Raw genomic sequence first — 91810 nt, forward strand, 5'->3', positions numbered from 1 at the left:
CCTGGCCGTGAATTACCGGCGCGATCGTGAGGTGGCCGGGACCGCCGACGCCATCGAGGTGGTTCTGAATGATGCCGAGGACAAAATTGACCTTGTCGAGATCGTTGAGGTGATAGACCACTTTCAATTTTGCGAGAGGTGCGGCCTCACTGGCCGCGCTGGCGCCAGAGGCGGCAAAGGCTGCGCAGGGCACCGAAACCGCGCCCACAGAACATTGCGTCGACGCATGGCTCCTCCTCGCCTGGGTAATGTGGCTGCTATTTGTGCCTCAGCGCCGCAAGCTCTCTGCGGTCGGTCACCAGGTCGGCACATTAACGCAAATCCGCGCGATCGACATGGAAGATCTTGTCATCCGCGCCGGCAACCAGATCGTTGCTGGCATCGTCGTCCGCCTTGTTGCGCTCCCAGATTTTGATCCGCTCCAGCCGGATCAGCGCCGATTTGTCGTCCTTCATCGCCACCTCAGTGCCGCCGCCTTCGCAATCGACGCCGCAGCCAAGCCGGATTTCGCCGCCGGCATTTTCGGCGACAATGTGATTCCAGGAGCCGCTGGAATCGAAATCGCCCGCGCGGTGGCGATGTTTCGAGCCGAGCCGAAACGAATAGTTGATTGTCATGTCTTCCAGCGCATCTTCTGCCGTCACGAGCAGCTTCATCGCGCTGACTTTCTGGTTCGGATGCTGTGCCGGACGGCTGGCGTCATAACGACGCACGAAGCAGGCATAGGACTTTTGGCTGAATGGGCCACCGAACATCCCGTTGTCGAAGGCTGCGGCTTTCGCCCTGTCGACCGCCCCCTGGGAGTGGCGGCATTGGCTCCGGCGACGGAGGCAATGGCGGCGATCCAGACGTATTTCGTGGCAGACTCGGACTAAACGCGTGGCACCGTACTTTAGTTGCAGTTGGCGCCGGGTGCGTTCACGCCGAGCCGCGAATGAACGGTCGTTAATTTTGGCCCTCTCTCGGCCGGCCGGCCCTCCGGAGGTGACAAAAGACCACGATTCTCGCACCTTTGGGTCGCTCAGAATCCGGAATTTCTCCGCTTTGCGGCGTCAGGCTGCCAAGTCGGCCGCCGATTCGCGCAGCGCAATGCTCGGAATCCCCAAATATCCCTTACCGCCGGCTCGGTATTAGCCCGGTGCAAAATGTTGCAGCACGGATACAACGGGAGCGAAATGGCACCGTATCTTTACGAGGCTAAGCCGCTTAGCACGACTATTGCATTGCATTGTGAAGTCGCTCGCGTGTCCAATCAGTGCATGTGCTGATGGTGATTCGCGAACGGGAAGCCGAGGCGCTCCGACACTGGAACCCTAGTGGTGCGTCCGGCATTTACAGGTGACCATGGAGAGACGGATCATGTACAACGATTCTCTGTTCAATGCTTTCGCCCGGTCCTTCGAAGCTAGAAGCCAGACCGACATGTCGATGGCGGAATATCTCGAGTCGTGTCGAAACGATCCGATGCGATATGCCAACGCTGCCGAACGACTACTAGCTGCGATCGGTGAGCCTCAGATGATTGACACGGCCAAGGACCCTCGCCTTGGCCGTATCTTTTTGAATCGCACGATGCGGCTGTATCCGGCCTTCGCCGGCTTCTACGGCATGGAAGATACGATCGAACGCATCGTCGGGTTCTTCCGCCATGCGGCGCAAGGCCTCGAAGAGCGCAAGCAGATCCTCTATCTGCTGGGTCCGGTCGGCGGGGGAAAGTCGTCGCTCGCCGAACGTCTCAAGTCGTTGATGGAGGTGCATCCGATCTACGTGTTGAAGGCCGGCGACGAACTCAGCCCGGTGTTCGAAAGCCCGCTCAGCCTGTTCGACCCGGAATCGCTCGGGCCGATGCTCGAGGAGAAGTACGGCATTCCGCGCCGCCGCCTCAGCGGACTGATGAGCCCGTGGTGCTACAAGCGCCTCGAATCCTTCGGTGGCGACATCTCGCAATTCCGTGTCGCCAGGATCCAGCCGTCGCGGCTGCGCCAGATTGCGATCGCAAAGACCGAGCCTGGCGATGAAAACAACCAGGATATTTCGTCACTGGTCGGCAAGGTCGACATCCGCAAACTGGAGATCTTCGCCCAGAACGATCCCGACGCTTACAGCTACTCGGGCGGTCTCAACCGTGCCAACCAGGGCATCCTCGAATTTGTCGAGATGTTCAAGGCGCCGATCAAGATGCTGCATCCGTTGCTGACGGCGACCCAGGAGGGCAATTATATCGGGACCGAGAATATCGGTGCGATTCCCTTCACCGGCATCGTCCTGGCGCACTCGAACGAAGCTGAATGGCAGAGCTTCAAAGCCAACAAGAACAATGAAGCCTTCATCGACCGTATCTGCGTCATCAAGGTGCCGTATGTGCTGCGGGTTACCGAAGAACAGAAGATCTACGAGAAGCTGATCCAGAGCTCCGAACTGGCCACTGCACCGTGCGCACCGGCCACGCTGGAAACGATGGCGCGCTTCTCGGTGATGTCGCGGCTGCGCAAGCACGAGAATTCCACCGTGTTCGCGAAAATGCGGATCTACGACGGCGAGAGCCTGAAGGAATCCGATCCGAAGGCGCGCAGCGTGCAGGAATACCGCGATGCCGCCGGCGTCGATGAAGGCATGGACGGCGTTTCGACCCGCTTCGCATTCAAGGTTCTTGCCGCAACCTTCAACCACGACACCAATGAAGTCGGTGCCGACGCGGTTCACCTGATGTACACGCTGGAGCAGGCGATCCGGCGCGAGCAGCTTCCTGACGAAGTCGAGAAGCGCTACCTCGAGTTCATCAAGGCCGAGCTCGCGCCGCGCTACGCCGAATTCATCGGGCATGAGATCCAGAAGGCCTATCTCGAATCCTATGCGGATTACGGCCAGAACCTGTTTGATCGCTATGTCGATTATGCCGATGCCTGGATCGAGGATCAGGACTTCAAGGATCCCGACACCGGACAACTGCTTGACCGCGAGCTGCTCAATCAGGAGCTGACCAAGATCGAAAAGCCGGCGGGCATCGCCAATCCGAAGGACTTCCGCAACGAGGTCGTCAAGTTCTCGCTGCGGTCGCGGGCCCAGAACGGCGGCAAGAACCCGTCGTGGACCAGCTACGAGAAAATCCGGGAAGTGATCGAGAAGCGGATATTCTCCCAGGTCGAAGATCTGCTTCCCGTCATTTCGTTCGGCTCGAAGAAGGATGGCGAGACCGAAAAGAAGCACGGCGAGTTTGTCGCGCGCATGGTAGAACGCGGCTACACCGAGCGGCAGGTCCGCCGGCTGGTCGAGTGGTACATGCGCGTGAAACAGGCAGGCTGAGGCGGATGAGACCGTGGCTATTCACATCGTCGATCGGCGCCTGAATCCAGGCAGCAAGAGTCTTGAGAACCGCCAGCGCTTTTTGCGTCGCGCCAAGGCGCTGGTGCAAGGGGCGGTGAAGAAATCGTCGCAGGACCGGGACATCAAGGATGTCCTGGAAGGCGGCGAGGTCAGCGTCCCGATCGACGGCATGGACGAGCCGCGCTTTCGCCGTGAAGGCGGCACGCGCGACATGGTGCTGCCTGGCAACAAGAAGTTCGTCGAAGGCGATATCCTGCCGCGCCCGAACCAGGGCGGCGGCAGGGGAAGAGGTGCCGGCGAAGGCGACAGCGAAGATACGTTCCGCTTCGTTCTCAGCCGCGACGAATTTGTCGACCTGTTCCTCGACGACCTGGAATTGCCCGATCTCGCCAAGCGCAAGCTGGCCGAGGTCGAGACCGAGGGGATTCGTCGGGCCGGTTACTCGACGTCCGGCTCGCCTGCCAACATTTCGGTGAGCCGAACGGTAAGCCGCGCCTTGGCGAGGCGCGTCGCGCTGCGGCGGCCGAGACCGGAGGAACTGGCGGCCCTCGAAGCGGAGCTTTCGGATTGCAGCGAGGCGCGCCGTGTCGAACTCCTGGCCGAGATCGAGGCCTTGAAATCGAAGATCAAACGGATCCCGTTCATCGATCCGATCGACATCCGCTACCGGCGCTTCGAGACGGTGCCGAAACCCGTGGCGCAGGCCGTGATGTTCTGCCTGATGGACGTCTCCGGCTCGATGACCGAGCATATGAAGGATCTCGCCAAGCGCTTCTACATGCTGCTCTATGTGTTCCTGAAGCGCCGCTATCGCCATGTCGAGATCGTTTTTATCCGACACACCGACCGCGCCGAAGAGGTCGACGAGCAGACGTTCTTTTACGGACCGGCTTCCGGCGGCACGCTTGTGTCGAGTGCATTGCAGGCAATGCACGACATCGTGCGGACGCGGTTCCGGCCTGCTGACTGGAACATCTATGCCGCGCAGGCCTCTGACGGGGATAATTCCTATGCGGACGGCGAGGTCGCGGGCCGGCTCCTGACCGACAAGATCCTGCCGGTGAGCCAGTTTTTTGCCTATCTGGAAGTCGGCCAGGAAAACGGCCTATCCTACGAAATGCCCAATTCGGCGCTCTGGACCCTATATGAGGGTCTGCGCGCGAGCGGCGCGCCGCTGTCGATGCGCAAGGTCAACGAGCGCAGCGAGATCTTTCCGGTGTTTCACGATCTCTTCCAGCGCCGCGGCCCGCAGGAAAGGACCGCAACATGACCGCGACCGACGAGTTGCTGTTTCAGGGGGCTGACTGGGACTTCCGGACGCTGCAACGGATCTGCGACGCCTGCGAGCAGGTTGCGCGGGACGAATTGAAACTCGACGTCTATCCCAACCAGATCGAGGTCATCACCGCCGAGCAGATGCTGGACGCCTATTCGTCGGTCGGCATGCCACTGTTCTATAAGCACTGGTCGTTCGGCAAACATTTTGCCTTTCAGGAGGCGTCCTATCGCAAGGGGCTGATGGGTCTGGCCTACGAGATCGTCATCAACTCGTCGCCCTGCATTTCCTATCTAATGGAAGAAAATACGGCGACGATGCAGACGCTCGTCATCGCGCATGCCGCGTTCGGTCACAACCATTTCTTCAAGAACAACTATCTGTTCAAGCAATGGACCGACGCCGACGGCATTCTCGATTATCTCGAGTTCGCCAAGCGCTACGTGGCGCACTGCGAGGAGCGCCACGGCCGGCTGGCGGTGGAGCACACGCTCGATGCCGCGCACGCCTTGATGTCGCACGGTATCGATCGCTATCCCGGAAAGAAAAGTCTCGATCTTCGCGCGGAGGAAAAGCGGGCGGGCAGGCGCCGGGCCCACGAGGAGAGTGCCTTCAACGATCTGTGGCGCACCGTTCCGACCGGTCCGGCGAAGAGCAACGCGATACTGGACGTCGAGCGCCGGCGCCAGATGCTCGGTCTGCCGCAGGAAAACCTGCTGTATTTTCTCGAGAAGACGGCGCCCCGGTTGAAACCATGGCAACGCGAGATATTGCGGATCGTGCGCAACATCGCGCAGTATTTCTATCCGCAGAGCCAGACCAAGGTGATGAACGAGGGTACGGCGACCTACGTTCACTATCGCATCATGAGCCGGCTGCACGAGCAGGGACGGCTGACGGACGGCAACTTCCTCGAATTCCTGCAGTCACACACCAACGTGGTGTTCCAGCCCGAATTCGATGATCCGCGTTTTTCGGGATTTAATCCGTATGCGCTGGGATTTGCGATGATGCAGGACATCGAGCGCATCGTCACCAATCCGGAAGCCGAGGATCGCGAGTGGTTCCCGGATATTGCCGGGACTGGCGATCCGATGGCCGTGCTGCGCGACATCTGGGCCAATTACCGCGATGAAAGCTTCATCAGCCAGTACATGAGCCCGCGGCTGATGCGGCACTTCCGCTTGTTCCACCTGCATGACGATCCGGAGGAGCGGGCCGGTATCCTGGTCGACGCGATCCACAACGAGCGAGGCTATCGGCGGCTGAGGCGTGAACTGGCACGGCAATATGACGTCGGCTTCATCGACCCGAACATCGAAGTCGTCGATGTCGATCTGGCTGGCGATCGCCGCCTGATGCTACGCCATACCGTGGTAAAGGGCGCCCAGCTCAGCGAAGCCGACACCAAGCGGGTGCTGCAGCACCTTGCCGATCTCTGGAGCTACGACGTGTCGCTCGTCGAGGCCGATGCGTCCGGCACGACCTTGAAGGAGTACGTCGCCCATCCCCGGAACATCGCCGTGGCGGCGTAGCTAGCGCAGGCTGGCGTTGATCTTTTCCAGCGCCGCCGAGCCGGGGCACAGATCCTTGCCTTCCAGCGTATTGAGCGGCGTCTCGACGGTGTCGAGATGGGCGTGCAGATCTTCCGCGTCCGGATCGACATAGAGCAATCCGGTGACCACCTGGCCCTTGGCGGCGTGCTTTTGCAGGAAGGTCATGGCCGCCAGCCGATCATTGGCGTCATAGTCGGCGTCGATCTTGCGCAGCGCGAGCCGCGTGCCGTCATGCTGCTCTACCACCTGCACCGTGCCCGGCGCGTAATCGACCGTAATCGGGTCGCGGCCGGTCAGCACGTCGAGCCGGTTCACGGCGTCGTTATGCTCGCGGACATAATCGAAGCTCTTGGTTGAGCCGGCGTGATTGTTGAAGGCGATGCAGGGGCTGATGACGTCGATGAAGGACGCGCCCTTGTGGCGAATCGCGGCCGCGATCAGCGGCACCAACTGGCTCTTGTCGCCGGAGAAGCTGCGCGCCACGAAGCTCGCGCCGAGCTGCAGCGCGATGGCGACCAGGTCGATGGCATTGTCGGTGTTCGTCACGCCCTTCTTGGATTTCGAGCCGCGGTCGGCGGTCGCCGAGAACTGGCCCTTGGTGAGGCCGTACACGCCGTTGTTCTCGACGATATAGGTCATGTTGACGCCGCGCCGGATCGAGTGCGCGAACTGGCCGAAGCCGATCGATGCACTGTCTCCGTCGCCGGACACGCCGAGATAGATCAGGTCGCGGTTGGCGAGGTTGGCGCCGGTCAGAACCGACGGCATGCGGCCGTGCACGGAATTGAAGCCGTGCGAGTTGCCGAGGAAATAGTCAGGGGTCTTCGACGAGCAGCCGATGCCGGAAATCTTGGCCACCCGGTGCGGCTCGATCGACAGCTCGTAGCAGGCCTCGATGATCGAAGCGGTGATCGAGTCGTGGCCGCAGCCGGCGCACAGCGTCGAGATCTTGCCCTCGTAGTCGCGATGGGTATAGCCGAGCTCGTTCTTCTTCAGGCCGGGATGGTGAAACTTGGGTTTTGCAATGTAGGTCATGACACGGCCTTGCGGAGAGGGGTCACCTTCAGATGGTCCTGATGGTCGCCGATGGCATTGGCGATGAAGCGCGCGGTGATCGGGGTGCCGTCATAGTGCAGGATCGGCACCAGGCGGACCGGATCGATGCCGTTCTCGTTGACGATCAACTGCCGCAACTGGGCGTCGCGGTTCTGCTCGACCACGTAAACGAAGTCATGGTCGGCGATGAAGCTCGCCACGCTGGAGTGGAACGGGAAGGCGCGGATGCGCATGCGGTCGAGCTGATGTCCGCGCGCTTCCAACAGGCCGATCGCCTCGTCCATCGCCGGCGAGGTCGAGCCGAAATAGATCACGCCGTATTTGGTCGGCTTGGCGGCGTTGGCCTGTAACGGCCGCGGCACCATGTCCTGGGCGGTCTCGAACTTGCGTACCAGCCGCTGCATGTTGTCGGCGTAGATGGCGCCTTCTTCCGAATAGCGCGCGTAGCGGTCACGCGAGGTGCCGCGGGTGAAGAATGAGCCCTTGGTCGGGTGCGTGCCCGGATAGGTGCGGTAGGGAATGCCGTCGCCGTCGACGTCGAGATAGCGGCCGAAATCGCGTCCCGGTTCGTCGAGCATTGCCGCCGTCATTACCTTGCCGCGGTCATATTGCCTGGCGTCGTCCCACTTCAGCGGGCGGCAGAGGCGGTGATTCATGCCGATGTCGAGATCGAGCATCAGAAAGATCATGGTCTGCAGCCGGTCGGCGAGATCGAACGATTGTGCTGCGAACTCGAACGCCTCGGCGGGGTCTTCCGGGAACAGCAGGATGTGCTTGGTGTCGCCATGCGACGCGTAGGCGCAGGCGATGATGTCGCATTGCTGGGTACGCGTCGGCATGCCGGTCGAGGGGCCGGCGCGCTGAATGTTCATGATCACGGCCGGAATTTCCGCGAAATAGGACAGGCCGATGAACTCCGTCATCAAGGAGATGCCGGGGCCGGAAGTGGCGGTGAAGGCCCGCGCACCATTCCAGGAGGCGCCGATCACGATGCCGATGGAGGCGAGCTCATCCTCGCCTTGCACGATCGCGTATTTCGCCTTGCCGGTCTCGGGGTCGTGCCGCAGCTTCTTGCAGTGACTCGTGAAGGCCTCCGCCACCGACGACGACGGCGTGATCGGGTACCAGGCGCAGACGGTGGCGCCGCCATAGACCGCGCCCAACGCCGCGGCGCTGTTGCCTTCCATGAAGATGCGGTCGCCGACCTTGTCGGACTTCTTCACCTGCAGCCCGATCGGGCATTTCAGGTTCTGCAGCGCCCAGTCACGGCCAAGATGCAGCGCGTGGATGTTCGATGACAGAAGCTTTTCCTTGCTCTTATACTGCTCGCCGATGAGCTGCTCGATCAGCTTCGGATCCATGTCGAGCAGCGCACAGAGCGCGCCGAGATAGATGATGTTCTTGAACAACTGCCGCTGGCGCGGGTCGGTGTAAGTCGAGTTGGTGATCGCAGTCAGCGGCACGCCGATCACGGTGATGTCGCTGCGAAACTTCGACGTCGGCATCGGCTTGGTCGAATCGTAGAACAGATAGCCGCCGGGCTCGATCGAGGCGACGTCCTTGTCCCAGGTCTGCGGGTTCATCGCCACCATCAGGTCGACGCCGCCGCGGGCGCCAAGATGGCCGGCTTCGGTGACACGCACCTCGTACCAGGTCGGCAGCCCCTGGATGTTGGAGGGGAAGATGTTGCGCGGCGAGACCGGCACGCCGTGGCGCAGGATCGAGCGCGCAAACAGCTCGTTGGCGCTCGCCGAACCCGAGCCGTTGACGTTGGCGAAACGGACGACGAAGTCGTTTACGCTGCTGATCGGGCTTTGGACTGACATGTTGATCCCGCGTGAGTCATATCGATGAGGTACTTCTGCATGTCCCAGGCGCCAGTCGGACAACGCTCGGCGCACAGCCCGCAATGCAGGCAGACGTCCTCGTCCTTTACCATGACGCGGCCGGTCTTGAGGCCCTCGGCGACATAGAGCGCCTGGTCGTGGTGCGGCGAAGGCGCTTTCAGCCGCTGCCGCAGGTCCTCTTCCTCACCATTCTGTGTGAACGTGATGCAGTCCATCGGGCAGATGTCGACGCAGGCATCGCATTCGATGCAGGCGGGCGCCGAGAATATCGTCTGTACGTCGCAGTTCAGGCAGCGCTGCGCCTCGCCGAGCGCGAGCTTAACGTCATAGCCGAGCTCGACCTCGGCCTTGATGTCCTTCAGCGCGATCACCTTGTCGCGATGCGGCACCTTGTAGCGCTTGTCGCCGGAGATGTCGTTGTCGTAGCTCCACTCGTGGATGCCCATCTTCTGCGAGGTGATGCGCACTTCGGGAAGCGGACGTTCGCTGATGTCTTCGCCCGACAGCATCTTGTGGATCGACAATGCGGCGTCATGGCCATGCGCCACCGCCCAGATGATGTTCTTCGGGCCGAACGCCGCATCGCCGCCGAAGAAAACTTTCGGATTGGTCGAGGCGAACGTCTTGGGATCGACCCGCGGCATATTCCACTTGTCGAAGTCAATGCCGCAATCGCGCTCGATCCAGGGGAAGGCGTTCTCCTGGCCGACCGCCACCAGCACGTCGTCGCAGGGGATTGTCTGGTCCGGCTCGCCTGAAGCCACCAGGTTGCGGCGGCCCTTGGCGTCGTATTCGGCCTTCACCTTCTGGAAGGTGACGCCGATCAGCTTGCCGCCCACATGCTTGAATGCGATCGGCACCATGTAATTGAGGATCGGGATATCCTCATGAATGGCGTCTTCCTTTTCCCAGGGGCTCGCCTTCATCTCCTCGAAGCCGGAGCGCACGATCACCTTGACGTCCTCGCCGCCGAGCCGGCGTGCGGTGCGACAGCAATCCATCGCGGTGTTGCCGCCGCCGAGCACGATGACGCGGCGGCCGATCTTGTCGACATGGCCGAACGAAACCGATGCCAGCCATTCGATGCCAATATGGATGTTGGCGGCAGCTTCCTTGCGGCCGGGGATGTCGAGCTCGCGGCCGCGCGGCGCGCCGGAGCCGACAAAAATGGCGTCGTAATTTTCGGCGAGCAGCTTCTTCAGGCTGTCGATGCGATGGCCGCCCTTGAACTCGACGCCGAGGCCCAGGATGTAGCCGGTTTCCTCGTCGATCACGCTGTCGGGCAGGCGGAATTTTGGTATTTGACTCCGCATCATGCCGCCCGCCTTGGGGTCGGAATCGAACACGGTGCAATGATAGCCGAGCGGGGCGAGATCGCGCGCCACGGTGAGCGACGCGGGACCGCCGCCGACCAGCGCGATGCGCTTGCCGTTCTTCGCAACCGGCTTCGGCAGGCGGTGTCTGACGTCATCCTTGAAGTCGGCGGCAACGCGCTTCAGGCGGCAGATCGCGACCGGGTTTTCCTCGACGCGGCCGCGGCGGCACGCTGGTTCGCATGGACGATCGCAGGTGCGTCCCAGAATTCCGGGAAACACATTCGATTTCCAGTTGATCATATAGGCGTCGCTATAACGCCCCTCGGCAATCAATCGGATGTACTCGGGAACCGGCGTGTGTGCGGGGCAGGCCCATTGGCAATCGACCACCTTGTGAAAGTAGTCTGGCGCCGAGATGTCAGTCGGTTTCATTCCTACCTTGTCCCGCGCCAGCCCTGAGAACAGCGCGGCCTTATTTTGCCTGCGAACGCTTAGCGAGCGTTCTTGTGGTTTTTGAATTGGATCATAGGCTTATCTTATTAGAGCCATTCCAGATGCTGCACAAAGGCAATTTTGCGCGATCTCCAGCTTTCAATTGCATGGAGAGGAGGACTTAGCGTCGCAGCATCCATGTGGCAGTGCAACATGTGCAGTGCAGTGTGCATTTTCAAACACCATGCGCGAAAGCGCATCATGCGGATCAATGTATGCAGGTGAAGCGAGGATGTTCAGATCAGTCGCAGGATTGCACCGGTCATCGCCAGCAGGACGACGACAATCCACGGCGGCAGCTTCCAGATCGTCAGCAGCAGGAAGCCGGCAAGCGCCACCGCAAAATCGCGCGGGCTAAGCACGGCACTGGTCCAGACCGGATTGTAGAGCGCGGCACCAAGGATGCCGACAACCGCCGCATTGGTGCCACGCATGGCGGCCTGCGCCGTGGGGCGCAGGCGCAGCGCGTCCCAGAACGGCAGCATGCCGTAGACCAGCAGCAGTCCCGGCAGCGACAAGGCGACAAGGGCAATCACCGCACCGGCGAGGCCGTTGGGGGCGGGGCCCGTGACGGCGCCAAGATAGGCCGCAAAGGTGAAGAGCGGTCCGGGCACGGCTTGCGCCATGCCGTAGCCGGCGAGGAAATCCGCATTGCTGACCCAGCCGGGCGTCACCACTTCGGCCTGCAATAGCGGCAGCACGACATGGCCGCCGCCGAACACCAGCGCGCCGGAACGATAGAACGCATCGAACAGCGCAAGCGCTTGGGACCCTGTCCTTGCCGTTACCAGCGGCGTGACCAGAAACAGCAGTGCGAAGAGCACAAGTGCGGCGACGCCAAGCCGATGTGATACCGAGAAGTTGAGATGGCCGGTCGGCGCGGGCCCGTCTCCGCGGCACAGCCACAGCCCGGCCATCGCGCCCAGCACAATGGCGCCGATCTGGCCAAACGATCCACCGACGAACACCGTGATAACAACAGCGGCCAGCGCGATCGCCGCCCGTTCGCGGTCCGGCGTCAGGCTCTGGGCCATGCCCCAGATCGCCTGCGCCACGACAGCAACCGCGACCAGCTTCAGGCCGTGAAGAATGCCTTCCGAAACCGGGCCGGTGAGGGTGGTGGCGCCGAGTGCGAAGGCGAACAGAATGATCGCCGACGGCATGGTGAAGGCGAGCCATGCTGCCAGGCCGCCAAGCAGGCCGTTGCCGCGCAAGATGCCGAGCGTGAAACCGACCTGGCTGGATGCAGGCCCCGGCAAGAACTGGCAAAGCGCAACAATATCGGCATAGCTGCTTTCGCTGAGCCACTTTCGGCGCTCCACGAATTCGGTCCTGAAGTAGCCGAGATGCGCGATCGGTCCGCCGAACGATGTGAGGCCGAGCTTGAGAAAGGCGGTGAAAACCTCGGCGATAGTGCCCGCGGACTTTTCCGCCATGCATCAACTCCATTGACGGCTGAAGATAGCGGGAACCGGCAGGGTCACCAAGGGGTTGTTCGAAAGGCCTTTAGCAAAGGAGCAAATGCGCATGACATCCTCAGCCGATCGGTCGCCGCAGCACCATACCCAGAAGATGAAGAAGCGCTTCCAGGAGAACATCGCACATTTGAGAGAGGACATCAGCAAAGTCGACGAACCGCAATTGAAAGCAATGTTCGAGACTTCGGCGGAAGTTCTGACCGGACTTGTTAAAGCCTTCGACGACTACGAGCAGAAGATCGAAGCCGCCTGGCGCAAGCACTAGCCCTGCGGAGCCGCTCCCGAGCAGTTCATGCCGGAACGCAAATCCCGGCCACTTGTTTATGCGATATCGCGTTAACAGCACCCTTCACCGGGTTTCTACGGAGCGACATCATCAGTTCCTGTTCCATATCCCGATCAGGCCGCCAACCGCTCGCGTACTTCGCGTGCCGTCGGCGGCGGCGAGAAGGCCTAGCCGATATCGCTCTTTGCCAGGTCCCACATCAGCCGATAGATTCCGCTCGAGATGATCAGCGGCTTCAATGCGATATTGCCGCTGAAGCGTAGCATTGCCGCAGGTACTGCACCGACGTCCGTGGCGTCGATCAGCACGAACCAGTCGCCGGCGCCGGGATTGGGCGCGGAAGGATCGTCGGTGATCGGTTTCGACAGCGCCGGATCACTCTCGATCAAATGCAGTGAAATGATTCCGTCGAGTTGCGCGGGATCGAGCTGCTCGGCAAGCGCGGCGCGCAATTTATCCTCTCCGCCGACCGACGGACGCAGTCTGACGATGCCGAGCGCCGCGCCGCGGCCGGTGCCGCGGCTGATCGTGATGCGCGCCACCGCTCGGATCATGTTCTGGAAGCGGGCGATATTGGTCTTCGACCACGCCGTCTGGTTCGCCAGCGCGGTGCGATAGGTCGGGCTGTCCAGCACCTCGAAAGTCTCGGTGGAATAGAGGCTGAGATATTTTGGATTGCCGTCATGCGCGACATAGCGGCGGGCTTCGAGGAAACCGTCGATCGCGACGCGCTCCTCAAGATGTTCGCGATCGTACCAGCGGTTGAACTCGGGTTCGTGCGCAGCGTCGATGTTCATCGACGTCAGCAGCATGCCTTTTCCGGCGATCGGCATTTTCTTGTTTCCTAACTCGGTGGTGCTCAGATCTAGCGAGGCGAGACCCTAACGTGCTTTGAAATGTTGAAACAAGGCATTCGTGGATTTGGGTTCAAACCTCCAGTCCGATGCGATGCATTCAAACGTATCGTCCCGAAAGTAGAACAGGAAATGCCGAGAGGACTCGCGCCATGCCGGCGCGATTTTGCTGTAGCGGCATTGGCCAAGATACAGCCCTCATCGTTGGTCGCTCCGAAACGACACCGCGAGCGGTCAAGAAAACGAATGATGCCTTGGTCGTCAGGACCAAACTGCCGAAATTGAAAGGGGGTGAGAAAAAACTCGACGAGGATATCGGTGCCCGACACCGCGACCCGCGGATAGGATGCATTGGGTTCTGCGTTCCAGCCCTCGTTGAGCCGATTGAAAGAGGGGTGGCTCATAATCGCTATTTGCCAGTTCTGGAAGCCATGTCCGCAATCGCCTTCATCACGGTGTCGCGAACGCCGGGATCGTACAGCGTATGGCCGGCGCCCTCGACGAAGCGGATTTCGGCCTCGCGCCACACGGCGGCAAGCGCGTGCGAGGTTGCCGGCGGGCACAGCAAATCGTAGCGGCCCTGCACGATGATGCCGGGAAGCCCCATGAGCCTGCCCGCGTCACGCAGCAGCTGGTTCGGCTGCATGAAACAGTCATTGGCAAAATAATGCGCTTCCATGAACGGCGTCGCCGGCAGACCCCGCGATGAACTGAGGGCTGCCATATCAAGCCGCGTGCGGTTCGGCGTGTGTTCGGAAAGAATGCGCTCGGTCTCGCCCCATGCCCGTGCTGCAGGAATATTCACGTCGGGATTGGGATCGAGGATCCTGCGGAAATAAGCCTGCAGCGGCTCTGCGCGTTCGTCCTCCGGCAGCACGCTCATGAAGTCATCATAGAGCCCGGGATAAAACCGCGGCAGTGTGTCGAGAAAGCCGTTCTCGATTTCCTCGATCGTGCCCAGAAAAGTGGCGCGCAGCAAGATGCCGCTGACACGGTCGGGGTGGGCCTGCGCGTAGGCCAGCGCCAGCGTCGCGCCCCAGGAGCCGCCGACCACCATCCAACGCTCGAAGCCGAATTTCTCGCGGATCGCTTCCATATCCGCGATCAAATGCGGCAGCGTATTGGCTTCGCGGCCGCCCTTGGGGCGGCTGCGGCCGGAGCCGCGCTGGTCGAACAGCACCGCGTGGAAGCGTTCGGGGTCGAATAGCCGGCGATGGTCCGGCTGGCAGCCGCTGCCGGGCCCGCCGTGCAGATAGACCGCGGGAATGCCACCTGGCCGGCCGATGCTTTCGACATAGATGTCGTGACCGTCGCCGACCGCGACCTGCTCCGACGTCAGCGGCGCAAACGGATCGGCGCGTTTGATGGATTTGCCGGCGTCGGCGTCAGGCGCCATGCTCGCCTTCCGTCTCCAGCGTCCCGCCGGCGAAGTTGCGGTAAAGGAAGCGATCCTGGTGCGCGGCGGCCTCGCGCTCGGCGTCCTTGAAGATCTTTTCGTGCATCGGTGACAGCGTGCAGGCCGGGTCGGTATTTCCGGCGTCGCCGGTCAGCGCAAAAGCCTGGCAGCGGCAGCCGCCGAAATCGATCTCGCGGAACTCGCAGCTCTTGCATGGCTCGGGCATCCAGCCGGTGCCGCGATAGCGATTGAAAGCTTCGGAGTTCTGCCAGATCCAGGCAATCGAATGATTGGAGCGGACGGATTCGAAGTCGAGCCCGGTGATGCTCTCCGCCGCATGGCAGGGGAGCACCTTGCCGGCGGGTGAAATGTTGAAGAACTGCCGGCCCCAGCCGCCCATGCATTTCTTCGGCCGCAGCGCGTAATAGTCCGGCACCACGTAGTCGATGGCGAGGATGCCTTTCAGGCGTGTCGCGGCCTCATCGACGATGCGGCTCGTCTCCTCGATCTGCTCGAGCGTCGGCATCAGGGCGGCGCGGTTCTTCAACGCCCAGCCGTAATACTGGACGTTGGCGACCTCAAGCCGGTCGGCGTCGAGATCGACTGCCATCTGAATGATATCAGGGAGCTGGTGCAGGTTCTGGCGGTGCATCACTGCGTTCACCGTCAGCGGCAGGTCGAGCTCACGCGTCCATTTAGCGACTTCAAGCTTTTTCTCATGCGCGTTTTTCAGCCCGGCAACGCGATCGGCGACGATCGGCTCGTTGCCTTGAAAACTGATCTGCACATGGCAGAGCCCGGCATCGGCAAGCGCCGAAAGCTTTTCCCTGTTCAGCAGCACCGCCGACGTAATGAGATTGCTGTACAGCCCCACATCGGTCGCGTGCTGCACCAGTTCAACCAGATCCTTGCGAGCGGTCGGCTCGCCGCCCGAGAAATGGATTTGCAGCACGCCGATTTCGGCGAGCTCGCTCAAAACCTTCTTCCATTCTTCTGTAGTCAATTCGCTGCTGGCCCGATCGAGCTCGATCGGGTTCGAGCAATAGGGACATTGCAGCGGGCAGCGGTGCGTCAGCTCGGCGAGCACGGCAAGCGGGATGCCGAAGGTCTCCGCGGTCGAACGCTTGTGCTCGAGCACCGCAAGCCCGTCACTTGGCGCGGCGCTGGCTGTCTTGCCGTCTGCGAGGATGTCGCTCATGACGCTTTCTCACGCGCTTCGGTCAAAAAACCCTTGTCGGCGAGGTCCTGCAGCATCGCGATGACGTCGGTCGCGATCGCCTCGCGGGGCGCAGCATATTTGGCGGCGAGCTGGTCGACCATCTCGGCGACGCTGCGCACGCCGTCGCAAAGCTGCAGCACCTCGACCGCGATCTCGTCCGGCGCCAGCACGCGCTCCGGCGCCAGGATCACCCAGACCTGCCGCGTCTCATCGAACTTCAGCCGAGTGTGGCGCGGCAATTTCGGCCGGCTCGCCTCGCTGACACTGATGTTGCGGCTCGAGGCCATCGATCGCCGGTCTCCTTTGTCAGTTTGCTCGTCAGTTTCCTTGTCAGCTTCCTTGGGGCACGAATGCCCCGGGCGGAATGTGGCCCTCGACATAGGCATGATACAGCGCGTCGAGCTGAACCCATAGCACATTGGTCTTGAAGATCAGCGCGTTGCAGACCGCCTCGCGCTCCGCGGGCGTCTTCGCGTTGGCCTTGACGTATTCCAGCGCGAAGCCGGCGTCGCGCGGCGCCTGCGTCAGGCGGCGGCTGAAATAGGTCATGATGTCAGGGTTGACGAAATCATAGTGCTGCAGCATCCCCGAGATGCGCTCCTCGTGCAGGTTCGGCGCGAACAGTTCCGTCAGCGAGGAGGCGATCGCCTCCAGCGGCGTCCTGTCACGGCAGAAATGCACATAGGCTTCCACCGCGAACCGCGTCGCCGGCAGGATGCCCTCGGTCGATTCCACATAGGCGCTGTCGAGCCCGAGCCCTTCGGTTAGTTTCAGCCAGCGCTCGATACCACCTTCGGAGCCGATATCGCCGTCGTGATCTTCGATCCGGTGCCGCCACTCGATCCTGGTGGCGCGCTCGCGGAACCGCGAGATCACCACCGCGTCCTTCAGTGGGATCGTGCTCTGGTAATAATAACGATTCAGCGCCCAGGCCTGCACCTGTCCCTTGTTGAGCTTGCCGCCATGCAGCAGCCGGTGGAATGGGTGCAAATTGTGATAACGCGTCGCGCCGATATGGCGGAGCATCGCTTCGAGTTCGTCGGCATTGTTGAGCGTGATGCCCTTGCCGATCGAGTGCGCGGTCATTCCGCTGGTGGGCACGACATTCACAGTGTGATCTCCGTTCCGTCGGCAGGAATCTGCCAGCCCGCCTGTTCCACCGCCTGGCGCTCGTCCGAACCGGGGAGCAAGGCGGGATTGGAGTTATTGATATGCAGGAACACCCTGCGGCCGATGTCGAGGCCGGCAAGGCTCTCGATCGCCCCATGTTCACCCGACATCGAAATATGGCCCATGCTCCGTCCCGTCTTGGTGCCGAGGCCTTGAACGATCAATTCGTCGTCGCGCCACACCGTGCCGTCGAAGAAGACCAGCGCAGCACCTGTCAGCCGCGACTTGAGATTGTCGGTCATTCGCGCGCAGGCGGCCAGGAAACAAAAATACTTGCCGCTTTTCTTATCCAGAATGCGAAGCCCGAGCGTATCGCCCACTGCGTCACCGCCCGCCGGATGCGCCTTGCCTTCGAGGTACCACGCCCCCTTGCCAGGAACCGCGAAGGGAAGGATTTCCATGCCGGATGGTGAGCCATCGGGCAGGGCAGGCTCGAACGCCCTGTCGACCTCGATCGGCTGGCGCTTCACATTGTGTTCGCCCAGCACATTAAAGATGCTGTTGGATCGCAAAATCGCAAGGACCCGCTCATGCGCGTAGAGCGTGAAGGGCGAGCCCTCGCGCATGGACAATAGCCCCGCGACGGCATCGATTTCGCCATTGGTCAGAATGACGCCGGCGATCGGGCTGTGACGTAATTCGCCAGCCTTGGGGCGAAGCTGCGGCGTCGCCATGAGCTGTTGACGAAGGTCGGGAGAGGCATTGACGAGGTACCAGTGCTCGCCGTCGCCGCTGACCGCGATGGAGGCCTGGGTACGCTGCAATTCCCGATTTTCGCGTGCCTCCCGGCAGACCGTGCATCCGCAGTTCCACTGCGGAACGCCGCCACCTGCCGCGGCGCCCAGGACGACGACACGAAGCATGATCCGTCTCCTGGAAACTCTGAAACCTAGCGACGCAAAGCCGAGCGCCAAGCCCGGAAAGGAAGTAAACGGCACGAGGTGGACGCTAACCGGATGACGCATCTCCCCGATCGGGAGGCATCAGCCCGGCGGTCCACCTGCGTGATCGAGTGAGCTTGCGCTACCGCTTACTTGCGGGCGGCGCACATATACATGTTGATTTCCATGCCCACCGGCACTTCGACGATCTTCGGTGCTTTCCAAGCCATTTGGCTCTCCTTTTGCTACCGGACGAACTCCGCCCTGAAGAGTTAAGGTAGCGCGTATCAAAAAGTTCGTCAGTTAAATTTTCGCAAGGAAGCTGAGCGCGTTATGCTGCGTTGCGAAACAGGTCGCGGAGCTAGGCTGGAAACTTCTGGTCAAAACAACGTGGGATCAGTCATTTCCCGGTTGTTCGGGCCATCACGAATGACGATGTTGGGTTTTGGTTTGCGGGCCGTGTGCCCGCCCGATAAGGAACCTGTGAGAAGCGCGGTCCCCGATTGCGGGACCCTAACAAGAGTGAAGTTTCCGCCGATGCCGCGATATTATTTCAACACCCGTATCGGCGATGAGCTGATTTCTGATCCCGATGGCGAGGTGCTCAGGGATCCCGATCGCGCCTGGGAAATGGCGCGCGCCATGATCCGTGAACTGCTCAAGACGGATGGTGCTGACGGTGCGCTGCTCAGCGCCACTATCGAAGTCACCGATGACGACGGTGAGATCGTGCTGGAGTTTCCGTTCGCTGAAGCGATTCTCGACGCGCCGGGCGGCTCCATCACCAGGCACTGATGCGGGGACCCTCACCGACGATGTCTGCAACCTCCGATCGGCATGTTTCCGATTGCGCACGGGCAGACAAATATGGAGAGTGCCCGCCAGGAAAGCCTCCGGCGTTGGCGTCATATCGGCCCGCGCGAAGAGAAAGGCTTCCGCCAGGGAGAACGCCCATGATGGACTACATGTCGGTGCCGCGCAGCCTGTTGCTGTCCGGCGCATTCTTGACTGCCCTTACGCTGAGCGCCGTTGCCCAGCAGTCCGCGGACCCGCCGGCGGCCGCACAGCCCGCCACGCCGCCGCCCGCCATCCAGCAGCCCGCCACGCCGCCGGCCGCCGGTGCGCCGCCGCCCGCAGGGACTGCGGCCTCGCCCTCGCTTCCACCGGGCTCGCCGTTGATCGGACGTCCCGCGGGCAACGACGCCGCCGCCAAGCTTGCGCCGATCGCGCCGCCGCCGATCCCGGCCGCGCCGGACAAGCTGCCGACGGCGAAACTCAAGGTACCGGCCGGCTTCAACATTGAGGTCTATGCCGCCGGCATGGCGAACGCGCGCTCGCTCGCCCTCGGCGACAAGGGGACGGTGTTCGTCGGCAGCCGCCTCGTCGACAAGGTCTATGCCATCGTCAACAAGGATGGCAAACGCGAGGTCAAGGTGCTGGCTTCCGGCCTCTACCGGCCGAACGGTGTCGCCTTCAAGGACGGCACGCTCTACATCGCCGAACTGTCCAAGATCTCCAAGATCGAGAAGGTCGAAGACAATCTGGATAGCCCGCCGAAGCCGACCGTGATCTTCGACAAGCTGCCCAAGGACGAGGCCCATGGCTGGAAGTTCATCGCCATCGGTCCCGACAACAAGCTCTACGCTCCCGTCGGCCAGCCCGGCAACAACGTGCTGAACGATGACGAGCATGGCCTGATCCGCCGGATGAACTTCGACGGTTCGGGCGCGGAAGTGATCGCCCGCGGCGTTCGCCACACCGTCGGTTTCGACTGGCATCCGGAGACCAAACATCTCTACTTCACCGACAACGGCCGCGACTGGATGTCGGAAGATGTGCCGGAGGACGAGCTCAACCGCATCACCAAGGTCGGCGAACATTTCGGCGCGCCGTTCTGCCTGCAGGGCAACATCGTCGATCCCGAATTCGGCTGGGGCAAATCCTGCAGCGACTACACCGCGCCGGTGGGACTGCTCGGACCGCATTCAGCGGCGCTCGGCATGCGCTTCTACACCGGCACCATGTTCCCGAAGGCCTACAAGAACGCGGCCATCATTGCCCGGCACGGCTCCTGGAACCGCTCCAGGAAAGTCGGCGGTGACGTTGTCGTCGCCAAGCTGAACAAGGACGGCACCATGAAGTCGCTGGAGCCGCTGCTCACCGGTTTTATCGAGGACAATAAATATATCGGCCGCCCGGTCGATGTACTGCAGATGAAGGACGGTTCGTTGCTGGTCTCCGACGATTACAACGGCGCCGTCTATCGGATCACCTACGGCAAGCAGAAGGTGGCGGGGAAGTCGTAGTCTAGATTCCCGTCATTGCGAGCGCAGCGAAGCAATCCATTCCTCAACGCGGGGATAGATGGATTGCTTCGTCGCTTGCGCTCCTCGCAATGACGGCGGTCCGAGGTAAGCCGATGCGTAAAACGATGACGATGCTGGCGTTCGCTTTGATCGCGGCCTCAGCCAACGCCCAAACCATCGAACAACGCATCGCGCCGTGCCTCGCCTGCCACGGCGAGAACGGCCAATCGCAAACCGAGAACACGCCGTCGCTCGGCGCGCAGCAGGCGTCGTATGCGCTGATCCAGCTCTTCATGTTTCGCGAGAAGCTGCGCGTCTTCGAGCCGATGAACGAGATCGCAAAGCCGCTGACCGACGACGATCTTCGCCAGTTTTCCGATTTTTTCGCCAAGATGCCGAAACCGGCGCCGCCAGCGGAAAATGGCGATCCAGCGCGCATGCAACGTGGACAGGCGCTGGTGCAGCAGCACCGCTGCGATAGCTGCCATAACTTGGACTTGTCGGGCAAGGAAAACGTCCCGCGTATCGCCAACCAGCGCGAGGACTATCTCGCCAAGACCCTTGCCGAGTACAAGGACAACACCCGGCACGGCTATGACGCCAGCATGGCGGACGTGATGGCGCCAATCCCGCCAGCGCAGATCGCCGATCTCGCCTATTACATCGCCCGCATGCGCTAGTTGGAATAAACCTCGCCCCGCCTTGCGGGGAGAGGTCGGCGCGTAGCGCCGGGTGAGGGGCCTCTCCACAGCGGGGACTCGCGGACAGTGCCCTCACCCCGACCCTCTCCCCCCGCAAGAGCGGGGCGAGGGAGCACTGCCAGCCCGCAGCGCACTCCTCCCGCTGGCATTGCCCGGCGCCCGGCGGTACAAGGGCCGCAATCGGATGGAGTTTGGCATGCAAGATCTTTGGCGCCTGTCGGCCGCGGAAATGGCCTCGCTGATCAGGTCGAAGAAGGTTTCGGCAAAGGACGCGGCAACCGCGGCGCTGGCGCGGCTGGATGCGGTCAACCCCATGATCAATGCCGTCGTCGACCACAGGCCTGAGGACGTGCTTGCGCAGGCCTCCGCCATCGATGCCGCGATCGGACGCGGCGAAGATCCTGGTCCCCTGGGCGGCGTGCCGGTTACGGTGAAGGTCAATATCGACCAGCAGGGCTTTGCCACCACCAACGGTTTGAAGCTGCAGCGCAACGCCATCGCCAAGAGCAACAGCCCGGTGATCGATAATCTGCGTAAATCCGGCGCTGTCATTCTGGGGCGCACCAATTGCCCGGCGTTCTCCTATCGCTGGTTCACCACCAACCTCGTCCATGGCGATACCAAGAATCCACGCGATCCCTCGATCACTCCGGGAGGCTCCTCCGGCGGCGCTGGAGCGGCGGTTGCGGCCGGCATCGGGCATATCGCGCACGGCACCGATATTGCGGGATCGATCCGCTATCCCGCCTACGCCTGCGGCGTGCACGGCCTGCGGCCGACCATGGGACGCATCGCGGCGTTCAACGCCGCGCTCCCTGAGCGGCCGATCGGGCCGCAGATCAGCGCCGTCTCGGGTCCGCTGGCGCGCACCATCAGTGACATCAGGATCGCCCTGGCTGCGATGTCGGCCAAGGATTATCGCGATCCCTGGTGGGTGCCGGCGCCGCTCCAAGGTCCGGCGATGCCCAAGCGCGTCGCGATGTGTCTCAACCCGGACGGTCTCGATCCCGTCCCCGAAGTGAAGGCCGCGGTGGCCGATGCCGGCAAGCGGCTCGAGCGTGCGGGCTGGACCGTCGAGGAAATCGCCGACACGCCGCCGCTGCGCGAACCGGCCGATCTTCAGACAAAGCTCTGGCTCGGCGACGGCTATGAGGCGCAGCTGGAAGCCGCCGAGCGGGAAGGCGACCCCGGCGCGCTGGCTTGCCTGCGTGGCAACCGCGCCAAGGTCCATCCGTTCGATCTCTCGAAGGCGCTGACGCGGCGCGCGACGCTGACGCGTGAGTGGTTGGCCTTCTTCGAAAATTATGCCGTGCTGCTGATGCCCGTATCGGGCGAACTGCCGTTTCCCGATCAGCTCGACCGCAAGGATGAGGCGTCGTTTGCGCGTGTCTGGCATGCGCAATTGCCGCAGATCGCCATTCCGTTCATGGGGCTGCCCGGGCTAACGGTGTCGACCGGATTGGTCGGACGCGTCCCGGTCGGCGTGCAACTGGTTTCCGGCCGTTACCGCGAGGACCTGTGTCTCGCCGCGGGCGAGGCCGTCGAAGCCGGCGGCACGCCGTCGGCGGCGATCGATCCGGCGGGCTAGAGCATGATCCCGAAAAGTGGGTATCGGTTTTCGGATAAGATCATGCTCCGTAACAATCGAGAGGATCATGCCAGGCGTTTATGATTTCACGGCGCAGTCGCTGGCCGGCGAACAGGTTCCGCTGATGCGGTTCGAGGGTCAGGTGCTCCTGATCGTCAACACCGCGAGCGCCTGCGGGTTTACGCCGCAATACAAGGGCCTCGAGCAGCTCCATCGTGACTTTGCGCCGCGCGGTTTTGCGGTGCTCGGCTTTCCCTGCAACCAGTTCGGCGGGCAGGAGCCGGGCGACGCCAGGCAAATCGAGGAATTCTGCGCCAGCAAGTATGACGTGACGTTCCCGATGTTCGCCAAGATCGACGTCAACGGTAGCCAGGCGCATCCGTTGTTCAATCATCTGAAGAACGCGAAATCGGGATTGTTGGGTTCGTCGATCAAATGGAACTTCACCAAATTCCTGGTCGATCGGTCGGGCAGGGCGGTTGGACGTTACGCGCCGACCGCGACGCCCGAGGGAATGAGAAAAGATATCGAGGCACTGCTGTGAGCGACAACGACAAAGCGATCAACGACCAGTTTCCCGACCGTCTCTCGGTCGATCCGAACAGCCCTTATTACAACGCAGATATCCTGGCGCGCGACGTCGGCATCCGCTTCAAGGGCGTCGAGAAGACCAATGTCGAGGAATATTGCATCAGCGAGGGCTGGGTGCGCGTCACCGCCGGCAACGCCAAGGACCGCCATGGCAATCCGCTGACCATCAAGGTGCACGGCAGCGTCGAGCCGTATTTCCGCGACAAGAAGTAGGCCGTCTCTCGTTCGTCATTGCGAGCGGAGCGAAGCAATCCATACCTCAGCACGGGGAAAGACGGATTGCTTCGTCGCTTCGCTCCTCGCAATGACGGCATCATCTGAAAGCTGTCCATCATGTCCGTCCGCATCGTCGACGTCTGCGAAATCACAAAGCCGATCTCCTCGCCGATCCGCAACGCCTATATCGATTTCACCAAGATGACGACGAGCCTCGTCGCCGTCGTCACCGACGCGGTGCGCGACGGCAAGCGCGTCGTCGGCTACGGCTTCAATTCCAATGGCCGCTACGGGCAGGGTGGGTTGATCCGCGAACGATTTGCGCCGCGGCTGAAAGAGGCCGATCCCAAGAGCCTGCTCGATGCCTCCGGCAACAATCTCGACCCGGACAAGGTCTGGGCGGCGATGATGTCGAACGAAAAGCCGGGCGGCCATGGCGAGCGCTCGGTCGCGGTAGGCACTATCGACATGGCAGTGTGGGATGCGGTCGCCAAGATCGCGGGCAAGCCGCTGTTCCGCCTGCTCGCGGAGCGCCATGGCCGCGAGTCCAATCCGCGTGTGTTCGTCTATGCCGCCGGCGGCTATTATTATCCTGGCAAGGATCTGGCCGCGCTGCGCGGCGAGATGCGCGCCTATCTCGACCGCGGCTATGACGTCGTCAAGATGAAGATCGGCGGTGCGCCGATCGCCGAAGACCGCGAGCGCATCGAAGCCGTGCTGAAGGAGATCGGCAAGAACGCGCAGCTCGCCGTCGATGCCAACGGCCGCTTCGATCTGGAGACCGCGATCGCCTATGCCAAAATGTTGCGCGAATATCCGCTGTTCTGGTACGAGGAAGCCGGCGATCCGCTTGACTTTGCGCTGCAGGCGGCGTTGGCCGAGTTCTATCCCGCAGCCATGGCTACGGGTGAAAATCTCTTCAGCCACCAGGACGCAAGAAACCTGATCCGCTATGGCGGCATGCGCCCCGATCGCGACTGGCTGCAGTTCGACTGCGCGCTGTCCTATGGCTTGTGCGAATACCAGCGAACGCTGGAAGTGCTGAAGACGCACGGCTGGTCACCGAGCCGCTGCATCCCGCATGGCGGCCACCAGATGTCGCTCAACATCGCGGCCGGCCTCGGCCTTGGCGGCAATGAAAGCTATCCCGACCTGTTCCAGCCCTATGGCGGCTTCCCCGATGGCGTTCGTGTCGAGAACGGCCACATCACCATGCCGGATATCCCCGGCATCGGGTTCGAGGGGAAATCCGATCTCTATGCAGAGATGAAGGCGCTGGCGGCGTAGGGCCGGATGCCATAGGAAAGATTGGAATCGGTGGCCTGGACAGGGCATTCGCTCTGGCGCCTATCAAGGATTTCCGGGCCGCCAGTTTACCGCTCATCCATCGTTGAAGGACACCGCGATCTTGGCCACCACGCTTCCCCAACTCTCGCTTGCGAAGGACAAGATCCGCGTCTTGCTCCTTGAAGGTGTCAACGACAGCGCCGCGCAGATGATCGAGGCTGCAGGTTATTCCAACATGACACGCCTGTCCAAGGCGCTCGAGGCCGATGCGCTGAAAGAGGCCGTCAAGGGCGTGCATCTGCTCGGCATCCGCTCGCGCACGCAAATCACCAAGGAGGTTCTTGATGCTGCGGACCGCCTGATCGCGGTCGGATGTTTCAGCGTTGGCACCAACCAGGTGGACCTCGAGGCCGCGCGCCGGAGCGGAATTCCCGTTTTCAACGCGCCGTTCTCCAACACGCGGAGCGTGGCAGAACTGGTCATCGGCGAGATCGTCATCCTGCTGCGCCGGATCGTCGCACGCTCCAACGCCGCCCACGAAGGGCGTTGGGACAAGTCGGCCAACGACAGCTATGAGGTAAGGGGCAAGACGCTCGGCATCGTCGGTTATGGCAATATCGGCTCGCAGCTCTCCAATCTCGCGGAAGCGATGGGCATGCGGGTGATCTTCTATGATCACACCGACAGGCTTCGTCACGGCAACACCGAGCCGACCGCGAGCCTGCATGAACTGCTGGCGCAAAGCGATGTCGTGAGCCTGCATGTACCGGAAACTCCCGCCACCCACGGCATGATCGGGCGGGAGGAGATTCGCGCGATCAAGCATGGTGCGTATTTCATCAACAACAGCCGCGGCACGGTCGTGGACCTTGAGGCACTCGCCGAGGCGCTGCGCGAAAACCGGCTTCGCGGCGCCGCCGTCGACGTCTTTCCGGTCGAGCCGCGCTCGAACGCCGAGCGCTTCGTCTCGCCGCTGCAAGGGCTGGAGAACGTCATCCTGACGCCGCATATCGGCGGTTCGACCGAGGAGGCGCAGGAGCGGATCGGCGCCGAAGTAGCGCGCAAGCTGGTCGAGTACAGCGATTCCGGCTCGACCATGGGCGCCGTCAACTTCCCGCAGGTTCAATTGCCCACGCGCCCGACAGGCACGCGTTTTATTCAGGTGCAGCGTAACCTGCCGGGCATGCTCGGGCGTTTGAATGAAGTGCTGGCGCGTCATGCCGTCAACATCGCCGCGCAATATTACGAGACCGCTCACGATGTCGGCTACGTGGTGCTGGACGTCGATGCTTCGGCCGCCGACGGCCAGCGCGTGCTCGCGGATATCCGGGCGCTGGAAGGCACCATCCGGGCCCGGTTGCTCTATGAGTACAGGTCCTGAAGCGGGGCAGGCGGCTTGATGCCGTCATCGTCCGCGAAAGCGGACGATCCAGTACGCCGCGGCTGCTCGGCGGATTAGTGACGTCGGCGAATACTGGATGCCCGCCTGCGCGGGCATGACAAGAGAGGCGATGAACGGGCGCGATCGCCAAGCATCAGCCCTCCGCCAAGAGTCCCTTGTCGATCGCGGACTGCCGGTTCCTGAAAATCGCCATCGCGGTCTTCATCCGCAGGAAGCCGAATTTTGCATAGAACGGCTCGCGGCCGGCGACCGAATAGAGGATGATCTTGTTGTGTCCTTGCGACATCGTGAGCAGCCGTTCGACGATCTGCTTTCCGAGACCTGTCCCCTGATGGCTTGGCAAAACCGCGACATCGCAGAGATAGGCGCAATCACGTCCGTCAGCTAGAACGCGGCCGGCGCCGACCAGGCGGCCGTTATCACGGGCAAAGCAGCAGAACATGCTGTTGCCGAACACCAGTTCGAGATCATCCGCATTCTTGTTGCCGAGCGGGGCGGCCCGATAGAGCGCTTCGAGTTCCTGCCAATCCACGCCCGTCCGGTCGTCGCTCCAGATGATCGTCATCGCGAAAGGACTCCGCGCGGTCTACGACAGCCGCATGTCCAGCAGCCGCCGGCCTTCAGTCCTGAGCAGCTTCTTCACCGCGCTGGAGGCGGCGATCTCGCCCTGGTTGGCGTAGGCCTCGTGGTTCTTTTCGATGTCTTCGAGACGATAGAGATAGTTGACCATGACACCGGCAGATTCGCGCAGGCCCTTGGGCGAGAGATCGCCCAGCCAGTTGATCTTCTCCAGCCGCGCGCCGTTGCCGATATGGAAGCGCGCCACCGAATCGACCAGCCGGCCCTTTGGCGTGCGAGCTTTCAGGAAATAATACGCGGCCAGCGGCTCCACCACGGCGCGCAGTTGCGCGGTCAGTTCGGCATTTTCGAACCAGTCCGGTCTGTCGAGCGCCTCCAGCAGCGTCCGCTCGTCGTCGCTGACCGGCACGTCCCCGGCCTTCTTCAGCCATTGCATGAAGCCCGGCACCGGCGACAGCGTGATGAAGGTGTCGAGCTTCGGCAGTTCGCGCCGCAATTCCTCGACCACCTGCTTGATCAGGAAGCTGCCGAAGGAGATGCCGCCAAGCCCCTTTTGCGTATTGGAGATCGAATAGAACACGGCGGTACGCGCGCGCTCGACCGGCACCGGCTGACGCTCGGCGGCGAGCAGCGGCGCGATCGCGGTTGGGATCGCCTCGGTCAGCGCGACCTCGACGAAGATCAGCGGCTCGTCATTGAGCTGCGGATGGAAGAAGGCGTAGCAGCGGCGATCGACCGGGTCGATGCGGCGGCGCAGATCGTTCCAGTCGCGGATTTCGTGCACGGCCTCATAGCGAATGATCTGTTCCAGAATATTGGCCGGTGTCGACCAGTCGATCCTCCGCAGCACGAGAAATCCCCTGTTGAACCAAGAAGACAGCAGATGCACCATGTCGCGATCGAGCGCGGCCAGATCCTTGTTGCCCTTCATCAGCGAAAGCAGGTCGGCCCGCATCGCCACCAGATCGCTGGTGCCGCCCGGTGCGCGGTTGAGCCGGCGGATCAGCTCCTGCCGCCGCGGCTCGGAGGCAAAATGAAGGTCGCTGGCGTCAGAATCGTTTGGCTGGTTGCGCCAGCTCTCGATCGCCTGCGACAGTTTCTCGCGTTCAGGGCCGAAATCGCGGGCCAGCGTTTCGAAGAAGGAGAGGCGGCCAGCGGTGTCGAGGTCGTGGTAGCGATCGAGCACGTCACGCGCCATCGCGGTGCCGGAGGCTTCACCGCGGCCTGACAACAGTGCCTCGCATAATTCGATCAGTTCCGACGCGTCCTGGCCGTCGTCGGATGGCCCGGCGCGCCGCAGCAGCGTACGGCCGCGCTCTGATATCGTGGCAAGAAGATCGGAGAAGAAAGCGTTGGCCATGTGGCGGGTCGAATCCAGCGAGGGTTGCGGAATCTTACATGGAATTTAGGGCGGTGCCGATCACAATCAAGCGCACGATGGTGCGGGAATATCATGCCTCGCCCCGTGTATTTGTCGCCATGGCCGGGCTTGACCCGGCCATCCATCTTCTTTTGAAGAAGATTGATGGATACGCGGGTCAAGCCCGCGTATGACGAGTCTGCCTCATTCCTTTGCGGCGAACTCCGTAGGCGTCTTGCCGGTGACCTGCCGGAAAGCGTGGGAAAACGCCGGCACGCTGGCATAGCCCAAATCCGAGGCAAGCTGCTTGACCGAAATGCCGACATCCGTCGATAGCTTCTCGATCGCTGCGGCAATCCGGGCGCGCTGGCACCAGCTCTTGAAGCTCAACTGCGTCTCCGACGAGAATAGCCGTGACAGCGTCCGCGCCGAGGTGCCGACCTCGCGCGCCAGCATCTCGATCTCATGGTCGCCGGTTGGATCGGCCAGCACGATGTGCGCCGCGCGCCGGCAGCGCGGCTCGCGCGGCAACGGGATGAAGGTCGCGGAATCCTCGGCGCGATCTAGCTCCATCATTACAAGCCGCAGCAGAAGCTCGGTTCGCTGGCAATCGCTGCGATCGTCGAACAGGGCGAGAATCGTCTGGTGCAGAAGCGGCGAGACCCGCACCACGAATTCCGCCTCCAGGCTGTGGCTGCGCGCCTCGCGCCGCAGCCAGTCGAGTTCGAAATAAAGCGTCCGCATCTCGATATCGGCGAGCACGTCGATCGCGTGTTCGGATAGGGAGGGGACCCATACCGCGCGGTCCGGCGGCACCAGCCAGCGGCCTTTCGGCGTCGTGACCTGCATCGTGCCCTTCGCCGCATAGACCAGTTGCGCCTCGCGATGCATGTGGGTGTCCAGCCGGATGCCTTTCTCGTAGCTGTTGGCGATCATGTGGATGCCGTCGCCGGTCGAGATGCGGCGCCCGATAATGGCGGCAATTGGCTTTTCGGCGATATTCATTGGCGGCATCCCGTCAGGACATCCCCGTATAACCTATTTCGGAAAATTGCGGGATTCGGGAATCGACCATGAACAGCCCAAGGAACGGTGCAAGGAACAGCCCAAGCCGGGTGATCACTTTCGTCAACGCCGCCCATTTCATCGACCATTATTCGATGCTGATCTTTGCCGCCGCCGTCATCATCATGGGGCCGGCGCTCGGCATGGCCTATTCGGAGCTACTGCCTTACGCCACCCCGGGCTTCGTCGCCTTCGGCGCGGGCTCGCTTCTTACCGGCTGGCTCGGCGACCGCTGGAGCCGCCGCCACATGATGGTGATCTTCTTTCTCGGTATCGGCGCCTCGATGATTGCGGTCGGCTTCGTCTCGAGCCCGCTGCAGCTCGGCGCGGCGCTGCTCGCGATCGGCCTGTTTGCCTCGATCTATCATCCCGTCGGTACCGCGATGATCGTATCCTATGCCGACAGGCTCGGCCGCGAGATGGGCCTGAACGGCGTGTGGGGCAATCTTGGCGTGGCGTCGTCGGCGCTCGTCACCGGCGTGATCGGGCAATATCTCGGCTGGCGCTGGGCCTTCATCATCCCGGGTATCGTCACGGTGCTGATCGGCGTGGCCTTTGCCATCACGGTGGTCCATGAGGACCGGACCGGCACCAGGCAGGCGGCGGCGCAGGCGCGGGTGGCGAAGCAGGATATGTGGCGGGTATTGCTGGCGCTATTGATCGTGGTGATCGCGATATCCACCACGTTCAACGCCATCACCGTGGCGATGCCAAAGCTGTTCGCCGAGCGGCTGGCGGGCCTGACCGAGAGCCCGGCATTGCTCGGGGTTATCGCGGCCGGTGTCTATGTCTTCGGTGCCATGACGCAATATACGATCGGCAAGCTGATCGACCATTTTTCGTTGAAAACCGTGATGCTGCCGCTGTCGTTCCTGCTGGCGCCATTCATGTATTTCGCGGCGACGCTTTCGAACCTGCCGCTGATCATCGCCTCCATCGGCATCGTGATGGGCGCGTTCGGCCAGGTCACCGTCAACGATGCCATGGTCGGCAAGTACACCACCGAGGAATGGCGCTCGCGCGCCTATTCGGTGCGCTACTTCGTCGGCTTCACCGCGGCGGGCGCTTCCGTCGGTCTGGTGGCCTGGCTGTATGAAAAGGGCGGCTTTGTCACCATGCTGCAGGCGTTCGGCGCGCTATGCCTGGTGGTGATCGTGGCAGCGCTCATCCTGCCGCGGGAAATCACGGTGCCGGCGGCGCAATCCACGCGGTGAATTCGACGTCGTGGCGTCATCACCTTGTCATATGCCGCAAAGTCCGTCCCCTGGTTGTTGCATGTCGGGGCGTCCGGGGCTGGGCTGCCCGCGACGATTTGCTGCGGCGCAATAGCACGGAAGTTGCGTAGCCAGATCGAACAGAGCACTTGACCATTGCCACCCTCCTTGTGTGAGGTGAGCGCATGACCCGAATCCGGCTTTTCCTTTGCATCATTGCGCTATCGGTGCCTTCGCTGGCGGCAGCGCAGAGCATGAAATTCGAGGAAGCCGCGGCCATGCTGGCCGCGAGCTGCGGCAAGGACATCGATGACAACTGCCGCGGCGTCAATCTCGACGCGACGCGCCTGAGGGAGTGCCTCGGCCGCAACCAGGACGTGGTGTCGGCGAAGTGCAAGGCGGATTATCCGCAGGCGCTCGGCGCCATCCAGCAGCGCATCACTGCGCGCACCTCGCTTGTAAAATTGTGCAATTGGGAATTGAACCGCTTCTGCGGCGAGGTTCGGCACGATCCCGTCAAGGGGCTGCAATGTCTGTTGGAATCCACCAAGAAGGCGACCCCGAACTGCAACAAGGCGATCAACGCCGCGGGGTATCAATGATGCTTGGGGGAGAAAGGCTGCGCGGCATCGCTCTCGTGCTTTCCGCCCTGGCGCTGTTTGCCTTGCCGATGGCGGCGAGCCGGGCGCAAACGGCAACGTCGACGGCAGACATCATCGAGAAGCTTGCTGTCGACGGCGAGGCGGATATCGACCTTGCTGCCTTGCGCCAGCAGGCGGCCGACCGCATCAAGGCGAGGGCGGATGCCCAGCCGCAGAAACGGCCGCCGATCGCGCCGCAACTGACAAAACTGCCGCAAATCCGTTTCGACGTCGTGTTCGACCAAGATTCTTCGCTGATCCGGCCAGCCTCCTATCAGACAATCGGCAGCATCGCCGACGCACTGACGGATCCGAAGACGCGGCCCTATCGTTATCTGATCGTCGATCACGTCGAATCAGCCGGAAGGCGCGACCACAATCTGATCCTGAGCCAGCGGCGTGCCGAATCGATTCGCGACGTGCTGGTGAACACCTTCAAGGTGGCGCCGAAACGGCTTCAGGCGCTTGGCCTCGGCGAGGAACAGTTGCAGGATATCAACCGGCCGGCGTCGCCGGCCAACGCGCGCGTGCAGCTCATCGCGATCGGCAAGTTCGAAACGGCCGAGCCGGCCAAGCCGGCAACGCCGGCCGCGGCATCAAAAGGCGCGGCCGCAAAGAAGAAGCGCTGATCATCCGTGACAGGATGAATGCGACGCCAGCCACCGCTGGGGAAGGAGCTTCCGATGTTCAATCAACCCGCGCCGCGAATAGCCGGCCTCTTTCTGGGATGGACAGTGATGATGACGATGCCCTCCGCAGCGGATGCCCTGAAGGACGAGATCGCGCCGACCGGCAAGCTGCGCGTGGCGATTGCGATCAGTCCAGCCGGCGGCGCGTTCTGGTCGACCAAGACCGAAACCGGCTATGCCGGCGTGCCGGTCGATCTCGGCAAGGCGATGGCGGAGCAGCTTGGCGTTCCCGTCGAATTTGTCGCGCACAACAATTCCGGGCAGATCGTCGACGCGGTATCGAAGGGCACCTGGGACATCACCTTCCTGCCGAAGGATCCGGAACGCGAGGGCAGGATGTCGTTCGGGCCGATCTACGAGGTTGCGGACGCGACCTACATCGTCAAGCCGGGCTCACCGATCACGAATTTCGCAGCGCTCGATCAACCCGGCATCAAGGTCGCTGCCGTCAACAACACGACCACGATGCGCGGCGCGATCGCGCATCTGACGAACGCCAAAGTCACCGGCTACCAGACTTATGACGAGATCTTCAGCCTACTCAAAGCTGGCGAGATCGACGCGTTCGCGCTGTCGCGCGATCAGCTCAACGCCATGGCAAAGCAGATCCCGGGCACCCGCGTGCTCGATGAAACCTTCAAGCAGACCGTGACGGCTGTGGCCGTGCCGCCCAATCGTCCGCACTCGCTGGCGTTTGCGGTCAAGTTTCTCAACGAAGCGATCGCCAACGGCACGCTACGCAAGGCCTATGACAATAACGGCTTGAAGGACCGGCCGGTGCGGACGCAGACGAATTAGAAGCTTGCTCCGCTGTCGTCCCTGAGAACGCAGAGATCCATAACCACAGGATTGCGTTGCTGGAAGACGCTGGGGCGCCAACGTTCGCAAAACTTTGTCCTGTGGCTATGGGTCCCGGATCGGCGCTCGCTGTGCTCGCTTGTCCCGGACGGCAGTGAGTTTGCGGCTTCAGCTTTCATTGCGAGGAGCGAAACGACGAAGCAATCCATTGCGCACAGCGGGATCATTGCGCGGCATCTGTGCAACTGCACAAATTCAGGGCACTGCGCAAACTCCCGATGTTTTACGGTCCCACAGCTAAGTCACGGGAATAATGGGGGATTTCTGCTCCCTCGGGTTGGCACATCGATTGCTTAATGCTGTCGCAGTCAATGACGACTGTCGTCCGTTCGGATTGCCAAGGCCAGCGTTGGCCGAAGGCGTTGGGATCAAGCGGCCTCGCGTGAGGCGCTTCGAGCAGTCATCGGGACCACCTCACGATAGCTCGCGCATATCCTAGTTCCTGATCCGGCGTGACCCGCGTCGTTCTGTGCCGTTCAATCGCGGCGCGGGATTTGTCGCGTACGAGGACGACAAGGTTTTCACTTTTTAGTCGGTGCACGGCTGCGCAGCATCCGGCGCGCTTCAACGTTGTCTCGAAAGGGGAACTGGAATGGCCTATCTCGCGCCTTCGGAATTCGTGACCAAGATGGTCGACGCCGGAGAATCCAAAATCTTCATGTCGACGCGCGATACGGTCATCCGCGCCTACATGGCCGGAGCGATCCTCGCGCTTGCCGCCGCTTTCGCGGTGACCATCAACGTGCAGACCGGTGTGCCGATCGTCGGCGCTGCGCTGTTTCCAGTCGGTTTCTGCATGCTCTATCTGCTTGGCTTCGACCTGCTCACCGGCGTGTTCGTGCTGGCGCCGCTGGCGCTGATCGACAAGCGCCCGGGCGTGACGCTCGGCGGCGTGCTGCGCAACTGGGGCCTCGTCTTCATCGGCAATTTCGCCGGCGCCTTCACGGTGGCGGTGATGATGGCGATCGTGTTCACCTTCGGCTTCTCCTCGCCGCCCGATAAGGTCGGACAGGTGATCGGCACCATCGGCGAGAGCCGCACCGTCGGTTACGCCAATCATGGCGCGGCCGGCATGCTGACGCTGTTCGTCCGCGGCATGCTCTGCAATTGGATGGTCTCGGCCGGTGTGGTGGGAGCTATGATCTCCACCCATGTCAGCGGCAAGGTGATCGCGATGTGGATGCCGATCATGCTGTTTTTCTTCATGACCTTCGAGCATTCCATCGTGAACATGTTCCTGTTCCCGTCCGGCCTCCTGCTCGGCGGCAAGTTCACCTGGTGGGACTACATCTTCTGGAACGAGATCCCGACCGTCATTGGCAACCTTGTCGGCGGCCTCGCCTTCACCGGGCTGACGCTGTATGCGACCCACGTCAAGACCGGCCCGTCGCGCAACGCGTCGGCTGCGGCACCTTCGCGGCCGTCCTCGCGGATCGCCGCTTGATCTTAAGATCATGATGGGCCTCTCCTCGCCAGGGGAGAGGCCCATTGTCGTGAAAGCCGGGGATGCCGCGCGAGCTGAAAATATCGGTCGGACAATTCTCCGATAAGGGAGCCAAGGAAACCAACCAGGATTTCCATGGCGTCCTGATCCCGGGCGAGCCGCTGCTCAGCCTCAAGGGCATTTCCATCGTGCTGGCTGACGGCATCAGCACGAGCAAGGTGAGCCGGGTCGCAGCGGAATCGGCGGTCAAGGGGTTTTTGACCGACTATTACTGCACTTCGGAGTCCTGGTCGGTGCGCACCTCGGCGCAGCGCGTGCTGGAGGCGACCAATTCCTGGCTGCATTCGCAGACCCGCAGCCAGTATGCTTATGACAAGGACCGCGGCTACGTCTGTACGCTCTCCGCCATGGTCATCAAGTCGACCACGGCGCATCTCTTTCACATCGGCGATTCCCGCATCTATCGTCTCTCCGGCAGCACGCTGGAGCAACTGACCAACGATCACCGCATCGTCATCTCCTCGCAGCAAAGCTATCTCGGGCGGGCCCTCGGCGTAAATCCGCAAATCGAGATCGACTACCAGATGCTGCGTATCGAGCCGGGCGACATCTTCGTGCTCGTGACCGACGGCATCTACGAGCATCTCAGCGCGCGACGCATTGCAAAGGCGGTGAATGAAGGCGGCGCCGATCTCGACGCGGCCGCGAAGGAGATTGTCGACCAGGCTTTTGAAGCTGGCAGCAAAGACAACCTCACCGTCCAGATCGTCCGCGTCGACGAAGTGCCCGACGGCGCCGCGCGCGAAGTGTTCGCGCAGCCGCATGAACTGCCGCTGCCGCCGCTGCTGGAGGCGCGCACCGTGTTCGACGGCTACCGAATCGTCCGCGAGCTGCACGGCTCCAGCCGCAGCCACATCTATCTCGCCGTCGACATCGAAACCGACGCGGTCGTGGCCATCAAGATCCCGTCGATCGATCTGCGGGACGATCCCGCTTACCTCAAGCGGTTCATGATGGAGGAATGGGTGGCGCGGCGGATCGACAGTCCGCATGTGCTGAAACCCTGCCTGCTGCAGCGCAAGCGCAACTTCCTCTATGTCGCGACCGAATATATCGACGGGCAGACGCTGACGCAGTGGATGATCGACAATCCGAAGCCAAGCCTGGAAACCGTGCGCGGCATCGTCGAGCAGATCGCCAAGGGCTTGCGCGCCTTCCACCGCAAGGAGATGCTGCACCAGGACATCCGGCCCGACAACATCATGATCGACGCCACGGGTACGGTGAAGATCATCGATTTCGGGTCGACGAAAATCACCGGCGTCGTCGAGGCCGAGCCGTCAGGCATCCGCAACGACATTCTTGGCACCTTGCAATATACCGCGCCCGAATATTTTCTCGGCGAGCCGGCGACGACGCGTTCCGACCTGTTCTCCCTTGGCGTCATCACCTACCAGATGCTGACCGGAAAATTGCCCTATGGTGCGCAGATCGCCAAGGCGCGGACCCGGTCGCAATTCAACAAGCTGGTCTATCGTCCGGCGTCGCATGGCGACCGGGAATTGCCGCAGTGGATCGATGGCACGCTCGAAAAGGCGGTGCATCCCAATCCGCTCAAGCGCTACGACAGCTTTTCGGAATTTCTGTTCGATCTGCGCCATCCTAACGCGAACTATGTCAGCTCGTCGTCGACGCCGCTGATCGAGCGCAATCCGCTCCTGTTCTGGAAAAGCACGACGGTGGTGCTGGCGCTCGCCGTGATCGTGCTGCTGGCCATGCAGCACATGCATCGCTAGTTTTGTCATGCCCCGCGAAGGCGGGGCATCCAGTACTCCGTGTAGGCAGTTCGTTTTCACAATGTGCGCTGCGGCGTACTGGATCGCCCGTCGAGGCCGGGCGATGACAGCTCAATTCGCCGCGATCGGATCGAGCCCACTCTTGACGATTTCGCCGCGCGCGGCCGGCGAGGCGAGGAACTTGATCAACGCCTTGCCCGCCTCGGGCTCTTTCGAAACGCTGGCAAGGCCCGCGGAAAACACCGTGATCTTCTGCAACTCGTCCGGCAGCGGGCCGACGATATCGATGCCTTCCACCGGCTTCAATTCGCTCATCTGCTGGAAGCCGATCTCGGCCTCGCCATGGGCGACGATTTCACCGACTGGCGTTGCCGGAATCTTCCGCGCCTTGCCCTGCATCGCCTCCTTGATGCCGAGCTTGTCGAACATTTCGGTCGAAACGTAGACACCGCTGGCGCTGTCGGAATAGGCGATGGTGTTCGCCGCGAGCAGGGCCCGTTTGACCGCGTCGGCCGTAGAGATATCGGGCTTCGGCGCGCCCGACTTCACGGCAACCCCGATCGGCGATTTGACGAGATCGACCTTGCTGTCGCCGATCGCCTTGCCCTTCTTGACGAGATCGTCGAGCGCGTAGCCGACCATGATCAGGACGTCGGCAGGCTCACCCCGTTCCAGCCGCACCGGAATCGCATTGGTCGTCGTGCCCATCGACGGCCCATAGGCGGTGAGCACCTTGTGGCCGGTGGTACGCTCAAATGCCGGCACCAGCGCCTTGTAGGCCGCCGTCAGCCCGCCCGAGATCATCACCCGCACCTCGGCGGCTGTGGCCGTGACGCTGAGCAGGAAGCTACCGATAATGGCGAGCGCAAGGGGGCGAAGAGTTGCAGAAAGTCGCATTGATGATTCCTCCCGGACGACTCTTGAGCGGTCGTCCTTGGGAGAATGTTAGCGCGCGAAGAGGGAGGCGGCTAGTTCGACAACGGCGGGTGCGCCCCCACCCGCCGTGCTCTACGAGCACGGCGACCTCCCCCGCAAGCGGGAGAGGTGACTACAGATCACGCATTCACATGCACGAAATCCCGCAGCAGCGGATAGATCTCGTTGTTCCAGCGCTTGCCCGAGAACACGCCGTAATGGCCGACGCCGGCCTGCATGTGGTGCACCTTGCGATAGGTACGCACGCCGGTGCAGAGGTCCTGCGCCGCCAGCGTCTGGCCGGTCGAGCAGATGTCGTCCTTTTCGCCCTCAACCGTCATCAAGCCCATGCGCCGGATCGCGGCCGGATCTACCAGCCGGCCGCGGTGCATCAGTTTGCCCTGCGGCAACAGATGCTCCTGGAACACGTCGCGCACGGTCTCGATATAGAATTCCGCCGGCAGGTCCATCACGGCGAAATACTCGTCGTAGAAGGTCTTGATAATTTGCGCCTTCTCCTTCTCGCCCTTGGCCAGATGATTGGCGAGGTCGATGTGTTGCTTGATGTGGCGCTCGAGGTTCATCGATACGAAGGCGGTGAGCTGCACGAAGCCGGGATAGACCTTGCGGAACGCGCCCTTGCACTGCACCGGCACGTAGTTGATCAGGTTCTTCTCGAACCATCTGAGCGGCTTGCTCTTGGCGAATTGGTTGACCTTGGTCGGCTGGATCCGCGTGTCGATCGGCCCGGCCATCAGGGTCAGTGTTGCCGGCCGGGCAGGGTGATTATCCTCCGACATCACGGCGGCGGCAGCCAGCGCCGAGACCGACGGCTGGCAGATCGCCACCACGTGCGTGCGTGGGCCGATCTTGTCGAGGAAGGTGATGAGGTGGTCGGTGTAGTCCTCGAGGCCGAAGCGGCCATGGCCAAGCGGAATGTCGCGCGGATTGTGCCAGTCGGTGATGTAGACGTCGTGGTCCTGCAGCAGCGTCTTCACCGTGCCGCGCAGCAGCGTCGCGAAATGGCCCGACATCGGCGCCACCAAGAGCAGCCGCGGCTGCTCGGGCGCGTTCTCCTTCCTGAAGTGCAGCAGTGAACCGAATGGTGTGGCGAAGGTGACTTCCTCGATCACCTCCAGCTCCCGATTACCAACCGGCACGCTGTCGATGCCATAGGCCGGCCGGTCATAGGTGAGCGAAGAGCGCGAGATCAGTTCGAGCGAGGCAGCCAGCCGGCCAAACAGCCGGTCGGAGACGCCCTGCGGCACCAGATTGAGATATTTGAGTGCCGATGCTGCCCCGGTCCGCCATGGCGCCGTCAGGTCCATGTGGTTCTGATAGGCTTGGTACATCGTCGACATCATTCACGTCGGCCCCTGTCCCGCGAGGCCATGCAATATCGACGCCAGAGCGGGGGCGGCTGCCTCCAAAACTGGCACGTGGTTTGCTGTGCAAAATCGCCGGCGCTCAGGGGCGGGCGGCGGCGCGGCCGGCTGCTCATACAAGGGCAGGGAACGTTCGCGCTTGAGGAAAGGCCATATGGCAAAGACCACACTGACCATCAGCAGCAAGAACTACTCATCCTGGTCGCTGCGCGGCTGGCTGCTGGCGAAATTCGCAGGCCTCGAATTCGAGGAGGTGGTCACCGCCCCGGACGATGCGGCGGCGCGGGCCGAAATCCTGCTGCTCTCGTCCTCGATCCTGGTGCCATGCCTGCGCCATGAGGGCGCCACCATCTGGGACACGTTGGCGATTGCGGAATATCTCAACGAGATCAGGCCGGAGGCCGGGCTGTTGCCGGCGGATCGCATCCGGCGTGCACATTGCCGCTCGATTTGCGGCGAAATCCATTCCGGCTTCACCACGTTGCGCGCCTCGCTGCCGGTCAACCTGAAGGGCCATTTCCCGGGCTTCAAGATCTGGTCGCGCGCGCAGGCCGATATCGACCGGGTCTGCACCATCTGGCGCGATTGCCTGAAAGTATCAGGCGGTCCGTTCCTGTTCGGTGCGCGCACCATGGCGGATGCCATGTATGCGCCCGTGGTCACCCGCTTCATGACCTACGACGTGAAGCTCGAACCTGATCTCGCCGCCTACGCGGGTACCATCATGGCGATGCCCGAGATGCAGGAATGGATCGAGGCCGCCAAGGCCGAGCCCACGGATATCGAAGAACTCGAGGTCGAATATTAGGCAGGCCTGGCGATGCCTTGCCCGCCTGAAGGGCTTGGGCAACGGACCTTGCTCAAGCCGGTGCCAGCCCATGACCGGGCGCGGCCGCAGCATGGACGTCTTTCGCAGGGCTTTGAAACCGGATTCCCGCTTCCATCCAAGCGGTTCAGTGCAGCAATGCAGAACTTGTCGCCGCAGTGCAGCGCGGCTGGCGCGGATTTCGCATAGCCGCACGCAGGCGTGAACGCGACGATGCGAGGCTGCCGAAAATTTGGACGCACTCCGCTTGGCCGCGTTCTCGCGAACCGGAACCGTGGAGGCTTCAATGAACAAGCAGGCCGTCGTCAGCAAATTCTCGCACGTCAAACCCGGCGATACCGAGTTCAAGGGCGGAGGTCTGCGCGACTTCTTCCTATATCGCGATCTCGGCATCGCGGATGCCACCGGCGGGCAGGTGATCTGCCATCTGGTCAAGGCCAATCCCGACATGCCGCCTGAGGACGGCACCGGCTGGCATCGTCACGACTGCGAATTCCAGATCGTGATCATGACCAAGGGCTGGGCGCGCTTCATGTATGAGGACAAGCCGACCCTGGTGCAGGCCGGCGACGTCGTGCATCAGCGGCCGGGCATCACGCACTACCTGTTCGATTACTCCCCTGACATGGAGTATCTCGAAATCGTCTCACCGGCGGATTTCAAGACCGTCGACATGCCGCCGGCCACCGACAAGGTGCCGCCGGTAACGCCGTGGCGGTGACCGCCATGTCATCCCCCGAGGAGTTAACCCTTGTCGTCGGCCGCTGGCTGCGGCCGATTGTGGTCATGCTTGATGTTGTGCGCCGGCTGGGGCTGCTGCCGACATCTAGCCGTGAACAACGGAGTACGACGCAAAATCACTGATTCGGGCGCGGTTCGTTCCGCCGGCGTTCCGAACCTTAACATTGCGCGCGTTCCCGTCGCATTCTGGCACAATGCGAGAGCAATCCGTTGTGCTTGCGATCGTCAGATCGCGCTGGAGCGCGGCAGCCGCCACCCGACCACGGTGGCCTCGACCATGCCGCCGGTCCTGTCATTGCGCCATCGACCATCGATCCAGCGGCACGCGAAGGGCAGTTGATAGGTTCCGCTGTGATCCTCGCAAAGAACTTCCAGCGGCAGGTCCGGCGGCGGGTTCCCGCTTCCGTCGAACTGCGCCAGCCGCTTTTCACGCGTTGCCATACAATCAATCTCCACTGCCGCGGCACGCAAACGTCAGTTTGAGGCGCGCGGCTAAATCCATCCACCGTTAACGGGATGAAGCACACCGCTTGAATGAGGTATCAGTATGGTATCTCTGGGGACGGCAGCCTGCTTCGCGCAAATTGCCGTGATAGATGTTCCCGCTACGCTGGATGCCTTTGCAACGAGGATTTGATGCTTGCTCCGATGGCCAGGCTCACTTTCGTCGCTTTCGCGCTGCTGACGGCTGCATGCCTTCGAACTGCTCGCGCGCAAGACGTTCCTGGCATTGAGATATGCACCGTCGAAAAGACCATGGAGCGGCGCACCTCCTGCCTGCAGAGCAATGTCGACTTCCTGCAGAAGACGATCACCAAGCTCACCACCGACCATCAACAGAAGATGGATGCCGCCAACCGCCAGATCGAGGCACTGAAGGCTGCAGTCATCAGCCTGCAGAAGGTTGTGGAAGAACTGAAGACCGCGCAGAGCAAAGCCGCGGAAGACGCGAAGAAGGCCGCCACGCCCGCGGCGAAGGACGCAGCTCCCCCTGCAAAGGATACCGCGCCGGCAAAGGATGCCGCGAAGTAGCGGCGATCGTGATCACGACACGCGGTATTGCTCCATCACGGCCGTGTCCGGTTCATAGCCGATCCCGGGCCCCTGCGGCACCTCGACATCGCCGTTGGCATCGACATTGATGCGGCCCCGCCACAGGCATGCGGCACGCTTCATGGAGAACACCTCGACAAAGCTCGCATCATCGCGCAGCGACATCAGTTGCAGCGTCGCCAGGAAGCCCGGTCCGAAATACGGCGAATGCGGCGCAAGCCTGACGCCAAGCTCGTCGGCAAGCGCTGTGACCTTCAGATATTCGGTGATGCCGCCGACCTTGATGACGGAGGGTTGTGCATGGCTCACTGCGCCGGCCTGCATCATCTGCCTGAACTGATGAACCGTGCAGGCGTTCTCGCCGGCCGCCACATGGAGCCCGCCTTTGGTCCGCACGTCGGCCAGCGTTGCGAAATCTTCCGGCGGCCAGACCGGCTCCTCGAGGAACATCGGCGCAGCGTCGCGGCAGGAATGCGCGAAGGCAATCGCATCCTCGCCATTCAGCGGACAGTTCAGGTCGACCATCAGCGGAATGCCGGGACCGATCGCCTGCCGCGCCGCGAAAACCGCAGGCGTTGTGGTCTCGTGCAATTTGATCGCCTTGTAGCCCTGTCGTAGCGCAGTCTCGCACTCGCGCGCGATCAGTTCGGGCTTGCCGATCCGCAGCAGGCTGGCATAAGCCGGAATTCGCGTCCGTCTGGCCTCGCCGATCAGCCGGTGCAACGGCACGCCCTTCGCTTTGGCGGCAAGGTCCCACATCGCGATATCGAGCGCCGATATCGCAAACATCGTGATGCCATAGCGGCCGAACAGATGCAGGTTGCGTTGGATCTGCTCCATGAAAGCGGGAATGCCGGCCGCGTCGGGAACCTGCTGGCCCTGCGCCTGCGGCGCAATCATTTCCTCGATGGCAGTGGTACTGGTTCGCGGGCAGACATAGGCAAAGGCATCGCCCCAGCCGGTGAGGCCGGCGTCGGTCGAAACCTCGACCATGACGATTTCCAGTGCTGATATCGACGAAGCGCCCTGCCTGAAGCTCGCAACCCCCGCGTCATAGGGAATACGGATGTGGTGCGCCCGAACATTCGTGATGAGCATGGCTACCCTCCAAAAACGCCGAAGGATACATTGTCAGCGGCAGGATTGGAGAGCAAGGACTGTCAAATGAGGCGCGGAGCAACCGATCATAATGCGGTTGCTTCGCATGAAGGCTGTCAGTCATGAATCCAGCCCAGAAGGCGCTCTGGTACATCGAAAGTCATCTCGCCGGGACGCTGACGCTCGACGAGATCGCCAACATTGCCGGCGTCTCGCGCTTTCATCTGGTGCGGGCGTTTGCCGCGGCAACCGGTCTTTCGGTGATGCGCTACGTGCGCGCCCGCAGGCTCAGCAAGGCGGCGCGTGCGCTGGCTGCCGGTGCGCCCGACATCCTAGGCCTCGCGCTGGATGCGGACTACAGTTCTCACGAAGCTTTCACCCGCGCGTTCCGCGACCATTTCGGCACAACGCCAGAAGTAGTCCGCGCCGCAACGTGCCTCGATCAACTCAAGCTTCAGGAGCCCATCATGATGGATTCAACCTTGCTCGATACGCTCAAGCCACCGCGCTTCGAAACTTCCAAACCGTTGCTGATCGCCGGCATCGGTGAGCGCTGCACGCACGAAAACGGCGGCGCCGGCATTCCGAATCAGTGGCAGAAGTTTCACCAAACCGTCGACGACATCCCGAACCGGATCGGAAAAGTGGCCTACGGCGTCTGCTGCAACGGCGACGATTCTGGTTTCGATTACATCGCCGGGGTCGAGGTTTCCGACTTTTCGGACCTGCCGCGCGAGTTTTCGCGCGTGCGGATTCCCGAAGCGAAATACGCCGTGTTCACCCACTCAGAGCACATCTCGGCCATTCGCCGCACCGTCAACACGATCTGGAATCACTGGCTGCCGACGTCAGGCATGAAGGCGGCAGATGCGCCGAGCTTCGAGCGCTACGACGAGAAGTTCGATCCCGCCACCGGCAATGGCGGGCTGGAGATATGGATCCCGGTCCACGGATGATCGCTGTCGCAATGCTGCCCTGCGCCAAGCAATCGCCCGGGGTTGCTTGGCAAGCGATGGCGGCTTTGCCATAACAGCGCGGAACGAAAATGTTGCGCGTGGGGACATCGGTTTTGCAAATCCGCCTGCGCCGAAGAAAAGCCGGGAGGATTCATGGCCGATATCCGCATTCTCGCTACCGACCTGGAATTTCCGGAGGGGCCGGTGGCGATGCCCGACGGCTCTGTGGTGCTAGTCGAAATCCGCGGCAAACGGCTGACGCGGGTTTATCCCGACGGGCGGAAAGAGATTGTCGCGCAAATCCCCGGCGGCCCGAATGGCGCAGCCCTCGGCCCCGACGGCAAGATGTACATCTGCAACAATGGCGGCTTTTCCTGGATCCCGACCCGCAACATGATCATGCCGGGGCCGCAGCCGGACGACTATCTCGGCGGCTCGATCCAGCGCGTCGATCTGCAGAGCGGCAAGGTCGAGACCGTCGTCGACAAATGCGGCGAGCATGGCTTACGCGGGCCGAACGATCTGGTGTTCGACAGGCATGGCGGGCTCTGGTTCTCCGATCTCGGCAAGCGCCGTGCCCGCGAGATGGATGTCGGAGGTATGTATTATCTCAAGCCCGACATGAAGGAGATCGCCGAGGTCGTGCATGGCGTGCTGCCCGCCAACGGCATTGGGCTCTCGCCCGACGAGCATACCGTCTACATTGCGGAAACGCCGACCGCGCGGCTGTGGGCCTACGATCTTTCCGAGCCCGGCACGCTGAAGCCGCGCGACGTGATTTATCGCGGCGAACGCGGCAAGCCGATCGCAGGGCTCGGCGGCTACCAGATGTTCGACTCACTGGCAGTGGAGGCGAACGGCAATATCTGCGTGGCGACGCTGGTCTCCGGCTGCATCTCGGTGATCGCGCCCGACGGCACGCTGATCGAGCAGGTGCCGACCGGCGACCGCGTCACCACCAATATCGCCTTCGGTGGACCAGAGCTGAAGACGGCGTACATCACGCTCTCGGGCAAGGGCGAGCTGATCGCGATGGACTGGGCGCGGCCGGGACTTCCGCTGAACTTTTTGAACAAGTGAACCGTCCACGTCATTGCGAGCGAAGCGAAGCAATCCATGCCACCATACGGGGATAGATGGATTGCTTCGTCGCTGTCGCTCCTCGCAAAGACGGTGGAAAGAGCGGAGTAGAGAATGGCCTTTCTTGAACCGGTTACCCTTCGCGGCGAGCGCGCGCGGCTGGAACCCTTGTCGCATGATCACATCGATGGCCTGGTGGAAGCGGTGAGGGACGGCGAGTTGTGGAAGCTCTGGTACACGTTCATTCCGACAGCCGAAAACATGAAAAAGGAGATCGACCGCCGGCTCGGCCTATTCGCGGCCGGCACGATGCTGCCGTTCACGGTGTTCGGTGCCGACGGCAAGGTCGCGGGCATGACGACCTATATGAACGTCGACGCACCCAACCGCCGCGTCGAGATCGGCTCCACCTGGTACGCCAAGCGCGTGCAGCGCAGCGCGCTCAATACGCAGTGCAAATTGCTGCTGCTGACGCATGCCTTCGAGAAGCTGGACTGCATTGCGGTAGAGTTCCGCACGCATTTCTTCAACCATCAGAGCCGGCGCGGCATCGAGCGCCTCGGCGCCAAGCAGGATGGTATCCTGAGAAGCCACCAGATCGCGCCGAACGGCACATTGCGCGACACCGTGGTTTACAGCATCATTGCCAGCGAATGGCCGACGGTGAAGGCGCATCTCACCTATCAACTCAACGACAAGCCGCGGTAAGTAAAGCCGCGCCAGAAAAAGAGACGATGGAAACGTTCGATTACGTGATTATCGGCGCGGGCTCTGCGGGCAGCGTGCTCGCCAACCGCCTCAGTGAAGATTCCAATACCCGCATCTGCGTGCTCGAAGCGGGCGGCAAGGACTGGCATCCCTACATCCATCTGCCGGCCGGCTTCATCAAGACGTTCCACATGAAGAGCGTCAACTGGGCCTACAGCCAGGAGCCGGGCCCATGGACCGGCGGGCGCAGCATCTACGCGCCGCGTGGCAAGACGCTCGGCGGCTCGTCGTCGATCAACGGCCATATCTATAATCGCGGCCAGCGCCAGGATTTCGACACCTGGGCGCAGCTAGGCAATCGCGGCTGGGGCTATCCGGACGTGCTGCCCTATTTCAAGCGGCTGGAATGCCGCGTCGGCGAGTGCGACGAGACCTATCGCGGCCGCGAAGGCAGTCTCACCGTCACCACGATGGACTGGAAGGATCCGCTCTGCGAGGCCTTCATGGAGGGCGCCGTCAGCCTCGGGATTCCGCGCAATCCCGACTATAACGCCGAAACCCAGGAGGGCGTGTCCTACTGCCAGCGCACCATTCAGAATGGGTTGCGCATGAGCGCGGCCAAGGCGTTCCTGCATCCGGCGCGGAAGCGGGGCAATGTCGATGTGCGGACGCATGCACATGTCACCAACATCATCTTCGAGGGCAAACGCGCGATCGGTGTGCGTTACCTCAGGGGTGGCAAGGGCGGCACGCCGGTCGAGGTGCGCGCCAACAAGGAAGTCATTCTTTCGGGCGGCGCCTACAACTCACCGCAGGTACTGCAATTGTCCGGCGTCGGCTCGCCGGAACTGTTGCAATCGCACGGCATCGAGGTCCGTCACGCGCTGCCGGGCGTCGGCGAAGGCCTGCAGGATCATTACGCGCCGCGTTCGGTTGCGCGCGTCAAGAACATCAGGACCATCAACGAACTGCGGCGCGGCCTGAGCCTTTGGGTCGAGGCCTTGAAATGGGCGACGACACGGCGCGGCCTGCTCTCGCTGTCGCCGACCATGGTCTATTGCTTCTGGCATTCCGGCGAGACCACCGAGAGCTCCGATCTGCAGCTCACCTTCACACCGGCCAGCTACAAGGAAGGCGTGCAGGGCGAGCTCGAGGACGAGCCCGGCATGACGGTGGCCTCATGGCAGCAGCGCCCGGAGAGCCGCGGCTATGTCCGGATCCGCTCGGCCGATCCGTTCGCGGCGCCGATTATCCAGACCAATTATCTGGTGGAAGAGATCGACCGCCGCGTCGTCGTCGCCGGCATGAAGCTGGCGCGCCGGCTGCTCGCGTCCAAGCCGCTCGCGCCCTATTACGCCTATGAGGATTTCCCGGGGCCGAAGGTGCAGAGCGATGACGAATTCTTGGCCGCCGCCACCGAGCGCGGCACCACCACGTTCCATCCCGGCTGCACCTGCCGCATGGGACCGGCGGATGCCAAATGGGCCGTGGTCGACGATCAGTTGCGCGTGCACGGATTGCAGGGCCTTCGTGTCGTCGATGCCTCGATCATGCCGCGCATGATCTCCGCCAATCTCAACGCTTCGACGCTGATGATCGCCGACAAGGCCTCCGACATGATCCGCGGCAAGACCGCGCTGGAAGCGGTCAGATTCCCGGTGTCGGCCTAGCATTGGCGCGAGGAGCATGGCGTTCGCGATCAAGGCCGAAATTTCCGATCTGCGGCCGAAGACGTTCGCGTTGTCAGCGCAAAAGACCATGTATGGCGGCAAGCATATCGCCGAAGGCGACAAGGTTTTCGTGTTTGCGAGCGAGAACGAGGGCGGGCAGGGCCTTGTCGCGCGCGGCATTGTCATTTCAGCCAAAGCGATCGCCAGGAAGCGCGGCATCACCAGGCAAACACCACGTGTGAGCGTCACCATCAGACGCACCGCGCTCGCGAAGCGGCGGCTGGGGCGGAGCGAGCTCAAGCATTTCACCGACTGGAATGACGGCCAGCCCGGCACCGAGCTCAATTTCAAGTTCTATCGTCAGGCAACGAACAAGATCGCCGGCATCTCGGACGAAGCGGCGGCGTTCCTCGACGAATTCTTCTAGGGGCGCGTGGGCTCATAAGGCGTGGCGTTCGGCCATGGCACCATCGATCCAATAGGCTCGGGTTCCAGCATGTCTCATATATGCCGCACTGTAGACCTATCCTTCGAACGTGTCTGATCTGCCGCACTGTAGACGTATTCCGACGGTCATGCTCATGGCGGGTCTGAGGGAACGCGAAGCGGTTTACTGCCTTGTTTCGTCTAACCTGGAGAAAAAGCACGGTGAAGAAAATTGTGATTATTGCGGGCGCGACGCTTGCCGTGGTGACTGCCGCTGGCGCTGCCGACATTCCGCGCGCACAGCCCGTCTATCAGCAGGCCCAAATCGGCAAGATGCCGATTGGCAAGACCCCAATTGGAAAGACCCCAGTCGGCAAGACGCCCGTCGCGCCGCGGCCCTATGTGCGGTACTAAGGTCTCGCTGAATCCGACCTTTATCGTCGACAGTTGAAGGGCGAAGCGTGGCAAATAGGCCGAAGAGGTTAGGGCTGTGCTTGCTTGCGGGATTCGCACTCGCTGTCTTGCTCGAGTGCAAAATTCAATCAGCTTCTGCACACGAGACGGACAATCGCGCCCGCTCGGAACGTTTCATTTCCCAGAAACCGGAGGTCCACAAGCGCACCGCCGCCGCGAATGCGCTTGCCTCCAGTGAGGCGCCCATTGAGTCCAAACCGGCGCCTGTATCGACTCGAAAGGCGGGATCGAGATCGGCAAAGGGCCCGTACTACGTCGATTTCAGAGCCAGGACGGCGGCGAGCTGGGGACATGCTTTCGTCTGGTTCGGGAAGACAAGTGAGCGAGCCGTTGAAGTCGCAGGCCTTACCCCTGCGGGAGACACCGCGGCTTATATACTTGGTCATTTGACGTGGGTGCCGTCCGAGACCACGGCGAGCTATGGCGATCTTGATCCGCAATACTTGACCGCTAGTTACCGGGTTTACTTGAACGGGCCGGACGCAAAAAGGGTTTTCGCATACATCAAGAGATTACAGGCGAGCTCACCGGTCTGGAACGCCGAAACAACCAATTGCACTGCGTTTATCGGCAGCATCGCGGAGTTCATGGGATTGAAAGTTCCTCACCGCTGGCAGCGCCCTGAGGAGTACGTCAACAATCTCAAGGCGATGAATGGCGGGCGCCAGATAGTCCACCTGGCGTCAGAGCAATAGCTCGCATTCGTCCTTCCCGCCCTGGCGCGACCGCGCCCAATCCAGGTGCTAGACAGCCTCAGCCCGATACAACGTATCGATTGTCACAACGCCGATCGCCCGCGACACACAGGGACAGATCTTGCGGTTGTCCTGCTTCTGCTGGTCGCTGAAGAACACGTCGCGATGGTCGATCTCGCCCTCGACGGCGACGACGTCGACGGCGCAGACACCGCATTCGCCGCGCTGGCAGTCTGAGATCACCTCGAAGCCGGCGCCGTTCAGTGCGTCGAGCATCGAGCTGTTCTGCGGCACCACCAGTTCGGTGTCCATATCCTTCAGCCGCACGCGGAATTCCGCGGTCGGTTTCAACCCGCTGGAGCCGAAGGTCTCGTAGCGGAGATCGGCGGGCGCTCTACCTGCCTCGTTCCAGGCGCGCCGCGCAGCTTCCAGCATCCGCATCGGCCCGCAAATGACGGCGACAGCGTCGTCCGGCAGGGCGCGGAAGGTGGCTTCGAGATGGAGCCGCGCGCCTTCATCGGAGGCGTAGACGTTCAGCCGATCGCCGAGCAGCGTTGAGAGCTCGTCGAGGAAGGCGGCATCGCCGCGCGATTTCACGGCATAGTGCAGGGCAGCGTCGATATTCGTGCGGCGGAGCGCGGCCGCGATACTAACGATCGGCGTGATGCCGATGCCGCCGGCGATCAGGCAATAGCTTTTGCGGCTCCAGTCGATGTCGAGCAGCGAGGTCGGATTGGTCGCCTCAACCCGCGCGCCTTCTTGCAAATTCCACATGCCGCGCGAGCCGCCGCGGCTGTCCGGCGCCAGCCGCACCGCGATCCGATAAGTGGCTGCATCGCCGTTCTCCACCAGCGAATAGGAGCGCCGCGCCGGCTGCCCGTCGATCAGCAGGGAGACGGTGATATGGCTGCCGGGCGGGTAGGGCGCGATACGGCCGGTCTCGGGACGCAGGCGGAATTCGCGGATCGTCGGCGTCACGTCGCGGATCGTCTCGATAGTGCACCAGCTCCATTGCTCGGCAAAACGCATGGGCGATCCTATTCGGCTGACGATTTGAGCAGAGCGAGCGCCGGCAATAGGTCGAGATGCGTGCGGTTGCGGATCGCCAGCCGCAGATTGCGCGCCGCAAGCCGCGAATGCTCGCGCATCACGGCTTCGGCCCGTGCGCCCTCGCGGTTCTCGATCGCATCGACCACGATGCGGTGATGGTCCTGCCCGATCAGCAGGATCTGATGCGCCTCCGGCAGCGCCGACTGCGCCATCACGAACGCGCTTGGTGAGGCGAATGGCAGTGCGGAAACGCGGTCAATTTCACGGATCAACGGCGCGCTGGCGGATAGCTCGTTGAGTAGCGCGTGGAAGCGCGCGTTCATTGTCACGTAAGCCGAAAACGCCTCGACCGAGATCGGATCCTGACGCACCAGTTGGTCGAGATCGCCCAGGCATTCCTTGAGCGGCTCGAGGCTGCGCGCACTGACGCCCCGCTCGGCGGCGAAGCGGGCGGCAAGGCCCTCCAGCGTGCCGCGCAATTCGATCGAATCCAGAATGTCGCGCTCGGTGAATGCCTTCACCATGAAGCCGCCGGAGGGGATCGCCTGCAGCAGGCCCTCATCCTCCAGCCGCACCAGCGCCAGCCGCACCGGCGTCCGCGACACGCCGGTGATATCGACTGCCTGCAATTCGGATATGCGTTCGCCCGGGCGCAGCCGTCCGGACAGGATCATATCTCGCAATGCGAGCTGCGCGCGCACGGTCTGCGAGACGGAGCGTTCGGCGTCGCGCTCGCTCATGTTCTTACTCCGCGGCCTGCATGGCCTGCGGCGCGGTCTCGCGCGCGACCATGCGATCGATCACGCGCCGCGCCCACATTGCGCCGGCGTCGATGTTGAGGTTGTAGAAGGTGCGGTCCGGGTTCTCGTCCATCGCGCGCTGCTGCGCTTCGAGGATCAGTTCGTCCTCGCGGAAGATGTTGGAAACGCCTTCACGGATCTCGGTGGTCAGCCGCTGCTCGGAGATCCGGTAGTTGCGGACGAACGCCCAGAAATAGTGGCAGGTGGTTGCGGTCTCCGGCGTCATGGTGTTGAGCACGAAGCCGTTGACGCCCTGCGAACGGTCGCCTTCCGGCGCGCCGGTGCCGGCAGGCGCAACGCCGACGTCGATATTGACGGTGCCGGGCGCCTGGAAGTGGATGATCTGCCAGCGGTCGACCGGCCCTTGTTTTTGCAATTGCGCGGCCCAGAACGGTGGCGCCTCGATCCCTTTCATCCAGCGCGTCACCGTCACGGTCTTGTCGCCATGGGTGACATCGAACGGGGCTTCGGCGACATGATCATTGCCGATGCTGGAGCCGTGCACGAAGGTCTCGTGGGTAAGATCCATCAGGTTGTCGACCACCAGGCGATAGTCGCACTTAACATGGATGGTCTTGCCGTCGCCGGCCCAGGCCGGATCGTCGTTCCAATGCATGTCCGGCACCAGCGCCGGATCGGCCAGCGCCGGATCGCCCATCCATAGCCAGATGAAGCGGTGGCGTTCGACGACGGGATAAGAGCGCACGCAGGCGGACGGGTTGATGGTGTCCTGCGAGGGCATGTAGGTGCAGCGGCCCTGCGCGTTGAACTTCAGCCCGTGATAGCCGCAGACGACGGTGTCGCCGTCGAGCCGTCCCTTCGAGAGCGGCACCAGGCGGTGCCAGCAGGCGTCCTCCAGCGCACACACACGCCCATTGGACTGGCGGTACATCACGACATGCTTGCCGCAGATCGTGCGCGGAAACAGCGCGTGCTTGATGTCGGCATCCCAAGCGGCGGCGTACCAGGCATTGAGCGGGAATGAGGACGGCATAGCTGCACTCCATGTGCTGAGTGCATCATGTATACATTATGTGCCTGTTTATGGCAAATATGCCGAAGTAACGGTGCTAAAATACCATAAAAGTATACTGATTCTCTGTGAAATGGCTCATTTGGCTCGCATTGCTTAGCCGTCACCTGATGGACGATCGAAGTGCAGCGATCGGCAATGAACGAATCGGCTGGGACAATCGATATCCGGAAACCGCACTAATGCGATGAAAGGAGGCACGATGACATCTCAAGGATCGGCCCTCAGGCTGTTCGACCTGATACAGTCGCACCGTGTAACGGCAGTGATCTATGTGGCGGCCAGGCTGGGCCTCGCCGAGCTGTTGCGGCACCGAGCGGCAATATCGCGAACTGCTCGAGCAAAGCGGCTTCGGGCTGGCTCAGGTCTATCCGGCCGGCCGCTTCAACGTGATCGAGGCGCGATCCGCTTGAGGGTGGATATCTCCGTCACGCGGCATCACACCTAGCCGTACACGAACGCCTTGTCCTTCAGATCGATGGCCGGGAATTCGTCCTTCTCCGCCCAGTAATCCTGATTGTGCTGCCATTCCGGCTTGTCGCCGCGCTTGGGCAATAGGTGCATGCCGCGCATCATGTAGCCGGGATTGAAGTTCTCCGGGTCGATCCACGGCAATAGCGGCATGTTGTGGTCTTCGGGACGAAGCTGCGGCGTCACCTTTTTTGCGCCGGTCTCTTTCATGTGCTTGAGCAGCCGGCAGACAAAGTCGGCGACGAGGTCGACGCGCAGCGTCCAACTCGCGCGGAAATAGCCGAACACCCAGACGAGGTTCGGCACGCCCGTAAACATCATGCCGCGATAGGTCACGGTGTCGGCGAAGTCGAGCGGCTTGCCGTCGATGGCGAATTCGATGTCGCCATTGGCGCAGAGGTTGAAGCCGGTCGCGGTGACGATGATATCGGCCTCCAGCTCCTTGCCGGACTTCAGCAAGATGCCCTTTTCGGTGAAGCTCTCGATCTCGTCGGTAACGACGGAGGCCTTGCCGGACTTGATGCCCTGGAACAGGTCGCCGTCCGGAATGAAGGCGATGCGCTGCCGCCACGGCCGGTATCTCGGCGTGAAGTGGGTCGCGATGTCGTAATCCTTGCCGAGATAGGCCTCGACCGCCGACAGCAAATCCTTCTTGGCCGCTTCAGGTTCGTTGAACGTCTTGCGGGTGAAGGCGTCTTGATCGAACAGAATTTTTCGCCGGGTGATTTCGTGGATCCAGGTCTCGTCGATTTGCAGTTTGCGCAGCTCTTCGGCGATCTCGATCGCATTCCGCCCGGTGCGGAAATACGTCGGCGAACGCTGCAGCATGGTGACATGGGCGCAATCGGGCGCCAATGCCGGGATCAGGGTCGCTGCGGTCGCGCCCGAGCCGATCACGATGACGCGCTTGTCCTTGTAGTCGAGGTCCTCGGGCCATTTCTGCGGATGAACGATCGGGCCCTCAAACTTCGCCATGTCCTTCCACTGCGGCGTATAGCCCTCGGTGTGGCGGTAATAGCCTTGGCACATCCAGAAGAAATTGGTGGTGAAGCGAAGCTGCTCGCCGGTGTCGGTGCGCGTGGCTTCGATGGTCCAGAGATTTTCCTCGCTCGACCATTTTGCGGAGGTGATGGTGTGCTGATAGCGGATGTGAGGCGCAAGATCGTTCTCCTCGATCACTTCGCCCATGTATTTAAGGATCTCGGCGGCGGTTGCGATCGGCGCCGACGTCCACGGCTTGAAGCGGTAGCCGAAGGTATGCAGGTCGCTGTCGGAGCGGATGCCGGGATAGCGGTGGGTGGTCCAGGTGCCGCCGAACGTCTTCTGCGCCTCCAGCGCCACGAACGTAGTTCCCGGGCATTGCGTGGTGAGATGATAGGCGGCGCCGACGCCCGAGATGCCCGCGCCGGCGATCACGACGTCGAAATGCTCAGTGGTGCGCGGCGAAGTGCTGTCGATCTGTGCCTGAACGTTCATCTTCCCTGTTCTTTTTCATTTGTTGCTTTTAAAAAACGAAACGCCAGAACGTTTAGGTTCTGGCGCCGCAGGTCGTCAGCGAACTACACTTCGCGTCGGCTGAGGAAGGCCAGCCGCTCGAACAGGTGCACGTCCTGTTCGTTCTTCAAGAGCGCGCCGTGTAGCGGCGGGATCAGCTTGCGCGGATCGCGCTCCCGGAGCATTTCCGGCGTAATGTCTTCGTTGAGCAGCAGCTTGAGCCAGTCGAGCAGCTCCGAGGTCGAAGGCTTCTTCTTCAGCCCCGGCACTTCGCGCACCTCGAAGAAGATGCGCAAGGCTTCTTCCACCAGGCGCTTCTTGATGCCGGGGAAGTGCACGTCGACGATCCGGCTCATGGTCTCGGCGTCGGGGAATTTGATGTAGTGGAAGAAGCAGCGGCGCAGGAAGGCGTCCGGCAGTTCCTTCTCGTTGTTCGAGGTGATCATCACGATCGGGCGCAGGCTCGCCTTGATATTCTCGCCGGTCTCGTAGACGAAGAACTCCATGCGATCGAGTTCGAGCAACAGGTCGTTTGGAAATTCGATATCGGCCTTGTCGATCTCGTCGATCAGGAGCACCGGGCGCTTGTCGTGAGTGAAGGCTTCCCACAATTTGCCGCGCTTGATGTAGTTGGACATGTCGGAGACGCGGGGGTCGCCGAGCTGGCTGTCGCGCAGGCGCGACACCGCGTCGTATTCATACAGACCCTGCTGCGCCTTGGTGGTCGACTTGATGTGCCAGGTCAGAAGCGGCGCACCGAGCGCCTTGGCGACTTCTTCCGCCAGCACGGTCTTGCCGGTGCCGGGCTCGCCCTTCACCAGCAGCGGGCGCTCGAGCACGATCGAGGCGTTGACGGCGACCTTGAGGTCGTCGGTGGCGACATAGTCCTTGGTGCCGGTAAATTTCATCTATCCGTTTGCCTTGTTGTTCGTCCGTCAGCCGCTCGCGGCCTGAACAGTAAACGACCGCCGGTCCGGCGGTCGCGATTGGAATTGATGCCCTATCCTCAGCGTCTGATCAGCGACAGGATCACCAGGATGATTACCGCGCCGATCGTGGCGTTGATGATGTCGCGGACCCAGCCTCCACCGAGGTGGACGCCGAGTTGCGGCAACAGCCAGCTCGCCAACAGCGCGCCGATGATGCCAACCACGATATTGCCGATCAGTCCGAAACCTGCCCCGCGCACGATCAGCCCGGCAAGCCAGCCCGCAATACCGCCGATGATCAGCGCCGCAATGATCCCCATTGAATTTCCCCTGCCGGAATAAGCCTTTTGCGACTCAATTGTAATTGAAAAAGCCTCCCGGTCTAGGCCTGCCAGCTATGCGCTGGCCTTTGCCATGCCTGGCCCTTGACGCGCGCCATCCGGCGGGCAATCTGTATTCCATGTTCCTGCAATTCTTTACATCGTTGCGCGACGCGCAGGTCCCGGTGACGCTGCGCGAATATCTGACGCTGATGGAGGCGCTCGACGCCGACCTCGCCGATCAGACGGTGGAGAATTTCTATTATCTCTCCCGCGCCGCATTGGTGAAGGACGAGCGCAACCTCGACAAATTCGACCGCGTCTTCGGCACCGTATTCAAGGGGCTGGAGAACCTTCTGGACGCCATGGACAAGGCTGAGATCCCCGAGGAGTGGCTGAAGAAGCTCGCGGAGAAATACCTCACCGAGGACGAGAAGAAGCAGATCGAAGCCATGGGCTGGGACAAGCTCATGGAGACGCTTCGCAAGCGACTCGAAGAGCAGAAGGGCCGCCACCAGGGCGGCAACAAGTGGATCGGCACGGCCGGCACCTCGCCGTTCGGCGCCTATGGCTACAATCCGGAAGGCGTGCGGATCGGCCAGGAGAAGAACCGCAACAACCGCGCCGTGAAGGTGTGGGACAAGCGCGAGTTCAAGGATCTCGACGGCAATGTCGAACTCGGCATCCGCAACATCAAGATTGCGCTGCGCCGCCTGCGCAAATTCGCCCGTACCGGCGCTCCGGATGAGCTCGATCTCGACACCACCATCCGGGAGACCGCCAACCACGGCTATCTCGACGTCGTGATGCGTCCCGAGCGTCGCAACGCGGTGAAGGTTCTGGTGTTCTTCGACATCGGCGGCTCGATGGATTCGCATATCGAGCAGGTCGAGGAATTGTTCTCGGCGGCGAAGTCCGAATTCAAGCACATGGAATATTTCTACTTCCACAACTGCCTGTATGAAGGCGTGTGGAAGCAGAACAAGCGCCGCTTCACCGACCGCACGCCGACCTGGGACGTGCTGCATAAATATCCGCACGACTACAAGGTGGTGTTCGTCGGCGATGCCTCGATGTCGCCGTACGAGATCATGGTGCCGGGCGGCTCGGTCGAGCACGTCAATGAGGAAGCCGGCGCGGTCTGGCTGGAGCGCATCACGCACACCTATCCGCACACCGTGTGGCTCAATCCGGTGGCGCAGAAGCACTGGGACTATTCGGAATCCACCACGATCATCCGGCGGCTGTTTTCTGATCGGATGTATCCGATCACGATCGAAGGGCTTGAAGCCGCAATGAAGGAATTGGTGCGGTAATCACCGTCATTCCGGGGCGCGAAGCGAACCCGGAATCTTGATCGAATGAAGTAACCTCTAGATTCCGGGTTCGCGCTGCGCGCGCCCCAAAATGACGGCAAGAAGATGAAAGGCGCAAATCAATGCCCCAGACCATCCACCGCGGGATCAAATCCCTGCTCGACGAGGCCAATGCCGAAATCGAGACCGTCAGCGCCACTGAGGCCATCAAGGCCGCGCAGGATCCGGGCGTCGTGATCGTCGATATCCGCGATCCCCGCGAAATCGAGCGTGAGGGCAGGATCCCCGGCGCCTTCGCCTGCACACGCGGGATGCTGGAATTCTGGATCGATCCGCACAGCCCCTATGCCAAGCCGATATTCCAGGAGGACAAGAAGTTCATCTTCCACTGCGCCGGCGGCTTGCGGTCGGCGCTCGCGGCCAAGACCGCGCAGGACATGGGGCTGAAGCCGGTCGCGCATATGGGCGGTGGTTTCGCCGCCTGGCGCGACGCCGGCGGCCCGATCGAGAAGTGGGAGCCGAAGAAGAAGACTTGAATTTCTCCGCGTCATTCCGGGATGATCCGAAGGACCAGACCCGAAATCTCGAAATTCTCAGGTGCGCAAGCGCGCACCACAGTTCACGCTTCGCGTGCCCCGGAATGACAGCAAGGATTTCGCACTATGCCCGCCACCACCGACCCGCTCGTTTCCACCGAATGGCTCGCCGCGCACCTGAACGATCGCAACCTCAGGATCGTCGACGCCTCGTTCAAGATGCCCGGCGTATTGCCGCTGCCGCAGGATGACTATCTCGCTTCCCACATTCCGGGCGCGGTGTTCTTCGACGTCGATGCGGTATCCGATCATTCCAATCCGCTGCCGCATATGTTCCCATCCGCCGAGCAATTCGGCCGCGACGTCGGCGCGCTCGGGATCGGCAATGACGACACCGTCGTGGTCTATGATTCCGGCGGCTGGGTTGCGGCGCCGCGGGTGTGGTGGATGTTCCTGTCGTTCGGCAAGGAGGTGCGCATCCTCAATGGCGGCCTGAAGAAATGGGTCGCGGAGGGCCGCAAGGTCGAGAAGGGCGAGGTGACGCCGAAACCCAAGCTGTTCAATGCGACGTTCGATGCGCGGCGCGTGCGCAGCATGCAACAGCTCGTTGCAAATCTCGCAAGCCGCGCCGAGCAGGTGATCGATGCGCGCGCCAACGAGCGCTATCAGGGCAAGGTGGCCGAGCCGCGGCCGGGCCTTCGCTCCGGTCACATCCCGGGCAGCCTCAGCCTGCCCTACAACAACCTGTTCGACGCTGCGACCGGCACGATGAAATCGCTCGAGGAATTGCGGGCTGCGTTCGCAGGCGCCGGCGTGAAGCTCGACGCGCCGATCGTGACGAGCTGCGGCTCCGGCGTCAGCGCCGCCGTGCTGACCCTGGCGCTGTACCGCCTCGGTGTCGAGAACCCGGCGCTGTATGACGGCTCATGGACGGAGTGGGGCGCAGCCGATGGCCCGCCCGTCGCGACCGGCCCGGCTTGATCCAGATGGATGCGCCTACCGCGTTGCGCGGGGAGCCTGTAATTGCGCGAACGGGTTGGCCTGTAGCTGCTGTTGTGCCAACGCCGCCTCTCGGGCCAGCTGCGCGCGTTGCGCCGCAACCCGCCGCCGTTCCCGGGCGCGCTCCGCGGCTCGCTTCCTGATGGCGCTGCGGTCCGGCTTGGCTTCCATGGTTTTGGCCGCGGTCTTTTCATCGACGATCACAGCGGGACCGCCGAGCGTCGCGATCCGGCTCGCGGCCGGATTATCTTCGAACGAATAGATATCCGCTGCTGGGTCCGGCGCTGGCGGAACGGCAGCGGGTTGCGGCGTTTCCGCGATCGCGGCGAGCTTCACCTCCGCATTGGCAGCCGGCGCTTCGAATGCAGCCGGGGCGGGCCGTGCAACCAGCGTCTCGGCCGTCGCCTCCTTCGGCGGGGTTTCGGGCCTGGCGGCTTCGGCCGGCACCGGCTCTGACGGCCTCGCGGCGGCCAGTTTCTCGGGCTCGTCCGAACTGACGTCCGGAATCGGCGCAGCCTGGACCGGGGTCTCCCAGGCTGCTTCCGGAACGACGGCGGGTAGGACATTGTCGGCCGGTTTCTCCGCGACCGGCGGATCGATGCGAAGCAGCGCCAGGGTTGGCGGCGGGTCATCGCTCTGGCGGGCAAACATCGGCTCGGGCGCCGCCCGTCGGGAGGGAAGATTGGCAAATTCCTCATGTGCGGCGCGCAACAGCGCGGCAGCGCCAAGACCAAAAATTAGGATCGACATCGACAGCACGATGGCGGCGAACAGAAAACGAAAGCCGGGAAGCATGGACTCGGGTTCCGCCCTCCTTGATTCTCTGGAGGGTCATTGATTGCCAGGGGAACGCGGTGACCACTATGCGGGCCGGAAATCGCGGGGCGGGCGCGTGCGAATCAGGCCGATTCGAGAGTATCTCAACGCAGCGGGGTTTTTTGTTACAAAATCTGCGGTTTGACGTCGCTCATCACGCGCAAACGGCGATTTCCAGCGCGCTGAGACATCTTTGCCGCAGCCCGATGATCCATCACAAATGACCGGCCCGGGCCGAATTTCGCGGATTTGTCTTGAATGCGCCGCTATCTTCCGTCATCTGCCGTTAACCGTCCGGTGGGGCTTGGGGTCTATACATAAGGCGATGATGAACAACCGCATTCTGACGATTTGTGCCGCCATTGCCGCTGGCATGGCGGGAACTTCGCTCGCCCATGCGCAGGGCTATCCGTCAGCCGCTGGCCCGGTTTATTCGACGGCACCAGGCCCGTATGTCCAGGGCGGCTATCCGGCCGACGATCGCCGCGGACCCGGCGAGCCTGATTTTGACGCATTGGATGATGACGACACGCCGAACGCGCCTGCTACGGCCGCGTTGCCGCCGCCCGGTCCCGTGCTGTCGCCCTCTGATCCCCGTTATGGCCGCCCCGCGCAGGCGCCGGTTTATTCGGACCGTGGCGCGCCGATGCCCACGGGCCCGATCCTTTCTCCCGACGATCCGCGCTATGGCCGCCCGGCCACCGCCGCGGCGCCCACCGGCCCGATCCTGTCGCCCGACGATCCACGCTACGGTCGTCCGGCCGGTCCGCCACCGGTGATCTATGCCGACCGTCCGCCAGGATCGCAGCCACAGGTCTATTCGGATCGCGGCGATAGCCGCATTCCCGGCGCCGGCATCGTCTATCCGAACGACGACCGCGCTGGTCTGCGTCCGCCCGGAGCGATCGGCGCTGCGCCGGGTGCCAGCGGTGCGCAGCCGCAGCAACCCGCCGTCGGCGCTGACGGCAAGCCGGTGCAGCTCGCTGCGCTGCCGCCGGAAGAGCAGCCGGAAGTGGGCCCTGCGCAGCTTCCGCCGCACCTGCGTCGCCAGGAAGTGTCGTTCGCGACCAAGGAGCCCGCCGGCACCATCGTCGTCGATACCGCCAATACCCATCTCTATTACGTGCTCGGTGGCGGCCGCGCGATCCGCTACGGCGTCCGCGTCGGGCGCGATGGCTTCACCTGGAATGGCGTGCAGAAGATCAGCCGCAAGGCCGAGTGGCCGGATTGGCATCCGCCGACCGAGATGATCGAGCGCCAGCCTTATCTGCCGCGCTTCATGGCCGGCGGCCCCGGAAATCCGCTCGGCGCGCGCGCCATGTATCTCGGTTCGACCATCTACCGCATTCACGGCACCAATCAGCCCTCGACGATCGGCAAGTTCGTCTCCTCGGGCTGCATCGGCATGCTGAACGAGGACGTCTCCGACCTGTTCGAGCGCGCCAAGGTCGGCACCCGCGTGGTGGTGCTGCCCGGTGGCCCGCCGCCCGCCAACACCGCAAGCGCGTCGGCCGCCCCGGCGCCCGCGGCTGGTCCGGCTGCTGCTGTAGCTTCCGGACCGGCACAGGCGCAATTGGCGCCTGTTCCCGGCACGCAGCAGACGGTCGTGCCGCCGCTGCCTGCACCGGTGACGGTACGTTAGGTCGTTAGTCGCAAAACGATGTTTCGAAGGCGCGCCCCTGGCGCGCCTTTTTTGTGCCGATACGCGCAACGCCGCTGGGCCGTTCCGGAACAAGTCCAGATTGAAAACGCCCGCCACATTCGCGCTTGAATTCACATTTGCTCCGACTAACTGCCGGCCATTCAGTGTGGGGCAGCAACAGGAGGATTTGAGATGCGGATCTTTGTTGCAGGCGCCACTGGCGCCGTCGGCCGTCCGCTCGTTGCCGCGCTGATCACGGCAGGTCACTCGGTCGTCGCAATGACGCGCAGGGCCGGCAAGGCCGAGGCCATCAAGCGGATGGGCGCGGAGCCCGCCATTGCCGATGGCCTGGATCCCGTAGCCGTCGAGGCGGCGGTGGGTTCCGCAAAGCCCGATATCGTCATCCATCAAATGACCGATCTGGCGGGCATGACCGACCTTCGCCATTTCGATCGCGCCTTCGCAACCACCAATCAGCTTCGCACACGTGGCACCGACTATCTACTGGCCGCTGCGCGCGAGGCCGGCGTGAAGCGCTTGATCGCCCAGAGCTACTGCGGCTGGACCTATGATCGCAGCGGCGAACCGGTCAAGACCGAAGCCGATCCGCTCGATGTCGATCCGCCGGAGGAGCTGCGCCGCACGCTGGAAGCGATTCAATATCTGGAGGGCACGGTTGCCGGCTCGGCGAACCCGGAGGGGATCGTTTTGCGATATGGAGCGTTCTATGGCCCGGACACCGGCATGCTCTCACGGCCGATGATCGATCAGGTACGCCACCGTCGGGTGCCGCTGATCGGCGGCGGTGGCGGACGGTGGTCGTTCATCCACGTGGAGGATGCGGCGTCCGCGGCCGTCGCTGCCATCGAACGCGGCAGGCCCGGCGAAATCTACAACATCGTCGATGATGAACCGGCGCCGGTCAGCGAGTGGCTGCCTGCTCTGGCCACGCTGCTCGGAGCCAGGCCGCCGATTCGCGTGCCGGCTTGGCTTGGCCGGCTGTTCGCCGGCGAGCACGTGGTTTCGATGATGACCGAGGTGCGGGCAGGCTCCAATGCCAAGGCGAAGCGCGAGTTGGGTTGGCAGCCGGCGCATCCGTCGTGGCGTCAGGGATTTGCCGAGGTCGCCAGCGGCGCAGCCACGCAGCACGCCGCCTGAGGAGTTCGTTTGCTCAGGCATGACGAACCAGTCTGATGTGATCCGTCATCTTGCCGCCCAGCCGGCGGCGACACGGACGATCATGCCGACGGCGTCGGCCGGTCCGGGAAGCGCCATTTGCGGTCAGCAGATTGCGGGATGCTGAAGATGTGCCGCTGATTTGCCCGACGTGTCAATGTTCAAAGCTCGATGCCGGCCGCTACCTGCTACTTTGCATGGGGTTGTTTTCTACTTTGCATGGGGTTGTTTTCGATATTTTGGGCTGGCGGCGAGATCGGCCATTCTCAGGCCAGCCGCTGCTTCGGCTCGCCCTTGAACCAGGCGTCGATGCCCTCGACCATCTGCTGATAGTGGTTTCGGAAGCTGTCCTCGGTGACGTAGCCGAGATGCGGCGTCAGCACCATGTTGTCGAGCTTGCGGAAGGGATGATCGACCGGCAGCGGCTCGACCGAGAACACGTCGACGCCGGCGCCCGCGATCTTCTTCTGTGTCAGCGCTTCCAACAGCGCGCCTTCGTCGACGATCGGCCCGCGCGCGGTGTTGACGAGATAGGCGGTCGGCTTCATCCGTGCCAGGTCGGCAGCGCCGACCAGCCCGCGCGTACGCTGGCTCAGCACCACATGGATGGTGATGATGTCGGCGGTCGAGAACAGCTCTTCCTTGCTGACATAAGTGACGCCGATCTCCTTGCACTTCTCAGGCGTCAGATTCTGGCTCCAGGCGATCACGTTCATGCCGAAGGCCTGCGCCAGCTTCGACACTTTGGTGCCGAGCTTGCCGAGACCGATCACGCCGAGCGTGCGGCCCTCAATCTCCATGCCGACATGGGCCTGCAACGGCTCGCCGGCATGCATGCGAGCGTTTTCGCGGCCGATATTGCGGGTCAGTTCAAGGATCAGGCCCATGGTCAGCGGCGCGGTCGGGTCGCGGCCCCATTGCGTGCCGCACAGCACCACCTTGTGGTCCTTGGCCGCCTCCATGTCGATCGCGGCATTGCGCAGGCCCGAGGTGATCAGCAGTTTCAGGTTGGGCAGCGCGGCAAACATGGTGCGTGGGAATGGCGTGCGCTCGCGCATCGCGCAGATGATCTCGAAATCCTTCAGCGCGGCGGCCGCGGCTTCCGCGTTCGCAAACGGCTGGTTGAATACCGTGATGTCGACGCGATCGGAGATTTTGGACCAGTCGGCGACCTTCAGCGCCACGTTGAGGTAATCGTCGAGGATAGCACAGTGGAGCCGCGTCATTTGAGGTCCATTGATGGCGAGGAAGACGGTGGGACGGCCGTCAAAGAAGGTCGCCATGGTTGCGCGCAATCGGGGAGACGCGCAAGCGGACTAAACGCAGGGCAGGCTCAAATAAGCTGAAAAGCTCAGTTCTGATGGCCGAGATGCTTGGCCCGCCAGGCCGGACCGGGGCCGCGCATATAGTGCAGTTCCGGGCGGTACGGGTTGAACGCCTTGGCGACGAACTGGCGCCAGAAGGCGCGGAGTTCTGCCAGCGGTTTTACCAATCCGGCGCTTGCATGAGCCGGAGCGGAAAGAGATACCGAACCGATCGTAGCCATGACGCGGGCCCTTGTTTTCAAGACGCCTTTTCGGCGCTGAAAGCGATTTTTCGCCCGATTTATTAAAAGATAGTTTCAATTGTCGGGACCTCGGCAATCATGGTGTCCATCCCGTATTCATCCGTGGTGAACGGATGGAAAACGCCGCTCCCTCGGTTGCCCTTTGGGGGCTGCGCCGCTACATGAGCGGCAGCAAATTTCCATAAATCCTCCGGTTTCAAGGGATCGCGATGGCTCGCCAGTTCGTCTATTTCATGCAGGGTCTGACCAAGAGCTACCCGACCCGAAAGGTGCTCGATAACATCCACTTGAGCTTCTACCCGGACGCCAAGATCGGCGTGCTCGGCGTCAACGGCTCGGGCAAATCGACCCTGCTCAGGATCATGGCCGGCCTCGACAAGGAATATACCGGCGAAGCCTGGGTCGCCGAGGGCGCCCGGGTCGGCTATCTCGAGCAGGAGCCGCAGCTCGACGCCAAGCTCACCGTCCGCGAAAACGTCATGCAGGGCGTCGCCAAGCAAAAGGCGATCCTCGATCGCTACAACGAGCTGGCGATGAACTATTCGGACGAGACGGCTGAGGAGATGACCAAGCTGCAGGACCAGATCGAGGCCCAAAGCCTCTGGGATCTCGACAGCAAGGTCGACCAGGCGATGGACGCGCTGCGCTGCCCGCCCGACGATGCCGACGTGACAAAGCTTTCTGGCGGCGAACGCCGCCGCGTCGCGCTGTGCCGCCTGTTGCTCGACCAGCCGGAACTGTTGCTGCTGGACGAACCGACCAACCACCTCGACGCCGAGTCGGTCTCGTGGCTGGAAGGCCACCTGCGACAATATCCCGGCGCGATCCTGATCGTGACCCACGACCGCTACTTCCTCGACAACGTCACGGGCTGGATCCTCGAGCTCGACCGTGGCCGCGGCATTCCCTATGAGGGCAACTACTCGTCCTGGCTGGTGCAAAAGCAGAAGCGTCTCGAGCAGGAAGGCCGCGAGGACGCAGCGCATCAGAAGACGCTCGCCCGCGAGCAGGAGTGGGTCGCGTCCTCGCCCAAGGCACGCCAGGCCAAGTCGAAAGCGCGTTACCAGCGCTATGAGGAACTGCTCAAGAAGGCGAGCGAGAAGCAGACTCAGACCGCGCAGATCATCATCCCGGTCGCCGAGCGGCTCGGCGCCAATGTGGTCGATTTCGAGGGCTTGAGCAAAGGTTTTGGCGATCGTCTGCTGATCGACAATCTCACCTTCAAGCTGCCGCCCGGCGGCATCGTCGGCGTGATCGGCGCCAACGGCGCCGGCAAGACCACGCTGTTCCGCATGATCACCGGGCAGGAAAAGCCCGACAAGGGCACCATTACGATCGGCGAGACCGTGCACCTCGGTTATGTCGATCAGTCGCGCGATGCGCTCGACGGCAGCAAAACCGTGTGGGAGGAAATCTCCGGAGGCAACGAGCTGATCCTGCTCGGCAAGAAGGAAGTGAACTCGCGCGGCTATTGCTCGTCCTTCAACTTCAAGGGCGCCGACCAGCAGAAGAAGGTGGGCGCGCTGTCAGGCGGCGAGCGCAACCGCGTGCATCTCGCCAAGATGCTCAAGTCCGGCGCCAATGTGCTGCTGCTCGACGAACCGACCAACGACCTCGACGTCGATACGCTGCGTGCGCTCGAAGAGGCTCTGGAGGATTTTGCCGGCTGCGCCGTGATCATCAGCCACGATCGCTGGTTCCTCGATCGTATCGCCACCCACATCCTGTCCTTCGAAGGCGACAGCCATGTCGAATGGTTCGAGGGCAACTTCCAGGACTACGAGAAGGACAAGATGCGCCGGCTCGGCCAGGACAGCATCATTCCGCACCGCGTGAAGTACAAGAAGCTGACGCGGTAAGCCAATCGGGCGTTTGCGTGATCGCGACTGCGCATGCGCTGCGGCCAGTTGTCGCTTCACAGTGCGGTCAGATTGCGTAGATATAGGGCTCCTTCCGCCATTCGAATCCCTGCAGCGAGCCCTCCCTGATGTCCCTTGCTCCCGAAACACTCTTGCCGCCGAAGGGCGCGAGGTTGCGCCCCGTTCCGATGCTGATCTTCGGCTCGCGCTGGCTGCAATTGCCGCTCTATGTCGGCCTGATCGTCGCGCAGGGCATTTATGTCGTGCTGTTCATTAAGGAGCTGTGGCACCTGTTCGCGCATGCCTTCGACTTCAGCGAACAGCAGATCATGCTGGCGGTGCTGGGCCTGATCGACGTCGTCATGATCTCGAACTTGCTCGTGATGGTGATCGTCGGCGGCTACGAGACTTTCGTCTCCCGGCTCAATCTGCAGGGCCATCCCGACGAGCCGGAGTGGCTCAGCCACGTCAACGCCAGCGTGCTCAAGATCAAGCTGGCGATGGCCATCATCGGCATTTCCTCGATCCATCTGTTGCGCACCTTCATCGAAGCCGGCGCGCTGACCTCGGGCAAGACCGCCTATACCGAAACCGGCGTGATGTGGCAGACCATCATCCACACGGTCTTCATTCTCTCGGCCATCGGCATCGCTGTCGTCGACAGGCTTTCCAATGAAGCGATCGAATCGAGCAAGCAGACGGCCGGCCATTGATGATACGATCTCGCGGCGAGGATTGGCAATGATGGGCGGCCGCGCACTTGTCGCTGGCCTGCTGCTGGCGCTCGTGTTGCATTCGCCCGCCCGCGCCGCCGACGCCGCCTTCACCCAGTTCATCGCCTCGCTGTGGCCGGAGGCGCAGGCAGCCGGGGTGTCGCGCGCCACGTTTCATGCCGAGACGCGCGGGCTCGAGCCAGATTACAAATTGCCCGATCTGTTGCTGCCCGGCCGGCCTCCCACCGGCGCGCCGGCGCAGGCGGAGTTCGTGCAGGTGCCGGCCGACTATGTGAAGGAATCGTCGATCGCACGACTTGCTGCCGAAGGGCAGAAGCTGATGCAGCAGCATCGAACAGCGCTCACCGAGATCGAAAAGCGCTTCGGCGTTCCCGCAACCGTCGTGCTCGCGATCTGGGGCCGCGAGACCGACTACGGCCGCTACCGGCTGCCTTACGACACCTTGCGCGTGGTTGCGACGCAGGCCTATGTCGGCCGGCGCAAGGATCAGTACCGCACCGAATTCATCCTGGCGCTGAAGCTGCTCGGCGAGGGCGCTGTCGCGCGCAAGGATTTTCGTTCGTCCTGGGCGGGTGCCACCGGCCTCACGCAGTTCCTGCCATCAGAATATTACAAGCACGGCATCGATCTCGACGGCGATGGCCGGGTCGACATCTGGCATTCGGTGGCGGATGCGCTGGCTTCCGCCGCGCAGCAGCTCGTCAACAAGGGCTGGCAGCGCGGCGTGCGCTGGGCCTATGAGGTGAAGGCACCCGCCAATGTCGATTGCACGATGGGCGTGCCGGAGGTGACGAAGCCGATCGCCGAATGGCTGCGCTTGGGCTTCGTGCCGGTGCGCGGGCAGAAGCTGAGCGCGGCCGAACTGGCGCAGCCAGCATCGCTGTTGCAGGTCGAGGGCATTTATGGCCCGTCGTTCCTGACGACGAAGAACTACTTCGTCATCAAGGAGTACAATTTTTCCGATCTCTATGTGCTGTTCGTCGGCCACCTCGCCGACCGCATGACAAGCCCGCAGCCGTTCGCAACGCCCTGGTCGGCGTCGACGCAGTTGCGCTCCGCCGATGTCGAAGCCATGCAGCGTCACTTGACGCGCATTGGTCTCTACAAGGACAAGCTTGACGGCAAGGCAGGCATGCAGACCCGCGCGGCACTCGGCGCCTTTCAGAAGTCCGCTGGCCTGAAGGTCGATTGCTGGCCGAGTGACGCGGTGCTGCGCGCGATGAGCGCGGGGCGTTGAGAATTGCTTCCCCTCATGGTGAGGAAGCGCGCAACCGCCGTCTCGAACCATGTGGCCCGACTGGGGCCTTCATCCTTCGAGACGCCGCGGACCCTGTCATCGGGCGAGCATTCGCGTGACCCGTTGGCGGCTCCTCAGGATGAGGAACAGAAAAACAAAAAGCCCGGCCGAACGATCGGCCGGGCTCTTGAGCAACACGCGCGGGTGTCAGATCAGTTGCAGACCTCGACGCGGCGATAGCGCCACTCCCAGCCGTCCCAGAAGCGCTCGCGAACCATGCGGCACGCCGGATAGGGCGCTTCTTCCACATACACCGGACCGCCATAGGCCGGGCGGCTGGAGGCAATCGCACCGCCGATGATCGCGCCGCCGAGCAGGCCGGCCGCCACGCCAGCGGCAACACCGCGCTGTGCGCTTGCAGGCGTCGAGGCAAGCGAACCGGCAATCGTTGCGACCGCGACGAAGGCAGCAAATGTCTTCTTCATGTCCTGGGCTCTCCTGGAGTGGCGCCTTTGGGCGCCGGGTTTAGGGATGACTCACACGCTGTTTCGAACTGCCGCTTCGCTAAAAAAGCGCACATGGGTCAATCGAAAGTAAACGTCCTCAGACGCTCGCCGAAAAAAACGGTTTTTTCGGGCCAAAACGGCATTCATCCCGGAAAAGCTGCGTCCTTTCCGGGATGTTGGGCCGTAAATTTAATGAAGATGAACGGGGCAGCTAGTCGCAAACCCTGACGTTGCGCACCCGCCAGCCATAGCCGTCCCAGAAGCGCTGCCGCTGCCAGATGCAGGATTCGCCGTAGCCAGGATCGGCCACATAGGCCGGGCCGCCATAGTAATGGGGCTCATAGTAGCCTGGGCCGTAATAATAGCCGTTCTGGGATGCAATCGCGCCGCCTACAATGGCGCCGCCGAGCAATCCGGCTGCGACACCCGCGGCCACACCGCGTTGCGCATGGGCGGGAGCGGGAACAGCCACGGCCGAAACGGTCAGAGCCGCGGCGGTACCGAGCGCCATCAATGTCTTCTTCATGGCTTCACCTTTCTTGCGGAGCAAAGGACGTTAGGTCTTGTCCCGGCAAAAGTTCCATATTCCGCTTGAATGATCAATGAACGCCGAGGCCGCCGGCGATGACGAAGACAGGAGGTGAGGCAGGTCACGGTGCGATAATACCGAAAGAATTATTCTCGCCCCCAAAACGCAGGATACAATGATGAGTGGAATGGCAGCATTCATGGTGGCGGTCGGCGGCACGTCGCTGATCTGCTATTTCCTGATGACCCGGGTGCAAAGCCGGAAAGCCCGGCGCGAGGGCGCGAGCAACGGCGCGTCCTCGGGCTTCGGCGCCAATAACAGTTCCGGCACGGATAGTTGGAACCTGTTTTCCTGGGGCGGCGAGAGTCCTTCGTCGCAAGATTCCGCGTCATCCAGCGACGGCGGCGGAGACAGCGGAGGAGGCGGAGGTGGTAGCGGCGATTGATGTCGAAAACGCCGGCAAATCAGCGCCACTTTGATTTACCGCAACACCGCTTTTTAGATTCATTCCAGTATTTCGCCGGCATCAGTTTGGAATTGCTAGAAAATGCGGCTTTTCCTTTTGCATCTCGGAGCAGTCTTCCATATCGATGAGGTCGCATCACCGAGGGTTCTTTCCGTTTCATGATCGTCTGTTCCTGCAACTTTTTGAGCGACCACGATGTCCGTAGTGCCGTAAGTGCATCCACGGACCTGCCGCGAAATCCCAAACAGATCTATGGTTGCCTCGGTTGCAGCGCCGAATGCGGCCGCTGCGCACGCACGATCAAGACGATCATCGACGAAGCGCTTGGCGCCTGCGCCAAGGAGTGCTGCGCCGGTTGCCCGCACAGCCCTGCGGCAAACGACGAGCTCGCCCAGGAAGCTCCGGGTGCGCCTGCGTTTGCGCTCGCGGCCTGCTGAAACCGTCGAAATCCATATCTGCCATTTCCACGAGCTTTTTTCGTGGATCGGTTGCCCTTGGCTCCAAACTGATTTAGAAGCATTCTAAATACAGGTGCAGCCGCGTCTGGCTTGCGAAAATTGGAGTGGACAATGCAGGGCGATCCCAAAGTCATCGACTTTCTCAATAAGGGCCTGCGCAGCGAGCTCACCGCAATCAACCAGTATTGGCTGCACTACCGGCTCCTGAACAATTGGGGCCTTTTGGATTTTGCCAAGGTCTGGCGCAAGGAATCCATCGAGGAGATGGAACACGCCGACAAGTTCACCGACCGGATCCTGTTTCTCGACGGCTTTCCCAACATGCAGGTGCTCGATCCCCTGCGCATCGGCCAGAACGTCAGGGAAATCATCGAATGCGATCTGGCCTCCGAGATCGCCGCGCGCACGCTCTACCAGGAGGCCGCAACCTACTGCCACGGGGTCAAGGACTACGTCTCACGCGACCTGTTCGAAAGCCTGATGAAGGACGAGGAGCATCACATCGATTTCCTCGAGACCCAGCTTGACCTGATCCAGCGTATCGGCCTCGAGCTCTACACCCAGAAGCACGTTGGCGGTCTGGAGAACGGGGATTGAGCTTCTTACTCTCCCCTGGATGGGGTCGGCTCGTATGAGCGAAGCGAGTGCGAGGCGGGGTGGGGTGATCTCTCAACTTGGGCACTGCTGGAGGTGGAGAGACCGTCCCCCACCCCGCCGCACGTTACACGCGCGTCGACCCTTCCCCCTCCAGGGAAGGATAGTTTTTCCCTACAATTGCGTCTTGTAGCGCTCGTAGATCACCGCTTGGCTTTCGCGCTCGCCGAGGCCGGTCTGGTCGTGGATCACTTCGCCGATGCTCGGCATCACCGAGCGCTCGACCCTTTCCGTCGTCCAGAGTTTCGAGCGCATCAGCGCCTTGCCGCAGTGGAAGTAGGCTTCCCTTACGTCGATGCGCAGCACCGCGCGCGGCGGTTTGCCGAACTCGATCATCGAGGCCATCAGCTCCGGGTCAACCGAAACGGCGCCCTTGCCGCCAACGCGCAGCGTCTCGTCGATCCCGGGCACGAAGAAGATCAGCTGCAGGAAGCCGCTTCCCTCGACGATGTTGCGAAAACTGTCGATGCGGTTGTTGCCGGAACGATCCGGCATCAGCAGCAGGTTCGGTCCCGCGACATGAATGAAGCCGGGATTGCCGCCGCGGGGCGAAGCGTCGACGCTGCCGTCCGAGCCTGAAGTGGCCAGCACGCAGAACGGAGACATGCCGATGAACTTCTTGGCGTGGGCATCGATCGCCGGCCGCGCCTTGGCGACAACGCGCGGCGTCGGAGCGGGATAGATCTTGGCGAGGTCAGAGGCAGCAAGATCGGACAAGGGCGGCTCCTTTAGCTTTCGTGACAAAAGACTATCATTCCGCGGCGCGGGCGTCATCTTGAGAGAACTTACACCGCATCCGCCGGCACGAAGCAGTTGATGATGACAGCGCCGCGGTGATGCACGTACCACACCACGGCTTCGCCGATCGGGTTGCCCTGATCGCGTATGATCGCGCGCTCGGGCACCTGCATCCATTGGCCCTCGATCGGCACCCAGTAAGCGTCGGCGCGAACGTCGTAAGCGGTGCGATGACCGTCGGAAACGTCGCAACAGGGCACGCCGTTCGGCGCGATCACGCGCTTGAACCAGGCGCGGATATCAGGCGGGACATGATCGAACTGGCCCCTGTCAATGGCAAGGGCGGCGCTGGCCAATATCGAAAGGCCGGCGAGCAAGGCGAATGATACAAGCCTTCGCATCCGATCCTCCGCTGCGTTGTCTCTTCCTCGCGGTGGCGCATGCCGCCCACGATTCGTAATCTGAGGACAATTCAAGCGGAGCCCGCATGCGGATGCACGCTCAAATAATATGCGATGTGGACGCTGCCGAATTGATGCGGTGCGAAATCATGACTTCTTCTTGATGTGCGCATTGCCTTGAACGGCCGACTTCACCCGTGGCCTCGGCGCGACGTTCTTGAACGCCATGGTGAGCGCGCTCTTGAGCGTCGTCGTATCGGCCTTTGCCAGCAGCACGTTGGTGTTGCCCTGCTTGCCCCAGCCGCCCGGCACCGGACGGAATATCTCTGGTTCGGCCTCGACCAGCATCGATTGCTGCTCGGGCGTGAGCTTCACCATGCCCCACTTGTCGTCAGGATAGCCGAGCGTGGCGAAGATGCGCTTTCCCGCGCGGAAATCCGCGTGGCCCTGGTGCGCGCCTTCGAGCGCTCCAGGAAGAGCCAGCGCCGCACGGCGGAAGCGAGTCCATGACATCGCGAGTTCGTCCGACGCGCCGCCTACATCGCCCGCTGCGGCGCACTCTGCAGCAATTCCTCCAGTTCCTTCTTGTAGAACTTCGCATTGCCGGTGGTAAGATGGCCGCGCGTCTCGCTGGAGGCGGGGATCAGGAGCAGGCGGCCGTTCTTGACCCGCTTCATCGCCGCCTCGGTGACGCCGGTCTCGGGCGGATTGCGCTCGTCGTCGGCTGCGTTGATCAGCAGCAGCGTCGCCTCGATCTTCTCGAGCGAAGGCGCGGGATTGTAATCGTGCGAGGCCTCCCACTGGTAGATGAAATCATTGGCATCGGCGGTGATGGCGTTCGCCAGACGCTCGTCGACCATCTTGTCAGCCTTCGCGGCGGTCGGTGCCAACGCCTGATAGGCCAGCGTGCCGCCGCCGGTGGCGATGCCATAGGCGTTGATGGCGTATTTCATCATGCGGGGCTGGGTAGTGTAGTTGCCGCCGTTGTAATCGGGATCGTTCCTGATGGTCTCCAGCATCATCCGACGCAGCATCCAGTTACGCGCCGCCATCTCGGTCGGCTGCGAGGCCATCGGCACCAGCACATCCATGAACTGCGGATATTTGCCGCCCCAGATCCAGGTGTGCATGCCGCCCATCGAATTACCGATCACGAGTCGCAGATGTTTGACGCCGAGGCCTTCGGTGACCAGCCGATACTGCGCATCGACCATGTCCTCATAATTGTATTTCGGAAAATTGGTCTTCATGCCGTCGGAGGGCTTGGACGATTTGCCGTGGCCGATCCCGTCGGGGATGATGATGTAGTACTTCGTCGCATCGAGCGGTTGGCCGGGCCCGAACAATTCACCGCCGAAGGTCGCCGTCAGCATGCTGGCCGCCGAGCCGCCCGAGCCGTGCAGCACGAGAACGGGTTGTCCGGTCGGCTCGCCGATCGTGGTGTAGTGCAGGTGCAATTCCGGCATCGTCTCGCCAGTGTGGAATCTGAAGTCCTTGGCGATCCAGTCGCCCTGTTTCGGCGCGGGATAGTCGGCTGCGAAGGCGGTGATGGATGTCAAGGCGAGGACCGCCGACAGGGCTGCGCAGGACAGTTTCATGATGATTCTCCCCAGGGGCCGCGGCTGTCTTGTGCGCCGCTTGCGGGGAACCTTATCACACCGGCGAGTTCCATCGCCAGATCGGCGTATGCGCGCCGCCTAGCCCTCCACCTCGGTTTCCGGCCGGTCATTGCCGGGGGCGGTCTCCGAGCGCCATTTTCCGTCCTCGGTTTCGTATTCGATCACTTCCGTGCGGCCCGGCACCCGCTGCTCGGCGGCGGCACGCCGGGCGGCAGCTAGCGCCGCGGCGCGGTTCGGAAACGGCTCGGAAAACACGCCATTGACGGTGTAAGCCCAGCCGCCGTCATGTTCGACGATCTTGTAGGTCACGTGAGTCATCGGGAACTCGCCATTTGCAGGTGGCGACGGAGGTAAACGCGCCGCGCAATCCGTGAGAGAATAGGTCACGCTGTCGGATTTTGCACCGCCCGTTCGTCCTTGATCGACGACCTCTGCAGACGAGTGAATCATGTGCCGTAACATCAAGACCCTGTTCAATTTCGATCCCCCGGCCACGCATGCCGAGATCCACGCTTCCGCGCTGCAATTCGTGCGGAAGCTCTCCGGCTTCAACTCGCCGTCGCAGGCGAACGCCGAGGCGTTCAACCGCGCCGTTTCCGAAGTGGCAGACAGCGCGCGGCGCCTGCTGGCCTCGCTGCAGACCAACGCCCCGCCGCGCGACCGCGAGGTCGAGGCCGAAAAGGCGAGGGAACGTTCGCGGGCGAGGTTTGGCTAGGGTCTGTAGTCATAACGACGTGTCGGCTTCTGACGGCCAAGCGGACAGCTTCTGATCGGTTACAGCGCTACCGCTCGTGACCCCAAGGCGGACATCTTTTGCGTCGGGGCAAGCAGCCTTTAGGCGTCCGGAAGGCCGCCGCCTCGCCGGACCGATTTCATCCTCGACCACCTTAGTTCAATGTTTGCAACCTCAATTTTAGCGATCGATCGGCTTGGCGTTCGAATACGTGCATCGCTAAACTACCGAGAGGAGACGGCTTGCCCTCATTGTCCTTGCCCGTAGCGCTCCACTTGGCTGTGCCGAATACGACCTTATGGTCTCCGCCGGCGTCGATCAGCTCCAACTTGTGACCCGTCACACCGTTCGCGAAAAGTCCGGCAAAGAACTCTCGATCTCCGCCGGACCCGATGCGACCTGACGTGTCGGCGGCATCAGTTTTGCCGTCGCGACATAGGAGGCACCGATGGCTTTCGCGTCGTGCTTGTTTATCCGGCCATTGATTTCCATGAGGGAAGAGGTGCAGGCGGTGGTACCTTGAACGGCACCTTCACCTCGCAAATCCATATCGCGCGCCGTGACACCGCAAATGCAGCCGGTCACAGATGCGCCGAACTTCAACCATCATTACCCGCTCTGCGACGGAGTGTTCATCATGGCTCTGCTGGTTGCCGGAAGACTCCATCCAATAGTTCGCGGAACAGCAGTTCCGGGGAATTACCGTCAACAACATTGACGAACGGGAGGGCGGCACCGGACCTTTCCATATCAGTTAGTGAACCGCACGAATTAAGTAGTAGCTGACGCCACCTATCACGATGACGGCAGGAACAGCCCACATGATGAATACTGGCATTTGCGCCTCCTTCGTATTTGCCACATTGAGGAACGCCGCCGTATTTCCACTTGTTCCCCGCTCCTGAACGTGACGGATTTGCCTTGGCGCATCTTGGTTGCGGTGCACGGCGTCACAGACCGGGAAAAAATGGAAAATCCTCGGAACGTGGATCATTCGGCGGAAGTTATTCGCATGTTGTTTGAGTGGGGTTGGAATTGAAAATCGGAGAGGCAGATGGACGGACGACAGGAGGCGAGAATAGTGGGTTTGGCGCTTTCGGTGATCTACGTCGCGTGTTTGCTGTTCGCCGCAATGGCCTAGATGAACCTGGGGGCGCAAATGCCTTTACAGCTTGCGACCGCTGCAGTGGCAATGCTTTTCGTAGCCGCTCTCCTGAGTAGTAAGTCGGTCGTCGAACAGCCGTACGAGCTTGCTCATGCTTCGATGATCGTCCAACTAGAACATCAGGTGAAGTCAAAAAGGACGGGTCGCCCGGACACGTCGCGCATTGCATTGATCTCGGCTCCCGGCCCTTAGTGGAAGATTTGCGGCCGGAGCCTGCCAGCTTCCGGCAATTTGGCCCCCATGAGCCGGCCCATGATCGTTACCGGCCGAGAGGTCGGTCTTGGCGCTTGGCGGACCACGGGAATGCCTCGGGACAAGGACAAATCCGCTTCTGGTCCAACTCGGACCTCTGCGTGAGGTCTGCTGGTTTCTGTAGAAGCTTCGAGCGTAGCGGCAGCCTTAGTGCGATGGTGCAGACATCATACCAGCCGAAGAGCCAACTGGCGTTCGGCATCGATGTGGCTTTGCACGAAATCCGTCAAGTGCTCCGGCACCGGCACGCCATCTATATCACAGCGCATCTGGATCTCAGCCGCGATGTCAGAAGAAACATCTTCGGACCAGTGTTCGAGCGTGTTGAACGCCACGATGCGGACGGGGCTGTTGTATTGGCCGGACAGTAGATCGCCGATGATGGTTTCAAGGTCGGTCTTTTCGATCTCGGTTTCCCGGTAAACGGTCCCGTTGGAAAAGCTGTCTACGACGAGGTAGACAGTTTCATCCGCTCCATAAGGCACCATACCGGGTGACCAGCCAGTGCTTGGCATGTGCGCGAATCCTGCAACTCACGCGATTCAAGCGTCGCCGCGCCGAGCGGTTCCAATTTTGGTGCTATTTTTTCCCGAATCTCAGTCCGTGCGCCTTCAGGTCGCATCCCATCTTACCGGCAGATTGAGCAATCCGCGGAACGCCCAGCCGCCGATCCGCACCGGTTCGCGCTCGTCCAGCCGCAGGCCCTTCAGCCACGCGAAGAGGCTCGGCAGCGCGACATCGGCCACCATGGCGCGGGAGGCAAAGGCGCCGGCGCAATAATGCGGACCGGCGCCGAAGGCGATGCTCTTCTGGGTGTCGCGTGTGATGTCGAAGCAATCCGGCTCGGGGAAGCAGGCCTCGTCGCGATTGGCCGAGCCGAACATGAAGAACACGCGGTCCTCCGGCTCGAACTCGACACCATGATACGTCCACGGCTTGGCGACGCGGCGCGGCGACATCTGGATCGGCGCGATCCAGCGCGCATATTCCTCAAACACGTCGATCCACTTGGCTTTTCCCTCGCGCACCAGCGCGAGCTGTTCGGGATGCGTCAATAGCGCCCAGGTCGCGCCTGAAATCGCATCGCGCGGCTCGTTCTGCCCGCCCGAGATCGCAAGCTTGATGTTGGCGCGGATGCTGTCCATGTTCTGGCCGGCTGCCAGAAGCACGCTCAGGATCGAGGTGTTCGGGTGCTTCTTCACGACCGGAATCATGTCGTCGATCGCGGCATCGATGCCGGCCGTGGCGGCGTGGCAGCGCGCCTCGACCTCCTTGTTGCCGGTATAATTGGCGATGCCGTCGATCATCGCCTGCGACCATGCATCCATGTCCTGGTAGCGCATGTTGGTCAGCCCGGTGACGTCCTTCAAGCACTCGGCCGACAACGGCAGCGCGAACGCCTTGCATAGATCGGCAGCGCCCGTCGGCACGAGTTCATCGAGGATACGGTCCGCGTGAGCCTGGAACTGGCGGATCCAGGTGTCGCGCACGGTGCGCGGCGACACGGCGGGAAACATCGCCTGCCGCTCCGTCATGTGCGCTTCACCATCCTTGCGCATCATGTTGTGGCCCATCAGCAGATTCATCAGCCCGTTCGGCTGGTGCGAGGAAAACACGTCGATGCGCTTCTCCTGCGTGAAGATGTCGTCGCGCCGGGTAAACACGGTCGAACCGAGCTGCGGCACGAAGGCGATCGGCGCCTCTTTCCGCATCCGCGCGAGCGCCGGGTAGGGGTCGGCCCAGAAGGAGGGGATGTCGATGTCGAAACGCGGGGCGTTGGACATGGGAGTGGTCCGTTACGGTGATCGGCAGTAATGAAACAGGAATGTCATTGCCGGGCCTGACCCGGCAATCCATCCCCTTCATGAAGACTCATTTGAAGAGCGATGGATACGCGGGTCAAGCCCGCCTGTGACGGATGGTGCAGCTACACCATCACACCGCGCGATAGCCGCCGTCGACCATCACGATCGAGCCGGAGACGTAGGCGGAAAGATCGGAGGCGAGGAAGATCGCGGGGCCGACGATATCTTCCGCCGTCCCGGCGCGCCCCAACGGGGTATGGTCCATGAAGGTCTTCACCAGCTCCGGGTTGTTGGCGCGGGCGCTGGCGTTCAGCGGCGTTGCGATGAAGCCCGGGCCGATCGCGTTGACGCGCACGCCTTCCTTGCCGAGTTCGGCGGCGAGCGCCCTGGTGAAGCCGAGCACGCCGTGCTTGGAAGCGGTATAGGCCGGCGAGCTCGGCGTGCGTACATGCACGAAGGACTGGATCGAGCCGATGTTGACGATGCGTCCCTTGCTGGCGCGCAACGACGCAAGGAAAGCATGCGTCACATTGAATACGCCGGTGAGGTTGATCGCGATGATGTCTTCCCAATCGCTGATCACGGCCTCCGGCGCGCCCAGCATGCCGTTGCGGCGGACGATGCCGGCATTGTTGACGAGGATCGAGACCTGTCCGATTTTGTCGGCGATCTCGTTCGCCATGGCAACGCAATCCTCGCGTTTGGCGACATCGAGCGCGAAGCTGTCCGCGTTGCCGCCGGCATCACGTATCTCCTCCGCAGCCTCCACCGCGGCTTTCTCCTCCCGGTCGAGCAGCACGACGCGTGCGCCCTCGTGAGCATAACCGATCGCAATGGCGCGCCCGATGCCGGAGCCTGCGCCGGTGACGACTGCGATGTGATTTTCGAGAAGGGGCATGGGGCGTTTCCTCTTGCTTGGCCTTGCCGGAGGATAGCAAGCGTGCCCGCGCGCACAAGGTGGGAGGCGGTTTCGTGGGGCCGGGCAAAAGTCACCGGGTCGCGCGAATGCGCGACCCGGTGACCCATCCGGGATACAAGAAAGGAAAAACCGCTCAGAACGCGCAGGCGCCGCTGCGCAGCATGCCGTCCTTGAAGACCAGCGCATCGCCGAAGGTCGGTACTTCCGAGCCGACGATCACGGTGAAATTGCCCGGATACGGCACCGTCGGAATGCTCCGGTCCCAGATCTGGCAGAAGCCGGTATCCTGCCAGCGGATCAGGTGATACGCAGCCTCAGCCGGGCTCGACGCGGCAATTGCGGTGAAACCAACAGCAGCAACAGCACAAAGGCCCAAAATACGACGCATCTTCAATCTCCTGTTTCAAGCACGGGGCTTTGGCGCCCGATCACTGATTGAGTAGCGAGGCGGGCGAGAAGGTTCAAAGATGCGGGCGATGGAATCGGTTAGCGAAATCCTTAACCCCTGCTACAAATCGTCTTTAACGGCGCAACGCGAGCGTCGGGGTGAAGGAGACCAGGCATGATGCAAGCAGCATTCTCATCGCGCGCGTTACGCTGGCGCAGCAGCGCAAGTGCCGCGCTGACGATGCTGTGCGCGATAGCCGCATTGTCGTTTCCGTCGGGCGGAGCGCGGGCCGCCGCGCCGATCGCGGTGGCGGTTGCGGATTTCGACTATTTCGACACCTCCGGCGAGGTGGTGGACCAGAGCGCAGCGCATCGCGCCCGCATGGCGTCGTTTGCTACGTTGTTGCGCGATAATCTGGCAGCGCAGGGCGATTATCGCGTGGTCAGAATCGAGTGTCCCGATCTCCTTGCACGGCAACCAGCATGTCGCAGGATGTTTTCATCGCCGCCGCGCGCAAGGCCGGCGCGCGGCTGGTGGTCTATGGCGGTATCCGCAAGATGAGCACGCTGGTGCAATGGGGCGAAATCCAGTTGCTCGATCTCGAAGCCGAGAAACTGTTGATGCGGCGAACGGTGACGTTCCGCGGCGACAACGATGCCGCCTACCGCCATGCCGCTGATTTCGTTAGTGATCAGCTCAAGGAAACCATGCCGAAGCCGTGAGCGAGATCGGCAGGCGGCGCAAATTGCTGAATCAGAGACATGGGACACCTTCGAAGGGCTTGGCGCCTTGAGCCCTGGTGCGCCGCTGCCTCGCTGGAAAGGCAGCGGCGCTGCGCCATGCGACCCGCCGATAGCTTTGAAAAGGCGCGATGCGAAATGGTCGCGGAAGGAGATTGCGGAAGGAGATCGCCGGGCGAATGACTAGCGCGGGATGATCGCGGCAAAGGTAATGCAGTTCACAGGCGCACGCATTTTTGCACCTGCGCAAGTGGTCGCCGCACGCCGACAGGCAGATTTTGATGAAATTGTGTCGTGCCTCGCCACCCCAGCGCCGCTGCCCGGGCCATCAATGCGCTTTGCCGATTCCCCCGATCGGGTACAATCGGCCGGTCACGACTCAATCGGCGCCGCATCCTGGCCGCCAATTCCCTCGGAGAAAATATCCATGAAGATGCCATCCGCCCTTGGTGCCGCCGTACTCGCGCTTGCGGCCTTCGCGGGCGTCACGCTGTCCTCCGCCGCGCGCGCCGACGAAGGTTTCGTGCAGCTCACGATCTACAAGGCGGGCTGGGTGATCGGCGGCTCCGGCGGCAGCGGCGTACTGGATTTCCACGGCCGGCGCTACGCGCTCTCGACCGGCGGCCTCGACTACGGTTTCGTGTTCGGCGGCTCGAAGACGGTGCTGCGCGGCCGGGTCAGCAACATCTGGCGTCCCTCCGATGTCGCCGGCGTCTATGGCGCGGCCGGCGCGGGCCTGGCGATCGGCCGCGGCGCGCGCGCGATCGTGCTGACCAACCAAAAGGGCGCGGTGCTGGAATTGACCGGCCACCAGGTCGGCTTGATGGCGAACGCCGATCTCAGCGGATTAGCAATCACCATGCGGTAGGTTTCGTTGGCGCGGCGGCCTCTGGGAAGGACCAATGAACCGCGATGAGCTAGTCGCAGCCTACACTGCCCCGGGCCGCCACTATCACAACCTTGCGCACATCGAAGACTGTCTCGCCGCACTCGCGCGCGTCGACAATCTATCGGCGCGCGAGCGTGAAATCCTCACCGAAGCGATCTGGTGGCACGATGTCGTCTACGACGCGACGCGCCCGGACAACGAAGAGCTCAGCGCGCAGTTGGCCGAGCAGCATGTCCGCGCCGACATCCGCCACGAAGTAGCCCGCCTGATCCGCCTAACGAGGACGCATCACGTCCAGGCCGGTGACCGCTTGGGCGCGATCCTGATCTCGATCGATCTCAGCATTCTCGGCGCCGATCCCGCGCGCTACGATGCTTACGCGGCGGCGATCCGGCAGGAGTTCATCCATGTGCCGGATACTGACTATCGCGCCGGCCGCGCCAGGGTGCTCGGCCAGTTCGCCGCCCGCCCGGTGATCTTTCCCGATGCAGCCTTTGCCGCAAGATATGACCGCCGGGCCCGCGACAACCTCGCGCGCGAACTTGCGTCGCTGCGCTGACGGGATATGTCGTCATTTTCCGCCGTCATCGCCCGGCTCGACCGGGCGCAATTGAACGGACAGGCCGCGGCGTACTCGATGCCCCGCTTTCGCGGGGAATGACAGCGGCGCCTACCGCGCCGCGGGCATCACCAGGCTGGCGGGCTGCGCCTGGACGCCGGGTCCGCGCATCCGCGCCAAGAGCTCCGCCGTCGGCCAGGAATCCGCCGGCAGGCCGTATTTGATCTGCATCGCCTTCACTGCCGTGCGGCTGAGCTGCCCCATCACGCCGTCGACCTTGCCGACATTGTAGCCGGCGCGCACCAGGAGCTGCTGCAGCTCCTTCAGCTCGTTGAGCGGCAGTTGTGCGACCGGCGCCGATGGCTGCCGCATCGGCGGGGCGCCGGCGATGCGGCTGGCGAGGTAGGCCGCGGTGGTCGAATAGATCAGTGAGTTGTTCCACTCGGTATAGGCGGCGAAATTCGCGTAGGCCAGGAATGCCGGGCCGGTGCGCCCCATCGGCAGCAGGAGCGAGGCCGGCAGGTCGTCGTTCGGCAGCGGCTTTCCGTCGGGATAGGTGACGCCGAGCTGCGCAAACTTGGCGCGCGGCAGTTTGATGGTGAGGTCGGCCTGGTCCCACGGAAAATTAGCCGGCGCGCGAACTTCCTGCAGCCACGGCTCGCCGCGCCGCCACTTCAATCCGGTGGCGATGTAGTTCGCGGTCGAGCCGATCACGTCGGGCGCGCTGCGCAGGAGGTTGCGGTGGCCGTCGCCGTCATAGTCCACCGCATAGGTGAAATAATGCGTCGGCAGGAATTGCGTCTGGCCGAGCTCGCCGGCCCAGGCGCCGATCATTTCGCTTGCCGTGAGATCGCCGCGGTCGATGATCTTCAGCGCCGCGATGGTTTCCTTGCTGAACATCTCCGAGCGGCGGCAATCATAGGCCAGCGACACCAGCGAGCGCAGCGTATGCAGATTGCCGAGCTCGGCGCCAAAACTGCTCTCCAGCCCCCAGAATGCGGCGATCACCGCCGGCGGCACGCCATATTCCTTCTCGGCGCGGTTGAACGCGGCCGCATGCATCCGGATCCGCGCCTGCGCATTCTTTGCCGCGGCATCGGACGCCCTGTTCCGTGCGAACTCGGTGAACACCTGGCCAAATACGCGCTGGCCGCGGTCGCGGTTGACGATGCTCTGGTCGTAGACGAGGTAGGGCGCGGCTTCGGCCAGCGCGCGCTGCGATACGCCCTCGGCCAGCGCCTGCTGCTTCAGATCGGCGAGAAAGCGATCGAACGACAGGCCGTTGTGGCAGGCGGCCCCGCGGAGCGCGCGCGGACCGGCGGTGGGCGGCTGGCCGGGTGTAGGCGCGACAGCCGGCCGGGCCGGCGCGGGACGAAATGGGGCAGGGGCCGGTTGGGCGATGACGAGAGATGAAAGGGACAATGACACCGCGGCAGCAAGGAGAAGTCTGTGAAGCGGCATCAATGTCTCCGGCTCAGGGGTGCGTAGTGTGGGCAACGCGAAAGCGTGCCCACCATTTCAAAGCAACAGAACCAGTTCAACCCAGATGGTGGGCACGGCGCAAGTGCGCCCTTGCCCACCCTTCGCCTCGGAGCAATCCGGTCCCGCAAGCCCCGCCGCGCGCATAGGAGCCTGCCGTATCGGCCTGACTCGCAGACTGTTCCAACCGTCCATCCCCGTGTAGGCTTAACCCGCATTGCCGGGCCGCGATAAGGCCGTCGTCGATAAGGGGCAGGCAGGAATAAGGGAGATGGCGGAAAGACCATGACGGAACTCCGATATTTGGCGCCTGACACGCTTGATGAAGCGATTGGCGCGTTCGCCGCGGCGGGCAGCGCCGCCCGCATCCTGGCCGGCGGCACCGACCTTCTGGTGCAGATGCGGTCCGGCGTCCTCAAGCCCGGCGTGATCGTTGACATCAAGAAGATTCCCGAGATGACCGCGATCGAAGAGACCGCTGATGGCGGCTTTCGGATCGGCGCCGCCGTTTCCGGCATGGCGCTCGCGGAACACAAGACGTTCGGCAAGGTCTGGCCCGGGGTGCTGGAGGCGATCAACCTGATCGGTTCCAAGCAGGTGCAGGGCCGCGCCTCCGCCGGCGGCAATCTCTGCAACGGCTCGCCCGCCGGCGACAGCGTGCCCGCGATGGTAGCAGCCGGCGCCGTCGTTACCGTGCAGGGCCCGAACGGCCGCCGCGAGATGAAGGTGGAAGATGTCCCCGCCGGTCCCGGCCGCACCAACTTGAAGCCCGGCGAGATCCTGGTCAGCTTCTCATTGCCGCCGCGTCCGCCCGGCTCCAGCAATGCCTATTTGCGCATGATCCCGCGCACCGAAATGGACATTGCCGTGGTCGGCTGCGGCGTCAGCCTCACGATGAACGATGGCATCGTTACCGCTGCCCGCGTCGGCCTCGGCGCGGTGGCGCCGACCGTGCTGCTGGTCGAAGACGCCGCGAAAGCGCTGATCGGCTCCAAGCTCGACGACGCCGCGCTGGCAAGAGCAGCCAGCGCGTGCTCAGCCGCCTGCCGTCCGATCGACGACAAGCGCGGCACCATCGCCTATCGCACCAAAGTGGCCGGCGTGCTGCTCAAGCGCACCGCCGCGATCGCCGCCAAACGCGCTCAAGGAAATTGATTCATGGCCAAAGTTCACGTCACCACATTAATCAACGGTGAGCCGACGGAATTCCTCTGCGAGCCGAACGATACCATGCTCGACGCGCTGCGCGGGCCGCTGGGGCTGACCGGCTCCAAGGAAGGCTGCGCGTCGGGGGATTGCGGCGCCTGCTCGATCACGCTCGACGATCGCCTCGTGTGCTCCTGCCTGATGCTCGCGGTGGAATCCGAAGGCCACGAGATCAGGACCATCGAGGGTATGGCGCAGGGCGACAGGCTGCATCCGCTGCAGCAGAAATTCCTTGAGATGGCCGCACTTCAGTGCGGCATCTGCACGTCAGGCATGCTGGTCGCCTCGGATGCGCTGTTGAAGAAAAATCCTGATCCGACCGAGGAGGAAGTCCGCTTCTGGCTCGCCGGCAATCTCTGCCGCTGCACCGGCTATGACAAGATCGTCCGCGCGGTGATGGAAACCGCTGCCGAAATGCGCGCGCAATAAATTGCGGGAGGCAACTCAATGAACGTCGTTACCAACAACAAGTGGATCGGCCAGCGCACCATTCGACCCGACGGCATGGACAAGGTTACCGGCCGCGCCCAGTTCGCCGCCGACACCACCATGCCCGGCATGATCTGGGGCAAGATTTTGCGCAGCCCGCATCCGCATGCGCGCATCAAGTCGATCGACACCTCGAAGGCGGAAAAGCTGCCGGGGGTGAAGGCCGTCGTCACCTCGAAGGACATCGTCGATTTCCCGATCGAGAAGGGCGCTGTCATGCTCGGCATCCAGGACATGCGGTGGATGTGCCGCAACGTGATGGCGCGGGACAAGGCGCTGTTTCCCGGCCACCCCATCGCGGCCGTCGCCGCGACCACAGAGGCGATTGCCGCTGAGGCCTGCAACCTGATCGAGGTCGATTACGATGTGCTGCCCTGGGCGATCGAGATCGACGATGCGCTCAAGCCTGATGCCGCGATCCTGCACGAGTTCAACAAGTTCGACGGCAAGCCGTCCAACATCGTAGGCCGCCTCGAGCACAAGAAAGGCGACATCGCGGAAGGCTTCAAGCAGGCCGACATCGTGATCGAGCGCACCTTCACCACGCGCCCGGTGCACCAGGGCTATATCGAGCCGCATGCCTGCCTGATCTCGGTTGCAGCCGACGGCAAGACCACGATCTGGAGCTCCAGCCAGGGCCAGTTCATGGTGCGCGCGATGACGTCGATGCTGACAGGCATCCGGCAGAGCGACATCCGCGCCATCCCCGCCGAGATCGGCGGCGGCTTTGGCGGCAAGACCATCGTCTATCTCGAGCCGGTCGCGACGCTGCTGGCGAAAAAATCCGGCCGCCCGGTGAAGATGGTGATGACGCGCGAGGAAGTGATGCGCGCGACCGGCCCGACCTCAGGCTCGAAGAGCACGGTGAAGATCGGCGCCACCAAGGACGGCAAGATCGTCGCCGCGCACGGCACCTTCTATTTGCAGGCCGGCGCCTTCCCGGGCTCGCCTATCCGCGGTGCGGCGGGCTGCAGCTTCGCGCCCTATGACATCCCGAACCTGCTCTCGGAAGGGTTTGACGTTTGCTCAAATCGCTCGAAGGTCGCGGCCTATCGCGCGCCGGGCGCACCGATCGGCGCCTATGCGGTGGAATGCGTGATGGACGAAGTCGCCGAAGCCCTGAAGATGGACCCGCTCGATTTCCGTCTGAAGAACGCCGCAAAGCAAGGCACCAAAGCTGCGCACGGCCCGGTCTTCCCGCGCATCGGCTATATCGAGACGGTCGAAGCAGCTAAAGCCTCACCGCATTACGCCGCGCCGCTCGGCGACGGAAACGGCAAGCTGAGGGGCAGAGGCGTCGCTTCCGGATTCTGGTTCAATGCCGGCGGCGAATCTTCCGCGCAGGTCAACATCACCGAGGACGGCAACGTCGTCGTCACGACGGGTCACCCTGACATCGGCGGCTCGCGCGCCGGCATCGCCAACATCTGCGCCGAACTTCTTGGTATCGACTACCGCCGCGTCTCCGTCATCATCGGCGACACCCAGACCGTCGGCTTCTCCAACCTGACCGGCGGCAGCCGCGTGCTGTTCGCTTCCTCGATGGTGGTGACGCAGTCGACCGAAAAGATCATCCAGACGCTGCGTGAGCGCGCGGCAAAAATCTGGGAGATCGACCCCGAAGCGGTGAAATGGGAGAACGGCGCGGCGCATCCGGTCAGCCCGAACGCCGGCCAGTTCGAGCCGCTGACGCTGGAGCAACTCGCCGAGAAGGCGCCCGCGATGGGCGGCCCGATCGGCGCCGGCGTGCAGCTCAACACGCAAGGCGCGGACGGCGGTTTCGGCACGCATGTCTGCGACGTCGAGGTCGATGTCGATCTCGGGATTGCGCGGGTGATCCGCTACACCGCCGTGCAGGACGTCGGCCGCGCCATTCACCCCGGCTATGTCGAGGGCCAGCTTCAGGGTGGCGTCGCGCAGGGCATCGGCTGGGCGCTGAACGAGGAATACATCTACACCAAGGAGGGCAAGGTCGATAATCCCGGCTTCCTCGACTACCGCATGCCGGTCTGCTCGGACCTTCCGATGATCGACTGCATCATGGTCGAAATCCCGAACCCAAAGCACCCGCAAGGCGTAAAGGGCGTCGGCGAAGTCCCGCTGGTCCCGGTGATGGCCGCGGTGGCGAACGCGATCTACAACGCGCTCGGCAAACGCTTTTACGCGCTGCCGATGTCGCCGCCGAAGGTGCTGGAGAAGCTGGACGAGCCGCTGCGAGAGGCGGCGGAGTAGGGTACGAGCGGCGTCATGTCGCTCCGCCGTCATTGCGAGCGAAGCGAAGCAATCCATGTCGCGACAAGTGGAGATATGGATTGCTTCGTCGCTAGCGCTCCTCGCAATGACTGCGGAGGAATCCTACGGTGGCTCATCCGGGCTACTGCCGGGGACGGAGGCAACGCCAATGAGTGATGTGCTGCCCTTCCGCGCCATGGCGTACAACAACGCCTGGGCAAACCACCGGCTGCTCACCGCCTGTCTCGGTCTGTCGCAGGATGAATTCACCGCGAAGCGAACCGGCTTCTTTCCAAGCCTGCGCGCCACCCTCAACCACATCCTGATCATCGATCACTTCTACGTCGATGCAATGGAAGGCGGCACGCTCGGCCCCGCCGCCTGGGCAAACGAGGAGCCGTGCGCAACGGTTGCTGCGCTCAAGCAGGCGCAAGCCGCGGTCGATCGACGTTTGCTCAACGTTGTGGAAGCGCTCGACGCCGCCGGCTTGCAGCGCATCGTCTCGGTGCATCGCGGCACCTCGATCCAGCGCGAGCGGATGGACCGCCTGCTCCTGCATCTCTTTCAGCATCAGGTGCATCATCGTGGCCAGGCTCACAGCATGCTGAGCGGCACGTCGGTGAGCCCGCCGCAGGTCGATGAGTTTTTCTCGGCAGGTGAAGCGCCGTTGCGGGCGACGGAATTCGCTGAACTAGGCTGGACGGAGGAACAGGTTTGGGGCGTGCCCGTCTCGGACTGAACGACAGCAATCCTGACACGACGCAATACACTTCAGATTCAGTGTGAACCATCTCATACCCGCTGACAACCACACGTTGCCAACATGATCGGGGGCATCGAAGCGACATGGAGGTTCGTCACGGTAGCGAAGACATCGATGATGGCGGGAGCCGTGGTTCTGGCGCTCGGCCTGACCAGTCCCGTGGTTGCGAATGCCGTCTGCATTGACGAGCCGTGTCCGCCACAAAGGCCGCCGGGCGGACTGGCGGTCGGCAAACTCCCGGCGCCGAACGGCGGCGTGGTGGCCTATCGCATCATGGGCGGCAATCCGGCCTGCGCGTCCTATGACGGTCGCAATTGTCTGTGGGGACTGAAAGTCAGCCAGATTGATCTCGATCGGGTCCGCCCGCTGGTCTGCGGCGCGAACCATCGCGCCGCGTGGGGCGTCACCGGTTACGAGGGTCGCAGACACTGGTGCAATCTGGCACGGCGCGTGGTTTCGATCGATTAGCGCATTGCTAGCGACAAGAGCGTCGGCGGATTCGCTGCTCGTCGTGCCGTAGCTCGAAGAGCGAAGGCGGAAAAGCGAATTCGCTGCGCCATAAGCCCCTCATGTGACGAGCACCAACGGGTCCGCGCGAAGCGCGGCCCCGATGACAGGCTCCGCACCGTCTCGAACCATGAGGCCCCGCCTGCGGCCCACATCCTTCGAGACGCCCGCTCTGTGGACTCCTATGAGCCGTAACCGGGATGAGCCAACGGGTCGCGCGAACCTTCGCCCGATGATAAGCTCAGCGACATCCGGAGTTCATTGCCCACTTTGCCGCATATCGCTGCGCTCATGCGGGCTACGTGCCGAATGTGAAGACAATCGTGAACGATCAGAACACACCCACCGCTTCCCCCTTCAATGCCATCCGTGCCATCGACTACACCGTCATCTTCGTGCGCGACATGGCGGCGATGCGCCGCTTCTACGAGGGCGTGCTTGGTTTTCCGCTGATCCGCGAATTGTCGGCGGGCTGGATCGAATATCAGATCGGCGGCAATACGCTCGCACTGGCGCGGCCGAGCCGGACGGCCAAGGATGCGCCGGTACCCGCAGGCAGCGCGTCGCTGCAGCTCGCGTTCAAGGTTGCTGCTGAGGATGTCGATCGCTGTGCCGAAGAACTGGTGCGGCATGGCGTCGATCTGCTGGAGCCGCCGACCAACCAGCCGTTCGGCCATCGCACGCTGTTCTTCAGGGATCCCGATGGGAATTTGCTGGAGGTATATGCGGAGATCTAGCGAGGCTTCTTCGCCATCATGCCCGGGCTTGTCCCGGGCATCCACTCTTATGCATGCGCCGAGAAAGGAAGACGTGGATGGCCGGGACAAGCCCGGCCATGACGGGGCGGCGCGACGCGTCGCGCTTGCGAGTAGGCGTGCGGCGCGTGACCTCAGCCTAATTCAGCGTCAGCCACACCAGATTGCAGTCCTTATGGCAGGTGTTGCAGTGGGCCGGCCGGTTGAAGGTGTTGGCGAGCTGCCATTCCTGCGCTTCGTTGCTCCACTGCGCGGTGGCGTGGCAGATGATATCGTCCGAACCGCAGGCGTCGCAGACCGGCGTGGAGCGGGCGGCGCGATTCGGCACCTTGCGTTCGACCGGCTGCGCTTGCTGCCGCTCCGGCGCGAGCCGGTCCTGGACGATTTCGAAGGGGTTCATCAACTTGACGCGTCGCAACATCGGTCTGCATCCACATTTTGCGAGTCGAGATTCGCTTCTTTCAAACTAGCGAATCAGCCCGGCCGTTCCATCGCTAAATTGCGCAATCCCCGGGATTTAACTTTGTCATTTCGAAGGAGATTCGTGCAAGCCGCTCAGGCAAGAAGAAGCCGAGTGTTGACGTATCGCAACACGTTTGGGGGCGCGTTGGGCTTGGATGCGACTCCGTAAGATCCCGGAGATATGGATGCCCGGCTTTGCGTTGCGAGGGAGGCTGCCGCCACGGTGAATTATCTCAGGTCCATTCAGCGCAGCAGATAGGTGTAGCGGGCTCACGAAAGCGAAACGGCCCGGCGTCGGTGCCGGGCCGCTCTGGTGGATAAATCAAACTAGTACTTCTTCTTCGTAGCCATTCCGGTCGTTGTCTGATGACCCGGTGCGCTACCCGAATGGCCCTTGGCCTTTGCCGATTTCTTCTGATGTCCCGGCGCGTATTCCGACGCACCCGGTGCGGTTGATTTCGTGCTCTTCTGCATCTTCTGTCCCGGGGCGTATTCAGAGGAGCCCGGAGACTTCGTGCCCTGCGCGAATGCCGAGGTCGCGAGCAGCAGGGCGGTTGAAACGGCAATCAGTGTTTTCAGCATTGCTCTCTCCTGTTGCAGGTGACCCAAGCAACGCTTTCGCATGTGGTGGTGTTCCATTTTTTCCCGCTTGCGCTGCGGCGATGTAACGCTGATGAACAGTCCTTCATCTTCAGCCAGACCTCCTCACCAAAAGGATCTGGTGCGGCGGTGTCGTAGGGCGGACTAGCGCTAGCGTAATCCGCCGCCTACACGGAATCGGCGGGTTACGCTTCGCTAACTCGCCCTACAGGCCAAGGCCGCTTGCGCCAAAACAAAAAGTTCTTCAATCCTTTCAACGTGATTTGCCCCGTCCAGTCCGCCGCGAAAAAAGAATCTGCTTCGCGCGAGCCCCAAATCAGTCCTAGAACCTGCGCCATCCAGGCCCGCAACAGGGACGTCGGCCATCGTCACGAACGTTGGGCCGGGCTGCGGTGGACTCGAAAGCGCCGGGCGCGTGAGTGGGATCGCAGGGCGGGTTTCCCGTGAGCGATGCCGGCGCGCCAGACGAACGGCGCTTGCTCCCCGCCTTCGCTTTACGGGTTCGACGGGCGGGTACCAGGCCCGGCGAAGCTTTAGGCGAAAACGGCTTCGCGGACGGCAAAACCGTGTGGTCCTGGCACCCGTGGCTGGTGGCGGAGATGTGTTCGATCCAACCGGATCGCTCGCATCGCCAATTCGCCGGCAATGGAGGCGAGAGGAATTCGTCTCCAGGGAGAGCGCGGCATAAGCCGTTAAAACCATTCGTGCAGGGAAGGCCGGTTGTTTCGGCTGATACCTGTATTTTTTCGGGGCGAAGAATTCAAGCACAACCCGGGCGCAACGCGCCGCGGGAACGAGTCGTTATATGTCCGTCCCTGCGAACGCAGGGACCCATAACCACAAATGTTCATCTTCTGCGACGCTGCGGCTACAGCGCTCCTGACAACGCCCGCCGGTGGCTATGGGTCCCTGCGTTCGCAGGGACGACGTGCTGGGAGGGCGAGGACACCCTCACAACTCCCGCGCATTGGAGAACGCGAACGACGACACCCGGCGCGTGTTCTCGTCCAGGATCAGCGTGCGCGTGATCGGCGGCTCGGCGCGCTGGCTGCAGTTTTCGCGTTCGCAGAGCCGGCAGTTGACGCCGATCGGCGTGCCTTCGGCCTTCTCCAGATCCATGCCCGCGGCATAGACCAGCTTCGAGGCATGGCGGATTTCGCAGCCCAAACCAATCGCAAAGCGCGGCTGCGGCTGCGGGTGCGGAGCCACGGGGCGGCGCACCATCTGCGCGATCGAGAAATAGCGCGTGCCGTCCGGCAGCTCGATCACCTGCTTGAGCAGGCGGTCCGGCGTGTCGAAGGTCGAATGCACGTTCCACAGCGGGCAGGTGCCGCCGAATTTCGAGAACGGAAACGTGCCGGACGAGAATCGCTTGGAGACGTTGCCGGCATTGTCGACGCGCAACATGAAGAACGGCACGCCGCGCGCGTTCGGCCGCTGCAGCGTGGTGAGACGATGGCAGACCTGCTCGAAACCGGCGTTGAAGCGCTGCGCCAGCACGTGCACATCATAGTTCAGGTTTTCCGCCGCGCTGTGGAACGGCTGGTAGGGCATCATCACGGCGGCGGCGAAATAATTCGCCAGCGTGATGCGGTGGAGCCGGCGCGAGGTGTCGTCGAGCGGGCCTGCGCGGTTGACGATGCCGTCGATGGCCGCGCCGCATTCGGCCAGCCCAATCTGCAACGCGAGCTGGAAGGCGCGCCCCGAGCCGTCGACCAGTTCGGAAATCAGCAATTGCCTGCGGTGACGGTCGAACCGCCGCAGCGTCTCGCGCATCACGTCGACCGGCATGATGCGGGTAACGATCGAATGCTTTTCACGCAGCCGCGCCGCCAGCGCGGCAAACAATTCCTCGGCGGAGACGTGAAGTTCGTCGCGAAGATTCTCGGCGGCCTGCTCGAGCTCCGGAAAATAATTGCGGTTGGCCTCGATCAGGTCGCGCACGCGCTCGATCGGATTGGCCTCGAAGCGGGCGCCTTCGGCGCGGTCGGCCATTTGCGCCGCGACCAGCGTCTCGCCGCGGCGCGCCTCGGTATAGGCGGCGTAGAGCCGCTGCAGGGAGTGCGTCACTCCGGGGCAGAGCTCTGCGAGGTCGCGCAGTTCCTGTTTCGGCACGTCGATCTGCCGGAACAGCGGATCGGAGAAGATTTCGTTCAGCTCGGCAAAGAAGCGGTCCTCGTCGGCGGTGGCGAGATCGCGCAGGTCGAGATCATAGGTTTCGGCCAGCCGCAGCAGGATCTGCGCGGTCACCGGCCGCTGGTTCCGCTCGATCAGATTGATGTAGCTCGGCGAGATCCCGAGCCCTTCTGCGATCTGGGTCTGCGACAGCCCAAGCTGCTGGCGGATCCGGCGGAAGCGGGGGCCGACGAAAAGCTTCTTTCCGGACTCCGTAGCCATGGCGGGTTCCTCGCCCCATTGTGACAACATTTACAAAATTACATATGTGACAAGTTCATATGTTACATGACATCATCAATAAAAAACAAGTCATCTATCCGAATTTCTGTTTTTAGCGTTTAGCTCTCAGCACGTTTTGCGGCGCACTGTCACGAATGTCGAAACGTTCAGAGACGCTGCAGATTATCGTACCGAAAGGATCACGCACATGAACTACCAGCCACGTGGGATCAGTGACCGGACTATCCAGGGGCCGGCTTCCTATCTGAGCGCGATTGAAGCTGCTGAAGCGCTCCTCAAGACCAAGCCGACCTGGAATGGCGTCACCGCCGAAGCCGTGGCGCGCATGCGTCTGCAGAACCGCTTCAAGACTGGCCTGGACATCGCTCGGTACACCGCGGCGGTGATGCGCGCCGATATGGTTGCCTATGACGCCGATCCCACCAAGTACACCCAGTCGCTCGGCTGCTGGCATGGCTTTATCGCGCAGCAGAAGCTGATTTCGGTCAAGAAGCATTTCGGTACGACCGATCGCCGCTATCTGTATCTGTCCGGCTGGATGATCGCCGCGCTCCGCTCGGAGTTCGGACCGCTTCCCGATCAGTCGATGCATGAGAAGACCTCGGTGCCGGCGCTGATCGAAGAGCTCTACACCTTCCTGCGTCAGGCGGATTCCCGTGAGCTCAACGATATCTTCCGCGCGCTCGACGCGGCTCGCAAGGAAGGCGACAAGGCGAAGGAAAAGGCGCTGATCGAGAAGATCGACAACTTCCAGACCCATGTCGTCCCCGTCATCGCCGACATCGACGCCGGCTTCGGCAATGCCGAGGCGACCTACCTGCTCGCCAAGAAGATGATCGAGGCGGGCGCGTGCGCCCTGCAGATCGAAAACCAGGTCTCCGACGAAAAGCAGTGCGGCCACCAGGACGGCAAGGTGACCGTGCCGCACGAGGTGTTCCTGGCGAAGATCCGGGCCTGCCGCCATGCCTTCCTCGAATTGGGCGTCGAAGACGGCATCATCGTGACTCGCACCGACTCGCTCGGCGCCGGACTCACGCAGCAGATCGCTGTGAGCCACAAGCCCGGTGACCTCGGCGATCAATACAACAGCTTCCTGGACTGCGAGGAAGTGACGGCCGCCAACGCCCGCAATGGCGATGTCATCATCAACCGCAATGGCAAGATGATGCGTCCGAAGCGGCTTGCCAGCAACCTCTACCAGTTCCGTCCCGGCACGGGCGAAGATCGCTGCGTGCTCGACTGCATCACCTCGCTGCAGAACGGTGCCGACCTGTTGTGGATCGAGACCGAGAAGCCGCATATCGAGCAGATCGCCAAGATGGTCGACCGCATTCGCGAGGTGGTTCCGAACGCGAAGCTGGCCTACAACAACTCGCCATCGTTCAACTGGACGCTCAACTTCCGTTGGCAGGTGTATGACGCGATGAAGGAAGCCGGCAAGGATGTCAGCAAGTACAACCGCGCCGAGTTGATGAAGCCGGAATACGATGATACGCCGCTGGCCATTGAGGCCGATGAGCGCATCCGCACCTTCCAGGCCGATTCAGCCAAGCGTGCCGGCATCTTCCACCATCTGATCACGTTGCCGACCTATCATACGGCGGCTCTGTCGACGGATAATCTCGCGAGGGAGTATTTCGGCGAGGAGGGTATGCTTGGTTACGTGAAGAACGTTCAGCGCCAGGAGATCCGTCAGGGCATCGCCTGCGTCAAGCATCAGAACATGGCCGGCTCCGATATCGGCGACGATCACAAGGAATATTTCGCGGGTGAAGCCGCTCTGAAGGCGGGCGGCGCTCACAATACGATGAACCAGTTCGGCTAACGGTGGAATTGAGAGCAGGAGACTGACAATGACCAAAGGCAGCAATTTCTGGGTGATCGGCGGCGAGTTCGGCTCGATGAACTTCCACAAGCTCGTCGAAGGCTCGGCCCAGGTCAGAGGCCCGTTCAAGACCCGCAAGGAAGCCGAAGAGTGCTGGAAGGAGGTCTCGGAAGAGAGCCGCCATAAAGCCGGCGTACGCTTCTCGATCGTCGAAGAGCCCTCGCGCGTCTCGGCCTGACGGCTGCTGCCGACAACATCAATTGAGCAAACGACCCAAGGACAGGCGGCCCCATCCGGAAAATCCGGGTGGGGCCGCTTGCGCTCTGTCGGGGCACGGCGCTCGCGTGCGGGGGAGGGCC

At 62.4% G+C, this 91810-nt stretch carries 99 protein-coding genes (1 of these 99 cut by a window edge); 54 read left to right on the forward strand and 45 right to left on the reverse strand.

Annotated elements, in window-relative coordinates; genetic code table 11:
* On the reverse strand, positions 1-208 hold the 5' portion of the coding sequence (locus tag HCN50_RS27520; protein WP_171712895.1) for a hypothetical protein. It extends 107 nt beyond the left edge of the window; only the first 208 of its 315 coding nucleotides appear in the window; its start codon is at positions 206-208; the stop codon falls past the left edge of the window.
* Between the two features lie 103 nt (positions 209-311).
* Positions 312-1010 (reverse strand): hypothetical protein, encoded by a 699-nt coding sequence (locus HCN50_RS27525; RefSeq protein WP_171713032.1) that lies wholly within the window; start codon positions 1008-1010, stop codon positions 312-314.
* Positions 1011-1359: 349 nt separating this feature from the next.
* Here HCN50_RS27525 and HCN50_RS27530 point away from each other — a divergent pair, with 349 nt between their 5' ends.
* The 3 genes from HCN50_RS27530 to HCN50_RS27540 are packed head-to-tail and all read left to right on the forward strand — an operon-like array spanning position 1360 to position 6135.
* Entirely contained in the window at positions 1360-3303 is a 1944-nt protein-coding gene (locus HCN50_RS27530; RefSeq protein WP_171713033.1) for a PrkA family serine protein kinase, read from the forward strand.
* Positions 3304-3316: 13 nt separating this feature from the next.
* The gene (locus tag HCN50_RS27535) at positions 3317-4594 is read left to right on the forward strand and encodes a YeaH/YhbH family protein (protein ID WP_311968228.1); all 1278 of its coding nucleotides are present in this window, start codon (positions 3317-3319) and stop codon (positions 4592-4594) included.
* Positions 4591-6135: a SpoVR family protein gene (locus HCN50_RS27540; protein ID WP_171713034.1), complete on the forward strand. Its 1545-nt coding sequence runs from the start codon at positions 4591-4593 to the stop codon at positions 6133-6135. Before HCN50_RS27535 ends, HCN50_RS27540 begins: the two co-directional genes overlap by 4 nt.
* Here the strand turns inward: HCN50_RS27540 and HCN50_RS27545 are convergent, their stop codons facing one another.
* The 4 genes from HCN50_RS27545 to chrA all read right to left on the reverse strand — a co-directional run bounded on the left by HCN50_RS27545 (position 6136) and on the right by chrA (position 12303).
* Positions 6136-7191 (reverse strand): 2-oxoacid:ferredoxin oxidoreductase subunit beta, encoded by a 1056-nt coding sequence (locus HCN50_RS27545; protein ID WP_171713035.1) that lies wholly within the window; start codon positions 7189-7191, stop codon positions 6136-6138.
* A complete protein-coding gene (locus HCN50_RS27550; protein ID WP_171713036.1) occupies positions 7188-9038 on the reverse strand; it encodes a 2-oxoacid:acceptor oxidoreductase subunit alpha in 1851 nt (616 codons plus the stop codon). Before HCN50_RS27550 ends, HCN50_RS27545 begins: the two co-directional genes overlap by 4 nt.
* Positions 9008-10807: an FAD-dependent oxidoreductase gene (locus tag HCN50_RS27555; RefSeq protein WP_171713037.1), complete on the reverse strand. Its 1800-nt coding sequence runs from the start codon at positions 10805-10807 to the stop codon at positions 9008-9010. The genes HCN50_RS27550 and HCN50_RS27555 overlap by 31 nt, the downstream gene beginning before the upstream one ends.
* A gap of 296 nt (positions 10808-11103) precedes the next feature.
* Positions 11104-12303, reverse strand: a complete 1200-nt coding sequence (gene chrA / locus HCN50_RS27560; RefSeq protein ID WP_171713038.1) for a chromate efflux transporter — start codon at positions 12301-12303, stop codon at positions 11104-11106.
* Positions 12304-12394: 91 nt separating this feature from the next.
* On the opposite strand from chrA, the gene HCN50_RS27565 reads away from it, so the two are divergent.
* Positions 12395-12610 carry a hypothetical protein gene (locus tag HCN50_RS27565; RefSeq protein WP_171713039.1) on the forward strand — a complete coding sequence of 72 codons (216 nt, stop codon included), beginning with the start codon at positions 12395-12397 and terminating at the stop codon, positions 12608-12610.
* A gap of 188 nt (positions 12611-12798) precedes the next feature.
* Here the strand turns inward: HCN50_RS27565 and HCN50_RS27570 are convergent, their stop codons facing one another.
* The 7 genes from HCN50_RS27570 to pqqA all read right to left on the reverse strand — a co-directional run bounded on the left by HCN50_RS27570 (position 12799) and on the right by pqqA (position 18381).
* Entirely contained in the window at positions 12799-13464 is a 666-nt protein-coding gene (locus tag HCN50_RS27570) for a DUF4286 family protein (RefSeq protein ID WP_171713040.1), read from the reverse strand.
* 430 nt (positions 13465-13894) lie between these two features.
* Positions 13895-14881 (reverse strand): prolyl aminopeptidase, encoded by a 987-nt coding sequence (pip, locus tag HCN50_RS27575; RefSeq protein ID WP_171713041.1) that lies wholly within the window; start codon positions 14879-14881, stop codon positions 13895-13897.
* Positions 14871-16079: a pyrroloquinoline quinone biosynthesis protein PqqE gene (gene pqqE / locus HCN50_RS27580; protein WP_171713042.1), complete on the reverse strand. Its 1209-nt coding sequence runs from the start codon at positions 16077-16079 to the stop codon at positions 14871-14873. The genes pip and pqqE overlap by 11 nt, the downstream gene beginning before the upstream one ends.
* A complete protein-coding gene (pqqD, locus tag HCN50_RS27585; protein WP_171713043.1) occupies positions 16076-16387 on the reverse strand; it encodes a pyrroloquinoline quinone biosynthesis peptide chaperone PqqD in 312 nt (103 codons plus the stop codon). The genes pqqE and pqqD overlap by 4 nt, the downstream gene beginning before the upstream one ends.
* Positions 16388-16430: 43 nt before the next feature.
* Entirely contained in the window at positions 16431-17186 is a 756-nt protein-coding gene (gene pqqC / locus HCN50_RS27590; protein ID WP_171713128.1) for a pyrroloquinoline-quinone synthase PqqC, read from the reverse strand.
* Between the two features lie 20 nt (positions 17187-17206).
* A complete protein-coding gene (gene pqqB / locus HCN50_RS27595) occupies positions 17207-18133 on the reverse strand; it encodes a pyrroloquinoline quinone biosynthesis protein PqqB (protein ID WP_171713127.1) in 927 nt (308 codons plus the stop codon).
* A gap of 167 nt (positions 18134-18300) precedes the next feature.
* The gene (gene pqqA / locus HCN50_RS27600) at positions 18301-18381 is read right to left on the reverse strand and encodes a pyrroloquinoline quinone precursor peptide PqqA (protein WP_057848853.1); all 81 of its coding nucleotides are present in this window, start codon (positions 18379-18381) and stop codon (positions 18301-18303) included.
* 307 nt (positions 18382-18688) lie between these two features.
* Between pqqA and HCN50_RS27605 the strand changes: the two genes are divergently transcribed.
* The 8 genes from HCN50_RS27605 to serA all read left to right on the forward strand — a co-directional run bounded on the left by HCN50_RS27605 (position 18689) and on the right by serA (position 26221).
* Complete coding sequence (locus HCN50_RS27605; protein WP_171713044.1) at positions 18689-18946, forward strand: DUF6894 family protein; 258 nt, start codon at positions 18689-18691, stop codon at positions 18944-18946.
* 158 nt (positions 18947-19104) lie between these two features.
* A complete protein-coding gene (locus HCN50_RS27610) occupies positions 19105-20457 on the forward strand; it encodes a PQQ-dependent sugar dehydrogenase (RefSeq protein ID WP_235977233.1) in 1353 nt (450 codons plus the stop codon).
* Positions 20458-20570: 113 nt separating this feature from the next.
* Positions 20571-21137, forward strand: coding sequence for a c-type cytochrome (locus HCN50_RS27615; RefSeq protein ID WP_171713045.1), 567 nt, complete (start codon positions 20571-20573; stop codon positions 21135-21137).
* Between the two features lie 217 nt (positions 21138-21354).
* Complete coding sequence (locus HCN50_RS27620) at positions 21355-22746, forward strand: amidase family protein (protein WP_171713046.1); 1392 nt, start codon at positions 21355-21357, stop codon at positions 22744-22746.
* 67 nt (positions 22747-22813) lie between these two features.
* Positions 22814-23290, forward strand: a complete 477-nt coding sequence (locus HCN50_RS27625; RefSeq protein WP_171713047.1) for a glutathione peroxidase — start codon at positions 22814-22816, stop codon at positions 23288-23290.
* Positions 23287-23550, forward strand: a complete 264-nt coding sequence (locus HCN50_RS27630; protein ID WP_311968229.1) for a DUF3297 family protein — start codon at positions 23287-23289, stop codon at positions 23548-23550. Before HCN50_RS27625 ends, HCN50_RS27630 begins: the two co-directional genes overlap by 4 nt.
* 120 nt (positions 23551-23670) lie before the next feature.
* A complete protein-coding gene (locus HCN50_RS27635; protein ID WP_171713048.1) occupies positions 23671-24840 on the forward strand; it encodes a mandelate racemase/muconate lactonizing enzyme family protein in 1170 nt (389 codons plus the stop codon).
* Positions 24841-24961: 121 nt separating this feature from the next.
* Positions 24962-26221, forward strand: a complete 1260-nt coding sequence (gene serA / locus HCN50_RS27640) for a phosphoglycerate dehydrogenase (RefSeq protein ID WP_171713049.1) — start codon at positions 24962-24964, stop codon at positions 26219-26221.
* A 154-nt stretch (positions 26222-26375) separates the two neighbouring features.
* On the opposite strand, the gene HCN50_RS27645 is transcribed toward serA, so the two are convergent.
* On the reverse strand, positions 26376-26807 hold the full coding sequence (locus HCN50_RS27645) for a GNAT family N-acetyltransferase (protein ID WP_171713050.1): 432 nt from the start codon (positions 26805-26807) through the stop codon (positions 26376-26378).
* A 21-nt stretch (positions 26808-26828) separates the two neighbouring features.
* Complete coding sequence (locus tag HCN50_RS27650; RefSeq protein WP_171713051.1) at positions 26829-28181, reverse strand: malonyl-CoA decarboxylase; 1353 nt, start codon at positions 28179-28181, stop codon at positions 26829-26831.
* A gap of 38 nt (positions 28182-28219) precedes the next feature.
* Between HCN50_RS27650 and HCN50_RS27655 the strand changes: the two genes are divergently transcribed.
* Positions 28220-28375: a hypothetical protein gene (locus tag HCN50_RS27655; protein ID WP_171713052.1), complete on the forward strand. Its 156-nt coding sequence runs from the start codon at positions 28220-28222 to the stop codon at positions 28373-28375.
* Positions 28376-28385: 10 nt separating this feature from the next.
* Here the strand turns inward: HCN50_RS27655 and HCN50_RS27660 are convergent, their stop codons facing one another.
* Positions 28386-29186, reverse strand: a complete 801-nt coding sequence (locus HCN50_RS27660; protein ID WP_235977235.1) for an AraC family transcriptional regulator — start codon at positions 29184-29186, stop codon at positions 28386-28388.
* A 68-nt stretch (positions 29187-29254) separates the two neighbouring features.
* Between HCN50_RS27660 and HCN50_RS27665 the strand changes: the two genes are divergently transcribed.
* From HCN50_RS27665 to HCN50_RS27690, 6 genes are all read left to right on the forward strand, one after another.
* The gene (locus HCN50_RS27665) at positions 29255-30460 is read left to right on the forward strand and encodes an MFS transporter (protein ID WP_171713054.1); all 1206 of its coding nucleotides are present in this window, start codon (positions 29255-29257) and stop codon (positions 30458-30460) included.
* A gap of 185 nt (positions 30461-30645) precedes the next feature.
* On the forward strand, positions 30646-31062 hold the full coding sequence (locus tag HCN50_RS27670) for a hypothetical protein (RefSeq protein WP_171713055.1): 417 nt from the start codon (positions 30646-30648) through the stop codon (positions 31060-31062).
* On the forward strand, positions 31059-31730 hold the full coding sequence (locus HCN50_RS27675) for an OmpA family protein (RefSeq protein ID WP_171713056.1): 672 nt from the start codon (positions 31059-31061) through the stop codon (positions 31728-31730). Before HCN50_RS27670 ends, HCN50_RS27675 begins: the two co-directional genes overlap by 4 nt.
* A 111-nt stretch (positions 31731-31841) precedes the next feature.
* A complete protein-coding gene (locus HCN50_RS27680; protein WP_235977256.1) occupies positions 31842-32588 on the forward strand; it encodes an ABC transporter substrate-binding protein in 747 nt (248 codons plus the stop codon).
* A gap of 652 nt (positions 32589-33240) precedes the next feature.
* Positions 33241-34092 carry a formate/nitrite transporter family protein gene (locus HCN50_RS27685; protein ID WP_171713058.1) on the forward strand — a complete coding sequence of 284 codons (852 nt, stop codon included), beginning with the start codon at positions 33241-33243 and terminating at the stop codon, positions 34090-34092.
* Positions 34093-34154: 62 nt separating this feature from the next.
* On the forward strand, positions 34155-35888 hold the full coding sequence (locus HCN50_RS27690; protein WP_171713059.1) for a bifunctional protein-serine/threonine kinase/phosphatase: 1734 nt from the start codon (positions 34155-34157) through the stop codon (positions 35886-35888).
* A gap of 111 nt (positions 35889-35999) precedes the next feature.
* Here the strand turns inward: HCN50_RS27690 and HCN50_RS27695 are convergent, their stop codons facing one another.
* Entirely contained in the window at positions 36000-36785 is a 786-nt protein-coding gene (locus HCN50_RS27695; RefSeq protein ID WP_171713060.1) for a substrate-binding domain-containing protein, read from the reverse strand.
* 158 nt (positions 36786-36943) lie between these two features.
* The gene (locus HCN50_RS27700; RefSeq protein WP_171713061.1) at positions 36944-38167 is read right to left on the reverse strand and encodes a polyhydroxyalkanoate depolymerase; all 1224 of its coding nucleotides are present in this window, start codon (positions 38165-38167) and stop codon (positions 36944-36946) included.
* A 175-nt stretch (positions 38168-38342) separates the two neighbouring features.
* Here HCN50_RS27700 and HCN50_RS27705 point away from each other — a divergent pair, with 175 nt between their 5' ends.
* On the forward strand, positions 38343-38996 hold the full coding sequence (locus HCN50_RS27705; RefSeq protein ID WP_171713062.1) for a glutathione S-transferase family protein: 654 nt from the start codon (positions 38343-38345) through the stop codon (positions 38994-38996).
* Between the two features lie 304 nt (positions 38997-39300).
* Positions 39301-39735 carry a cupin domain-containing protein gene (locus HCN50_RS27710; protein ID WP_171713063.1) on the forward strand — a complete coding sequence of 145 codons (435 nt, stop codon included), beginning with the start codon at positions 39301-39303 and terminating at the stop codon, positions 39733-39735.
* Between the two features lie 245 nt (positions 39736-39980).
* On the opposite strand, the gene HCN50_RS27715 is transcribed toward HCN50_RS27710, so the two are convergent.
* Complete coding sequence (locus HCN50_RS27715; RefSeq protein WP_171713064.1) at positions 39981-40196, reverse strand: hypothetical protein; 216 nt, start codon at positions 40194-40196, stop codon at positions 39981-39983.
* 207 nt (positions 40197-40403) lie between these two features.
* On the opposite strand from HCN50_RS27715, the gene HCN50_RS27720 reads away from it, so the two are divergent.
* Entirely contained in the window at positions 40404-40787 is a 384-nt protein-coding gene (locus HCN50_RS27720) for a hypothetical protein (RefSeq protein ID WP_171713131.1), read from the forward strand.
* Between the two features lie 12 nt (positions 40788-40799).
* On the opposite strand, the gene HCN50_RS27725 is transcribed toward HCN50_RS27720, so the two are convergent.
* Positions 40800-41906 carry a mandelate racemase/muconate lactonizing enzyme family protein gene (locus HCN50_RS27725; protein ID WP_171713065.1) on the reverse strand — a complete coding sequence of 369 codons (1107 nt, stop codon included), beginning with the start codon at positions 41904-41906 and terminating at the stop codon, positions 40800-40802.
* Positions 41907-42028: 122 nt separating this feature from the next.
* On the opposite strand from HCN50_RS27725, the gene HCN50_RS27730 reads away from it, so the two are divergent.
* The 7 genes from HCN50_RS27730 (at position 42029) to HCN50_RS27760 (ending at position 47915) form a co-directional block, all read left to right on the forward strand.
* The gene (locus tag HCN50_RS27730) at positions 42029-42862 is read left to right on the forward strand and encodes an AraC family transcriptional regulator (RefSeq protein ID WP_171713066.1); all 834 of its coding nucleotides are present in this window, start codon (positions 42029-42031) and stop codon (positions 42860-42862) included.
* Between the two features lie 153 nt (positions 42863-43015).
* On the forward strand, positions 43016-43942 hold the full coding sequence (locus HCN50_RS27735; RefSeq protein WP_171713067.1) for an SMP-30/gluconolactonase/LRE family protein: 927 nt from the start codon (positions 43016-43018) through the stop codon (positions 43940-43942).
* 114 nt (positions 43943-44056) lie between these two features.
* Positions 44057-44650 carry a GNAT family N-acetyltransferase gene (locus HCN50_RS27740; RefSeq protein WP_171713068.1) on the forward strand — a complete coding sequence of 198 codons (594 nt, stop codon included), beginning with the start codon at positions 44057-44059 and terminating at the stop codon, positions 44648-44650.
* A 26-nt stretch (positions 44651-44676) separates the two neighbouring features.
* Entirely contained in the window at positions 44677-46320 is a 1644-nt protein-coding gene (locus HCN50_RS27745) for a GMC family oxidoreductase (protein ID WP_171713069.1), read from the forward strand.
* 16 nt (positions 46321-46336) lie between these two features.
* The gene (locus HCN50_RS27750; protein WP_171713070.1) at positions 46337-46747 is read left to right on the forward strand and encodes a hypothetical protein; all 411 of its coding nucleotides are present in this window, start codon (positions 46337-46339) and stop codon (positions 46745-46747) included.
* A 221-nt stretch (positions 46748-46968) separates the two neighbouring features.
* Positions 46969-47160 (forward strand): hypothetical protein, encoded by a 192-nt coding sequence (locus HCN50_RS27755; protein ID WP_171713071.1) that lies wholly within the window; start codon positions 46969-46971, stop codon positions 47158-47160.
* A gap of 47 nt (positions 47161-47207) precedes the next feature.
* Entirely contained in the window at positions 47208-47915 is a 708-nt protein-coding gene (locus HCN50_RS27760) for a hypothetical protein (protein WP_171713072.1), read from the forward strand.
* Positions 47916-47963: 48 nt separating this feature from the next.
* On the opposite strand, the gene HCN50_RS27765 is transcribed toward HCN50_RS27760, so the two are convergent.
* Genes HCN50_RS27765 through HCN50_RS27775 form a run of 3 tightly spaced genes read right to left on the reverse strand, consistent with a single transcriptional unit; the run spans position 47964 to position 50759 of the window.
* Positions 47964-48944 carry a PDR/VanB family oxidoreductase gene (locus HCN50_RS27765; protein ID WP_171713073.1) on the reverse strand — a complete coding sequence of 327 codons (981 nt, stop codon included), beginning with the start codon at positions 48942-48944 and terminating at the stop codon, positions 47964-47966.
* 8 nt (positions 48945-48952) lie between these two features.
* Positions 48953-49705 (reverse strand): GntR family transcriptional regulator, encoded by a 753-nt coding sequence (locus HCN50_RS27770; RefSeq protein ID WP_171713074.1) that lies wholly within the window; start codon positions 49703-49705, stop codon positions 48953-48955.
* 4 nt (positions 49706-49709) lie between these two features.
* Positions 49710-50759 carry an aromatic ring-hydroxylating dioxygenase subunit alpha gene (locus HCN50_RS27775; protein ID WP_171713075.1) on the reverse strand — a complete coding sequence of 350 codons (1050 nt, stop codon included), beginning with the start codon at positions 50757-50759 and terminating at the stop codon, positions 49710-49712.
* Between the two features lie 311 nt (positions 50760-51070).
* On the opposite strand from HCN50_RS27775, the gene HCN50_RS27780 reads away from it, so the two are divergent.
* On the forward strand, positions 51071-51211 hold the full coding sequence (locus tag HCN50_RS27780; RefSeq protein WP_171713076.1) for a hypothetical protein: 141 nt from the start codon (positions 51071-51073) through the stop codon (positions 51209-51211).
* 31 nt (positions 51212-51242) lie between these two features.
* On the opposite strand, the gene HCN50_RS27785 is transcribed toward HCN50_RS27780, so the two are convergent.
* From HCN50_RS27785 to HCN50_RS27795, 3 genes are all read right to left on the reverse strand, one after another.
* The gene (locus tag HCN50_RS27785; protein WP_171713077.1) at positions 51243-52745 is read right to left on the reverse strand and encodes a flavin-containing monooxygenase; all 1503 of its coding nucleotides are present in this window, start codon (positions 52743-52745) and stop codon (positions 51243-51245) included.
* 83 nt (positions 52746-52828) lie between these two features.
* Positions 52829-53671, reverse strand: a complete 843-nt coding sequence (locus tag HCN50_RS27790) for an AAA family ATPase (RefSeq protein ID WP_171713078.1) — start codon at positions 53669-53671, stop codon at positions 52829-52831.
* 98 nt (positions 53672-53769) lie between these two features.
* A complete protein-coding gene (locus HCN50_RS27795; protein ID WP_171713079.1) occupies positions 53770-54012 on the reverse strand; it encodes a GlsB/YeaQ/YmgE family stress response membrane protein in 243 nt (80 codons plus the stop codon).
* Positions 54013-54152: 140 nt separating this feature from the next.
* On the opposite strand from HCN50_RS27795, the gene HCN50_RS27800 reads away from it, so the two are divergent.
* The 3 genes from HCN50_RS27800 to sseA all read left to right on the forward strand — a co-directional run bounded on the left by HCN50_RS27800 (position 54153) and on the right by sseA (position 56845).
* Positions 54153-55328, forward strand: coding sequence for a vWA domain-containing protein (locus HCN50_RS27800; RefSeq protein ID WP_171713080.1), 1176 nt, complete (start codon positions 54153-54155; stop codon positions 55326-55328).
* A 122-nt stretch (positions 55329-55450) separates the two neighbouring features.
* Positions 55451-55864 carry a rhodanese-like domain-containing protein gene (locus HCN50_RS27805; protein ID WP_171713081.1) on the forward strand — a complete coding sequence of 138 codons (414 nt, stop codon included), beginning with the start codon at positions 55451-55453 and terminating at the stop codon, positions 55862-55864.
* Between the two features lie 126 nt (positions 55865-55990).
* The gene (gene sseA, locus HCN50_RS27810) at positions 55991-56845 is read left to right on the forward strand and encodes a 3-mercaptopyruvate sulfurtransferase (RefSeq protein ID WP_171713082.1); all 855 of its coding nucleotides are present in this window, start codon (positions 55991-55993) and stop codon (positions 56843-56845) included.
* Between the two features lie 15 nt (positions 56846-56860).
* On the opposite strand, the gene HCN50_RS27815 is transcribed toward sseA, so the two are convergent.
* Entirely contained in the window at positions 56861-57658 is a 798-nt protein-coding gene (locus HCN50_RS27815) for a hypothetical protein (protein WP_171713083.1), read from the reverse strand.
* A 346-nt stretch (positions 57659-58004) separates the two neighbouring features.
* On the opposite strand from HCN50_RS27815, the gene HCN50_RS27820 reads away from it, so the two are divergent.
* Both HCN50_RS27820 and HCN50_RS27825 read left to right on the forward strand, forming a co-directional pair.
* Positions 58005-59321 (forward strand): L,D-transpeptidase, encoded by a 1317-nt coding sequence (locus HCN50_RS27820; protein WP_171713084.1) that lies wholly within the window; start codon positions 58005-58007, stop codon positions 59319-59321.
* Between the two features lie 192 nt (positions 59322-59513).
* A complete protein-coding gene (locus HCN50_RS27825; RefSeq protein ID WP_171713085.1) occupies positions 59514-60479 on the forward strand; it encodes an NAD-dependent epimerase/dehydratase family protein in 966 nt (321 codons plus the stop codon).
* A gap of 284 nt (positions 60480-60763) precedes the next feature.
* Here the strand turns inward: HCN50_RS27825 and HCN50_RS27830 are convergent, their stop codons facing one another.
* Both HCN50_RS27830 and HCN50_RS27835 read right to left on the reverse strand, forming a co-directional pair.
* Positions 60764-61723 carry a D-2-hydroxyacid dehydrogenase family protein gene (locus HCN50_RS27830; protein WP_171713132.1) on the reverse strand — a complete coding sequence of 320 codons (960 nt, stop codon included), beginning with the start codon at positions 61721-61723 and terminating at the stop codon, positions 60764-60766.
* Between the two features lie 125 nt (positions 61724-61848).
* Entirely contained in the window at positions 61849-62043 is a 195-nt protein-coding gene (locus HCN50_RS27835) for a hypothetical protein (protein WP_171713086.1), read from the reverse strand.
* A gap of 230 nt (positions 62044-62273) precedes the next feature.
* On the opposite strand from HCN50_RS27835, the gene ettA reads away from it, so the two are divergent.
* The 3 genes from ettA (at position 62274) to HCN50_RS27850 (ending at position 65894) form a co-directional block, all read left to right on the forward strand.
* Positions 62274-63923 carry an energy-dependent translational throttle protein EttA gene (gene ettA / locus HCN50_RS27840; RefSeq protein ID WP_171713087.1) on the forward strand — a complete coding sequence of 550 codons (1650 nt, stop codon included), beginning with the start codon at positions 62274-62276 and terminating at the stop codon, positions 63921-63923.
* Between the two features lie 128 nt (positions 63924-64051).
* Positions 64052-64636 (forward strand): TIGR00645 family protein, encoded by a 585-nt coding sequence (locus HCN50_RS27845; protein ID WP_171713088.1) that lies wholly within the window; start codon positions 64052-64054, stop codon positions 64634-64636.
* Between the two features lie 31 nt (positions 64637-64667).
* Complete coding sequence (locus HCN50_RS27850) at positions 64668-65894, forward strand: lytic murein transglycosylase (protein WP_171713133.1); 1227 nt, start codon at positions 64668-64670, stop codon at positions 65892-65894.
* A gap of 212 nt (positions 65895-66106) precedes the next feature.
* On the opposite strand, the gene HCN50_RS27855 is transcribed toward HCN50_RS27850, so the two are convergent.
* Both HCN50_RS27855 and HCN50_RS27860 read right to left on the reverse strand, forming a co-directional pair.
* On the reverse strand, positions 66107-66379 hold the full coding sequence (locus tag HCN50_RS27855) for a hypothetical protein (protein WP_171713089.1): 273 nt from the start codon (positions 66377-66379) through the stop codon (positions 66107-66109).
* 232 nt (positions 66380-66611) lie between these two features.
* Positions 66612-66926, reverse strand: a complete 315-nt coding sequence (locus HCN50_RS27860) for a hypothetical protein (protein WP_171713090.1) — start codon at positions 66924-66926, stop codon at positions 66612-66614.
* Positions 66927-67107: 181 nt separating this feature from the next.
* On the opposite strand from HCN50_RS27860, the gene HCN50_RS27865 reads away from it, so the two are divergent.
* From HCN50_RS27865 to bfr, 3 genes are all read left to right on the forward strand, one after another.
* Positions 67108-67374, forward strand: a complete 267-nt coding sequence (locus HCN50_RS27865; RefSeq protein WP_171713091.1) for a hypothetical protein — start codon at positions 67108-67110, stop codon at positions 67372-67374.
* 179 nt (positions 67375-67553) lie between these two features.
* Entirely contained in the window at positions 67554-67832 is a 279-nt protein-coding gene (locus HCN50_RS27870; RefSeq protein ID WP_171713092.1) for a (2Fe-2S)-binding protein, read from the forward strand.
* Between the two features lie 132 nt (positions 67833-67964).
* Positions 67965-68450 (forward strand): bacterioferritin, encoded by a 486-nt coding sequence (gene bfr / locus HCN50_RS27875; protein ID WP_171713093.1) that lies wholly within the window; start codon positions 67965-67967, stop codon positions 68448-68450.
* A 171-nt stretch (positions 68451-68621) separates the two neighbouring features.
* Here the strand turns inward: bfr and HCN50_RS27880 are convergent, their stop codons facing one another.
* The 5 genes from HCN50_RS27880 to HCN50_RS27900 form a co-directional block, all read right to left on the reverse strand.
* Entirely contained in the window at positions 68622-69224 is a 603-nt protein-coding gene (locus HCN50_RS27880; RefSeq protein ID WP_171713094.1) for an MSMEG_1061 family FMN-dependent PPOX-type flavoprotein, read from the reverse strand.
* A 68-nt stretch (positions 69225-69292) separates the two neighbouring features.
* A complete protein-coding gene (locus HCN50_RS27885) occupies positions 69293-69646 on the reverse strand; it encodes a hypothetical protein (protein ID WP_171713095.1) in 354 nt (117 codons plus the stop codon).
* 147 nt (positions 69647-69793) lie between these two features.
* Positions 69794-70159, reverse strand: a complete 366-nt coding sequence (locus tag HCN50_RS27890) for an MmcQ/YjbR family DNA-binding protein (protein ID WP_171713096.1) — start codon at positions 70157-70159, stop codon at positions 69794-69796.
* Between the two features lie 23 nt (positions 70160-70182).
* Positions 70183-71244, reverse strand: coding sequence for an alpha/beta fold hydrolase (locus tag HCN50_RS27895; protein ID WP_171713097.1), 1062 nt, complete (start codon positions 71242-71244; stop codon positions 70183-70185).
* 99 nt (positions 71245-71343) lie between these two features.
* Positions 71344-71583 (reverse strand): DUF2188 domain-containing protein, encoded by a 240-nt coding sequence (locus HCN50_RS27900; RefSeq protein ID WP_171713098.1) that lies wholly within the window; start codon positions 71581-71583, stop codon positions 71344-71346.
* A gap of 130 nt (positions 71584-71713) precedes the next feature.
* On the opposite strand from HCN50_RS27900, the gene HCN50_RS27905 reads away from it, so the two are divergent.
* Positions 71714-71980 carry a DUF2277 domain-containing protein gene (locus HCN50_RS27905; RefSeq protein ID WP_171713099.1) on the forward strand — a complete coding sequence of 89 codons (267 nt, stop codon included), beginning with the start codon at positions 71714-71716 and terminating at the stop codon, positions 71978-71980.
* A 357-nt stretch (positions 71981-72337) separates the two neighbouring features.
* On the opposite strand, the gene HCN50_RS33830 is transcribed toward HCN50_RS27905, so the two are convergent.
* From HCN50_RS33830 to HCN50_RS27930, 5 genes are all read right to left on the reverse strand, one after another.
* Positions 72338-72601 (reverse strand): hypothetical protein, encoded by a 264-nt coding sequence (locus HCN50_RS33830; RefSeq protein WP_235977239.1) that lies wholly within the window; start codon positions 72599-72601, stop codon positions 72338-72340.
* A gap of 981 nt (positions 72602-73582) precedes the next feature.
* Positions 73583-73930 carry a hypothetical protein gene (locus HCN50_RS27915; RefSeq protein WP_171713100.1) on the reverse strand — a complete coding sequence of 116 codons (348 nt, stop codon included), beginning with the start codon at positions 73928-73930 and terminating at the stop codon, positions 73583-73585.
* Positions 73931-74026: 96 nt separating this feature from the next.
* Positions 74027-75199, reverse strand: a complete 1173-nt coding sequence (locus tag HCN50_RS27920) for a cytochrome P450 (RefSeq protein ID WP_171713101.1) — start codon at positions 75197-75199, stop codon at positions 74027-74029.
* Positions 75200-75350: 151 nt separating this feature from the next.
* The gene (locus tag HCN50_RS27925) at positions 75351-76118 is read right to left on the reverse strand and encodes an SDR family NAD(P)-dependent oxidoreductase (RefSeq protein ID WP_171713102.1); all 768 of its coding nucleotides are present in this window, start codon (positions 76116-76118) and stop codon (positions 75351-75353) included.
* 154 nt (positions 76119-76272) lie between these two features.
* On the reverse strand, positions 76273-76527 hold the full coding sequence (locus tag HCN50_RS27930; RefSeq protein ID WP_171713103.1) for a hypothetical protein: 255 nt from the start codon (positions 76525-76527) through the stop codon (positions 76273-76275).
* A 240-nt stretch (positions 76528-76767) separates the two neighbouring features.
* Between HCN50_RS27930 and HCN50_RS34840 the strand changes: the two genes are divergently transcribed.
* The 4 genes from HCN50_RS34840 to HCN50_RS27950 all read left to right on the forward strand — a co-directional run bounded on the left by HCN50_RS34840 (position 76768) and on the right by HCN50_RS27950 (position 78715).
* Complete coding sequence (locus tag HCN50_RS34840) at positions 76768-77088, forward strand: DUF2380 domain-containing protein (protein WP_376700331.1); 321 nt, start codon at positions 76768-76770, stop codon at positions 77086-77088.
* Positions 77010-77249 (forward strand): DUF2380 domain-containing protein, encoded by a 240-nt coding sequence (locus HCN50_RS34315; protein ID WP_171713105.1) that lies wholly within the window; start codon positions 77010-77012, stop codon positions 77247-77249. The genes HCN50_RS34840 and HCN50_RS34315 overlap by 79 nt, the downstream gene beginning before the upstream one ends.
* Positions 77250-77694: 445 nt before the next feature.
* Positions 77695-78135, forward strand: coding sequence for a hypothetical protein (locus HCN50_RS27945; protein ID WP_171713106.1), 441 nt, complete (start codon positions 77695-77697; stop codon positions 78133-78135).
* 34 nt (positions 78136-78169) lie between these two features.
* The gene (locus tag HCN50_RS27950; protein WP_171713107.1) at positions 78170-78715 is read left to right on the forward strand and encodes an HD domain-containing protein; all 546 of its coding nucleotides are present in this window, start codon (positions 78170-78172) and stop codon (positions 78713-78715) included.
* A 111-nt stretch (positions 78716-78826) separates the two neighbouring features.
* Here HCN50_RS27950 and HCN50_RS27955 read toward each other — a convergent pair whose 3' ends face one another.
* The gene (locus HCN50_RS27955; RefSeq protein ID WP_171713108.1) at positions 78827-80176 is read right to left on the reverse strand and encodes a lytic murein transglycosylase; all 1350 of its coding nucleotides are present in this window, start codon (positions 80174-80176) and stop codon (positions 78827-78829) included.
* A 303-nt stretch (positions 80177-80479) separates the two neighbouring features.
* Between HCN50_RS27955 and HCN50_RS27960 the strand changes: the two genes are divergently transcribed.
* The 6 genes from HCN50_RS27960 (at position 80480) to HCN50_RS27985 (ending at position 86128) form a co-directional block, all read left to right on the forward strand.
* Positions 80480-81349: an FAD binding domain-containing protein gene (locus HCN50_RS27960; protein ID WP_171713109.1), complete on the forward strand. Its 870-nt coding sequence runs from the start codon at positions 80480-80482 to the stop codon at positions 81347-81349.
* A 3-nt stretch (positions 81350-81352) separates the two neighbouring features.
* The gene (locus HCN50_RS27965) at positions 81353-81829 is read left to right on the forward strand and encodes a (2Fe-2S)-binding protein (protein WP_171713110.1); all 477 of its coding nucleotides are present in this window, start codon (positions 81353-81355) and stop codon (positions 81827-81829) included.
* Positions 81830-81847: 18 nt separating this feature from the next.
* Positions 81848-84121 carry a xanthine dehydrogenase family protein molybdopterin-binding subunit gene (locus tag HCN50_RS27970; protein WP_171713111.1) on the forward strand — a complete coding sequence of 758 codons (2274 nt, stop codon included), beginning with the start codon at positions 81848-81850 and terminating at the stop codon, positions 84119-84121.
* A 169-nt stretch (positions 84122-84290) separates the two neighbouring features.
* The gene (locus HCN50_RS27975) at positions 84291-84860 is read left to right on the forward strand and encodes a DinB family protein (RefSeq protein WP_171713112.1); all 570 of its coding nucleotides are present in this window, start codon (positions 84291-84293) and stop codon (positions 84858-84860) included.
* 84 nt (positions 84861-84944) lie between these two features.
* The gene (locus HCN50_RS27980) at positions 84945-85352 is read left to right on the forward strand and encodes a hypothetical protein (protein ID WP_171713113.1); all 408 of its coding nucleotides are present in this window, start codon (positions 84945-84947) and stop codon (positions 85350-85352) included.
* A 362-nt stretch (positions 85353-85714) separates the two neighbouring features.
* Positions 85715-86128: a VOC family protein gene (locus HCN50_RS27985; protein WP_376700329.1), complete on the forward strand. Its 414-nt coding sequence runs from the start codon at positions 85715-85717 to the stop codon at positions 86126-86128.
* Positions 86129-86285: 157 nt separating this feature from the next.
* Here the strand turns inward: HCN50_RS27985 and HCN50_RS27990 are convergent, their stop codons facing one another.
* The 3 genes from HCN50_RS27990 to HCN50_RS28000 all read right to left on the reverse strand — a co-directional run bounded on the left by HCN50_RS27990 (position 86286) and on the right by HCN50_RS28000 (position 89605).
* Positions 86286-86567, reverse strand: a complete 282-nt coding sequence (locus tag HCN50_RS27990) for a hypothetical protein (protein ID WP_171713114.1) — start codon at positions 86565-86567, stop codon at positions 86286-86288.
* 368 nt (positions 86568-86935) lie between these two features.
* Complete coding sequence (locus HCN50_RS27995; RefSeq protein WP_235977240.1) at positions 86936-87190, reverse strand: hypothetical protein; 255 nt, start codon at positions 87188-87190, stop codon at positions 86936-86938.
* Between the two features lie 969 nt (positions 87191-88159).
* Positions 88160-89605, reverse strand: coding sequence for a helix-turn-helix domain-containing protein (locus HCN50_RS28000; protein ID WP_171713115.1), 1446 nt, complete (start codon positions 89603-89605; stop codon positions 88160-88162).
* A gap of 208 nt (positions 89606-89813) precedes the next feature.
* Between HCN50_RS28000 and HCN50_RS28005 the strand changes: the two genes are divergently transcribed.
* Positions 89814-91451, forward strand: a complete 1638-nt coding sequence (locus HCN50_RS28005; protein ID WP_171713116.1) for an isocitrate lyase — start codon at positions 89814-89816, stop codon at positions 91449-91451.
* A 28-nt stretch (positions 91452-91479) separates the two neighbouring features.
* A complete protein-coding gene (locus tag HCN50_RS28010; RefSeq protein WP_028347002.1) occupies positions 91480-91689 on the forward strand; it encodes a DUF4170 domain-containing protein in 210 nt (69 codons plus the stop codon).
* Positions 91690-91810 lie beyond the last annotated feature (121 nt).

The organism is Bradyrhizobium archetypum, assembly GCF_013114835.1.
GTDB classification, from domain to species: Bacteria; Pseudomonadota; Alphaproteobacteria; order Rhizobiales; family Xanthobacteraceae; genus Bradyrhizobium; species Bradyrhizobium archetypum.

What these genes read in the sequence shown, in the direction of transcription:
- HCN50_RS27530 (WP_171713033.1), top strand. Translation starts at nt 1,360, where the DNA reads ATGTACAACGATTCTCTGTTCAATGCTTTCGCCCGGTCCTTCGAAGCT.
- HCN50_RS27770 (WP_171713074.1), bottom strand. Translation starts at nt 49,705, where the DNA reads ATGAGCGAGCGCGACGCCGAACGCTCCGTCTCGCAGACCGTGCGCGCG.
- pqqB (WP_171713127.1), bottom strand. Translation starts at nt 18,133, where the DNA reads ATGCTTCGTGTCGTCGTCCTGGGCGCCGCGGCAGGTGGCGGCGTTCCG.
- HCN50_RS27945 (WP_171713106.1), top strand. Translation starts at nt 77,695, where the DNA reads ATGAAGATGCCATCCGCCCTTGGTGCCGCCGTACTCGCGCTTGCGGCC.
- HCN50_RS27625 (WP_171713047.1), top strand. Translation starts at nt 22,814, where the DNA reads ATGCCAGGCGTTTATGATTTCACGGCGCAGTCGCTGGCCGGCGAACAG.
- HCN50_RS27655 (WP_171713052.1), top strand. Translation starts at nt 28,220, where the DNA reads ATGGAATTTAGGGCGGTGCCGATCACAATCAAGCGCACGATGGTGCGG.
- HCN50_RS27830 (WP_171713132.1), bottom strand. Translation starts at nt 61,723, where the DNA reads ATGACGCGGCTCCACTGTGCTATCCTCGACGATTACCTCAACGTGGCG.
- HCN50_RS27750 (WP_171713070.1), top strand. Translation starts at nt 46,337, where the DNA reads ATGGCGTTCGCGATCAAGGCCGAAATTTCCGATCTGCGGCCGAAGACG.
- HCN50_RS27545 (WP_171713035.1), bottom strand. Translation starts at nt 7,191, where the DNA reads ATGACCTACATTGCAAAACCCAAGTTTCACCATCCCGGCCTGAAGAAG.
- HCN50_RS27615 (WP_171713045.1), top strand. Translation starts at nt 20,571, where the DNA reads ATGCGTAAAACGATGACGATGCTGGCGTTCGCTTTGATCGCGGCCTCA.
- HCN50_RS27795 (WP_171713079.1), bottom strand. Translation starts at nt 54,012, where the DNA reads ATGGGGATCATTGCGGCGCTGATCATCGGCGGTATTGCGGGCTGGCTT.
- HCN50_RS27725 (WP_171713065.1), bottom strand. Translation starts at nt 41,906, where the DNA reads ATGCTCATCACGAATGTTCGGGCGCACCACATCCGTATTCCCTATGAC.
- HCN50_RS27605 (WP_171713044.1), top strand. Translation starts at nt 18,689, where the DNA reads ATGCCGCGATATTATTTCAACACCCGTATCGGCGATGAGCTGATTTCT.
- chrA (WP_171713038.1), bottom strand. Translation starts at nt 12,303, where the DNA reads ATGGCGGAAAAGTCCGCGGGCACTATCGCCGAGGTTTTCACCGCCTTT.
- HCN50_RS27990 (WP_171713114.1), bottom strand. Translation starts at nt 86,567, where the DNA reads ATGTTGCGACGCGTCAAGTTGATGAACCCCTTCGAAATCGTCCAGGAC.
- HCN50_RS27700 (WP_171713061.1), bottom strand. Translation starts at nt 38,167, where the DNA reads ATGATGTCGACGATGTACCAAGCCTATCAGAACCACATGGACCTGACG.
- HCN50_RS27665 (WP_171713054.1), top strand. Translation starts at nt 29,255, where the DNA reads ATGAACAGCCCAAGGAACGGTGCAAGGAACAGCCCAAGCCGGGTGATC.
- HCN50_RS27685 (WP_171713058.1), top strand. Translation starts at nt 33,241, where the DNA reads ATGGCCTATCTCGCGCCTTCGGAATTCGTGACCAAGATGGTCGACGCC.
- HCN50_RS27870 (WP_171713092.1), top strand. Translation starts at nt 67,554, where the DNA reads ATGATCGTCTGTTCCTGCAACTTTTTGAGCGACCACGATGTCCGTAGT.
- HCN50_RS27675 (WP_171713056.1), top strand. Translation starts at nt 31,059, where the DNA reads ATGATGCTTGGGGGAGAAAGGCTGCGCGGCATCGCTCTCGTGCTTTCC.
- HCN50_RS27895 (WP_171713097.1), bottom strand. Translation starts at nt 71,244, where the DNA reads ATGAAACTGTCCTGCGCAGCCCTGTCGGCGGTCCTCGCCTTGACATCC.
- HCN50_RS27960 (WP_171713109.1), top strand. Translation starts at nt 80,480, where the DNA reads ATGACGGAACTCCGATATTTGGCGCCTGACACGCTTGATGAAGCGATT.
- HCN50_RS27980 (WP_171713113.1), top strand. Translation starts at nt 84,945, where the DNA reads ATGATCGGGGGCATCGAAGCGACATGGAGGTTCGTCACGGTAGCGAAG.
- pip (WP_171713041.1), bottom strand. Translation starts at nt 14,881, where the DNA reads ATGGCGCCTGACGCCGACGCCGGCAAATCCATCAAACGCGCCGATCCG.
- HCN50_RS27635 (WP_171713048.1), top strand. Translation starts at nt 23,671, where the DNA reads ATGTCCGTCCGCATCGTCGACGTCTGCGAAATCACAAAGCCGATCTCC.
- HCN50_RS27890 (WP_171713096.1), bottom strand. Translation starts at nt 70,159, where the DNA reads ATGTCATGGACTCGCTTCCGCCGTGCGGCGCTGGCTCTTCCTGGAGCG.
- HCN50_RS27855 (WP_171713089.1), bottom strand. Translation starts at nt 66,379, where the DNA reads ATGAAGAAGACATTTGCTGCCTTCGTCGCGGTCGCAACGATTGCCGGT.
- HCN50_RS27710 (WP_171713063.1), top strand. Translation starts at nt 39,301, where the DNA reads ATGAACAAGCAGGCCGTCGTCAGCAAATTCTCGCACGTCAAACCCGGC.
- HCN50_RS27825 (WP_171713085.1), top strand. Translation starts at nt 59,514, where the DNA reads ATGCGGATCTTTGTTGCAGGCGCCACTGGCGCCGTCGGCCGTCCGCTC.
- HCN50_RS28005 (WP_171713116.1), top strand. Translation starts at nt 89,814, where the DNA reads ATGAACTACCAGCCACGTGGGATCAGTGACCGGACTATCCAGGGGCCG.
- HCN50_RS27815 (WP_171713083.1), bottom strand. Translation starts at nt 57,658, where the DNA reads ATGCTTCCCGGCTTTCGTTTTCTGTTCGCCGCCATCGTGCTGTCGATG.
- HCN50_RS27800 (WP_171713080.1), top strand. Translation starts at nt 54,153, where the DNA reads ATGTTCCTGCAATTCTTTACATCGTTGCGCGACGCGCAGGTCCCGGTG.
- sseA (WP_171713082.1), top strand. Translation starts at nt 55,991, where the DNA reads ATGCCCGCCACCACCGACCCGCTCGTTTCCACCGAATGGCTCGCCGCG.
- HCN50_RS27905 (WP_171713099.1), top strand. Translation starts at nt 71,714, where the DNA reads ATGTGCCGTAACATCAAGACCCTGTTCAATTTCGATCCCCCGGCCACG.
- HCN50_RS27570 (WP_171713040.1), bottom strand. Translation starts at nt 13,464, where the DNA reads ATGCCGATCGCCGGAAAAGGCATGCTGCTGACGTCGATGAACATCGAC.
- HCN50_RS27915 (WP_171713100.1), bottom strand. Translation starts at nt 73,930, where the DNA reads ATGCCAAGCACTGGCTGGTCACCCGGTATGGTGCCTTATGGAGCGGAT.
- HCN50_RS27645 (WP_171713050.1), bottom strand. Translation starts at nt 26,807, where the DNA reads ATGACGATCATCTGGAGCGACGACCGGACGGGCGTGGATTGGCAGGAA.
- HCN50_RS27735 (WP_171713067.1), top strand. Translation starts at nt 43,016, where the DNA reads ATGGCCGATATCCGCATTCTCGCTACCGACCTGGAATTTCCGGAGGGG.
- pqqE (WP_171713042.1), bottom strand. Translation starts at nt 16,079, where the DNA reads ATGAGCGACATCCTCGCAGACGGCAAGACAGCCAGCGCCGCGCCAAGT.
- HCN50_RS27540 (WP_171713034.1), top strand. Translation starts at nt 4,591, where the DNA reads ATGACCGCGACCGACGAGTTGCTGTTTCAGGGGGCTGACTGGGACTTC.
- HCN50_RS27745 (WP_171713069.1), top strand. Translation starts at nt 44,677, where the DNA reads ATGGAAACGTTCGATTACGTGATTATCGGCGCGGGCTCTGCGGGCAGC.
- HCN50_RS27950 (WP_171713107.1), top strand. Translation starts at nt 78,170, where the DNA reads ATGAACCGCGATGAGCTAGTCGCAGCCTACACTGCCCCGGGCCGCCAC.
- pqqD (WP_171713043.1), bottom strand. Translation starts at nt 16,387, where the DNA reads ATGGCCTCGAGCCGCAACATCAGTGTCAGCGAGGCGAGCCGGCCGAAA.
- HCN50_RS28010 (WP_028347002.1), top strand. Translation starts at nt 91,480, where the DNA reads ATGACCAAAGGCAGCAATTTCTGGGTGATCGGCGGCGAGTTCGGCTCG.
- HCN50_RS27565 (WP_171713039.1), top strand. Translation starts at nt 12,395, where the DNA reads ATGACATCCTCAGCCGATCGGTCGCCGCAGCACCATACCCAGAAGATG.
- HCN50_RS27730 (WP_171713066.1), top strand. Translation starts at nt 42,029, where the DNA reads ATGAATCCAGCCCAGAAGGCGCTCTGGTACATCGAAAGTCATCTCGCC.
- HCN50_RS27780 (WP_171713076.1), top strand. Translation starts at nt 51,071, where the DNA reads ATGTGGCGGCCAGGCTGGGCCTCGCCGAGCTGTTGCGGCACCGAGCGG.
- HCN50_RS27925 (WP_171713102.1), bottom strand. Translation starts at nt 76,118, where the DNA reads ATGCCCCTTCTCGAAAATCACATCGCAGTCGTCACCGGCGCAGGCTCC.
- HCN50_RS27765 (WP_171713073.1), bottom strand. Translation starts at nt 48,944, where the DNA reads ATGCGTTTTGCCGAGCAATGGAGCTGGTGCACTATCGAGACGATCCGC.
- HCN50_RS27860 (WP_171713090.1), bottom strand. Translation starts at nt 66,926, where the DNA reads ATGAAGAAGACATTGATGGCGCTCGGTACCGCCGCGGCTCTGACCGTT.
- HCN50_RS34315 (WP_171713105.1), top strand. Translation starts at nt 77,010, where the DNA reads ATGTCGCAGGATGTTTTCATCGCCGCCGCGCGCAAGGCCGGCGCGCGG.
- HCN50_RS27820 (WP_171713084.1), top strand. Translation starts at nt 58,005, where the DNA reads ATGATGAACAACCGCATTCTGACGATTTGTGCCGCCATTGCCGCTGGC.
- HCN50_RS27835 (WP_171713086.1), bottom strand. Translation starts at nt 62,043, where the DNA reads ATGGCTACGATCGGTTCGGTATCTCTTTCCGCTCCGGCTCATGCAAGC.
- HCN50_RS27695 (WP_171713060.1), bottom strand. Translation starts at nt 36,785, where the DNA reads ATGCGACTTTCTGCAACTCTTCGCCCCCTTGCGCTCGCCATTATCGGT.
- HCN50_RS27920 (WP_171713101.1), bottom strand. Translation starts at nt 75,199, where the DNA reads ATGTCCAACGCCCCGCGTTTCGACATCGACATCCCCTCCTTCTGGGCC.
- ettA (WP_171713087.1), top strand. Translation starts at nt 62,274, where the DNA reads ATGGCTCGCCAGTTCGTCTATTTCATGCAGGGTCTGACCAAGAGCTAC.
- HCN50_RS27785 (WP_171713077.1), bottom strand. Translation starts at nt 52,745, where the DNA reads ATGAACGTTCAGGCACAGATCGACAGCACTTCGCCGCGCACCACTGAG.
- HCN50_RS27610 (WP_235977233.1), top strand. Translation starts at nt 19,105, where the DNA reads ATGATGGACTACATGTCGGTGCCGCGCAGCCTGTTGCTGTCCGGCGCA.
- HCN50_RS27670 (WP_171713055.1), top strand. Translation starts at nt 30,646, where the DNA reads ATGACCCGAATCCGGCTTTTCCTTTGCATCATTGCGCTATCGGTGCCT.
- bfr (WP_171713093.1), top strand. Translation starts at nt 67,965, where the DNA reads ATGCAGGGCGATCCCAAAGTCATCGACTTTCTCAATAAGGGCCTGCGC.
- HCN50_RS27705 (WP_171713062.1), top strand. Translation starts at nt 38,343, where the DNA reads ATGGCAAAGACCACACTGACCATCAGCAGCAAGAACTACTCATCCTGG.
- HCN50_RS27715 (WP_171713064.1), bottom strand. Translation starts at nt 40,196, where the DNA reads ATGGCAACGCGTGAAAAGCGGCTGGCGCAGTTCGACGGAAGCGGGAAC.
- HCN50_RS27650 (WP_171713051.1), bottom strand. Translation starts at nt 28,181, where the DNA reads ATGGCCAACGCTTTCTTCTCCGATCTTCTTGCCACGATATCAGAGCGC.
- HCN50_RS27930 (WP_171713103.1), bottom strand. Translation starts at nt 76,527, where the DNA reads ATGCGTCGTATTTTGGGCCTTTGTGCTGTTGCTGCTGTTGGTTTCACC.
- HCN50_RS27970 (WP_171713111.1), top strand. Translation starts at nt 81,848, where the DNA reads ATGAACGTCGTTACCAACAACAAGTGGATCGGCCAGCGCACCATTCGA.
- HCN50_RS27845 (WP_171713088.1), top strand. Translation starts at nt 64,052, where the DNA reads ATGTCCCTTGCTCCCGAAACACTCTTGCCGCCGAAGGGCGCGAGGTTG.
- HCN50_RS27550 (WP_171713036.1), bottom strand. Translation starts at nt 9,038, where the DNA reads ATGTCAGTCCAAAGCCCGATCAGCAGCGTAAACGACTTCGTCGTCCGT.
- HCN50_RS27690 (WP_171713059.1), top strand. Translation starts at nt 34,155, where the DNA reads ATGCCGCGCGAGCTGAAAATATCGGTCGGACAATTCTCCGATAAGGGA.
- HCN50_RS27965 (WP_171713110.1), top strand. Translation starts at nt 81,353, where the DNA reads ATGGCCAAAGTTCACGTCACCACATTAATCAACGGTGAGCCGACGGAA.
- HCN50_RS27865 (WP_171713091.1), top strand. Translation starts at nt 67,108, where the DNA reads ATGAGTGGAATGGCAGCATTCATGGTGGCGGTCGGCGGCACGTCGCTG.
- pqqA (WP_057848853.1), bottom strand. Translation starts at nt 18,381, where the DNA reads ATGGCTTGGAAAGCACCGAAGATCGTCGAAGTGCCGGTGGGCATGGAA.
- HCN50_RS27955 (WP_171713108.1), bottom strand. Translation starts at nt 80,176, where the DNA reads ATGCCGCTTCACAGACTTCTCCTTGCTGCCGCGGTGTCATTGTCCCTT.
- HCN50_RS27850 (WP_171713133.1), top strand. Translation starts at nt 64,668, where the DNA reads ATGGGCGGCCGCGCACTTGTCGCTGGCCTGCTGCTGGCGCTCGTGTTG.
- HCN50_RS27740 (WP_171713068.1), top strand. Translation starts at nt 44,057, where the DNA reads ATGGCCTTTCTTGAACCGGTTACCCTTCGCGGCGAGCGCGCGCGGCTG.
- HCN50_RS27885 (WP_171713095.1), bottom strand. Translation starts at nt 69,646, where the DNA reads ATGCGAAGGCTTGTATCATTCGCCTTGCTCGCCGGCCTTTCGATATTG.
- HCN50_RS27805 (WP_171713081.1), top strand. Translation starts at nt 55,451, where the DNA reads ATGCCCCAGACCATCCACCGCGGGATCAAATCCCTGCTCGACGAGGCC.
- HCN50_RS27620 (WP_171713046.1), top strand. Translation starts at nt 21,355, where the DNA reads ATGCAAGATCTTTGGCGCCTGTCGGCCGCGGAAATGGCCTCGCTGATC.
- HCN50_RS27680 (WP_235977256.1), top strand. Translation starts at nt 31,842, where the DNA reads ATGACGATGCCCTCCGCAGCGGATGCCCTGAAGGACGAGATCGCGCCG.
- HCN50_RS27555 (WP_171713037.1), bottom strand. Translation starts at nt 10,807, where the DNA reads ATGAAACCGACTGACATCTCGGCGCCAGACTACTTTCACAAGGTGGTC.
- HCN50_RS27790 (WP_171713078.1), bottom strand. Translation starts at nt 53,671, where the DNA reads ATGAAATTTACCGGCACCAAGGACTATGTCGCCACCGACGACCTCAAG.
- HCN50_RS27660 (WP_235977235.1), bottom strand. Translation starts at nt 29,186, where the DNA reads ATGAATATCGCCGAAAAGCCAATTGCCGCCATTATCGGGCGCCGCATC.
- HCN50_RS34840 (WP_376700331.1), top strand. Translation starts at nt 76,768, where the DNA reads ATGCTGTGCGCGATAGCCGCATTGTCGTTTCCGTCGGGCGGAGCGCGG.
- HCN50_RS28000 (WP_171713115.1), bottom strand. Translation starts at nt 89,605, where the DNA reads ATGGCTACGGAGTCCGGAAAGAAGCTTTTCGTCGGCCCCCGCTTCCGC.
- HCN50_RS27775 (WP_171713075.1), bottom strand. Translation starts at nt 50,759, where the DNA reads ATGCCGTCCTCATTCCCGCTCAATGCCTGGTACGCCGCCGCTTGGGAT.
- HCN50_RS27975 (WP_171713112.1), top strand. Translation starts at nt 84,291, where the DNA reads ATGAGTGATGTGCTGCCCTTCCGCGCCATGGCGTACAACAACGCCTGG.
- HCN50_RS27900 (WP_171713098.1), bottom strand. Translation starts at nt 71,583, where the DNA reads ATGACTCACGTGACCTACAAGATCGTCGAACATGACGGCGGCTGGGCT.
- HCN50_RS27995 (WP_235977240.1), bottom strand. Translation starts at nt 87,190, where the DNA reads ATGCTGAAAACACTGATTGCCGTTTCAACCGCCCTGCTGCTCGCGACC.
- HCN50_RS27720 (WP_171713131.1), top strand. Translation starts at nt 40,404, where the DNA reads ATGGCCAGGCTCACTTTCGTCGCTTTCGCGCTGCTGACGGCTGCATGC.
- pqqC (WP_171713128.1), bottom strand. Translation starts at nt 17,186, where the DNA reads ATGACCGCGCACTCGATCGGCAAGGGCATCACGCTCAACAATGCCGAC.